Raw genomic sequence first — 115,343 nt, 5'->3', positions numbered from 1 at the left:
GAGCAGTTCTCTCTTGGGGAATTTTAGGACCAATGGCCCAACGCCTGGGTTGGGCTCCCGGTGATGTGATGAGTTACTCCGACGGACCACGAGGTTGGCTTTTGTGGCCTGGCGTGGCATTGATGGTCAGTGAAGCCCTGATGTCATTGGGACTCTCCTGGCGAACTGTGCTCCGGGCTTTCACCTCAGCCAATGCTCTGGGAGATTCCAGAGAAGAGAACCCTGAAGCTATCCCCAATAGTTGGTGGATGGGTGGGCTGATCGCTGGCTCGTGCTTGACCATTTTCATGGCAGATCATGTCTTCGGCATCGCCTGGTATCTGACTCTGGTAGCTATTCCCCTCTCGGCTGTGCTGGCTGCTGTCGCCACGCGTTCGACAGGGGAAACAGATATCAACCCCGTCGGCGGTGTCGGCAAAGTGACGCAGTTGGTCTTCGGCGGGCTCGCCCCAGGGCAAACCACGACCAACTTGATGGCCGCCGCCATTACGGGTGCAGGTGCCAGTCAGGCCTCGGACATGATGCAAGACCTCAAGACGGGGCATTTACTCGGCGCCTCACCACGTAAGCAATTCATTGCCCAGCTAGTAGGAATCTGTGCCGGCGTAATCCTGGTGGTGCCAGTTTATAATCTATTCACGAATGCGTGGGAGTTGGGAGGAGAAAAACTTCCAGCCCCGGCGGCAATGGCCTGGAAAGCCATGGCAGAACTGTTGGCCGGCGGATTTGGCATGTTACCCCTTCACGCCACAAAGGCCTTGGCTATTGCGGCAATAGTTGGTGCCGCACTTCCCGTGATTCGCCGCAACGAAACCCTGAAACCGTATCTCCCCAGCGGCCTGGCCATGGGAATCGCCTTCATCATCCCCGCGTATAATTCGTTAGTGATGTTCTACGGTCTAATTGCGTGGTACATCTGGCGCGCGATCAATCCGACGGCCGTGGAAAAACTTAGCTTCGCCGTCGCCGCCGGATTTATCGCCGGCGAAGGCTTGATGGGCATCGTCAACGCGACGCTGACGATCTTTGAAGTCCCGCCGTTGACTTGACCGCTTGAGACGTAGCGAACTCAACGGCCCCCAGAAATGCTAGCGGCCTCGCCCGGTTTTTACCGCAGGCGAGGCCGTTGTCATTCAAGCTATCGCAGTGAAGCTCACTGCGACCAGCCAATTACTTTCCCTTTTTGGCAGTCTTTGCGGCTGGCTTGTGGGATGGGGCTGGTTTGGCGGCGGCTTTGGCGCTGCCCTTCTGTGGTTGCTTCGTAGCCATCTAAAGTTTCTCCTTTGAAGAAACGGGGCGAGCGTGACTGCCAGGTTAACAATACCCGACACTCTATTGTCACGACTTCGCGCGGATTGTAGCGACCCTCGGCTAAGCAGTGCAAGATGACTTTTTGCGATGCGTGGTGTAAAGAGCCCGCCTGCTTAAATCGACCCGCGAACAAGCGGGCGGATCTGGTCTAGATAGAACGCGGAGAGTTGCTCGTGCAATTCGCTCGCGAGGGGTGTCGCATCACTGGCCTCCGCGTTTTCAGCAACTTGCGATGGGTGGCTGGCCCCTACAATGATCGTGCTCACGGCCGGATGATCCAGAATCCAGCGTAAGGCAAAACGCCCCAACGGCATGTCGTTCGGTGCTAGCTGTCTCAGTTCTTCGACCAGCTTTATCCCCTTATCAAAGGGTAGCCCCGCAAAAGTTTCTCCCACATTGAAACATTGGCCGTCGCGATTGAAGTTGCGGTGATCTTCCTCCGCAAATTGTTGGCTAGCCGACATCTTGCCCCCCAAAAGACCGCTGGCCAAGGGTAGTCGCACAATGATGCCGACTTTGGCTACTTGTGCTGCGGCAAATAACTCCTTAATGGCATCCTGTCGAAATAAGTTGAAGATTATTTGCAGTGTAGCGATCCCTGGCTGGGTGAGGCAGATCATGGCTTCTTCGATCGTTTCAACACTCGCTCCGTAGTGGCGAATCAGCCCTTCCCGCTGAAAATCTTCCAGCCAGCCGAGGATGTCCCCCTGTTTGATAATGTCGACGGGTACGCAGTGCAACTGTACCAGATCGAGCGAGTCGCTCCCTAACCGTCCGAGGGACCCTGTGAGACTCGCCCGAACGCGCTCTTTGGTGTACTTGTCGGGAAATAGTTCGCTGCTGCGACCGACCTTGGTTGCGATCGTTGGCCGTGTTATTCCCGCTTGGTCGCAATGCTCCTGGCACCAACGACCTATGCACGATTCGCTGAGCCCCGCCCCGTACACATCAGCGGTGTCCCAGAAGGTGATCCCCTGTCGAGTGGCTTCATGAAGAATAGCGAGTGCCCGCTCATCTTCCATCGCACCGAAATCGCCGCCCAATTGCCAGCAACCCAGACCGATCTCCGAAACACGGAGATCCGTCTTTCCTAGTTTGCGATGCTGCATCTTAGAGCACCATTAAATCCGATTCCGTCGTCCAGCAAGGACAAGCATCCCCACACCAAGTAGAACCATTGCCGACGGTTCGGGGACCGCAAGCACTGCATCGGCTAAGGACGTGAGGTATTGCCCATCTTGTGCCGTAAGCTTCAAACCGTTCAACACGGTGGTCAAGTTGATGTCGCTCGTCGTTGGATCATCGTAGATCGTGCCGTACAACACTAACGCGTTGAGCAGGGTTCCCTGATTGGAAGCATGATAACTACCATCCCCGTAGAAGTCTGCTGGGAAGTTTGCTAATTCCCAGGCATCTCCTGCTGGTGCCAGTTTAGCAATGTCACTCCCTACCGTGGTGTTGATGTTGGCTGTCGAAAGGTCGTAACCGTCCCGCAATTCTTGCTGCATCTGAGTAGGCCCGCCGGGAAACGAGGGGCTGACACCCGTGTAAAAAGCATTTCCATATCCGCGAGCCCATGTTTCATACAGCACCGGCACCACCTGAGGACTGTGCGCTGCGACAGCCTGATACAAAGCCAGTGTACTGGAGAGATGCTCAGGTAGGTTGCCAATATGAGTGGGCCCTGTCGAAAAATCCTGCAATACGACATGTTCCCAATTCTCGCCGGCGGAGATTTGTGTTGTGATGTAGTCTAATTGGGAGGGCGTCGTGAGATGCCACTGCAAGGACTGCCCGTTCACCGATGCGTTGTACATACGCGGAAGGGGATGTCCTGCTGATGCTGCGATTGCGCGGAAAGTATTTGGAACAGAAACGCTGCTCCCGCAGCACGTGGCGAGGGTGAAACTATTGCCGTACCAGAGAATATCTTTGGGGTCTTCTGCAGCAGCAGGCAGGCTCAACTGGATGACTGCCAGAGTCACACACGCAAGAATCAGGCTGTATTTTTTTCGTATCATGAATTCAATCTCCTCGAACCAAGGCGAGTTTTATTGAGGCATAGCATAAGACTGACACGCCCTACCCGCTTGAGTAGGGCGTGTCGAACATTAGGTAGAAACATGATCCGCTTACACTAAGATCTGCTGCGGCGCTGCATAGTGAAGGCCAGACCGGCGAAGGCCAGTAGACCAATCGTTGCCGGCTCTGGGATTTGATTGCTCACCATCCTCATAGCGCCTAGATAGTAGAAACCAGAACCATTGTTATTAGCTGGTCCAGGTGAAACCAAAATTGTGATATCACCCGCTGCCGTAGGGACAATTCCATTAACGTGAACGACCTCGCTAAGATTGGCAGTTACATTTAGGAGACCGATTCCGTTGTTACTACCCGTCACATCGTATTTGGTCTCGCGATTGTCAGTGGCTCCAGTTCTCGAGCCGAAAAAGGTGAAGTCGTAGCTGGTTGCGCCAGTGCCATCTAAACCACCAAGTGATACGGTTGCCTCAGGCGTAATGAAGCCACCGAAAGAAGCAACACTGCCAAAAGCATTGTCTACGTAGGCATCTGGCGCAAAAATTGCTGCTGCATCCCCACCGGCAACGCCTGGTCCGGATGAATTCTGTCCTGGCCAGAAACCCGCTGCATCAATCGATATGCCCGTCGATGCTCCAGTAGAGTCAACGGAATCCACAATGCTAAGCACCACTGGGGTGTCCATGGTAATGTTGTTGTACTGGTCCGCTGGAAGAGGCGACAGGGTCTCTCTGGCACTAGCGCCAAAGTCATAGAACAGCGTTGCCGCAGATGCGGCCGACGAGAATGCAATGCCCAAAGCGATGGCAAAGATCATAAGTCTTCTCATTACACTAACCAACCTTTCTTAAGTAGTAAAAACTCAACAGTAGTTGCATAGCCTAGTACGCAAAGGCACATGCTGGAATTCAGCCTATTGAAGAGATTGCCGCATTCGCTCGAGGGAGCCTGCAAGCGGTTTCAAAACAAGTTGTATTATTTACTAGCCGAATAACAATTGCAAGCATTTTCCATGATTTTCCTGGCAAATTTTTCGACTTGGGGGCTTTATTCATCGTTTAGGGAACAGCGCCCCATGCAACGCCTCGGCTGGGTGCAACGCACTCCGGCCCGTGCCGTGCTTGATCTGCTGGCGGCAACTTACCCCCGCGGCCACGATGGTTGTGTCAACTCCCGCCGCGCGGACTGCCGGTAAGAGTCGCCGCTCTCCCATAGCCAGTGACACATCAAAGTGCTCCGCCTCGTAGCCAAACGATCCTGCCATGCCGCAGCAACCTGAATCGACTTCTTCAACCTCGGCACCAACAGCTGCCAACGCCTGCTTCGAAGGCCCCGTTCCTACAAGTGCTTTTTGATGACAATGCCCATGCAGCAGTACCTTGCCGACGGCCTGTTGGACCTTCAGATCCAAAGTCCCTTCGCTCGCCAACTTGGCGATGAACTCTTCAAATAGCAGCGAGTGCTCGGCGATCTTCGCCGTTCGAGGTTCGTCGGGTAACAACTCAAACAATTCATCGCGAAGCGTAAGTAGACAACTCGGCTCCAGACCAACGATCGGTATCCCCTGCTCGGCAAAGGGCGCAAGTTTCTCCACGCAATCCCGCGCCGCTCTCCGCGCTTGATTGACCATTCCCTTGGAGATCATCGGCCGTCCGCAGCAAAAGTGTCCGGGAAGCAAGACATCAAACCCGGCAGCCTCTAGCACTTCGGTCGCTGCGATGCTTACTTCAGGATAATTGTAAGTATTCCAGGTATCATTAAATAATACGACCTGATTGCCGGTGGCCCGTTGTGGTCCGCGATGCTTGAACCAAGTCGTAAAGGGCTCACTGGCGAATCGGGGCAACTGCCGCTGGCGGGAGATTCCCAGCATTTTTTCTAGCATGGTTCGCACGAGCCCATTGCCTGCGATGCCATTCACTACTGGCGCGAGAGGTCCTGAACAAATCCGACTCGCCCGCGCGATCCCTGCCATCATCCGTGCCCTCAGTGGCACACCATTCTTTTCGTAATAACGAGCAAGAAACTCGAACTTGATCTTTGCCATATCGACCGACGAAGGGCATTCGCTCTTGCACGCTTTACACTCGATGCACAGGTCGAGCGCTTCGTACATCCGATCACTTGTGAGCGACTCCGTCGGCAAGAGTCCCGACAACCCCGCCCGCAGCAGATTAGCTCGGCCCCGCGTGCTATGTTCTTCCTCTTGCGTGACCATGAAGCTAGGACACATCGTCCCGCCGGTCGTCTTGCGACAGATCCCCGCACCGTTGCACATTTCCACAGCCCGATGGAAACCCTGATCCTCAGAGAAGTCGACATGATCCGGCTCCACATGAACGTGATACTCCGCGCCATAGCGCAGATGGTCAGTCATTGGCGGAGCATCAACAATGTCTCCTGGGTTGAGCAGATTGTGTGGATCAAATATCTGCTTCACGCGGCGATAGAGACCATACAACTCAGGTCCATAGAACTTTTCGTTTTGCCAACTCCGCGACCGCCCGTCGCCATGTTCGCTCGAAAGCGCCCCGCCATAGCCTTTCAAAAGTTTCACCGAGAAATCGCTGATCGCGGGCAGTTTCGCCACTTCGACGGCCTGCTTCACATTCAAGAGAGGACGAATATGCAAACAACCCGCGCTGGCGTGGGCGTAGTAGGCCACTTGGCTGCCAAGTCCTTGGCAAAACTCCTCGATTTGTGTTACGTAGTCGGCTAGATGCTCTACTGGAACAGCTGCATCTTCAATAAACGGGAGCGGCTTGTAGTCACCCTTCATACTCATCAACAGACCCAACCCCGCCTTTCGAACCGTCCACACGTCTGCTTGTTGCGAGAGTGATTTGGCTTCAGTCACGGCCGTGGCGGGAACACCCTGTGATTTCAAGTGCGCTCGGAGTCGCTCAACCTTGTCTGCCAGTTCCTCGTCGCTTGTGCCGGTGAATTCTGTCATCAACACGCAATTCGGCGACCCCTCGACGAAGTTGCTTAAGGGCCGAGCGAATTCGCGCACGCCGCGGCAGAGTTTCATTGCCATCTGATCCAGCAATTCAATCGCGGTCGGCTGCGTCTCTAAAATCGTCGGCACAGCTGAGAGAGCTGCGTATAGTTGATCGAAATGAATAACTGCGATCGTGGACCGTTCCGGTACGTTTACGAGATTCACTTTGATCTCGTGCATTACGCCCAACGTCCCCTCGCTGCCGCAGAGAAGCTTAGCCAGATTAAACCGCGGATCCTGCGGCCGCATATAACTAGCCGAACCCGGCACAAGTCGGTCAAGATTATATCCCCCACAGCGGCGCCAATGCTTGGGGGTGTTGTCTCGAATCACGGCGCGATTCTTGGGCGATTCAACTAGCGATGCCAACTCTCGATAGATTTTTCCCTCCAATCCATTGAGTTGCGTTTTTGCCGTGAGCGAGCCGTTCTCCAGGGGGCCGAAATGAGCGCGACTACCGTCACTCAAGAACACGCCCGTTTCCAGAACGTGATCCGCTGCCATGCCATAAACGATTGAATGGCTCCCCGTGCAGTTGTTTCCAATGATGCCACCAATCGCTGCGCGATTGCTGCTCGCGGGGTCAGGCCCAAATTGCAAACCGTACTGCTTGAGTTGCAAGTTTAGCGGATCGAGCACCATCCCTGGTTCGACGCGAGCCCATTTCTCGTCGGTGTTCACTTCCAAAAGGCGATTCAAGTGCCGGGTGAGATCGAAAACGACTGCTTCGTTCACGGCCTGTCCTGCCAGGCTGCTTCCACCAGTCCGTGGAAGGATCGGTACGCCATGTTTTGCCGCCAATTCCACGCCGGCCTGCAACTCCTCGACATCACGGGGAAAAACCACCGCCAGTGGCATGACCTGATAGATGCTAGCGTCGGTGCTATAAAGAACTCGGCTAAAGCTATCCGAGCGAATATCGCCCCCGGTGCGCTTGCCTAGTTCCGCCAAATAATCTCGTACTCTTTCGGGGAGAGGCTTTGCAGTAGTTTTTGACTCAGCAGTGGCAACAGACATTTAGGCACGAAATCGTTGAAAGTGGTGTTTCAGAGGTCAGTACGTCACTATCATAGACTGCAAAATCACGGTTCTCAACTGGCCCTGCGAAATCCTGCGAACCATTTTCCCAATCTAGAAGTCTTTAGAGCCGCCTCCATATTATTGCCGAGAGATTTGACTAGAATCATGGCTCTCGATATCAGCGGTCAGAACTAGGCGCACACTGAATGACTTTCTCGACAAACACCCAGCCCGAATCGCTTTCGTGGCACAAACGTTGGTGGCTGAGGGAATGTGGTGGCCGCGAAGTGCTTCAGATCGCACTCCCCATGGTCGTTTCCACAATGTCGTGGACCGTGATGACTTACGTGGATCGGGCGATGCTCGCGCATTATTCCCCGATCGCCATGACGGCCGCCTTCTCAGCTGGGGTTCTTTGGTTCGCACTGTTCTGCATCTTCCTGGGCATCTGTAGTTATGTGTGCACCTTCGTCTCACAGTACCATGGCGACGAACAACCCGAACGAATCGGCCCAGTTGTCTGGCAGGGGAACTGGCTAGCACTCGTGTCAGTGCCATTGGCGCTGGCAGCGATCCCACTCGCCCCCTGGATCTTCTCCCTTGCCAAACATCGCCCCGAAGTCACGGAACAGGAAATTCGCTACTTCAAAATCCTGTGCCTCGGGGGACCAGGCATGGTGCTGGCCACGTCTTTCTCTTGTTTCTACAGCGGGCGAGGCATGACCTGGGTCACTATGGTCGTTGATCTAATTGGCACGGCAGTCAATCTTTTGCTCGATTACTTCCTGATCTTCGGTTATGCCGGATTTCCCGAGATGGGTATTGCCGGTGCGGCGTGGGCAACAGTCGTTGGAATCTGGATAAAGCCTTTCATTTTCTTTGCCCTGATGTGGCAGCAAACTAACCGCATTACTTTCCACACCGACAACTGGCGACTTGACCTTCCTCTCTTACGACGCCTCATCTACTACGGTGGTCCGGGTGGAATGCAAATGCTGCTAGACATCACCGGCTTCACCATCTTCATAATCCTCGTCGGCCGACTCGGCGATATGCCAGCCATGGCCTCGAGCATGGCCTTCAGCATCAATACTGTTTCGTTCATGCCTGTCTGGGGCCTTGGCATGAGCGCTGGTATCCTCGTCGGTCAGCACCTGGGTGAAAACCGCGACGACCTGGCTGCCCGTGCGACGTGGACCACCTACCAGATCGGCATGGCCTACATGGCTTTATTGACGGTGATGTATGTCACTTTGCCCGACTTGTTTCTCACTTCGTTTATCAAAGGGACAACGCAACCCGAACTCTATCAGATGGCCCTGATGCTGCTCTACTTCGTGGCGGCATACAATGCATTCGACACCACGCAGATTATTTTCGTCTCAGCGCTCAAAGGCTCCGGCGACACCCGCTTCATCATGGGGGTGAGCCTCATCATGGCCACGACTCTGGCAGCGCTCACTTATCTGGCCGTCGAAGTATTGCATCTGGACGTCTACGCCTGTTGGGTGATCATCGTCTTCTGGCTCACTATCTTGGCAGTGACTTACTTATTCCGTTTCATCGGCGGCAAATGGCGCACGATGCGCGTCATCGAACAGATTCATCATCCACAACCGGAAAGCTGCGAAATTGCAGTACCAGAAGCGTGCCCCGAAGCGGCCCATGTGCTCGAAGAGGGGGCACCTGTGTAATGCGTTAGCCAGTAGCATCCCGCCTACCGAAACATTTGCCTATCAGGGCCAGGGCCAGGCAAGTCACTCCGAAACTGGCCACGCCGCCCAAAGCTACAAGACTATATCTCACGTCGGAATTCATATTCTCTGTGGCAAATGCCTTTTGCATGACTTGAATTCTCTCCCCGCTCATATCGTCCCTGAATCTCATCTTTCGCAATTGAAATGAGAGTTCGTGGCTAAGTTCTTCGAGTTCATCGATTTCCTCTTGGCGCATGTCTAATTCGGCATTGGGAGCTGTCTGCAGTTTCGAGTGCAAGGCGCTACCTTCAAGTGTGTCCGCCAAACTGTCAACGATTTTCACTGCTATATCGTTCTTCGTTCCATTCGAAGCGAGTTGATACTCACGCAATTGAGCGACTATCAAGTCGTGTCCCTTTTCATCGGTTTCGGATGCCATGCTCGTCAACTCTTTCTGTAGAGTATAAAAATCTTCTCGCTTGCTCCGGAGTTCAACTGCCAATTGTTTCAGCAACTTCTCTAGTCTATGTGTGTCTTCAATGTCACTAATTCTTTTCGCAACTACTACTTCATTCATGTACGCCTCAACGACCGCATCGATAATCTTCTTCATTTCCTCTGGATCTGCGCCCCCCTCATAATTAATCATCAGAATTTTGCTCTCACCTGGAAACGAGACTTCTAGTTCGTCGTTCAGCCACTGGAGTTCGTTCGGACGTCTTGAGACCACTGCGTTGAGTTCTGCGACGTCTCGACGACTGAGGGCTGCCATCAATACAAATTGACTTTTCAGTAGAGTGAGTTGTGTTTGCTGAAACAGTTCGAATTCTTTGGGCGAAAACCCTTGTTCCGGATCAAGAAAGCCTAGATTCGTTGGATTGGCTTCAATTTGCAAATAGGACGTTACCGTTGAGGCTTCAGGCAACCACCACAACAAGATGGCACTGGCCAGAATCGCCATAGTCAGTCCAACTAGAATGATCAAGATTCGACGAAATATGAAAAATCGATCGAATGCCATGGCAGGAAACTCCAGGGAAATAAGAGAATCTCAAAAAACCAAGCTTGAGGCATCATAGTGAATTCATGGCATAGCTGTAAAGTCGCTGCTAGTGCGATCGCAGTGGTGGTGATAAAACGACTTCCTCATATTACTGCCAATGAAAATGGGTGATCTCTGGGCATTTCAAGTTTTAGCAATGGTTTTGCTAAGACTTTACTGAGAAACCTAACTTTTTGCGAGAACTCAGGAGAAAGATGATGACAACCCTTGTGCTTGGAGCGAACGGGGCAACCGGGCGACTACTCGTCGAGCAACTCCTCAATCGCGGGCAATATGTCAAGGCAATTGTGCGATCGCCAGATAAGATGCCCAAAGTGCTTTTGAATCACGAGAAGTTGCATTTGATTTCTGCCAACCTTCTCGACCTCATCGACACCGAGTTGGCACAGCATGTCGAGGGGTGCGACGCAGTCGCCTCGTGCCTGGGACACAACCTGACCTTGAAAGGTGTCTTCGGCCCCCCGCGCAGGCTCGTGGCCGACTCCACGCGCCGCCTGTGCCAAGCCATCGAGTCGAACAAGTCAGAAAAGCCAACCAAGTTTGTGCTTATGAACACCGCTGGCAACAGCAACCGTGATCTCCAGGAGCCAATTCCAATTGCCCAAAAGTGCGTCGTTGGTTTGATTCGAATTCTACTACCACCTCACGTCGACAATGAGCAAGCAGCTGACTATTTGAGAACCAAGGTTGGCCAGCACAGCCTGGAGATTGAGTGGGCAGTAGTCCGTCCCGACAGCCTAACCAACGAAGAAGAAGTCTCTGAATATGAGGTACACACTTCACCGACAAGAAGTGCCATTTTTAACTCGGGGAAAACCAGTCGCATCAATGTTGGCCATTTCATGGCTGAATTAATTACAAACCATGACACATGGAACAAATGGAAAGGTCAAATGCCCGTGATCTACAACAAGTAGTAACATTCGAGAAGGATCGCATATCGCCGAAGCAGAAACTCAATCCCCATACCCTTCAGGGTGTTTCTGGTGCCAACCCCAGGCACTCTCCACAATCGAGCCAATCTCTTTGTGCTTGGGCTGCCATTGGAGCACACGATTTGCCTCGCGTGCATCCGCCACCAGTGCCGGCGGGTCTCCTTCGCGGCGGGGTGCTACCACCGCCGGGATCGCATGACCTGTCACGTGGCGACAGGCTTCGATTACCTCTAGTACACTCGCTCCGCTCCCTGTGCCTAGATTCAGTTTAAGCTGCGTGCCATCTTTGAGTTGCTCGAGCGCCGCCAGATGGGCTGTGGCCAGATCATCGACATGAATATAATCACGAATGCAGGTCCCGTCGGGAGTTGGATAGTCATCGCCGAAGATCTTTACGTTCTCGCGTTTACCAAGCGCCACCTCCAGCACCAGAGGAATCAGATGCGTCTCGGGGTCGTGATCTTCGCCAATCGTACCGTCAGCCGCAGCGCCTGAGGCATTGAAATAACGTAGGGCCGCGTAGCCCCAGCCGTAGGCGCGACTATAATCAGCCAACGCGTACTCGATAATCAGCTTTGTAAACCCATAGGGATTGATCGGCTCTTGCTTCTCTGCCTCGGTGATCGGCACGATTTCTGGGACACCGTATGTGGCACACGTGCTGGAAAACACGAGCCGCTTTACCCCGACGGCTCGCATCGATTCCAAGAGCGATAGCGTTCCCACCACATTGTTCTGGTAATACTCTGCGGGGTTGGTGACCGAGACTCCTACATAGCAGGAAGCAGCAAAGTGCATCACGGCCTCGATCTTTTTTTCTCGCAAGGCGCTTTCCAATGCCGGGCGATCGTGCAAATCCCCTTCGATCAGCCGCCCCTCTGGTACCGCCGCCCGATGACCCTCAGAGAGGTTGTCGTAGACCCACACCTCATGCCCCTCGTGCATGAGCAATTTCGCAGCATGTGAGCCGACATACCCTGCCCCACCACACAACAATACTTTCATCTTTTCCCCTGCCGACGTGCGGCTTAGCGTGACCAATCAAGCGAGTCTCCAAGGTAATTTGTCTTGCACCTTTTCGCAACCAAGCTCATGACCTTCCAGTCGAGGCTACTGTGGGCGTATAACAGTCACTCCACGAAATTTCACAAAAAATCCAAGCCATGCCCGAGCATAGTGACGACTCCGCTTCTGAAGAGCGCGCTGAGGAAAAGTTGCGGCAGCGCCCTCTCCAGTGTCGCTTTCACGGCAACCTGGCCCCCTGGCTAGCTCGCTCCGGGGGAAGCCTGGCGATCACCACCTACACCTCGGGAAAGCTTGTGTTGGTAGGCAGCGTTGGAAAGAAACTCACGATCCACACCCAAAAGTTCGCCCGGCCGATGGGCATGGCCCGCAACGGCAATCGCCTCGCCATCGCAATCCGCGAGCAGATTCTCACCTTCCGCATCGATGATTCGGAGGGATTTACTCTTGACCGAACCTATAACACCGGCAAGGTCAACGCACATGACGTAGCTTTCGGTCGGCGCGGCATCTATTTTGCCAATACTCGTTTCAACTGTCTTGCGAGGGTTTCCGATCGCAAGCAGTTCGTCCAATGCTGGTTGCCTCCGTTTATTTCGACCATGGTTGCGCAAGACCGCTGCCACCTCAACGGCCTGGGAATGCAGTCAGGCCAACCGACCATGATGACCGCTTTCTGCGAAACCGACGAGCGAAACGATTGGCGCAAGGAAGATCGCTTTACTTCTGGAGTACTCATCGATGTAATTTGCAACGAAATCGTCGCCCGTAATCTCTGTATGCCGCACTCACCCCGTCGTTATAGGGGCCAATGGTGGCTTTGTAACTCTGGGCACGGATCGCTCTCGCAGTTTGACCCTGCCAGCGGCGAGTGCCGTGAAACCTGCTCGCTCCCAGGTTTCACACGCGGTCTTTGCTTTACCGGTAAGCATGCCCTAGTCGGCCTCTCAAAGATTCGCCCCGAACATATCCTTGATGCCCCCCCAGTCCGTACTCGTCATGGCGAGTTGATGGCCGGTGTCGCGCTGGTGAATCTATTGACCGGAGAGCAAGAAGGCTTTCTGGAATTTGTCGAAGGAGGCAACGAAGTGTTTGAAGTCACTTTCTTGAGAGGGATTAAAGAGCCGCGATTACTGCAAAGTACAGAAAATTAGTCGGGCTCGGGGACGGGCCGGCTCGCTTAGATGCCACGTGGAGTCTCGATTGCGATCTTTTCTAACGCATCGAGATTTGAGTTGATGTACCGCTCTAAGAGAAACATTGCCGCGAAGCCGACAATCCCGACTATACACACCACCACCAAGGCCCACTGCTGCGTAGTACTCGAGAGTGTTACCAGGAGGATACCGAGCATCGGAACCAAGGCCGACAACGCCAGATGCACGAGATTCAGCTTTCTGAGCTTCTGTAAATCATGCCAGCGGGGCCCCGGCACGAGTCCATTGCGAACGACCGCAGGAAAGTACACCCTCACCGCCAGGGCTGTCAGGATGAAATACGGAAACACAGCCGCCGCGATGCCACACAATGCCAATGACATGAAGAAGTGTGAATAGAAACTGACTTTTCCCTCGATTGCTCCTCCCAGATTCATGACGAAAGGAAAGATCAAACCTGAAGAACTCCACATCCCTAGCGTCAGAAGCGAAACAAACCAACCGAAGAACAGCACTTGTTTCCCCCCTTGAGCCGACACCTGAGGTTTGGTGCGGTCCAGCAGGCGCGCAATCTTACGAACCATCCACACCCCTACCAACACCCCTAAAGGAAAAACGATACCATTAATCCACAACTGAACGGTTTCAAACCACTCCGAAAGATCAGGGGGAATCCGACTGCGATTGTACTCCAAATTAAACCGGCCAGCCAAGGCATTTGGCAACAACCCCGCAATCACCACTGTCGGAATCGGCAAAGCGAGCATTAGTTTCGTTATCACACTCTGCGGCTCTTGCAGCAGTTTCCAGCAACGCGGATTCAAACAGAGCCGCAAATCACGCGCGACTTCATCAGCCGTTTGATAGCGTTCTTCCTTGCGCGAGGCGAGGCATTTCAAAAGCACCTGGCGCAGCGACTCGGGGCAATCGCTCGGCAGCGCCTTGCTCATCTCGCCAAAATCCGCATAGTGCCGACGGTCAATCATCCGCTGAATATGCGCGAGCGACCCGCCGTCGGATGGCCCATCGTCAAATGGACGGAGGCCGACCAACAGCTCCCAGAGTAAGATGCCTAGCGAATAAACATCGCTCTGCCCACGCACAAGTTGCGGCGAACCACCCAGAACCGGATGGCATGCCTGCAATTGTTCCGGCGACATGTACGCCAGCGAACCGCCAAACGCCTCGGCGGGGTCTTCATCGGCCCGCCCGCCGTTGTAACTCACATTGAAGTCCGCCAGCTTAGGGAGTCCCTCGGGCGACAACAGCACGTTGGCCGGCTTGATATCTCGATGCAGCACTCCCCGAGAATGTGCGTAAGCCAAGCCTTCTGCCAATTGGGCTCCGAGGCGACACACGACCAACGGCCAGCTGGTCTCGGCCAGCCAATGGCGATGCGAAGAACTGTCAGGACGTGCCACCCCGCTCGATCCCAAATTTGCATCCACCACATCCAGCAGCAGTTGCCCCGTGCGCTGCTTTTGCGGCGTGCCTCGTACGCGTCTCACAACATCAAAGACCGTCCCACCTGGAATCACCTCCATGTACAAGAGTCTCGCGGGAGGCACAACAGATACCCGTTGATCGAACACTCGCACGACGTACTGGTGATCAAGCTGTGCAAGGGTTTGCGGTTCGTTGCCGGTATGCTTGGATATTTTGAGCGCGACCAGCCGCTCCATCGACATCTGCCTAGCGAGAAAAACCTGGGCGAATGCTCCACTTCCAAGTTCGGTGAGAAGTTGAAAATCGTCGACCGTTTGCCCTGCCTCAAAGCTGAGCGGAATCTCTTCGAGCTTCGTCGGCTCTTTGCCTTCTCCTTTCAGAGCATCGCTCCGCACGGTCGAGCCGTAGTAAGTACAGGTCGGCGACCCTGAGACTGCCATCCCCCCCACCAACGCACAGAGCGCGGTCGCCTGTTTGGGAAACCGTTCGCGGATTTCCTCCTCGGTCACCCGATCCCCGGCCTGCATTCGTACCTGCAATTCCTCGTGAATCAGGTCCAACGGCAACTGATCCACAGGTCCTAAGGCAGGGAACTCGACTGCATACTCCTCCACCCGGCGCGGAGCGCGGCTATATTGCCAGCGGTACTCCAAATCGAGCTTTACCAGCTCCGGCAAAGCTAGTTTTACGAATTCCCCCTCCGCACTGGGCAGGAAATCGGCAAGGCTCGGTTCAGCCTCCCCGCCAGAAAAATGGGCCTCCCACGCCTCCGACAACCCATCAATCGCGCGCGCTACCCGTTCCCAACGCTGCTCATCGCTCTGGGCGGACGGCTTCGAAAGGCTAGAATGGGAAGAGGTGGACATACGAGGCGCGGCTAATAAAGGAAAAAGACGAATACTATAAATGTCCAAGGCTCAATGACCAATGACCAAACAGTTCTAGCAATGGGTCATTGGAAATTGAACATTAGTCATTCCCCTATATGAACGACCATGATACCCAAATCCTGGCCTCTCTGCGAACCGGCGATGAAAATGCGCTTTTGGAGTTCTTGAAAATCAACGAAGCGGCCCTGCTGACGTTTATTCGCAGCCGCATTGGGTCGCAGTTGCAGAAAAAAATCGAGCCGGAGGACGTGCTCCAGGAAGCCAGTATGGAGGCGATTCGCATCCTGCCGACGACTGATCTCTCGACCTGGGACCCACTGCACTGGCTATTCCAGATTTGCGAGCGGAAAATCATCGACTCCCACCGCAAGTTTTTCGCCAGCCAGAAACGCGACGCCAGCCGCGAGGCCGCGATCCCCGACGGCAGCGAGGCGGCGGGACTGGCCAACTTGCTGGCAGCCAGCATGACCACTCCCAGCGCCGCCTTCTCCCGCGACCAGCGGCAACTGGCAATGCTCGCTGCCCTGGATACCTTGCCCGAGGACCAGCGCGAGGCATTGCGGCTGCGCTACCTAGTTGGACTCTCATCGAAAGAGATCGCCAAAAAAATCGGCAAGACCGACGGAGCTACTCGTGTGATGATATCCCGGGCGCTGAGCCGTCTGCACGAAATGCTTGCTTAGTGAAGAAATGGGCCGCAGATGAACGCAGATTTAGCGGATAATCGCGGATAAGAGTGTATGGTCCGCGAAAATTCGTATAATCCGCGTTCTTCTGCGGCTAATTTCTTTTCTGAGTTTATTGAACCCTTTTCTCCCTCGGTTGGCACTATGGGGGCATGTCCATTGTCATGAGCCAACCATCGATTATGCAGTCGCCGATGATGAAACTTGCCCCCGCGCAGTTGGCCGAATTGGTACGCGAACATCAGGCCGACGTGTGGCGCTATTTGCGATACCTGGGTGCCACGACTGCCGATGCCGACGACCTCACGCAGGAAACCTTTTTGGCCGTCGCCCGAGCCCAGTTTAGCGAACAAAGCCCCCAGCAGACGGCGGCGTACCTGCGTACGGTGGCCCGCAACCAATTACTGATGGCCCGCCGACGTGAGAATCACCAGATCAGCACGGTCGCTCTCGCCGCTGCGGAACAAGTATGGAGCACGCTGGTCTCCGAGACCGGCAGCAGTGTTCTGCTCGCAGCGCTAGTCGACTGCCTGGAAAAGCTCGAAGGCCGCGCCCGCGCAGCTATCGACGGATTTTATCGCGACCGCCGCAGCCGCGAAGAACTTGCCTACGATATGAACATGAAACCCGACGGCGTGAAGACGCTGCTCAGGCGCACACGAGAAGTATTGCGGAATTGTATTGAAAAGCGAATGTGAAACATTGCCATTCCCCCCCTAGCCGCGACGCCACGCGTCGCAGGGCACTACCATGAAAGACAACGAACAACACGACTGGCACGACACCCTCATCGACCGCGGCCTGGCCGAACTGGTTGGTGGTGAAATGCCCCCCGACCTGACCGACCGCATCCTCGCCGCGGCCCATTCTGGCCAAGCGGAAAAAGTAACCCTGGCTGAAGGAACCGACGTCATGATTACGCCCATTGCCCACTCAAATGCCAAAACTTGGATCACGATCGCAGTTGCCATTTCGCTCTGTGGCGTGGCTGTCGGGTTGATGCTGGCGGAAGTTAGGTCTGCCAGAGAAACTGCGTTGCGAGAAGTCAGGTCTGACAGAGAAACTGCGTTGCGAACTGAGCCTCAGGCCGCGACCCAGCCGAATGCAACTAGCAAAGGGGTTTACTCGATACCAGGTGTCGTGGGGAATTTCGTCATCGATGAGCGAGAACACATTGATACCGGTGAATACTTCGACGATTCCTATGCAGGAACACCCAAAAGTGGATTATCAGGTGACAAACTGCAAATGATGGTCGAACCGCATGTGATTGCGGAGGATTATGAGGGGCAAGCCTTTTCTCCGTTACAGACCGCACCCTCTTCAGGAAAAAACCCGAAGCTCGGTTTCGAGTTTATGCCAGCCAGACCTCAAGCGAGAGAATCAGGCAGGATGCGAGATGAGACATTGCATGCCAAAGAGAGAAGCCTTCCCAGCCCGTACTACTCATCTGATGATGTGCAGTACTACGCAGGTAGTTCTGTTGAGCGTCTCAGTGAAGCACCACAAGTCGTACGCCAACGATTCAGACTTGGTGCCGGCCCTAGAACTGAAGTTGATCAGTATTTCGAAGGTGCACACCTGAATCGCCAAATCGCTCGACAGGATGTAGCCGGTAAAACTATCGTTGAATTTGAGAGTTTACGGAGCTCGCGTGAAGATTTACGAGAATTAATTGAACGCCGCCGTCCACAACTCGGCGAACAAGGCACCGGCCCTGACTCCTCCGGCGACCAATACACCCGCATCAACGATAATTCCTTCATCAAGGCCGAAGGAGGGAACGCCGTCAGTACGTTTTCAATTGATGTCGATACGGCCAGCTATGCCAACGTGCGGCAGTTCCTCGAGCAGTCGCGCCAGTTGCCGCCGCCGGATGCGGTGCGGATCGAGGAGTTGGTCAACTATTTTGATTACGACTACGCGGGGCCAATCGACGAGACGCCTTTCGCCGCCCACATGGAAATCGCCGCCTGCCCGTGGAACGCTGAGCATCGGCTGGCGCGGATCGGCATCAAGGGCCGCGAGATCGACCGCAAAGTCAGACCGCAATCGAACCTCGTGTTTCTGATCGATGTGTCGGGCTCGATGAACGAACCAAACAAGTTGCCACTCCTCGTCGAGGGAATGAAACTGCTGACCCGTGAACTAGGCGAGAACGACAAGGTTGCCATCGTGGTTTACGCCTCTAGCGAAGGTTTGGCGCTCGAAAGCACTCGCGGCGATCAGCAGCAGACGATCCTAGCCGCGCTGATGCGTCTGCAAGCCGGGGGTTCCACCGCCGGCGGGGCGGGGATCCAACTCGCCTACCAGACGGCCCAGGACAATTTTATCAAAGGAGGCGTCAACCGCGTGATCCTCTGCACCGATGGCGATTTCAATGTCGGCGTCACCGGTACCCCCGAACTGGAACGCATGGCAGAGGAGAAGGCGAAAGAGTCCGGCGTGTTTCTCACCGTTCTCGGCTTCGGTCGCGGCAACCTCAACGACGCGATGATGGAAGCCATCAGCGGCAAAGGCAACGGCAACTACCACTACGTCGACAATCTCACTGAAGCCCGCAAGCTGCTGGTCGAACAGATGGTCGGCACACTCGTGACGATTGCCAAGGATGTGAAGATCCAGGTAGAGTTTAACCCCGCGCAGGTGGCCGGTTACCGGCTGATTGGCTACGAGAACCGCATGTTGCGGACCGAGGATTTTAATGACGACAAGATGGACGCGGGGGAGATCGGCGCAGGGCATACGGTTACGGCTCTGTATGAAATTGTTCCTGTGGGGAAATCCGTAGAGAGTGGCGCGGTCGATCCATTGAAATATCAGGAAGAGGCGAAACCGCAAGCGGGGAGTGATAAGTTGCTTACATTAAAGCTCCGGTACAAACCTCCCGATGGCGATACGAGTACCAAGCTGGAATTCCCGGTCACTGACAAGGGCGATTCCTTCACCGATGCAACGGCTGACTTCCAATTCGCCTCGGCCGTCGCCAGTTTCGGTATGTTGCTCCGCAACTCCGAGTACTGCGGCGACGCGACCTACGATACGGTCCTGGAAACTGCCGGTAGCGCCAGCAGTCGCGACCACCATGGTTACCGTGCTGAGTTCATGGACCTAGTGCGAATCGCAAAGCAGTTGCAGCAATAGCGGTAAGGCAACGCGTGACACGACTCTACCTGCGACCCGTTGCGTCGCGGCTATTGCTGTCAACCCACATCGCTAATGTCCAGCGCCTCGCCGTAACGCTTGAGCATCTGCACTCTTAGACGCTCATGATCCGCGTGTTTGAGGCCGGGGTCTTCACTGACGAGAAGCTGTGCTTCGCGGCGGGCCTCTTCTAAGATGTCTCGATCACGTTGCAGGTCGGCAATTCGCAATGGCGGCAAACCATGTTGCTGTGTGCCGAAAAGATCACCGGGGCCGCGCATTGAAAAGTCTAGCTCTGCCAAGGCGAAACCATCCGTGGATTTGGAAAACGCCGTTAACCGTTCGCGGCCTTGATCGCTCAATTCCTCGCCAACCAGTACGCCACAAAATCCCGCGTGATTGCCACGACCCACCCGGCCTCGGAGTTGGTGCAGTTGAGCCAGGCCAAATCGCTCCGCCCCGGCGATCGTCATCACCGAGGCGTTGGGCACATCAACTCCCACTTCAATTACTGACGTGCTGACCAACACCTGCGTCTCACCATCGCGAAACAGGTCCATCGTCTCCTGTTTATCGGCGGGACTCAACCTTCCATGCAAGAGGGCGATGCGAAATGCTTCGAGTTCACCGTTCGTGAGTTGCTCGAATGCCTCCGCCACACTGGGTGCAGACACGGTCTCGGATTCATCCACCAACGGCGCGACGACATACGCCTGCCGCCCTTCCCGTAGGCGATCTCGGACAAATTGCCACCAGCGAGTCTGTTGATCCGGCTCGACGAGGTAGGTGTTGATCGGCTGCCGTCCCCCGGGAAGTTCGGTCAGCGTGGAAATATCCAAGTCGCCGAAGAGGGTCATCGTCACAGTGCGCGGGATCGGCGTGGCTGTCATCACCAGATAATGGGGCGACATATCTCCTTGTCTCAATGCCGCCCGTTGCCGCACGCCGAATTTGTGTTGCTCATCGATAACTACCAAGCCCAGGTCCTTGAATTTAACCGCGTCCTGGATCACGGCGTGGGTGCCAAGAACCACGTTGATTTCTCCGGCTGCGATATCCGCGAGAATCTGCTCCCGTTCACTCTTGGCCGTCCCACCGGCAAGAACAGCAAATCGCACCCGGCTTGCCTCGAGCATCCCGGCCAGTGTGTCGGCATGTTGCCGGGCCAGAATCTCCGTGGGAGCCATCAACACAGCCTGCTTACCATGCGCCACCGCCACCAGCATTGCGTACAATGCCACTAGCGTCTTGCCGCTCCCCACATCTCCTTGCAGCAAGCGATTCATTGGTCGGTCGAGTGCCATGTCGGCGCTCACCTCGCCAATCGCGCGGCTTTGACTCTCAGTAAGCTCAAACGGCAACAGCCTGCGAATGCGGGCATCAATCTTGGTCGTCGCCGGCAGAGGAGGCGCGGGCAACGAACGCTGCATGGAACGTCGCGTCGAGACGGCCAACTGCAAGACAAACAGTTCTTGAAAAATGAATCTGCGTCTCGCCCGTTCGAGCACTTCCAGATCGGCAGGTTGATGAATCCCGCGAATTGCTTCGGAAAGTGGTTCGATTTTGTAGCGACGCAGCAACTGCTCCGGAAAAACTTCCTCCGGCACCTCGGCCAGTTCTTCTACTGCCGACCACACCATCCGCCGCATGTAAAACTGCGACAGTCCCTCGGTAAGTGCATAGACGGGCAACAGCTTTCGCCCAGCCAATGGGTCTTCCTCGTCTGCGAGAAAAGTGATCTGCGGGTGCGACATCTCCCACATCATGCCGCGCATCTTTGGTTTGGCGGTGAGCAACAACTGCTGCCCTTCGTGAAATTTCCCGCGCATGAATGGCTGATTGAACCAGGTCGCCCGCAGATGGCCAGTCGAGTCTTGTACGAGTATAGAAACGCGGGTCTTACCAAAGCCCGAGTTGGCGATGGCGGTTTCGGTTACCTCGGCGCGCACGCTCTGCAACTCGTCTTCGTCAAGCTCGGCGATGAGTCGCTCGTCCGAAAGATCCTGATAGTCGCGAGGGAAGTCGAACAGCAAATCACTTGCGGTGCGGATCCCCATCCGCTCCAGGAGCCGCGCCCGCTCTCGCCCCACATGGCGAAGCCCTTCGACAGTGGCGAGCAGAGTTTGCTTGATGGTATCTTCCATTCTCGCATTGTAGAAGACGTAAGAGGCGAGCGTCGAGGGTTAGCCGCGACGCGATTGCCGAACCTCACGAGGCAAAGCGGAGCGCTCCGCTTAATGCCTCGTGGAACTCGGCAGCCGCGTCACGGCTAACTTGCCACTCACAGATACTTCTGGTACGCCGCGACCGCCAATTCGTCCACGCGGTCGTTTTCGGCGTGGCCGCTGTGTCCCGCTACGCGAGTGTATCGGACCTCATGCCGAGCTAATTGTTCGTCGAGCAGTTTCCATAGATCCTCGTTCTTGACGGGCACGAATCGCTTTCCTTCTCTGCGCCGCCATCCGTTTGCCTTCCACTTGGGCATCCACTCGCTCATCCCTTTGCCGACATATACGCTGTCAGTAAATAATTCCACGTGCGTGGGCTTCTTAAGTGCGGACAAACCCTCAATCACTCCGATTAGCTCCATGCGGTTGTTGGTGGTCTCGCGCTCCCCACCGGAACGCTCCATCTCTTTGCCCGTCGCCGGATGGCGCAAGATGAACGCCCAGCCACCGGGACCTGGATTCCCGCTACAGCCACCATCCGTGTATAAATGAACTTCAGGAAGTTTTGCCATAGTTACTTGTTCGCAGTTGCTTCTACTCGTGGTCTTGCCAATTCTCGTAATTCATCGCCAATCGTCGAAAAGCTCCGCGAACCGTCATCGATAGTCCAGGGCAAAACGACCGTGAACTCGCTTCCTTTGCCCAGTTCGCTCTCCACTGTGATTTCTCCGCCCAATAAGCGGCATAACTCACGAACGATCGACAATCCTAATCCAGTTCCAGAGTATTCACGGGTCATCGCCGTGCCGCCGGCGAGTACATTCGAACCTTGGCGGAATTTTTCAAAGATTATTGTCTGCTCCGAGTCGCTGATTCCTACGCCCGTGTCGGCGACACTCATCCGGAGTTCGTCCCGTCGGTCACGCCTCACGCTCACAGTGATCCGCCCTCCATCGGGTGTGAATTTAATTGCATTGGAAAGCAAATTATTGATAATCTGCTCTACCTTGCTGCAATCCTGTCGCATATGGGGCAAACCCGGTTCGACTTGGCAATCCAACTCGATGTGTTTCTTTTCGCTTAGTGGACGCGCCATGTCGCACTGGTTCGCCACGATCGAGCCGATACTAAACTCGCTCGGGCGAATCTCCATCTTGCCGCTTTCGATCTTCGCCAGATCAAGAATATCGTTGATCATCTCCAGCAGCTGCCGACCAGAACGCTGGATGTTTCCGGCATAGCGTTTTTCCTTGTCCTCGAGCTTTTCCAACGACACGAGCAGATCACTGAATCCAATAATGCTATTGAGCGGCGTTCGCAGTTCGTGGCTCACCGTGGCGAGAAAATCGCTCTTCACCTGGTTCATCTCAAACAGCCGCATATTGGCCTCGGCCATCTCATCGATCTTTTCGTCTAGCTCCGTGTTGACTTCGCGGAGCTCGTCTTGCTGACGCAACAATTGCCGCAACATGCGGTTGAACGCGGCACCTAGTTCCTCGAATTCGTCTCCAGTATGGATCACAGCCCGCTGGTCGATATCGCCGCTACGGACCGCATCGCTCACGTCGCGCAAATGCCGGAGCGGCTTGACGATGATGTAACGCACAATGGCATACAGGGCCATCATCGCCAGGAACACGGTGACTATCGCCGCCACGATCAACCAGGCGATTATGTTCTGCTGTGCCTTCTTGATTTCCGCCGCGTCTGTTTCGATCCTCACCACGGCCAACAAATCGCCCACCCGCAAGTCGGGCCAGTAGACTTCCATCCCCGGCGAACTGTGACAAAGGATGCAACCCTCCTTGGCGAACACCGGTTCGTAATATTGATAGATCCAACGATTCTTATTTCCGATATCTGGTTGAGTCCCTTCTTGCTCGACCACTACCGAATCATACTCTTTGGCTTTCACGAGTCGTTGGTACCATTGTGGGCCAAGGTCCTCGATCTCGGCATCGCTTTTCAAGTTTTTACCTATATCTTCCCACCGATCTAAGAGGTCCCATTCAAACTGCTCTTCGGGACTACCTAGACCTTGTTCGTTCTTAGGTCGCAAGATTTGCCATTTAACATTCGCACTTCGCAGCATCTCGGCAGTGCGTTCGTCGGCCCGCTGCATAGCTTCATCGGCTTCTTGCTTCTTGAAGTGAGCCTCAACCAAGACGGACTTGGCAAGTGCCTCCCCGGTAAAACTGGTCCGATCTTCGACAATCTGATTCATCAGATTAGCCGACCACCAGAAACTCCCTGCGATTAAAGGCAACAGGCACGTGCCAAAAAGCAGCCGACACTTGCGTTCCAAGCTGCTTTCGCCAATCGCCTTTTTGAACCCGCGGTAACTCATGGAGGGGGAGAGTAGTGTCTAGATGTTAGAGGTTAGGGATTCAGCAGTCAGCCGAGAGCGAATGTGACCGGAGCAACGAACTACTATTCTAGGCCACCACAGCAATCACGTCCAAGTGCAACGCTTTCTGCCTCTCTCTAGCCTCTATCCTCCAGTCTCTAACCTCTACTCTCACATCATGTCCCACGGATCCACGTCCACTGCTAGAAACGTCCCGGTGGGCACCTTCCACTTAGCTGTCGCTCCGGTTACGGCACTTCGCAGAGGGTCGAGCGTTGGTGCTTGCAGTTGAATCTGAAAGCGATAATGGTCGCGAAGCTTGGGAATCGCCGCCGCTGCGGGACCCATGATGCGGACTCCTTCTTCGCCTGTGGTTTCCTGCCTCAAGCGTTGGGTGAGTCCCTCAGCCACTGCCTGTGCGGTTTCTTCCTGCGGTCCGCGCACCAGAATTCGAATCATCGAACCGAAGGGTGGATAACAGAGCTGGCGTCGCGTGGCGAGATCTTCCTCGGCAAACATTTCAAAATCATGCCGCACCGCCGCGCGAATCGCCATGTGTTCGGGGCTCAATGTCTGGACTAAAACCCGCCCCCCTTTTTCACCCCGCCCCGTGCGACCCGCCACCTGGGCTACTAGCTGAAAGGTGCGTTCTCCCGCACGGAAGTCTGGCAAGTGGAGCGCGGTGTCGGCGTTGATTACTCCCACCAACGTGACGTTGGGAAAGTCCAACCCCTTGGCAATCATTTGGGTCCCCAGCAGGATGTCGATTTCGCCCTGACAGAATTTATCGAGCACGCGCTGGTGACTGCCGGCCTTGCGCATACTGTCGGTATCCATTCGCTCGCAGGTGTGCTCGGGGAATCGAGCCCGCACTTCGGCCTCGAGTTTCTGAGTCCCCATCCCGCCGTAGCGAATCGCCGGGGACTTGCAGTCAGGGCAATTCACAGGGGGTGGCTCATGGTGGTCGCAATAGTGGCAGCGAAGTATCGACTCTTGCCGATGAAAGGTAAGCGACAAATCGCACGCCGGGCACTCGGCCACATACCCACACGCCGGGCACTGGACATGGGTCGCAAACCCGCGGCGGTTTAAGAGTAGAATCACCTGGCCCTCATCCCGCAGCGCAGCCACCATAGCCTGGTGCAATGGTCGACTGATAGCCCCTCGGCTGAAACGCGTGTGTGCCGGATCGCGCAAATCGACCGTCAGCACATCTGGCAAAGGCCGATTCGAGACCCTACGCGGCAGATCGAGCCTCGCAAATTCGCCTTGCTCGGTCTTGTACCACGATTCCAGTGATGGTGTCGCGCTACCCAAGACCAGCGGAATCCCTTCGGCCTGTGCCCTCTGCCAAGCCACATCGCGGGCATGGTACCGTGGTGCGCTGTCCTGCTTGAATGAAGATTCATGTTCCTCGTCCATGACGATCAAACCCAGATTCGGTGTCGGAGCAAAGACGGCACTCCGTGCGCCAACGACGACTTGCACGTCGCCCCGGGCAATCCGCTGCCACTCACGATGACGCTCGACATGCGACTGGTGACTATGCAATACCGCCACCCCGTCGAAACGAGCGCGAAACCGCCGTACTGTTTGCGGCGTCAAACTAATCTCCGGCACAAGGACAATAGCCTGCCGCCCGTAGCCAACGACCCGCTCAATCGCCTGCAAATAGACCTCAGTCTTGCCGCTCCCTGTTACGCCAAAAAGTACCATCCCACGCGGTTTGCCAGACTCTAGGGCCGCATCGATGGCATCGAGTGCGTGCTGCTGATCCTCATTTAGTACGAGCGGCGACTCTCGTTCGACGATCGTTTCGTCGAGCTCACTTGACCGGACTCGTTTCTCGTGAGCTTCTATCAATCCCCTTTTTAGGAGTTGTTTTATCGGTCCCGCCGTGCAGCCTACAGCATCGGCTAATTGAGCCGTTGTGAGACTTCTTTCACTCGCTGCCAAATGAGCCAATGCCTTGCGTTGTTGCGGCGAGCCAAGTTTCAATTGCCCCAGCGTATCCCGAACATCCTCGGGCACCGACAACAGCGTCACTTTGCGTGTCCCTGCCAGCAGTCTCACCCCCGCAGGGACAACCGCCTCAAGCACTTCGCCCCACTTACAAAGGTAATAGTCTGCCATCCACCTCGTGAGCCGCAGCATGGCCGGCGATAAAAGCGCAGACGCATCAATCACTTCGGCGACCAATTTGAGTCGCGCCGCATCGACCAGCTTCGTCTCTAATGTCACACAGTAACCAACCACTTTTCGATTCGACCGCCCAAAGGGCACTCGCACCCGTCGCCCTACCTCTAAGAAATAGTCGCCCCGGTCACTCAAAGTATCTGGCACAAGATAGTCATACTCACCCGTGGCTCCTTCCCCCAGCACTATCGTCGCCACTAACCGCTGCGATTGGGCATCCACTTCCCATTCCGCGGGTTCGTCGTCAAACAAACTCTGTTGTTGCTTGGACATAGTAGGAAGCTTGGACCAGAGGGGACTGGGGTCTGAGGAAAGAACACGCTATGGTACATTGTCACAGGTTTGTTTCACAGCGCGACAATTTCCCCAGACTCCCAAGCTCCCATGAAAATCGGACTCTTCGGCGGCAGTTTTGATCCCGTTCATCGGGCACACCTTGCGCTGGCCAATAGTTGCCGCGAGCAGGCCCAGCTCGATCGAGTCTGGTTTGTCCCGACGGCACATCAGCCCTTCAAGCCTGGGGGACCCTTTGCATCGAATGCCGATCGATTGGCGATGCTAGAGATTGCTCTCGCCGAATGTATGAACTGCGAGATTTGCACTCACGAAATCGAGCGCGGCGGCATGAGCTACACCATCGATACCTTAACGCACCTTAAAGATACTCATCCAGAGTCGGAATGGTTTTTATTGCTGGGTGCCGATTCGCTCGCCGATTTTCCTTTTTGGCGCCGCCCGGCCGACATTTGCCGACTTGCCACGCCCCTGGTAGTTAATCGTGCCGGGGAGCCCGCACCAAATTTCGGGCATCTGAGTGAAATAGTCTCGCCCTCTCGGTTGGCTGAGATTGAGTCTCTTGAAGTGAAGATGCCTCCCCTAGCGATCAGCAGCACATCGATTCGCGAAGCAATCGCCCAAGGCAAAGAATGGCAATCACAGGTGCCTGAAACGGTTGCAGAGTACATCCGTGAGCATGGACTTTATCTAGGCGAGGCGGGTGCGTAAGCCTCTGGCACGTCCCGCAATGCCAGAAGATTACGCGTTTGGCTCGCCATTAGCTCCAGGCGCTGACGCTTCTGGCTCGCCGCGTCTACGCCGCCTCGGCTGTGGGTTCCTGCAGAGTCGCTAGCACTAGTTGGTGCAAATTACCCAGGATCAAATCTGGCTCTGCGCGTAATGCATCTACCACATCGCTTAGCTGCTCACGATGTGATTGCGTCATGTCCAACAGCAAACACTTCTTTCCACGAATTACGCAGTGTCCGCCACCCGCACCGTCGAGCACCTCTTCGCGAACCTCGTAACCCGCACTTCGTGCCGTCTCCAGCGCCAGTGATAGCAGTTTCGCCGTATGCATAAGACTGTTCCCTTTCGTATTTTCCAAAATGCGGGCCGGGATTGTAGCGTCTTCGGTTTGAGTCGCCCAGGCGAATCCGTCGATAGAAAGTAATGAGTGAAGAGATGAGCTAAGTCTTAATCACGAAACAAGTTAAATCATTCCTTTCAGTCAAGCGAGCGAGAGTAGCACGACTTGGCAAACTGAGGCGTGTTTAACTATTGGTCCAAAATCAAAGTCGAAACCGGACGGAGCACGAATGTCAGGCAGAAATCTAACTCCCGAACAGGAAATCGAACTCTTGAAACGGCAACTTGCCCAGACCCAGCGGATGGCTGCCCTCGGCGAATTGGCTGGCACAACTACGCACGAATTCAACAATGTGTTGATGACCATTCTCAACTACGCCAAGCTTGGCCTACGCCACAAAGATGAACCAACCCGCGACAAGGCTCTCACCAAAATCCTCGCCGCCGCTCAGCGTGCCGAGAAGATCACTAACAGCGTCCTGGGCCTAGCCCGCAATCGCCAGGAGGAATTTGCCCCTACGCAATTGTCCCAACTCATCAACGAATCGCTCATCTTGCTCGAACGCGAGATGACCAAGTATCGAGTCAATGTCCGCCGCGAATTCGCTGAGGTTCCTTGCGTCCGCGCCATCGGGAATCAGATCCAGCAGGTCCTGTTGAATCTGATGACCAACGCCCGCCAGGCCATGCCCATGGGAGGCGAACTGTTGTTGCAACTCGCTCATGACGGAGCCAGCAACTCTGTTGATCTCACGATCCGCGACACCGGCAGTGGCATTCCCCGCGAGCAATTGCCAAAGATATTCGACCGCTACTTCTCCACGAAGTCCGGCCCCGACGAAACTGGCAAAGGGGGCACTGGAGTGGGATTGGCCACCTGCAAAGACATCATCGATGCCCACCAGGGCCGCATACGTGTGCAAAGCACAGTCGGCCGCGGCACCGCGTTTGTCATCCGCCTACCAGTATTCCAGCAGAAGGCGCAGACGGTCCCACTGCCCAAACTGGGCGTCCCCACCGGTGAGACTCGGGGAGAAGTGGTCGGTGGTTAGTGGTTGGTTATCAGTCGTTGGTCATTGGTCGATGCAAATTGGTCATTTACTCCCTCGGGTTCGTCAGTCGCTCTTGAATATCTTCGAGCATCTGTAGTTCAACTTCGCAGTCCCGTCCCAGCGGGATCCAGTAGGCACTCGGCCGGGTGCGACTGACCTGCTCATTCATGTTACTGCGAAGTGAGTTGTCGCTACGAAATACGGCCGCCCCCGCCGTAGAGTTCTCGGGGCGTGGCAGGTCTTCAATCTCCTTTTGTACAATCGCTTCTACAAACCAGCCCCCTTGCTGGGGAATTACCCTGATCTCCGCTCGGCGGCGAATGCTTTGAAAAGTGCTTTCGAATAGATTGTAGCGCCCCACGGAGTCACGCATCTGGGGCTCGAGCAGTGTTGAGCCGACCTGCGGAAATGTGTCGATGCGACCCTCGGTCAGCACATTGCCCACCAGTTGCACGCGATTCTCTTGATCGACTCGGAAGTAGTCGTCTACGACGTCGACGATCTGTTCCCAGGCAAAGTCTTCGTTCACAACGGGGACTAACACTCCTTGGGTGACTGTAGGCTCTGACTGGGTTTGTCCCATTTGTGGTGCCTGAAAAAGGGAGTTCGCTCCGCCAGGTGCTACAAACGTTGGCTGGGCGGTTCCTACCACTGGCGCCGTCAGCGGCACAGGTGCCTCTTGAAAATGATGACATCCCGACATAAGTGCGACCACCAAAGCGCAGCAAAGCCCAGGGATTGCAATCCCTGGGCGTTTAAGCGCTAGGCGTTGCACACTCTTCTTTTTGTTTCGAGATTCCATCTACTGACAACGAACCACGGGCCACGGACCAAAACCGGCGAATCTTCCCCAAACCCCGCCAGCCCTGCAAGGCCGAACCACCCCTGCTAGCACGCTGCTTTCCCCTGTAACACTTCTCGCGTCCCTACGCTCATTCAATTTGAGCCGATTACGGCACCTGCTAACGAACCAAACGACCCTCTCTCACAAGGAACCTTTCCATGAAATCTCGCAAGCACAGTTCGTCATACCGACCAAGTTTCTCAATGGAACGTCTTGAAGAACGCCAAATGATGGCTGGCGACGTAGCGGCCTATATGAACAACGGCAACCTTTACGTCAACGAGGCTTCCGGGCAGGCGGGCACCGCCAATGCAGTGCAGGTCTCGCAACTCTCGAACGGATTGGTGCGGGTCCAAGGAACTGCAAATCAAGGAGGCGGCCAGACGCTCGTCAATGGCCTCCCCTACCAAGACTTCAATATCCCCACCTATTCCCAACAAGTTGGCCATCTGGTCGTCTACTTGGGAGGCGGCAACGACAGCATCATCGTGGGAACAGGCAATGTCGTCAACAAATTCAATACCATCTCTATTAACACCGCCTCGTCAAATCCGAATGACCCGGGCGATGCAGACCTGGTCAAGTTATACAATGTCTCCACGCGCGCTGGATCCAATATCTACACCGGTGGAGGCTCAGATAATGTGGTTTTGGACAAAACTATCTTCAATGCCAATTATGGAGGCTATTTCAGTGTCGACACTGGTGAAGGTAACGACAGCGTGCGATTCTTTGGCGTCACCACAAAGGACTATCTCAATATCTACACCAAAGGTGGCAATGACTACATCGATGTTTCGTCCTCGACCATCGGTGATGGCATAGGCATCGACTATCTCAACGTCTACGCGGGAACTGGGGCTGACTCGATCAATTTCAACACCAATGCGTTAGGATCGACCTATGTGCGTGGTCACCTGAATGTCTACGCCTACGACAACATTGCCGAGAACGATGCCGACACTGTCGACATGCGAAGCACTTACGTCAGTCACCACATCAACACTTCCTTGGGTGGTGGAAACGATCAACTTCGGATGCTCGGTGTCTTCGCAGGAACCGACATCGTGCTCTTTGGAGACGCCGGAAATGACACCTTCAATCTTACTGATGTCCGTGCTGCAGACGATTTCTTCGCCTACTTGGGTGAAGGAGATGACTCGCTCAAAATGGAATATGTCGGAGCCGATGAGATGATCTTGGATGGAGAAGGTGGCAACGATTCCGTCAGTCGATGGAACAATGCCTACGTCCGCGATCTGGCTCTTCGAAATTGGGAATCCATCAACGGAGTCACCCAGGTCTACCGCAAGGCAGTCACCCCGATCATCAAAGGAGGCAACTTCAGCACACTGAGCCGCTAAATAACGGCTGAGAACCGCTCTTCGCAACGCCCAGGGATTGCACTCCCTGGGCGATTTCTTTTCTCCCGACGCCACTCTCTCTCAACTCTCAGTTTCCAGCTTCCGATGCCCGCGAAAACATAGAAAGCTTCCCAACATCGCCACAACTATCGCCATCGTCGACGGTTCAGGTATTACATCAAACATGATCCCAGCGAATCCGGCTGCCTCACCGACGACTCCGGAGTTGAAGCGGATCTTAATGAAATCGTCGGCTGTGAAATTGTCGTATCGAAACGTATAGACGTCCGTGGTTCCGTTGAAGGTCAAGCCTGTTAGATTCACACCGACATCGACACTCGGATCCACGTTGCTGGCACCACGAGGATTGAGCCGAGCGACTGAGTCATGTTCTCCGTTCGTGTTGTCTACTACGATTCTTAGCAGGAATGATGTCGGAACCCCTGGACCCAGCGAAATCCTGTTCACTGAATTATTGGAATTGTTTCTCGTATTCAGATCCACCAGCGAACCGGATAATCCCTGCTCCCCGCTGGGCAGCGTAAACGTGTCCCAGGAAGGCTGACCCCCTTTAGAGTAGACGCCAAAAACGAGTGGATTACCAAACGGGGCCATCGTATCCAACGGATCCATGGTATCGCCAGAAAAGTAGCCGGCATCGCCAGAAAAAGTGCGATCCGATTGCGAAATGTCGAACTGCATACTTGCCCAACTGGGCAGGGCGAATCGCATGTTATCCTGCGGTGCCTTTTCCGTCACCGGTGTACTCGCGGAGAACTGCGCGAAGTAATATCCCGCCTGACCAAATCCCAGCGATTGAAAATTAGTTTGATCAATTGTCTGGCCGACGAATGAAACTGCCTGTGGTGCAGCATGAACAGTCTGTGTGCTAACCAAGATCGCTAAAGTCGCAAAACAAACTGCGACACAACCAAACCATCTCGTGATCATTGAATCCTCCGCCATAAGTGTCAGGATGGAACGCTCCCTGCATATCAGAGCTTCGCAAGTATCCATCCTACACAACAGCGTCTACTTTCAGCAATAAAAAACCGAGAAGCAATTTCTCCCATCGCCCAGATTTTGCAATCCGCGGGCAAGTGATATCCCTCAACACTCAACTCTCAACTCTCCCAATCGCCACCCCCGTCGCTTCGCCAACCCCTGGCCAAATCGCAATCCGGCAAAGATTCCTCCGCGAGTATAGCTGCCACTGCCAACAATGTGATCGCCGTAATAACCATGCCACAAATACGCACTCGACACATCCAGATCCACAGGTAAAACTGCTCGCGAACCTTGGAAAAATCCTCGGAGACATAATAGGCGCCGATATGTCCAGGTAAGAACACCCAACCGACTCGCAACATCAACCCCGCTGCAACACAAAAGACCACGCCCTATACGGAGTCTCCAATTTTCGCTTCATCATGTTACAGCTGCTTCATTAAATTTCAGGACGCAATGCCCAGGGATTGTAATCTCTGTGCAATTCTTCCTTTTACTTATACCCTTTCTCCGCTTCTTCCATCTCGCGCGCCTTTTGCAAGGATGCCGCCACCAAACCAGCAGGCACTGAGACCACCGCCAACCCGATGATCAGAATGAAAAAAGTAAAGCACCGGCCTCCCACCGTAATTGGATAGACATCGCCATAGCCTACCGTGGTCAGCGTGGCGACCGCCCACCACAGGCTGTGAAAAACAGAGGCGAACTTTTCTGGCTGAGCCTCATGTTCGCAATAGTAGATCCCCACCGCCGCCAGATACATCAAGATCCCCGTTACACAAGTGAATAACACGATCTCTTCTCGGGCTATGTGTAGCGCGCGAAACAGACGGCGAATCGCCTTATTGTAGCGCACGATCTTCAGCACTCGAAACAACCGCAGGAACCGAAACACTCGCACTGCCCGCAGATCGATGACATTCCCAATCCAAAATGGAAAAATGGCCACTAAGTCTATGATTCCATAGAAACTCCGAATGTATTGCCAAGGATGATCTGCCACGACAAACCGGGCCAGATACTCGATCGTAAAGAGCACCAGAATGACAAAATCAACACGATTCAGCCACTTTAGGGTAACAGGATTCAAGTGGGGCAAGGTTTCAATCGAGAAGGTAGTGACCGAAATCAATATGAGCAATTGAATGAAGACAGCAAACGCAAAACCCGCCTTGGTATCGGTTCGTTCAATGATGCTCTTCAGCTGTGGCATACAGCCAAAATTTAACATGGCGAGGAAGATACCGCCACCCGGACAACGCGCGTTATCCGTGACTCGGAGCGTCAAGGTATAAAGATCTGCTTGCAATCATCCAAGCAATATTGGTGCGTCGTCATCTCCTTCGCGCTCGGCCCATTGTTTGCGAACTTCGCCGAGGCCATAAACGCAAAGCTCGAAGCGATCGCTCAGGCGTTTCAGGACGTCGTCAGGGGTGGAGCTGTCGTCGGCAGGCAGGCGACTGGCCAGAAAGTAGTTACGTTTGCCTTGGTCCTTGTAATTAATGAGGCTGTCTTTGGTTTGCTTGCGACGGTTTTCTGCGGTTTCGGGGTAGACACCTAGCCAGAACAGAGTGAAGTCGCCGATGTGGCGATGCACGCGGCGACGTGCCGGGCCTTGCCGTGCCTGGGCCTCGGCGAGCATGTCAGTAACCTGCAACAATCGCTCGCCGGTAGGCGTACGGAGACCAAAGATCGCGTCGGTCCGTACAAAGTGAGTCAGTAGTCCTGAGAGATAGTCGATCAGCGGGGGATCGGCCACGCCGAGTTGTGAAGTGAAGGTGTACTCGGTGATGCCGGCAAAAAACCGGTGCAATACTTCGCTACGATTGGAATGCGGAGAACCAGCGGTCATGGGCGACCTCCATCAAGTGACATGGAGTCGTTTCACTCGCACGCAAACGGACACACTACCCACATGCATACGAGACCTCTTTTAATTGTACCTTGCCCATCGAGGCAAGGTCAAATTTTTGGTTCCTGGATTGCCGCATTATCATATCTCGGTAGAAAGGAGATACCGACCATAGAAAAAAATACCTATCCGCGATCTAATTCAGCGCTGCCAGCATAGATTCGAGGTAATCACCGACTGATGCAAGAGTCGCCTGACGACCATTCGAGGCAGCCTCGGCGATGCGACGCACAACCGCCGAGCCCACAATAAGGCCGTCGGCCACCGGGGAAAGCAGCCGCACATGCTCCGGTTGGTTGATGCCAAAACCGATGCATACCGGCAATGGAGTCTGCTCGCGGAGCCAACTGACACGGTCTACCAACTCCGGGGGAAGTTGCGTTCGTTCTCCCGTGATTCCCGCTACGGACACATAGTAGATGAACCCGCTGGAGGTGGCGGCGATCCTCAAGGCCCGCTCCTGGGGAGTCGTGGGAGTGATCAACTGCACGAGACTCAAGTCGCGCGCCGCGCAGATTTTCGCCAACTGCGGAGATTCTTCCACCGGAAGATCGGGAACAATCATCCCAGCAACGCCGCGATTGCTGAGTTCGTCGGCATATGCTTCCACACCATGGCGATAGATGATCGCGTAGCTCACCATCGTCACCAGCGGGGCCGGCACCTGCGGAGCCACCTCGCCAAGCATATTGAGAATCCCGGTGAGCTTCACTTTTTTCTCGAGAGCGCGAGTGTAAGACGCCTGGATCACCGGGCCATCGGCGATCGGGTCGCTATAAGGGATTCCCACTTCGCATATCGCAGCTCCGCGGGAGACGAGTTCTCGAATTACCTCGCCAGTGAACTCTAGGTCGGGATCACCGGCCGTGACAAACGGCATCAACGCCTTGCGGTTCTCGCTACGGAGACTTGTAAAAAGTTTGTCAATTGCTGACATGAATTTTGAATCACTCTAAGGCAAGAATGGTTAGCCGAACTTGACGCCCTTCAGACGCGCCAGTTCTGACGCGTCTTTGTCACCTCGACCCGACAGGCAGACTACGATTCGCTCACTCTTTTTCATCGTGCTCGCCAATCGCATCGCTTCGGCTATCGCATGAGCAGACTCCAGGGCAGGCAAAATTCCTTCGTTTGAAGCCAAGGCATCAAACGCCTCCATTGCTGCGCCGTCGGTGCAACTCGTGTACTGCACGCGTCCCGAATCTTTCCAGTAGCTATGCTCGGGGCCGACACCGGGGTAATCCAATCCCGCCGACATCGAATGCACATCGCAGGTCTGGCCATCTTCGTCCTGCATGACATAGCTGAAACTGCCGTGCAGGACGCCGGGGTTTCCATAAGTCAAAGGAGAAGCATGATCACCGGGTTTTCTTCCACGACCACCGGCTTCGACTCCAACCAGTTTAACTGCAGTGTGTTCGATGAACGGATAAAACATTCCTGCCGCGTTGCTCCCGCCGCCGACACAGGCGACGACCAGATCGGGTAAGCTCGCGAATCGAGCTCGAGACTGCTCGATGGTCTCTTGGCCAATCACAGCTTGAAAGTCGCGAACGATTTGCGGAAAAGGATGCGGTCCCACGACCGAGCCGAGAATATAGTGCGTCGTATCCACGCTCGCCATCCAGTCGCGCATCGCTTCGTTGATTGCATCGCGCAAGGTTCGTGATCCGCTGCTTACGGGTCGCACTTCCGCCCCCAAGAGTTTCATGCTAAACACGTTGGGTGCCTGACGGCGAATATCTTCCTCGCCCATGTAGACCACGCAGTCCAGGCCAAAATGGGCACAGGCAGTCGCTGTAGCCACCCCATGCTGGCCTGCCCCAGTCTCGGCGATCACTCGCTGCTTCCCCATTCGAAGAGTGAGCAGCGCCTGGCCAAGGGTATTGTTGATCTTGTGGGCACCGGTGTGATTCAAGTCTTCCCGCTTGAGCCAGATTTCCGCCCCGCCACACTTCTCGGTGAGTCGGCGCGCCAAGTACAACGGCGAGGGGCGGCCCACATAGTTGTGAAGCAGGTCATCCAACTCCGCCTGGAACTGTTTGTCAGCTCTGGCGGCCGCATAATCTTCAACGAGCTTATCGAGTGCATATACCAATGTCTCCGGCACGTACCGCCCCCCGAACACACCGAAACGCCCGGCGGCGTCGGGTACCTGAGCGTTATTTGGCTGGGATAGCGTTGGCATAAGTTTCTCTTGGGAGTTGGGCACTAGTGAGGGACCTTCGATTGTCGATTGCCATCCGCTTGAGGTCAAGAACCGGGAGAAATCTTTGATTTGAAATGTTAGAGTGAGGTTTAGCTGACGTCTGCCATTTCACCTCAAACAATCTTAGCATGCCCGAACTGCCTGAAGTCGAAACGATGTGTCGCGGGATTCTACCTGCCCAGGGAAGCCAGATTACCGCGATCTCTCGGCCTCGTTGCCTGAAGCAGCCGATTGCCTTTCAACCTTCATTTCAAATATTTCGCCGGCGAGTCGAGGGAACGAGCATTGCCGAAATCGATCGAGCAGGCAAACGAGTTGTGATCTGGCTCGACAGCACTGATGCAGTCGTCATCGAGCCACGCATGACAGGCCTGGTTCTGGTCGAGGATGCTCCCACAAGGCAGCACTTGCGGTTGCGACTGGAACTCTCAGGGGGGCCGATCTCTGATATCTATTACTGGGACCGCCGCGGGCTGGGAAATGTTCACCTCTTTTCGGCAAAATCTTTTGCCGAACGTTTTGGCCCCGAGAATTTAGGACCCGATGCGCTAAGAATTTCTGCGGAGGAGTATCGAGCGCGACTCGGTCGATCGCGGCGGGAAATCAAAGTTGCGCTCTTGGACCAAAAAGCAGTCGCAGGGATTGGCAATCTGTATGCGGCAGAAATCCTCCACGTTGCGCGAATTCACCCTAAACGACGTTCGAGCGAACTCACCAAGAAACATTGGCAAACACTCGCCGAAGCGACGCAAGCCGTACTCTCAGAGGCAATCCTCTACGAAGGTTCCACGCTGAGCGACGGCACCTATCGCAACGCACTCAACAAACAAGGTGGCTATCAGAATCAGCATCGTGTCTACGCCCGTGCTGGCCAACCATGTTTACGATGTCGTCGAAGTATTATCGAGCGGATCGTGCAGGCTCAACGTGCAACTTTTTTCTGTGCGAAGTGTCAGAGGTAGTCGCAGCATCAGTATCCCGTCAGCGATTGGAACACACGGCTGCGGAAGTCTCGAAGTGCATCGATCAGTTCAGCCATTGATTGAAACCGATTGGCCGGGTCTTTTTCCAATGCCTTCATCGCGATGGCTGAGAGTCGCTTAGGGACTTGGCGTTTCGGCGCTCGCGTTTCGGGGGGGATGGTCTCTTCTTTGAGAATCATCTCAAAAGTTTCATTAATGTTCTCGCCTCGATGGGGTTCTTTCAAAGTGAGTACTTCGTACAACACCACTCCGATTCCGTAGATGTCGGTGCGTTCATCGATTTCGTCGCCGCCTCCACGGATTTGCTCAGGTGACATGTAGAGCGGCGTGCCAGGGCGCTGACCCACGTCCGTGAGCACCTCGTGTTCAATCTCGGGCAGATCAGGATCCTCGCTTGCCCAGACTTTGGCAACTCCCCAGTCGAGCAACATGACTTCACCAAAGGATCCGATCAGGATGTTTTCCGGTTTCACATCACGATGCACCACACCGTGGACATGAGCATACGACAGTGCATTGCAAACCTGAATGATCAGGCCCAACATACGGTCGAGATTGTAGGTGGCAATTGCCTGTTCATCTCCGAGGCACTGCTGTTCTAGAATCTCTCGCAGGGTTTCCCCTTCGACTCTCTTCATCGTGAAGTACAGGCGCCCTTCGATATCGTGGCCAATCTCATAGACGGGCACGGTGGCCGGATGTTGCAGTTGGGCGGTGACGCGTGCCTCGCGCAGGAACCGGGCTCGCATGTATTCATTCTGAGCCAAGTGCGGATGAAGTGTCTTCATCACGACCATCCGCCCGAGATTGTTGTCCCGGCATGTCCGCAAGAGCGCAGAACCTCCCTTTGCCAACGGATCGAAGTCGGAATACCTTGTAAAACTATTGGAGTAGTACTGCGACAGCTTGCGGTCGGTATCCTTGGCGTCGAGTTGTGGATAGTTGCCGCTAGCGGCCGATTCGGATTGTTCTTCACTCATGACCACAAATACTCAAGCTTGGGAATTCATTCAGACGACTGATCTCTTGTAAGTGTAGCGCCGGAGTGAAGAAAAAGCGAGTGCGACAGAACACCCGAATCTTTCGTGTGCAAGAGGGTAACCCTTAGATTCAACAGTCTTTCTAAGTAGGACAATCAAGCAGGAATTCTTCTTGATTAGTGCCATCGGCCGTCGGCTCATCCAAGAATGGGATAAACCCAGCCATCGTTTCGCAGGCCGAAGGATTGTTACAAAGTACGCTCAGGAGGACGTCGCGGCGCGAAACCAGCCCCACCAACTTGCCGTCCCGCAGGACAGGAAGACGCCGAATGCCATAGAGCGCAAACATGTGGGCGGCATGGCCCAACGAGTCCTCATCCGCAACGGTCCACACCTGACTTGTCATAAATTCAGAGACCGGCGAATCACGTAGCGCAGGATCGAAGAGCACGTCGAACAACTCAAGTTCCGTAATCATACCAACTACGCTACCGTTGGAAACCACGGGTGCCCCGCTGCATTTGTGCTTAGCCAATAGTTCGATGGCCTCGCCGAGTGAACTGTTGGGTGCCAGGGTTCGCAGCGATGTACTCATGATTTCTTTAACGGTAGTCATTGCATTTGCTCCTAGGCAGACCTGCACAAGTGAGGTCTTGAAATCTTAGCAGGCAACTGAAATGTGCCTCCACACTCGAAGCACTTATCTCCAAGACGCCGGCAGCGAGTGATAGACAATTGGAGAACTTTTCCTCCTGCGAACCACAAGGTCACTTTTTTCTTGGGCAAGATGTTGATCGGGGCATAGAACCCCACGCCCATGCGTGAAATGTCTTTGGCAAAGCAAGCATGGCGATTTCCCCCAAGCATAGCGATCGCAATCTTGTGCAACGACCTTCTAGCATAGAGCCGTTTAGATTCGATTATGAATGGTTGGTCCCTCTCCGATTGGAGATACTCCTCAAAAGAGCATAGCAGTACCGTACGAGAAGTAAGTGATTGCCAAACTTGCTCGTTCAGGTCAGTTTCATTGCTGATACCCAACATTGGACCATCTCCGGATCAAAGTGTGAGCCTGAATTCGATTCGAGGTAATTGAGACTCTGCGACAGACTCATGGGCTTACGGTAGGGTCGAGCGCTTGTGACGGCATCAAACACATCAACGACTGCCAAGAGCCTGGCCCAGGTGTGAATCTCTTCTCCCACCAGACCGACGGGATATCCCTTGCCATCAAATCGTTCGTGGTGTTCATAGACCATCAACAATTGCTCTTGAGTCAAATCGATTCGCTCGCAAAGATCTTCGAAACCACGCTGCGGGTGGGACTTTATCAACTGCCATTCTTCTTCGGTAAGTTTGTTCTCTTTGCAGAGTACACTCGAAGGAATAAATCGCTTGCCAATGTCGTGTAGCAATGCGCCAATCGTGATTTGCTCTTTCAACTTGGGATCGCTAAAACCCAAAAGATCCGCGAGCAAAGTAGCAAAGCCGGCTACGTTGATGACATGGGTATAGGTGTAGTAGTCGTGCTGTACGACGGCGAAGAGCTGCTGTGGAACCAGATGCTCTCCGTTTAGTAAGCTGGTGATGTGTTTGGCAATCCGCTGGGACATTGTCACGATGCGATCGCACTTGATCATATGAAAGGCAATGTCCATTTCCATCGCTGCAGCTGTCTGAAGAATGGCGAACCGTTCTGCAGGAGGAATTTCCTGATTGGCGAGGACTTCGTGCAGTGATTCGTTCAGGGCGCGATCGAGTCTGGAAAAATCAGAACTCGCGACGCACAGTGCCCGATGGCCATTGCGGCGAAGTTCCTCGATGTCTCTGGAGGAGATAGGAATTGCAGCACTACGATAAAGGACAGGTGACTGATTGCCTTCAATCTTGAGATAGAGATCGACCTGCGAATTCTGATTCACTTGAAACACAGAAATCGGGATGCAAATGAACTTCCGCTGCGCAGGATTAGCAGTTCGAGACGTCTTCTCTTCGAGACCGATAGCCATTTTCAGAATATCCGCAGTTTTAGCTAGACAAACTCTCTTCTTATCCTGCCGTACAAAAGCGTAGAATAGTTTCCTGCGGCCTGACCACCTTTTCATTTTTTAAACATCAATCACTTAAGAACTGTTGTAGGGATTATGCCAACGCACCCACTTGAGCACGGTTCATTGCGCAGGAATGCGATTACCCGTTTGCCGATGGTTCCAGCATGAGGTCTAATGATTTCTTGGTAACGTGAACTTTCTGGTCAACTTTCTGATGAGGAGTTATTATCTATGAATCCCTGGAATTCTTGTTGCGACGATGCTGATTCCCCTGCGGTTGATCGCAGAGTGTTTCTCGAACAGGCGAGCAAAGTTGCGTTGGTCGGCGGCGCTGCACTTTCGGCCCCGCTTGTCTTGCCTGCAATGGCTGCACGCGCCGCAGAGCAGATTGCATCCGGGGCTAATGGCAAATCCTCCGAGTCGTTGGTGAAGCTGCTTTACGAAGCACTCACACCCGGTCAGCGCGAAAAGGTTTGCTTCGCCTGGGATCATCAGGACAAGGAGCGAGGACTTCTGCGTAGCCGCGTCGCCAACAACTGGGACATTACTGATTACTACGTCAACGATGACTTTTACACAGATGACCAGCGTGCCATAATCCGTGCGGTGTTTGAGAGTCTCTACAGGCGCGAATGGCATGCGAAGATCGATCAACAACTTGACGACGACTCCGGCGGCTTTGGCGAGCAGAACAGCATCGCCATCTTCGGTGAACCGGGGGGCGAACACTTTGAATTCGTCCTCACGGGCCGCCACATGACGGTCCGCTGTGACGGCAATACGACCGAGCATGTCGCCTTTGGCGGGCCAATCTTTTACGGTCACGCCGCCGATGGATTTGACGAAGGGCCAACGCACCCCGGCAATGTGTTTTGGCCACAGGCTGTTGAGGCAAACAACCTGTATCAAGCCCTCGATGGCAAGCAGCAACAACTGGCTTTGGTAAAGCAAGGCCTCCCGCGCGAGCAGCGAGTCGGTTTCCAAGGTGCCAAGGGAAAGTATCAGGGCATTCCTCTCACCGAGTTCTCCAGTGACCAAAAAGAACGAGTGCAGGAAGTGCTTCGCAAACTTGTCGAACCTTATCGCCAAAACGACCGCGACGAGGTGATTGCCTGTTTGAACCAGCAAGGTGGTCTCGATGCCTGTCACTTGGCGTTCTACCAGCAAGGGGACATCGGCAAGGACGGCGTGTGGGACAACTGGCGGCTCGAAGGCCCGTCGTTCGTCTGGCACTTCCGCGGCTCGCCCCACGTGCATGTGTGGGTCAACGTGGCGAATGATGCGAGTGTGAAGTTGAATGCGTAAGCCAGGCTCCATCTTGGTCATGTTTGGTCAAGTTGGCCGCGTGTCCGAAAGTGGTGGGCTATCGCAAACACGTGATTACCGGCGGCTAGCGCCGATCCGCTCACAGAACAGGAGTCCATTATCATGGTTTGGTGACCAATTTCCACAACGATTCTTGGGCCATAAACGCGCTCCGCACTGCCGATCTCCAGGGTATTCTGGGATGGGGGCGGACGCGCCGCGGCTAACGAATCATGTGCGCATTGAAGTTTGATGGCACCTGGTATTTTTCGTTTTCTTTTTTTTATTAAAAAACCCCCTCTCATTTCGCCGGCCAGAATCGCTTCAACTCTCTAGCGATCCAAGGCTTACGTCATTCTAGTGGGCGTCTACCCAGGTGGGTTATGTAAACCAATATTATTCGTCCGCTCTGTTTCGCGGCGGTGATCGCTGGCCTCGATTGCTTTGATGGCTGATGCGACATCCGTGTCGAAACCGCCGGTGAGCTCCTGGATGTCGCGCTGCAACTTGTCGTAACAACGCTCCTCGGAAGGCTTTGGAGCTGGGTCGCCTTGCAGGGCTGAAAGGTATTGGCCAAAAGCGATTTCTGCATCTTGTCGAGCTGCTGGAGGCAGCGGTTTCTGCGATTGAGGAAGTAGACATGTTCTCAGTGTGAAAATGAGTTCTGACAGGAAATGACGGCCCCAGCGCGACCGTGGCCGCAACCAGAAATCATGGAACAGGAGGTATCGGAGCTAACAGAGAAAAAGAGAAATTGAGAGAGAAGAACGCAAATCTACGCCAGTCTGATTAACGAAGAATCGTGTTGGACCTCACTTTTCCATTTCCTCCGTTCCCTCAGTTATCTCTCGTTCAATTATCTTGCGTAAACTACGAAAACTTGAATCGTTAGCAGCACGAACAACTTGGTAGTTCTGGCGATCAGTCGTCAGTAGGAGCCAGGCAGTATTGCGCACTCTGGAATTTCTGGCTGAAAGCTGATGGCTGACCGCTAGGAAAAATGCAAAAGCAGAAAACCCAAAGATTGCATAGCCACAGAGAACACCGAGAGCACTGAGAATTCGTTGTATTTTTCTCTGAGATCTCTGTGGCCATCTTCAGTTGGCTACAAATTCGACTTTGCAATTCTCCTCGGCTGACCGCTTTCATGCTGGATCAATACAGTCATCCACCCTATCAAACTCAGTGGCCCAAAAGCGAGTGAAAAATTGGAGATTCAGTGCTGTGTGCGGGTCTCCCGTCTCCGTCTACAGCGCAAATATGCACAGCAACTTAGGGAAACTTTGTTGTGGTGATCACGAATTCGCTTGGTAGGATGGGTGCTCGCACCCATCATTTGGCTTCCTGCCAAGGCAGATGGGTGAACCTGCTGGCGGAGAGTATGTTGGAGTGTTCAGCATCCCCCCTGCCAGCAGAACCACCCATCCTACTTGCTGAACATGCGCGAGGATCCTCACCGGACAGGTCGACGGATCGATTCCTCCAGAACGTTTAAAAAAACCACGCTCAGCGTGGTGCGTAAAACGTTCGCACTGACATTATTTTTAATTCAGGACTTGAAATCCCCATGGCAGTCACCGCCGCGAGAAAAGTACGGAGGTAAATATGGCATTTTGCAAAGTCTAAGCTTCCAAGATACAATTTGTTCATGTGCTTTATTCTTGCCTCACAACACCTTGTGCAATGAGAAGGATTCAGAATGACCACAGAATCGAAATCATTCAGCCTCCTAAGAGTAGTGGTTACCCTTTCCTTACTCGTTGCTATTGGGGCTTGCATTGGGTGGTATTTCGATCTCTTGGGTCTTTCCCATGGACGCCCGCCTGCAAATGCGATCGTCGTGATTGCTCCATACGACTATAACGGTACGTGGGTGTTCGACGATCCTCGCTACGGTCTAGTTCGAGAGCCATTTGTCGTTGGCATTCCCGAGATGATGGACGTGCTAGTAACCGACATCCTGGACGCAAAAGACGGGTTCCGACTGTTGTTTTCGGCGAATTCCTTTCCTGGCTATCAGAAGAAACTCACTTGGTTGCGTGGCGACATGGATGGAAATTATTACGCGTTAGACGACCCGCCGATGGAAGGCTGGATTTGCCCCGCAATGTTCAAATACTACGAAAAGCCTCCAAGGGAAATCTACGTGAAAGCAGAGCCGAAATCGTAGTTTCTTGAAGTCAGCTCGATAAACGGCTGAGCATCCTACCGAACTAATTCGGCTTGGATGCTTGGTGGCAATGGGCCTTTGCTTAGATCATACCGCCTGTTGTTAACCTTCAGTGATATCTATGAAAGAGTCCTGAAAAGAAGAAGTGGTTCCCCTATCGAATTGGGATGCTGTTTATCACTTCCCGCTACTACTGGAGAACCACGAAGATGTTATACCTTGGAATCGACCAACATGCACGGCAACTGACGATTTCACTCCGCAACGAAGAAGGGGATGTCCTGCAGGCTCGGCAGAGGATGTGTACGTGGTCTTCCACGCCACCCACTTTGATCAAAGGAGAAGCTTGATTCTTGCAAAGTTACCCAGGGTGCGCCCGAGTACGGGCGACCATGGCCTTTGGAATGTAACACCTTCGGCGTATGAATACATTGCCCCGCAGGAGTTCATTTCTTTCCTGCCGCCACTTCCTGGCTGAGGGGGTTCGTTGCTAAAATCGACTCCCCTCCGCTTACTTCTTCCCTGAAGAACTCGATAAGTCTCTGGAGTGGTACCCTGCGATCAGGTTTGATCGCGGCTATAGCCTTCGGTACTACTCCTCCTCGATCACCTGCATCAGCTCGTGTTTCAAATGTCCCAAGGTCCCCTCGTCGGTCACTTTGCGACCTTCTCTGTTGGTCACATAGAACACATCAACTACCTGATCGATGAAGGTGCCGATCTTGGCGTGGCGGATGGACATGCCCAAGTCGTGTAGTTTGCGGGCCAAGGAATACAACAGGCCCGTGCGATCGAAGGTGAAGACTTCGATGATGGTGAAAGCTGCTGAGAGAGAAGTATCGATTCGAACTTCGTTGGTCATGTCAGTAAGTTTTTTAGAGGCCTCTTCTTGTTCTTGGCCCCAGACGCGCCGGAATTGAGGTGGCTGGTCGCTCTCCAGGGAGCCGAGCATATTCTTGGAGAGTTTCGCTAAGCGATCGGGGGTGGTTGGACTAGTTGCCTGCGATTCCGTCGCCGTAAAGCGAAGGATTAAAAGATCGTCGCCCAACACATCGACATCGGCTGCGAGGATCTCGAGGCCTTCACTGCTCAGGGCACCTGCCATGCTGGAAAACACGCCGCGTCCCAGACCACGGCTCACACCGGCGAAGCACTCCAGGACCTTGGTTTCCGGGTTGTATTGGCACCAGGCATCGGCTGCCCCCTCGGCAAGCGGTCTGAGCCGCGCGAGCGTTTGCACAATTGTCTGGGGATCCTGGCTTACCAACTGGCTCGCCGGCAACGCCTCTAGCTGCCGGACATACCACTCATCACCCCGCTGCTCATGTGTTAGTGCTTGTAGTACGGCAGCCGTTTGGGCGGTAAGAATTGCGCGAAAGTCAGTGGAGTCTTCGACCCGAAGGAATTTTGAAGCCTTGAGATAGACGTCGGCTAACACGTCGCGTTTCCAGTCGGTCAGTACGTCGGGGCCTACGGCGGCCAAGTCGGCGCACGTCATCACGTAGAGCATTCTCAGTCGCTCTTCGTTGCCTATCTGCCTGGCAAAGCCTTCCAGTACGCGGATGTCAGAAGTATCCCGACGAAAGGTCAGATGTGACATCACCAGATGTTTGTGGACCAGAAACACAATGTCTTGGGCTGACTGCTCATCGAGTTGGAACAACTCGGCAGTCTCCTCAGCGATCCGCCGGCCAACCTCGCTGTGATCCTCTTCAAAACCTTTGCCCAGGTCATGCAAGAGCAATGCCATGTGCAAGACGCGCTTATCTTGAACTTCGCGGTAGGCCTGGCCGAGTGTGTCCTCCGAATTAGCAAAACTGGCGGCCTCGCGTACCGCACGCAAGGAGTGCTCGTCGACGGTGTACTTGTGATATTGATTGAATTGCAGCAAATAGCGGGCGTGTTGCATGGCAGGCACCAGTTTTTCCAGGTAGCCCAACTCATGCAGTAGCGCTAGCAGACGGCCAACGGAGTCGCAGTCGGCTAGCATTTCATAAAATGCCTGACGAACTTCGACCGATACCTGCTCAGGAAAATCGGGGGCCGCTAGAAGAAGTGCTGAGTACGTAGGCTGATCGAGGGGCTTTTCTTCGCGCGCGGAGAGTTCCACCAGTTGCAACACCTCGCGCAGATCGGTTCTCACGCGGGCCAACCCTGCCGGGGTCGCGCTGATGTGTTTCATACCAACACGAAAGTCACCGTCGACCGTCTTGCCGAACAGCGGATCAAGGACTCGCGAAGCGGTCGATACAGAAAGCAAACTTGCTTCTCGACGACGGACCATCTGCCAAATGTGGTTCGTATGGCGAAAGTAGTCCCGCATGAACTGCTCGACTGGCAGGAGACCACTTCGCTGCTGAAAGCCGAGCCAATCGGCGATCCGCAATTGCTCAGCCCGATCGAGCATGTCGGAGGCCGCGCCTGCGTGAAAGTGCATTTCATTGCGCAGGCGCAAGAGGTACTCGCTCGACGAGAGTAGGCGATGATGATCGAACTTAGACATTGCCCCCAGCAGGTGCAGCCGATCTGGGTCGGACTCGCCAAACTCGGCAAATCCGAGCCAGCGGAGCAAGTTTATATCGCGGATTCCCCCGCGCGAGCGCTTTACGTGGGGTTCGAGCAGATAGACGCTTTCGCCATATTGATTGCGTTCCTCGGCCCGTGCTTCGAGAAATGATTTGCAAAGCGATTTGCTGTAGCGCTTGGCCATCTTTTCAAAGCCCAGGCGAAACTCTTCGAACAAAGTCCGATCACCCTTCAAGAATCGTGCATCGATAAGCGACGTGCAGATCACCGTATCCTCGCGGGCCAATTGAACGGCCTCGGCGGGCTTGCGAATGCTCGACCCCAGATCAAGGCCGATATCAAAGACACCCTGGGTCATCGGGCGCAATAGCTCAGCCACTTCATTTCGCGACATTCCCTTGTACAGAAACATCAGGTCAACATCAGAAAAGGGGGAGCATTGCCTGCGACCGTGGCTTCCCAAGCAAACCACCGACAGATGAGATGAAAGGGTTGCGGCGCGTGGCCCGGACGCCTCAGAGAGAGTAGCATCCAGCAGTCGGATCAGAATAGTGTCGAGCAGTGTGGCGAGCTTGGCCGAGACTTGTGCCCCACTGAGACCGCGCTGATGTACCTCGCGGATCTCGGCCCGCCGCTGATCGAGTTCTTGGCGCAGTTCGGCTAGCAAATCGCCGGAAGGGGAACTTTCTGACATGAATCGAGTTCCCGTAGGAGAGGAGATAGGAGGAATTAAGGAATGGAAGGAACGGGGGATTGGAGAAAGTCGGTTTCCCTCATGTTTCCAAAATTCCTGCTATTCCCCCATCCCTTCATTGCTTACAGCGCCCCGTCGCCGGTTTCGCCGGTGCGGATGCGAATCGTTTCGGAAAGGTCGGTGACGAATATTTTACCATCACCGATTTGACCGGTCTGTGCCGTCTTAATGATTGTGTCAATGACCGTTTGGGCTTGGTCCTGGGAGACAGCAATTTCAACCTTGACCTTGGGAACAAAATCGACCGCATATTCGGTTCCGCGGTAGGTCTCGGTATGTCCCTTCTGGCGGCCAAACCCACGGACCTCGGTTATGGTCATGCCCGCGACGCCGATATCGCTCAAGGCATTTTTGACATCTTCGAGTTTGAAATGCCGAATGACCGCTTCGATTTTCTGCATCGTGGGAACTCCCTTGATTCTATGTTTGATTTGTAGTTGGTATTGTTTGTCGAGCACTACTTTCGCTTAGCGAAAGGCGACTATTCACTTTGCATTAGACGAAGATGTAACCTTCTTCTCCATGCTCTGTGAGGTCGAGGCCGCGAACTTCACTATTCTCATCCACTCGCAACCCGATGGCAACATCGACGACTTTTAGAATAATCAAAGTTGCCACGATGCTGAATACCCATGTTATGGCGATAGCGATAAGTTGACCTGGCATTATGCTGCCACCTTCGACCATCCCAAGGGGCTCTCCCTCGGCGATATTCCAGCAGGCACGGGTGGCAAATACACCCGTAAGTACTGCTCCAAGTGTCCCACCAACGCCGTGGACACCAAACGCATCGAGAGAATCATCGTAGCCAAACCTGTTCTTGAGTTTGCCGCAGGCCAAGGCGCAAATGACCCCTGCTGCCGCTCCCATCAGAAGGGCTGGCATCGGATTCACGAACCCGGCTGCCGGGGTAATGCAGACCAAACCAGCCACCGCACCCGAGGCGGCACCCAATACGCTTGGCTTGCCATTGGTGAGCCATTCATAGCAGGCCCAGCCCAACAAGCCAGCAGCGGCAGAAAAATGGGTAACGGCAAAGGCACTTGAAGTAAGGCCGTCGGAAGCCAATTCGCTTCCCGCATTGAAACCAAACCAACCGACCCAGAGCATCGCGGCTCCGAGCGTGGTGTAGCTGAGATTGTGAGGTCGGAGATCAGCCGTGCCGAACCCTTTGCGCTTGCCCAATAAGAATGCGCACATCAGAGCGGAAACGCCAGAACTGATATGCACCACAGTACCCCCAGCAAAATCGAGGGCACCTCCCATGATTGCGTAGTCGGAACCGAAAGCCAGGATTCCTCCACCCCAGACCCAATGACAGAGGGGACAGTACACCAAGGTACCCCAGAGGATACTGAACACGACCATCGCACTGAATTTCATACGCTCAGCAAAAGCACCACAGATGAGCGCGGGAGTAATGATGAAAAACATCCCCTGAAACAACATATGCGTATAACGAGGGATAGCACCTATCATCGGTTCATTCGGTGCCTGGGTCGATTCATTCCAGGATCTTTCGACGTTTCTCATAAATAGATAGTCAGTATTACCAATGTAAGGACTGAAAGAGCTGCCAAGCTCTTCGGCGTTGTCTCCACCGAAGGAGAGAGTGTATCCATACAAAGCCCAAAGTACGGTCATCAAACCCATCAAGAAGATACATTGCATCATGATGCTTAGCACGTTCTTGCTCCGGACAAGACCACCGTAGAACATGGCTAGTCCGGGTGCAGTCATGAAGAGCACCAAGGCACAAGAAGTCAACATCCAGGCGTTGTGACCCGCGAGTGCCGCTTCATCGGCTTTAGCGGCGACATCGGCCAAATCCTGGGCTTGGACAGGAATGCCTACCAACACGATGCCGGTGAGGAACAGCGCCCCAATGGCAAAATGAAACCGATTGAACATGACAACCTCCGCCTGAGATCGATGATGAGTTGCCCGGCAAGATAGATGCGGTTATTGCAGCAGCAGCCAGGCCCAACAGATAAGTAGAATAAGAGCAAGAATGACTTGAGTAAAGTAGCTGACAGAGGGTTTTTGGCTGTAAAGAGGCTTTTCCTTAGCGTGATTTCTGCCAAGGAACGTCGGCGGTACCTGATTCGGCATTGGCTGTCCGGGCGAGCACGAATAGAAGGTCCCCCAGTCGGTTCACATAGAGTAAAACCATTCTTCGCAAAGGGGACTTCTGGTCGAGAGCCACCAGTTTTCTTTCCGCCCGCCGACAAACAGAACGTGCTAAGTGAAGCCACGCTCCTGCAGAACTTCCCCCAGGGAGAATGAAAGTCTTTAACATCGGGAGCGCAGGATCCAGTTGGTCGATCCAAGCTTCCAGTTGAGCGACGTCTGAGTCTTGCAGGTAGTCGGTACCTTTGGCCGAAGCATCGGGTGTTGCTAGTTCGGCACCGAGGTCGAAGAGTTGATTCTGTAGATGGGCAAGAATAGGGTCGATCGAGGGAGAAGGGCCATTCACTCGGACGACTCCCAGCAGGGCATTGAGTTCATCTACTGCTCCACAAGCCTCGATTCTCGCATCAGTTTTAGAAACGCGTATTCCGCCGTAGAGGCTTGTCGAACCGTCATCACCGGTCTTTGTATAAATCTTCATGGCAGAAATTACTCTGGTTGTAGGATTGCGTGTTGTATCAATTAATTGGATTGGGAGGATACGATACTTGCTGTCTCTGTGCAGGCAACCGTCGTACGGGCCTGAAACGATATCAGCTTCGAGGACTGGATAGGAGTAGAATGGCAAATCGAGCCTCGCTGCAATCACTAAATCCAGAACCCAAAATGCCCTCTCGTTCCGTAGAGAAGTGTAGTGACTTGCGGGTCTAAGAGCTAGAATCTAGGGGCCGCAAAGTTTTCCCATCTTGCCGGCTTGCTGTTTATAGGCCATTTTAAAGCGCTGCGTCATCTCACCTAGATCCTTTGCGAGGAGCCCTCGATGCCTTGGTTATCAGAATGCCCAAGAATGTTATTTGTGCTTTTGGGCACTATTTCAATCGTGTTCGCGGCAGGCTCGGCAGTTGCGGACGACAAGCCCATTGCCATCGTGGAGCAGACTGCTGCTACTGACGAGGCATCGAACGATGCAGCAACTGCAAAAAAAGAGGAAAAAGCATCCGAAAAGGTAGCTGAGGAGAAAGACGGCAAAGACGCTATTGCAGCAGAATCGAAGGAGTCCGCCGCAGACGTCGAGGATAACAAAGAGTCTGACAAGAAATCAGAAGCTGACGAGAAAAAGTCTGCCGACGAAACCGCGAAGAAAACAGAATCTGAGAAAAAGCCCAAAACCTATACGGTAAAACGCAAGCCCTTGAAAATCGAGGAGGAGTTGAGCGGGGTTTTCGTTGCTAGAGAGATGCAAGAGATAGCGGTTCGCCCCGATGTCTGGTCGCGTTTCGTAGTGCTGGAAGCTGCCGAGCACGGCCAGGAGGTCAAGAAAGGAGATCTATTGGTTCGCTTTGACGACGAGCAGTTCGATGACCGGTTGGCTGAGGAGTCGATTGACCTGCGACTCGACGAGTTGTCTCTAATGCTCGCGGAGGAGGAAACCCCTCGGGAGGAAAAGTTGCTTGAGTTGGCCTACCGGGAAGCCATGCGGGACTACGACCAATTAGTCGAAGACCACGAGTACTATCTGAAAACGGACCGCCCTTTTGCTGAGAGAATCGCTGAATATCGTTTCAGCTCCGCCAAGGAAGACTTGGAATCTCAACGCGAGGAACTCGCTCAGCTCAAGAAGATGTACGAAGCGGATGAATTGACCGAAGAGACCGAGGCCATCGTATTGCGCCGCCAAGAGTTTGAGGTTAATACCGCCGAGTTGATGTTGGAATTGCAAGAAGCCAGCCGCGACTACACGATGAATGTTTCGCTGCCACGGAATGACTTGACTTATACAACCACTTTGGCGAAAGCCAAACTAGTTTTGGAACGTGCCAAAACTGCCCGCGAGCTAGGAATCTCCCGGGGAAAGTATGAACTCGAGCAGAAGCGTGAAAAGCGAGCGAAGAGCGTTCGCACGAATGCCAAAATACTCGGTGATCGGGCATTGATGGATTTGAAATCACCGGTCGACGGGACAGTTTATTATGGTCGCTGTGTGGATGGGAAGTGGGGAGAGATTAGCACGCTCTCGTCTAAACTGGTTCCATATGGAACGATCCCTCCTAACACGGTGATCATGACGATCGTCAATCAACGGCCTCTTTACGTGTCAGCCGATTTGAGCGAGAAGGATTTTTCTAAGTTTAAAGAGGGGCTCGACGCGGTGATTATTCCAAGTGCTGATGACGAAGTGGAGCTTGCCGGGAAGGTCGAGAGCGTGGCGGGTATTCCGAATGCTAGCAGAAAGTTTGGAATGCACTTCGATCTAGAAAAGAATGAATTGCCCGAGTGGTTGGTTGCTGGAATGTCTTGTACTGCGAAAGTTACGACTTACGTGAAAAAAGATGCCTTGCAGATTCCGAAAGCTTTGGTGCAAACTGACAAAGAAGACGAGAAAACTAAGTACGTCATGGTGCTTGGCGAAGACGACGAACTCCAACGCCGAGATGTGAAGCTTGGTCACAGTAAAGGCGACATGGTCGAGATTCTTGAGGGATTGAACGAAGGGGATAGAATTAGCAAGGACACGGCGAAGAAAGACGCTGAGGAAGAAGATGAATAGGAATTTCTCTCCAGTATGAATGGTCAGTAGTTGATAGAGTGGCAATCCCAGGCATGAGATCTCATAGTAATAAACTGACACTTGCCTGCAAGTTGTTCCTCGTCCTGGGGAGTTCTCTGTCGACTTCGGGAGCCTTGCTGGCCGAATCGGCAGTTCCTGCCAAGACCAGTGCTAAGGGAAAGGCGACGTATCCACTCTCCGTCGAAGGCCCCAAGCCGGCGCCCGTCACACCCCCCAGCCCTGACGAAATCAAGCAGTCGATCGAACGGGGAGTTGAATTCCTGCTCAAGACGCAATTAAAGCAAGGGGCCTGGGGACGCTCGGAAAACGGCAAGTACTATCGCATTTGGTCACCAGTGCCAGGGGCGCACAACGCCTATCGCACGGCCACGACCTCATTGGCAATCATGGCCCTGTTAGATGCACGCGACCTCTTCGATGGCGAACTGCGAGAGCGCATTGAGCAATCCCTAGACCTTAGCCAAGCATGGTTGTTGGAACATGGGAGCAATCTTCGCCGCAGCGCACCCGATCAATACGACGATTACATGGGTTATGCCCTCTACAATGTGTGGGGCCATGCCTATGCCATTCAAGCTGGAATCGCTTTGCACGAAAGGTCTGCTGGGAATAGTGACTTGCAGTCTAAGCTGAAGGAGTTAGTTGCATTCCAGGTCAAGCGGCTCGAGAAAGATGAATTTATCAATGGGGGTTGGGGCTATTACGACGATCCCTTCTCGGACAAGTACGGTAATCCTGTCCAGCCACGTCGTGCCAAACTCGCGACTCCCACGGGGAGTTCCATCAGCTTCACAACAGCCACTGTGTTGATTGCCCTGAAGCAGGCCCAGGAATTCGGTATCGAAGTGCCAGAGAAGGTGACCACGCCTGCGATTGCCTCGATCATACGGCAGCGCTATCCCGACTTTGCCTACGCCTATGGTGAGTATCTTAAGTATGTGCCCCGGATGGACATCAATCGTCCGGGTGGCAGTCTAGGTCGCTCGCAGGTCTGCAACCTTGCCTTGCGGTTGTATGGCGACAAGCTGGTCACGGACGAGGTGCTGGAGACGTGGCTTAACCGGCTGTTTGCTCGTAATGGCTGGCTCAACATGAGTCGCAAGCGCAATTACCCGGGCCAATCGCCACATTATGCGGATTTTGGTGTGGCAGGTTATTTCTATTATTACGGCCACTACTATGCCTCGATGTGCATCGAGCAGCTTCCTGCCGAGGCACAACCTTTCTACCAGGGTCAGCTTGCGCATGTTTTGCTTCCTTTGCAGGAAAGCGACGGCAGCTGGTGGGACTACATCCTCTACGATTACCACCAGCAATACGGCACCTCAATGGCGATCTCGTCACTGGTGCGGTGTTTGCCGGGTGAAGACCGCTAAACCGCAGGCGGTAGTGTGGCCTCAACGCACCGCTTAATTCTAGCTGCGTTTCTGTTTTTCAACGTGCTGGTAGGGTTAGCGCGAAGATTTCGTAGGACACAACGCAGGCTCTGCATTTTGCTGAAAAAGTCTTCTGCAGTGATGGTTTTTTCCCAGGGTGTGAAATGGTGTTGAGCTACCTTTTGCTATTCGCACGACGAGTGCCGCCGGGCACGGATCGGACGACGGATAGGCTGTAGGTTCTGTCGATTATGACGAAACCTGCCTCCAAGACATAACGTAGATTTTAGCAGCAGACGAACGAGCATTTTGACCAGCTTGTCCACCCTGCAAATACTGCCGGCAACTCCCCAAGATTTATCACACTAGTTTGCTCAACCCAGTAATGAGTTCGCCGATGGGCTTCCTAAAAAAATTCTTCCGTAATGTGTTCCATGAGGAACTTGGCACCCAAAGCACCAGCAGCTTCGAGTTGCTCAACGAGTCCGAACTTGAGGCTCATTTGGGAGTCAGTCGCTACGGCAGCTTCCAGCTTACCGATGCGGTGCGACCCTCCTATGGTTTGGACGTGGTCCCCTCGGCAGGTTTCCGTCACGATACCTACCGCGACGAGACTTCAAAGCAGGATGTGCCGGTCGTCATGGCAGCCGTCTCGCGAGAGCGGGTGTTCGAGACCTTCATGGAACTGTTGGATCCATTGGGGCCAGCCGTAGACGTGGTACTGGAAAGCAGCCATCAGTATCCCAAGACTGGCATGCAGGACATGTATCGAGAGCACATCGATATGCCTATCTTGCAGAGCATCCTCTGGGAATTTGAAGACCTGCTCACGAACGACGGTTGCACGGGGATCGCGGTGCTTAATCCCTCGACGCCACAGGAAGTGCAATTCGACGAGCACAAGCTGTTGATCGTCTACGGCAAACAACTGACTCCCTACGAAGGGGCATTGATCGACGCGGGACTCAATTGCCGCGAAGAGATGCAATTCATTACCGAAGCAGAACACGTCCATTCGACCAACGAAGAGTTCATCGAACAATTCGAAGTACTCAAAACACGACTGGGAATCGACGGTCCAGACTATTAGGATCGGCTGCCAGCCCCACTCGCCAAATACACTTGGCTGCGGCATTGCAACCCGCCAGGCCGGTAACTCGCAAGAGTTGCCGGCCTGTTTTTTTTTGAGTGGGGGTAAGAGGACGGGGGACAGGGAGGGAAGAAGTGATGAGGTTTGAGGAAGGGGGAGACTTTCCGTGCGTAGCACGGCAGCTGGGGAAGGATAGATGGCTTGTCTAGGCGTAAGGGAAAAGGAGAATTGCCACTTGGAGAATGGTGCTACAATGGGACAATGCGGGCCGTGTTGGTTTCGTCCTCTGCAATGTCCCAAGCAGATGTTACAACTGAATGTGAAAAGAATTGAACCACAGAGGTCGCGGAGGACAGAGAGGTGAGGAATGAAAGTGACACTTGAGAGAATCATGAATGCTTTCTACTTGCTTCGACTACATGCCTGAATTCCTCGGTGTTCTCCGTGTGCTCTGTGGTAAATTATTCATCTCTTTTCAGTTTGAGTTATAATTGGTGCTGCAGAAGTTTGACTTTCCCATTGACTGGGCTCGGATTCGATTAACAAGCGACCCACTATGCGAAATCTTTGGACGCTCCTATTTGCAGTGATTGTGTTGCCGCTGTGCGGTGGGGATGCGGCTGCGCAGCTTCCGGTAGCTGCTGGGCGACAATACACTTTGAGTAATTCTGCTTGGAAGCTGTTCATTCCCAGCACTTACCAACAGCGTCCTGGTGACGTAGCCGACTTACTGGTTCATTTTCATGGGGATCCCCAAACGGTTTGGAACAACGCCCTCTACGCCAACTTGAACTCAATCGTGCTGACGGTGAATTATAGTGGGTTGTCGAGTGCTTACTCAGGGCCTTTTTCTAACAGTGCACTGTTTGGGTCGATCTTGAATGAAGCGCTGGCGAAGGTGCGGTCGCAACGAGATTTTTCCAGTACGCTGGCTTGGGATCAGTTAGGTGTTTCGTCGTTCAGCGCCGGTTACGGTGCAGTCCGCGAGATTCTCAAGAGTGCCACCTATCGTAATGAAATCGATGCCTTGCTGGCCGCCGACTCGCTGTATGCCTCGACCGCAGGCGATGGTACTCCGCTTGATTCTCAAATGGTCAACTACAAGACCCTTGCGAGTCTGGCGCAGGCTGGTAGCAAGACTTTTCTCTTCAGCCATTCACAGGTGCCGACCTATACCTATGAAAGTACGATGGAAACTGGTGATGAATTGCTGCAGCATCTGGGGGTGTCGGCTTCAGCGATCAACGAAAGTGGATTAGGCACACTCGACTTCTATCGCTCAGCGCAAAGCGGCAACTTTCGACTTTGGGGAGCACTGGGTGCCGATGGTGACGCCCATCTTGAGCATCTGCGCTACATCGGCGAATTCTTTGCAGAGCTTCCGCTGGCCAAACTAGCTGGCCCTGGTGATTTTGATTTCGATGGCGACGTCGATGGCCGTGACTTTTTAGCTTGGCAGCGCAACCCGAGCGCTGGGAATCTGACCGATTGGCAAGACCACTATGGTGGAGTCGCTCCGCTCGGCGCGTCTTCGAACCCGGTGCCAGAGCCGAGTGGGATGATTGGGTGGCTGGTGGTGATTGGCTGGTGGTGGGTGGTAGGTGGTAGGTTGTTAGGAACAGCTCAAAAATAACTTCGGCCTTTTGTGGTTCTCCTGGGGTGGTTTGAACAGGAGGAAAGAGAGTCAACGGAGATAATAAAAAGTAGGTTGGAAGATCAGTCTTTACAAATCTCTGTTGGTTCCGCCAATTCCTGTTCCATGATTATTATTTGCGGCTAGATGCCTTGCTGGGAACCTCAAACGCAGCGCCGATCACGTCATGAGTTTTTTCAGATGCTTATGAAGATAATGGATTTATTTGGGAGGTCTTACGAAGAGAGGAGACAAAGGGAACAGAGTGATCTATCTCTGATGTCTTTGTTTCCTTCTGTTCCTTCAATGCCCGTGAAGCTCCCATAGATTCCGAGACCAGGCGAACAATTCCTGCTATCGAAATAGGGAAATTCATTGTGGGCTGCTCCTTAGATAAGAACCGGCGCTCCGCTTTGATTCGGGAACTTGAGGTCTGTTCGAGCATTCCAAGCTAGCTTGCCACAATTTTAAGCACTCTTTGCCAATGGTTCGCTCTTTGTTGTTCGTCGTAGTAGCATCTTTTCGTGACGAACTCCCTGAGAAGAAGGCTTTGCTTACTACGGCACGCCATTTGCTTTCTACAGATTACACAAGATGGAAAATTTTCTGCCGTTAGTCGGCAGAGTATTTGAAAGCATCTTCCCACCTGCGTTGCTTGTTCTTGGAATTGATTCCGCAAGCCATGCACCACTACCCACCTAAAACTTACCCACCTCCACACGGTTGCATGCAGTCGTGTATTAAGCAAAAAAGTAAAGTGAACCGAGAAATGTACGCTTCCAAAAATTGCCGACTTGTTCGGCTTCGCCAAAAGAAATCGATCAGTAAACCGACGAGTCAGACGAAACTGCTCATTAGTTAGCTGGTTATCTTGCTTTGAGGGAACGTGGCTAGAGAGATCTTCGCAGTGCGAATGCTGACTCTGGTGCGCTTCTCCGTTATTTGCACGCCGACTTTGAAATGCTGGCAAAACCAGGATCGGTCCATCCGTATCGTGGCACCGGATCTGTCAGCTAAATCCATGTCCGCAGTTTGTCAATCGATTCCAAGCCGTATTGGATTCGTTGCGGCTACCGTTCAGTTAAACCAAGGAATATGAAAGTAGATTAGCATGAAAGCTCTACACACTAGTAAATTCGGAAACGCTGTCCGCCTCAGTGCCCTCTACGGGTCGGCTATCGCCGCACTCCTATGCGGGATAGCTTTTGCAACCGACAGGCCCCTCTTCAGCCACTATGAAGAAATCCTATCGGGTAATATAGACTATTATGGAGTGCGTATCTATTTAGGCTTGCTGCTGGGCGTCTTTCTTAGCTATTTGCTCGCTGCAAATTCAAATAAGAGATTAGCCGTGGCAGGCAGTCTGCTCGCGATTTGCGCCGTAGGGGGCATGTTCGCCTGGTACCGTACGATTCACAATGCATCTTTGGATGCCTTCGTGGCCGCGTTAGCTAGTCCAGCCCTGCTCCATATTGTGGCAGTTGGGTCAGAGGCTCGCTCCTTCGAAAGGGAAGTTGTTCCCGTGCCGAGCGAACCCGTACAAGTTGTTGGTGCTTACGAAGCAGCTTAATGAGACGACACGTTCTCAGTGGAAAGAGAGACGTAGCTCAGTAATAATGCTGAGCTACGTCTTTTTCCCATTTGAGCTTTTGGTCGCCAGGACGATTCTAAACTGAGCTGGCCAGATATCGGTCAGGACAATCGGGAGTCCATCATTGGGCCTCAGCAGGTGCCTTCTTCCGGAGAGGTCTTCCTGCGTTGGTGTCACCTAAGCTCCCCTCATTGATGGCCGTCTTTCCATTGACAAATAGCCAGCGGACTCCGCTGGACATCTCAAAAGGTGCCTGGTAGGTGGCGTGGTCTCGGAAGGTTTGAGGGTCAAACACTACCACGTCGGCAAAATAGTTGGGCTTCAAGTAACCTCGCTCAGGGAGGTTGAGGATGTCGGCGGGAAGACCACTTGCGCTACGGATTGCCGTTTCGGGTGAGATTACTTTCTCTTCGATTGCGAAAAGTCCGATCTTACGGGGGAATGTGCCAAACGATCTTGGGTGGGGCCGCGTGCCATCGTCCACTTTGACCCCTCCGTCCGAAGCCGTCGCGACCCAGGGAAGGGTCATCACATAGCGGACATCTTCAGGGGACATGCTGAAGCTTACCCCCTGCTCTTCCCCTGAACGCAGAATGTCTAGTGCGACGTCCACCGGCTCGCGGTTTTCCTCCTTTGCGACTTCACGAATCATCTTGCCGACCCAGGTGGGATGTTTCGGGCAACGGGCGATCATGATCGCACCCCGCGCTGCGATCGATTCTTCGATGAGCTTCTGCAGGCGTGGAAGTTGTTCGGTATCGTTGAGCCGCTGCAGTAGTGCCTCAGTTCCCCCTTCGCGTTCAACGTCGGGCAAGAGCATTGCCGTGATCGACGTGCTACTGGCTTCGTAGGGATATTGGTCTGCTGTCACGTGCATGCCTGCTGACCTGGCTCGTTCAACCAAAGCCGCTGCAGCGTGAACTTTTCCCCAATTGGGTCGTTTGCTGGACTTAAGGTGGGAGATGTGCACGGGAAGATTTCCGCTGCGGCCAATTTCTAGTGCTTCTTCGATGGATTCGAGCAAGAGATCGCCCTCATCTCGGATGTGACTTGCGTAAAAACCTCCATGCTGTCCGACGACACTCGCGATGGCCGCTAGCTCGTCGCTATCGGCAAACGAGCTGGGTACGTATTGCAGGCCGGTCGTCATCCCCCAGGCACCCTCCTGCATGGCCTGGCTCGCCAGTTTCTTCATTTCTTGCAGTTCTTCGTCTGTCGGAGCGCGACGTGTCAGGCCAATCACCTGCTCACGCAGGGCACCTTGCGGCAAGAGATGGGCCACATTGATTCCGGGCGCGACCTCGGAGAGTGAATCGTAGAATTCACCGACTGGCAAAGCACCCCCGCCACAATTACCCGTTACAAGCGTCGTGCATCCCTGGGTGAGATAACACTCGGCATGCTGGGTGGCATCGGCAAAGATCGGGCGTGAGTTCTTTTCCTCTCCCGTTCGCTCGTCCTTGATCTCGATCGAAGAATCGCTGTGATTGTGTAGATCGATAAAACCGGGGGCGATGATCATGCCCTCGCAGGAAATTGTCTTTCCCACTGTGCCCACTTCAAACTCGCCCACGGCAACGATTCGGTCACCACGAATGGCTACACTGCCGACATGGCTGGCTTCGCCCGAGCCGTCCATAATCGTCCCATCGACCAAGAGATAGTCGGCGTCAATTGGTTCCGCTCCCGAGCGTGTGCTTAAACAACTGAGCAACAATAACCCGCCGAACACAATGAGTGACCTATTGAATTGGTTGGCGGAAGGCATAAGTTCTCTATGTTGTGAATAACGAAACATGGCTTGGTAGTCTCCAAGTAAGATGCCGTTTGTGATCGATCTGGTTGAAGCGTTTGATGATACCATTGTTTCATTTGGTTTGGCTACGAGGGAGTTCGTCCACCTGAGATGAGTGTTGGATTAAAGGGCGTGATGCGCGCAAGATAGATGTGAGGGCTGATATTTCTCTTTGTTCCTTCAAGAACGATCGCTTGGAACTCAACGTCGTAGCTCTAGAACTCGAACGGATTATCTTTCATCTTCGCTGTTCGGTCGCGATACATCTGGTAGCCAAAAAACTGATACTGGCGGATCCTCGCGTTCCGGGGCAACTCATCGTGGGTCGTAATGCATTTATTCAGCACCGCTCGCAATTTCTGCAAGCCGTAGAGCGTGACTGACGTATCTTCCAGTTCCAATACTCTAAGGCTCTTCATTTTCATCAAAATCTCCAGGCCAGCATCGGTAATCCTAGTGCCGCTGAGCCGCAGATATTGCAACTTGTCGAGAGCTTGCAAATACTTGAGCCCGTCGTCGGTAATCTGCGTATCTTCAAGAGACAACATAATTAGATTGGTCAGCGGTTGAATATGTTTCAAGCCCGCATCCGAAATGTCATTGTTATCTAGAACAAGTCGGCGGAGGTTAGTGAGTGGCTTCAAGTGAATCAGCCCTGCATCCTTGATTTGGGACCGGTTGAGTTCAATCTGCTCAATCTGCGTAAGCTTCGACAAGTACGCTAAGCCTTCATCCTTGACAGGCACATCGCTCGCATCGATCCAATTGAGCTGTTTCATCGCAGCCAAGTGGGCCATGCAGGCGTTGCTTACCTCGGGACCGCTGGGAAGGTCGAGTGCCAATAGGTTGTTCATTCCTTTTATATGTCGCAGACCTTTGTCGGTGATTAGTGAGTTGCCGATGAATAGCTCGTACAGGTGCGGCGATCCGGAGATATTCTCCATGAGATTATCTTCGAGACGACTTTGCTGGTGGCCTTGGACGGCAGTTACGACCTGACAATTCTGCGGACCTACCAGCCTCTGCAGCCATATCGGTGCTCGTACTTGCGATTCATACCTGACGCCGGTCTTCTTAAGTATCTCCATCGCCTGACGCTGGGTCGTGTATGGTCGCACATATTGCACAGCCAAAAAGCATAGGATAGCTACAACAGTGGTGGCTACGAGTATTGATCGCATTCCAAAGCGAAGCGACCCTTTGGAAATCAATTCAGCGATTATCCACAGGATGGTAGCAGATACCCAAATGAAGATCACACCCACGCCAAGCGTAATACCACGTGGAGCGAGGAGATACTCGAGCGAAGCGATTCCAGCAGTGTACAACGGAACTGTAATGACGAACACCCGCAGCAGTGATTTTACATGAGTAGAACGCTGTCGGATTCCCTCGCTCGGCTCACAACTCATTGGATTTTCGACAGACATGGGAACTCACCGATTGGGAGTAAACGATTGCCTGAGACTTCCTGACATCTTACCTTGGGCCAGATGCGCACCGCAAGAAGCCTTTAACCTTTGATCAAAGTGAGATTCACTTCCTTGAGAATCTTCGATCAGGCTTTGCAACTCTTTCGAGGAAATGCACAATTGGACTCAGCTAGATCAGAATAATCCAACACTTTTCTCTAGGAACGTTGGTACTGGTGAGCATGTATGAGATGCTTAATACTGATTGTCTAAATCCAATACATATGTGGACCCATAAGAATAGAAAGTTTATCACTATGGCTAATGACGACCCCAAAAAAACGCACCATCAACGATCTGGAAGTCACAGACTCGGTTCGCAGCCAACTTGGCTGGTCATTATTGCTCTCTGCTGTCTCTCGATACTTTGCACCCAGTCACCTTTGATTGGTGCGGATACTGGTGCAGGACAAGAGTTATTCAGTGGCACTGACCTCAGTGGTTGGCATGCCGATGTTCCTGAACTCGATAAGAATTCAGATGTCCGATCTCCGTTCATTGTGCGGGATGGAATGCTGGTGAGCCTCGGAACTCCGGGAGGCCACCTCATCACGGATGCCAAGTTTGAGAACTACCGACTTGAAGTACAATATCGGTTCGCCGCCAAGCCTGGCAACTGCGGGGTGCTTGTCCATGCTTCGGTCCCTCGCGCCCTCTATGCAATGTTTCCCCAATCAATTGAGGTTCAGATGCAATCAGGGGAGGCGGGGGATTTTTGGTGCATTAAGGAAGACATCAATGTGCCCGATATGATTGCCCGACGTGGACCCAGAGCAAAATGGGGCGTTGACGGTGACAAGGCCCGCCGCATCAAGAATCTCACCGACGGCTCGGAAAACCCACCTGGCGAGTGGAATACGCTCGTCATTGAAACCGTGGGCAACTCGATCAAGGTGTGGGTCAATGGTGACCTGGTCAACTACGGTACCGACTGCACGGCCGACAAGGGACAGATCGCTCTTCAGGCCGAAGGGTCCGAGGTTGAATTTCGCAAGGTCTCGCTGACGCCGATTGATCGACTCAGTGAATGAAGTTTGGTACGTTGTGAAATTCCAAACTTACCGTCATCCCTGCGCAGGCAGGGATCCAATTAGCAGTGCTAAAGTTCTGGATTTCCGCCTGCGCGGGAATGACTGTCTGTCCGCCGATCGCTCGGCTAAATGTCGCAAAGAACAAACGTCTCTGAAAGTCGTGCGAATCTAGATCAGCGAATCTCGTTGGGGTTGGGAGTGCCGCCTTGCATCGGTGGAGGTGGCAAGACCAATTGACCTTCCGGCGCAGCTATTTGGGAACTCACCGCATGACGCAACAGGCCATAGGCGGCCTGAAATTCTGGCCGTGCCGACAACTGGGCGTATTGCGGATTGGAGGCGATGGTTTCGTACCGTGCCTGAGTATAGATGAGTGCTTCCCGATAGGCCTCGGCGTTGTTGAATTCGTTGGCCGTAGGAATGGCGAGATACTGTTTCCACTCAGGAGTTAGGATACCATCGAGCCGCTGCCATGACTCAGAGAGCGGGTTCGTAGGAGCGGCAAACTGATTTGGGTTCGGTTGCGGCTGCATCTGTGTGGGAGCACCACCTGCGTATTGCGCGATTTGAGTAACGAGTTGGCTCGCAAGCACCGGCTGCTGTCCCGCAGCGGCAGCCTGTTGATAGTAGGCTGCATCGGCTTGCGCATCTTGCTTGATTACTGACCCGTCTAATGACACTCCCAGGAACGCCCCTCGACTGCGGGAATAGCTATAGATCTCTGCGTTCATCGGCAAATCGGTCCCTGCGGAAACCTGGCGGCCCACCGGACCGGCGGCCACGGACGCATCAGCCCCGACGGTAAGTTTTCCCTGCAAGAGATTCGCCACACTTTCTCGACTGCGGAAAACCAAGATCACATCGGTCGATTGGATGCCCGCCTGCCAACCAACGCTTCCACCGGTGAGATCAATGAAGCGGGGCATCTCCCATTGCCCATTTGCCCCGCGACCGATAAAGACACCACGGCCCATACGAATTCCAATGACAAAGGCACCACCCTTGACCTGGGGAATTATTGCCACGCCTTGCGCATCGGAAAGAAGTTGCTTCGGAATGCCATTTCCGGGAGCAGCCATCACCTGTTGAAATACATTACTTGCTTGGCGCAAAGTTTCGTCTTCGCTAAACGCTTGGGCTTTCGCTTCGGCGGGGACCAAAGAGAGCATCATAGTGGCAAACAGAAACAATCGAGTGATCGGCAACATAGGGTCTTCCTTATATTTGGAGCCATCGCATCCGGATCGCTAGCAGAGAAAATGCACTTCGTGCGGGGTGCGGAGAATAGAGATGTCGGCCAAGGAAGTCAAGGTGAAACCAGCTTGGTTTTGAAGGAGAATTGCTTGATTCCCTGGGAAAAATGCAACCGAGGGACATTATCGAAGAGCCTAGCAAGGTTCCGATCGGTTGTTGGTATGCCTTTGATGCGGAACCCATTGCAACTTGCAAGACAGATGAGACAGATCGCAGGAACCAAGGCGAAGAAATCTCATCGCAACGCTGCTTATAAGTCGCCAACCTTGCCAGAGTCGATTACAATGAATCCTTCCTGAGCGAATCATGCATCGACAACCCTGGATTTGATTTTCTACCTGCCATGACCTGCAATAAACTGCGTTGTTTTTTTATCTTAATCAGCATAGTGCTACCAACTACTTCCTCTAAGGCAATGATCACACTGGATGGCAATATCGATTCCGGCTCGCTCAATAGCTATACGGTTGCCGGCAATACCGTCAATATCGTGGGTCGTGATTCTTATGCCGGAGGTTCATTCAGACTGGGGGATGGGCATTGGCGTTGGCTTTACTTCAAAGCCAGCGGCGTTCAGAATCAGAATCTGACTTTTTCGGTGAAAGGAGAATTTGGCGGAGACGGCCCATGCTGTGACGATACCAGCATCGAAACTGACCACGAGCTCTACGACCACGAGATGGTTTACTCGTATGATGGAGAGAATTGGCAATTCTTTCCCCACGCAAATAATACGCTCAGCACGGCCAACGCTAATCCGGCAAACGACCTCTACACGTTCGGATTGAACGCTCCATTCACTCAGGACGAGGTCTATGTCGCCTATGCGTTGCCTTACACTTACAATCACAGTGTGACGCATACCCAGCAGGTGCTCGCATCGCCTTGGGCTGAACCGACGGCTTCGGGTAACGTCAACGGGGTCATCGGACAGGCGCCGGCAGGAGTCAACGATATCGGCAAAGATCAACTGGCTCGAGATCTATTTGCCTACCGAATTACGAATCCCGCCACGGACTCCGCAACGCCAAAGCGAAAGGCCATGTTCGTTACAGGGCAGCACGCTTCCGAGACGCTCGGGATCTATACTTTTGAAGGACTCGTCGATTGGCTAATTTCGGACGACCCGCGTGCGTCCGCACTCCGCGACCAAGCTGAGTTTTTTCTTTATCCGACCTTGAATGCATCGGGTCGCGCCGCGGGTCTCACACGCTCCATGTTGCAGCACCCCGATACCGACTCGAACAGCTACTGGCGCCCGGGTCCGATTAGCGGTAACGACTGGGACAGCCCGCTTCGCACTGAGCAAAAACTCAATGGCGAAGCGATGCGTAACGATGCTGCAGCGACCCCCGGGAATTCGCTCGATTTGTTCGTCGACTTCCATTCGTCCGTGCCGGACTATGAGATCGTCGGCCCCAATGGCCTAGGTTCCGAAAGCCCCCTTCCTGGACTAGCGGGCCAATACCGCGACGACTGGGCCTACATCACCAGCGGGGCTGAAGGCAATGATTGGTGGCAAGCCCTCCGCACGCTGCAACCGAATTTACTGCAGGAAACCTCTGGAACTGGCCCAAGCAGCCGAACGTCGACAGGCTATGCTCTGAACAATGTCTACGGTTTAAACGCCGATATGTCTGTCACGCTTGAGAATCAATTTGCAATTTCACGGCCAATCTCTTATTACCACGACTTGGGGCGCAACGTCGGGCTGGCTATGTATGAGGCTTGGGTGCAAGTTGCGAATCCTTTGGCAGGCGACTTCGACGAGGACGGCGATGTGGATGCCGGTGATCTGGATGCTTGGAACGCCGGTTTTGGAACTTCCTCTGGAGCCACCCACCTGCTGGGAGATGCCGACGGGGATGGAGACACCGACGCTGCTGACTTTCTCGTCTGGCAACGACAATTCAATGGAGGGCAAGGTTCTCTATCCTCTGCCAAAGCTGTTCCCGAACCGGGTTCGAGTGGCTTGCTGATTGTTGCCGTGATTGGAATGTTTGCGTTCACTACTTCTGCCCGGTCATCAAGTAAGCTGACACATACGTAAGAAACATATCGTGCGAATTAGCTCAAGCATTCTCATTCTGTTACTTCTAGCTGGTGATCTTTGGTCTGCAGAGCAAAGTCGTCCCAATATTTTATGGCTTTCCTGCGAAGACTTGTCTCCACGGTTGGGTTGCTACGGCGACGATACCGTGCCAACGCCCAACATCGATCGTTTGGCGCACGAGGGAATCCGCTACACCCACGCCTTTACGGCTACCGGGGTTTGTGCTCCTTGTCGGCATACGATGATCACAGGCCTCTATCCCATGCAAAGTGGTGCGCAATACATGCGCACTACGTCTCGCAGCTCAGCTCTCGGTGAGGTCAAGGACCCTTCTCTTCGTACAGAAGCGAAGAATCGCCGCTTGTATGAAGCAACTCCCCCCGCAGGTGTCCGATGCTTCACCGAATACCTTCGCATGGCAGGTTACTACTGCACGAACAATAGCAAGGAAGATTATCAATTTGTCGCACCAGTTACTGCCTGGGACGAATCTTCGCCTAAGGCACATTACCGCAACCGCGCAAGCGGCCAGCCTTTCTTTGCAGTTTTCAACAATACTGTAACCCATGAATCGGGCATCCACGGCGCTCGACGAAGTCTCGCTAAAACGGATCCGACAAAAGTAGCGGTACCCAAGTTTCTGCCTGACACCCCGGTCGTGAGATCTGACATCGCTCGATATTACGACAACATCATCGAACTCGACGCTTGGGTTGGTAAGAAGCTCGCTGAACTTAAAAAAGCAGGACTGGCGGATTCGACAATTGTCTTCTTCTTTTCTGACCATGGCGATGGGTTACCTCGACACAAACGCTGGGTTTACGACTCGGGGACCCATGTGCCGATGATTGTGCGCTTTCCCGATGGGTTCAAGGCAGGAACCACCGACGATCGGCTGATGAGCTTTATCGACCTGGCGCCAACCGTTATGGATTTGGCCGGTTTGGATCAACCCGCTTACATGTCTGGTGGAGTATTTACAGGACCAAACGCCTCACCTTCTCCGGAGTACGTGTTCATGCACCGCGATCGGATGGATGACACGAGCCATGAAACCATCAGGGCAGCACGTGACAAGCAGTTCCAGTACGTACGCAATTATCGTGCTGATCTACCCTACTTGCAGCCGCTGCCTTACCGAGATCGCGCGGCAACCATGAGTGAGATTTATCGTCTCATTGATAATAACGAACTTAATGAAGACCAATGGCAATGGACTGCCAAGACCAAGCCGTTAGAAGAACTCTATGATACCGACGTTGACCCAGATGAAATCCACAATCTTGCGAGTGACCCTCGATACTTCTCCCAACTTGCGAAGATGCGTGAAGCCTTGGAGCAATGGGAGAAAAACATCGATGATCCATTAGCTACCCCCGAGATGGAAGTTTTGAAAAATCGCGTCTGGCCGCCAAATGGCAAGCAGTCGACAACGGCGCAACCGGAGATCAGCATTTTTCAATCCGTGCAAGGTCCCTTCCAAGTGACTATTGATTGTCCGACCGAAGGGGCCAGCGTTGGATATCGCGAGTCAGGCTCGGGACCATGGACGATCTACACGGCGCCATTTGAAACAGACGCTAAGGCAATAGAAGTGGTCGCTCATCGGATTGGGTGGAAATCTTCTACAATCAAGAAGACTCTTGCTGGGGAGTCTGAGTAGGTGGTTCGTCGTGATCGCTCCGCTCTACCGAGCTTCACTCGGCGGGCGCATCGCGTCCAACGGGAAAGCGCTCCCCTGTGGGTTGCGGCTCAACTTAGGTTACCAACCCCTTCGTGACGAGCATGAACACGTCTTCGAGGGTGGGTTCTTTTTCGGCGAAGGAGATCAAGCCGCAGTTGGCGGCGGCGAGTTGGCGGATTAGGCGTTGGACGTCGGCGTCGGTGCCTTTCATTTCTACGGCGCAACTACGGGTGTTGACTTCGATGTTTTGTACGTGGGGATCACTACGAATGAGACTCACTCCCTCATCAGGGTTGCCGGTGAAGCGGACAACGATGTGACGGTTGCTGGTGATCTTGCGATAGACCTTGTCGATGGGGCCGTGCAGCAAGAGTTGGCCGCGCTCGATGATGCCGATCGAAGTGCAGCAATCGGCGAGCTCCGTGAGGATGTGGCTGGAGATCAGAATGGTCTTGCCCATCTTGCGAAGTTCTTTCAAGAGGGCCTTCACTTCCAACCTGGCTCGGGGATCAAGGCCGCTGGCAGGTTCGTCGAGAATCAATACGGGTGGATCGTGCACCAGCGTCTTAGCCAGACAGAGTCGTTGCTTCATCCCGCGCGAGAGACTGTTGACATAGTCGTCGCGTTTGTGAGTAAGGTCCAATAATTCCAGCACGTCGGAAAGAACTTGTTTGCGACGGGCCATAGGAACCTGATACGCCACAGCGAAGAAATCCAAAAACTCCCAAACCTTCATACCATCGTAGACGCCAAAGTTATCGGGCATGTAGCCAATGCTGCGGCGCACTGCGATTGGATCGCGGGTGACACTATGGCCGTTGACGGTTGCCTCGCCGTGAGTGGCTTTGAGCAAGGTGGCCAGGAACCGAATGGTGGTACTTTTGCCGGCCCCGTTCGGGCCGATGAAGCCGAACATCTCGCCGGCTGGGATACTCAAACTGAGATCGGCCACCGCGACGAAGTCGCCATATTCTTTGCGGAAATTGCGAATTTCAATCATAACTCTTCGTCGATGGGTTGCGCAGTGATGACGTCGCCGCTGCTGTTGGCATCGGGTTGGGGAGTGGGAAGTTCACCAAATGCCAAGTGGGCGACGACAACGGTAGCCCCCTGGAGTTGCGAGGCGGCCGGTTCGACCTCCATTCCTGGGAGTGCCCCGTCGATAATTCCCACCAGGCGGTATTCCTCACGACGGCTAGCCATTGGATCATCCCCCGACGGGAATTGGAATGCAAGCTGCACCAACGTGTCGACACTCTGCGAAGCTTCCCCACGCAGTTTGGCAGCTGTAATCCGCTCGGACTCAAAAGGGAGTCGATCCTGCGAAATATCCAAGGGGACAAACGCGAGCAACGCCGATTCACCGGCGCGCATATCACCGAGCCAGGCACCATCGTAGCGAACTCGGTTCTTGCTGTCGAAAAAGCGACGCACTAGCACCGCATCCCGCAGGCTGAGTTGCGAGCGATTTTCGAGTTGGCGTTGGCCACGAGAGGATTCGCCGAATCGAAGAGGTCCATCGAGCTTGAACACTTGCTCGCTATGTATCAGATTGGTTGACGCCGAGGAGACGGCCAAACCATTGAGCTGCGTTTCTGACTTACGTTCAAAACTGACGGAGTATTGCCATTCGGTTTGATCCGAGTTGTTAGCCGGAAATGGCAGGGCCAGCGCCGTGGAATCTTCGGGAAACGTGACGTCGTAGGTGGTAGAAAGAGACGAGTAGAACGCCGTGAAGCGGGTGAGGATACCCTGAGGGTAGTTGCCATGCAGTTCAAGCAAGGCGACTTCGGTTTGAGAGCGGACGAAGCCAATGTCTAACTGTGCTTGCTTCACCACGGCCCAGGTGCCTAGCAATGCGATTAACGGAACTGCGAACCAAGCCCATTCCACCCGCTCGATGACATGAAAGACCAGCCAATTGAGCGGCACGAGCACTAACAGGTAAACCCCCAGGCATGCCAGAACAAATCCTGCACCGGGGACCTTTACCCCGGCTGCAAGCAGGAGCCATTCGCGAGCTGTCTCAGCTACGGGAGAGAAGTCGTCCCAAGCACCGAGGCCCCCGGGGCGATCCACCTTAAGCTGTGAGTACTCTTGCATCTGCCCAAATTGATCCGATGTGGTGGAGTTTGATATCTCGGTGTTTGCGCTGGCCAACGCATCACGGGCGAATAGCCTCAGTGGAGTGGTGAAGTGGGCATCGAGTCGCTTCTGAGGAAATTCATTCCAATTGGCATTGAGGCCACCGTAAGGACCTTCCGAAAATACACGGCCCGGGCGGCGGAGTAATCCGCTATTTAAGAATCCATCGAAGCCGGGCCAGTTGATAAGATCGCGGTCGGCAAGTTGCACGGCCGAGACCACGATGCTGCCGTTGCCGACAGTTCGCTCGATAAACAGATTGGCACCGCCAGCAAGTTCTGCTGATTTCTCGTGGGGCTTGAGCTCAATGGCTGAGAGCGGCTTGAGGGGGGCGAGAGGAGGGATGTCCGCGCCTTGTGATCGTTTTCCCCAGTAGGTGGACCAAGAATCAAGTTGCTTATTCGTGACTTTGCGTGGACCTGTGTCTTCAGCAGGCAGATGGGGAGCGAGAAAACTGCCTCTCAAGCTGGCCAGCGAATCAGGGCCATTGATGATCAATCTGCCACCCCAATGGATCCAATCGACGAGTGCCAATTGCTGCTCGGCGGTGAGCCGCGACGGATCCACCTCGTCCCAGAGCACGTAGGCGATGTTGGTCCAGGTGAGCGGATTCTCCGCGAGGGGAATGGTTTTAGTCGCATTCACCAGGGCGACTTGATAATGCGGGGCGGAGGACTGCTCGTAGTCCTCTTCCCAGGGTGCGCGAACGGTATTTGAGACCTTCAAGAAAGCATATTGATCGGGCTCCTTGGCTAGGACCACGATTGTGTATTGGTAGGCAGGCAAGCGAACGAGCTTGAGCTGCGTGCGATAGGCCTCGGCACCAGAATCCACATCTGTCAGCTTTGCTGACAAGTAGTCGCCGGTTGTCTGTTGGGGGATGAAAAGATCGGCTTCCACCTGCTTGGCTCGCCCCTTGGCCAGTGCAATCGACCGAGTTGTTTGCAATCCGAAATGGGTATGTTCCAGGGCAACGGGGCGCCGGGATGCGTCTACCGTTTCTATCGTGAGACTGCCAACGAAGTCGGCGTAGTTGGCTTTCATCGACTGGGCCGTCGAACCCCAATGACCCGGCTTGACTAAGAGCACGGGGCCATCCTCGGCCAACTCGCCAACTTCTTGACCAAGCCGTGGCGCCAGAGGACCGATCTCCAGGGGTGGCTTTTTCTCTTTTTCAATTGCCGGTTTTTTGGTCTCTGGTTCGGAACTCTGTTCGCTCTCCGTAGCGAAGTCCTCGAGAATTGGATCTTCTTCGGCCGCGAGAGAGATGAAGGGAAATACCGCAAGTGCGAATGCAACTAGGCCGCACTGAACTGCGAGGTTATTCAGAAATTTGGGCAGACCAACCATTCGCACTACATATCTTCGCGGTTGAAAGTTTCATAGTTAGTCACCTTTCGCTCCGCGAAAGCAGCGCTACATTCGCGGAGCGAAAGGTGACTATTGTTCAATGGACTTCCTATTCTAACCGATCGTTTGGCGAGGCATACTGCTGCTCTGCACGTTTCAGCTAGGTACTCGAATCCTGCCAATACGCAGAGCCAGCCGAGATCCAAATCGGCTACTTCTTTCAATAGCAAGAAGATTTCGTTGCAACCTTGTCGTTTTAGGCGAACACGACGTAACTTATACAGCGACTGTGATCAGAATTTGGGGCTGCTATAATCGGCCTTATGGCCGACGTTACCCAGATCTTGTCACAAATTGAGGCGGGCGATCCTTCTGCTGCCGACCAGCTCTTGCCGCTGGTCTACGAAGAGTTGCGCAAACTGGCCGCTGCGAAACTGGCTCACGAGAAACCCGGCCAGACACTGCAAGCGACCGCCTTGGTGCATGATGCGTATCTCCGACTCGTCGATGTAGAGAAGGCGCAGCAATGGAACAGTCGGGGCCACTTCTTCGGAGCAGCGGCCGAGGCGATGCGGCGCATCCTAATTGATAACGCGCGAAGGAAACGCCGTCTCGTACACGGTGGTGAATTCAAGCGAATCGAGCTAGATGAAGCATGTTCAATCGAAGACAAGTGCTCTGAAGACATCCTGATTGTGGATGAGGCGATCTCAAAATTGGAAGCCGAATCATCGGAGAAGTCCGAGCTGGTGAAGCTACGGTACTTCGCCGGAATGACATTATCTGAGGCAGCGGAGGCTATGGGCATTTCCCGCTCAACTGCTGACCGTTACTGGGCTTACGCGAAGGTTTTCCTTTTCTGCGAGTTAGAGGACCGTAAAAAAGACTGAAAAAATTCTGAGAGTGTGAGGCGTTATAGCGAAAATACTCGCCACTGATCTAAGGACACTCGTTCAGGAAACAAAGATGCCTCTGGAAAGACCAAGAATCGACGATATTTACTTAGTTGCCCTCGAAAAGACCGGCGACGAGAGAGCGGACTATCTGGAAGAAGTCTGTGGTGACGACGCCCAACTACGTTCTCGCGTCGAACGTCTTTTGAGTGCCCAGCAGGAATTAGGCAGTTTCCTCGAAGCTCCTGCCCCGGGGTTAAACCTCTCCGCTACAATCGCCCAACCAATCACCGAACAATCAGGGGACACGATTGGCCACTACAAGCTCCTGCAGCAGATCGGCGAAGGGGGCATGGGCGTGGTCTACATGGCCGAGCAGTCCGAGCCGATCGAGCGCCGAGTAGCACTCAAAATCATCAAGCCTGGTATGGACACACGACAAGTGATCGCCAGGTTTGAAGCGGAGCGGCAGGCGCTGGCGATGATGGATCATCCCAACATTGCCAAGGTGCTCGATGCCGGAACGACCGACACCGGCCGACCATATTTTGTAATGGAACTGGTGAAGGGTATTCCGATCACCGAGTATTGCGATCAGCATCACCTTACCCCGCGTGAGCGGCTGGAATTGTTTCTGCCGGTGTGTCAGGCCGTGCAGCACGCCCATCAAAAAGGGATTATTCACCGCGACATCAAGCCGTCTAATGTGCTCGTGGCCCACTACGACGACCAGCCTGTGCCCAAAGTCATCGACTTTGGAGTTGCTAAGGCGGTCGAGCATCGACTTACGGAAAAGACGATGTTTACCGAGTTCGGCCAGGTTCTTGGGACAATCGAATACATGAGCCCCGAGCAGGCGCGGCTCAATCAATGGGATGTCGACACCCGTAGCGACATTTATTCCTTGGGTGTGGTGTTGTACGAATTGCTCTCCGGTGAAACCCCGTTCGACCGCCAGCGACTCCGAAGCGCTGCCTTTGATGAGCTTCTCCGTATTATCCGAGAGGAGGAACCTCCCAGGCCTAGCACGCGATTGAGCACCAGCGAATCGCTCCCGTCAATCGCGGCCAACCGCCATATCGAGCCGAAGCAGCTCAGCGCCTTGGTCCATGGCGAGCTCGACTGGATCGTGATGAAGGCGCTGGAGAAGGACCGCACTCGGCGGTACGAAACGGCCAGCAAATTCGCCGAGGACGTGCAGCATTACCTCAATGGGGACGCGGTCGAAGCCTGTCCGCCGTCGGCGGCGTACAATTTCCAAAAGTTTGTCAGACGGAATAAAGCGGCCATCGCAACGATGGCAGTTATTGCTACCGCTCTCTTGGCGGGCACGGGGGTGGCAACATGGCAAGCCATTCGTGCAACCCAGGAGCGCGACCGCGCTGTGATTGCCGAAGCAGCCGCAGAGAAACAAACCCTACGTGCAGACAGCGAAGCACAAAAAGCAGCCGAGGAAACGAAAAAAGCAATTGCCGAAGCAGACAGGGCAACCGCTGTAGTCGCTTTGCTCAAAGAAATGCTGTCCGTGACCGCCCCCGACAGGAACAAAGGTCGCCACTACACTGTGGAAGATCTTCTTGACGAATTCGCCGCCAGTCTCGACAGTCAATCCGCCAAATTGGTGAAACAGCCTGAAGTCGAAATGGTAATACGACAGATTCTCGGCACGACATATCGCGAACTGGACCTGGCGGACAAAGCGGAGCCCCATCTGACCCGCTCGCTCCAACTGAATCGCGAAGTCTTCGGTGAAAAACATGTTATGTACGCGGACGCTGTCCGTGAACTGGCGAAGAACTTGTGGAGGTCACCTTGGAATGATAAATATCACATCGAAGAGATGTACCTGCGAGCTCTCGCAATCTATGACGAGTGCGGCGAACACGACCGAGCACTTGGTGCTCGTTTCTGGCTGCTCTTGAACTATCTCAGTCAATCGAGACTTGAAGATGCGGAGCGATTAGCCGAAGAGTCGCTACAGATCGCTCATCAATTCAATCTCGAAAACTCAACACAAGCGTCCAGTTTCATTTACAATCTGTCGCTTGTAAAGAATGGCTTGAGGAAAAAGGACGCGGCCCTGGAACTGGCTCGCGACGCCATCGATAGATGCAAGAAGCTTCACGACGACGAGCCAGTCACGACTGGATGGAGTTGGTTTTACCTCGGCTTGGCATTTCGAGACGACGACAATCTTGATGAAGCAGAAACTTGCTTCCAAAAGTCGCTTGCTCACTTTCGCGACTCTCATGCAGCCTATCCTCCTCGATATTCAGGAAGAGCAGTTGTTGAACTTATCGAAATAGCAGAAGCCAAGGGAGATGCCACTGCAGTCGAAGATTTACGTGATGTCCTCGCGCCCAGAATGTTAGCTGAGGCTTTCCATATGGCAGCATATGCCGAGCTCACAATGCTGAGACATCCTCAGCGTTCACTGCGGATGCTGAGGAGAGCAATTGAACTCGCGCCTGGCGGTCGTCACGCGAACCATTTGGCGTGGTGGTGTGCCACCGACCGGTATTCTCCATATCGTGAATCAGGCGAAGGAATTCAATTCGCCCAGTTGGCTACAGATGGGGAACCGGAAGTACCGGATTATTGGAAGACGTTGGGCGTCGCACAATTTCGCGCGGGCGAGATGGACACAGCAGTCAAGTCCTTGGACAGAGCAGTCGAGCTTCGTAAGGGTGCCGATGCATGCGACGGGTTCTTCCTAGCCATGGCTTATTGGCGATTGGATCAGAAAGGAGAAGCCCGCAACTGGTACAACCAAGCTATCGGGTGGATGGAAGAAAATAAACCGGATGATTCAACGCTGCTCCGCTTACGAAATGAGACGGCAACACTGATCGGAATCGAAGAGAAAGAACTTTCCGATTGAACTACTGCTAACTACCAAGTAACGAACCAGAAAAACTCCGGCCGGTGAGCCTATAGCGCCAACCACACCTCACCGGCCGGTGCCGGATGCACCCTCGCACGGTCCGCGCGCGGGGGGCGAAGGCATTTTTATTCTACCGCGGACATACCTCGGGGTGAATCTGATGAAAACTACGACCTGTTCCACTGATGCGATGATCGGAATTTTGTCACGCCTGCGTCTGATCTGTGCATTAATACGGAGGCTAGCGCCCATTCTCTGCGTGGCTTTAGCCGGCACTTTCGTATCGATGGCGGCCGCGGAGGACGACCTGGAAGCGTACGGCGATCATAGCGGGGAAGACCACTCAGATCACCTGCACAATTCTCAATACCTTTACGCTGTAGACCTCGAATCTGCAAGGCTGGTCGAGACGTACTTTTTGTTCTCCAACATGCGGTACGCGAATCTCGCGCACGCAGCTCTTTCCAGGGCCAATTTCAGAGGCGCGGATCTACTAGGTGCGAACCTGCAAGGCTCGCGAATCAATGGCACCATTTTCCGCGATGCCGATTTGACCAATACAGACATGCGAGACGTGCTCATCTACAACGACGCCGATTTTTCTGGCGTAATTTTCTACAATGCGGATCTTCGCGACTCGGGTATTAATAACGTGGAACTTATAACTGCCAGTGATATACGTGAAGTAAATCTCAGCGGAAATAACATGCAGGCGTGGAATCTGCAAGGTGAGAATCTGAGCGGCGCCGAAATGATTCAATCCAATCTGTCGGTTACGAACCTAAGTAATACGGATCTGACCGGCGCGGACATGTCACAGGCGGACCTGACCTACGCGAACCTTGGTTCTGCTCGTCTGACCAATGCGAGGTTAACCGCCGCCGGCCTGAGCAGGGCTAAGCTTGACAATGTAAACGCGGAGGACGCCATATTTGGCAGTACCTCCATGTTCTTAGCGACGGCGGTGAGCGCAAATTTCCGCGGCGCCGATTTCATCAATGCGAATCTTACCCAAGCAGATTTCACACAGGCAAATCTGTCCGACGCGATACTTTCTGGCTATTACCCCGCTGACATGACCGACACCATCCTGAAGGGTGCTGATCTGCGCAATGCGGATCGGGGTGAAGCGATCGTCGCCTACCAACTGCAAGCTGCGTCTGATGTCACGGGCGTTAATCTCAGTGCCAACGATCTCAGTGGCTACAACCTCAGTGGCATCAACTTCCAAAACGCAGATCTATCGGAGGGCTACTTGACGAATGCAAACCTGAGCGGGGCAAATCTAAAGAATGTCAGCATGCACAACGCCAACATAAGGAATACAAACTTCTCCGGGGCAAGTCTCTACAATGCCGACCTGCGTAATCCCAACTTTTCTGGCGCCATCACCGATCAGCAGCTTCAGTCCGCAGCGGATGTTCGAGCAGTGAATTTAAGCGCCAATGAAGCCGGCTCGGATAACTTGCGAGGATTAAATCTGGAGCTAGCCAAGTTTATAAGTACGAACGTAACCAACACAGATTTTACCGGCGCCAATCTTAACAACACGGATTTCAGGAACTCGAACTTAGCGCAGGCGATCACCGCCGACCAACTACGATCCGCAGCAAACATCCAAGGGATCACGCTGTCAGGTAACGACCTCAGTGGCTCTGACCTCAGTGGTCTCGACCTGCAACACGCCAGTCTAATTGCAACCAAACTTGCCAACGCGAATCTAGCGTCGACTCAATTCGCCAACGCTCGGCTTCCCAACGCCGACCTTCGAAACTTGAACCGGTCAGAGGCGATCAGCGAGAGCCAGCTTCGGTCGGCAGCGAGTATCATAGGTGTGAATCTCGGCGACAATGACTTGAGCGGATTCGACTTAAACGGCCTCAATCTTACGAGTGCTCGACTCCTAAATGCTAACCTGTCGAGCGCTATTCTGACGGACACAAATCTATTAGGTGCCGATTTACGGAACACTGCGCGGTCGCAATCGATTAACGATAGCCAGCTCCGTTCTGCGAGAGATGTGCGTTTAGTAAACTTGAGTGGAAACGATCTGAGTGGCACAAATTTGCAGGACGTTGACCTGACGCAGGCCAAGCTTACCGGTACCAATTTGGCCGGGGCGGACTTGTCGACGACCAATCTGGGTGGATCTGTTCTCTACAGTGCCAATCTCCACCATGCACTGCTGCCCGCGTCCATGCCCTCGCTACCGGTCGTCAATACGGCGGAAGTACGCATTGTCGATACTCTTTCCATCGACGGAGGAGGCAGGGTCAAGGTTGACCAGGGCGGAGTGTTGCGGGTCTATAGTGACGGCGATGCAGATGAAGCTGAATTGCGAACCAACTGGGTCGATGTCACGGGGCGGATTTCAATCGAATCGACTGGATCGATGTGGGTGGGGAGCGGATCACCAGCGATTTTGCCGCAGGGGGCTTATACGCAAGCGGTCAATGGAACCCTTGCTGTAACATTGGCAGGCCCAGCAGCGGGAGAATATGGATTTTTGGACGTCTCGTCCTTTGCCGTCCTGCGGGGCTCTCTGATCGTCGAGTTGGAGAGCAACTATCTTCCGTCTGTCGGTGCGTTGTTCACCATCATTTCTTGCGACATGGGAGTGGTAGGCGCATTTGACAGTGTTGAGTTTCCGACCCTCTCGAATGATTTGAGCTTTGATTTGATTTACGGGTCTAAAAGCGTGGCGCTCGAGGTAGTGGCGCCCGGCCTCGCTGGCGATTTTGACCTCGACAGCGATGTAGACGGTGCTGACTTTTTGAAGTGGCAACGAGAGCCTTTCGTTGGGGACTTGACTGACTGGAAAACGAATTTTGGCGTAGTCGCGCCACTCTCGGCCACATCCGCCGCCGTACCGGAGCCAAGTACGGCAATCCTGTGCGTGCTGGCACTTACCCAACTACTTATTCAACGAAGAGGAGACAGCTGATCCAGAAAAATTCCGGCCGGTGAGCCTGTAGTGCGAACCACGTCTCACCGGCCGGTGCCGGATGCCCTCGCGCACAGTCCGCGCGCGGGGGGCGATGGCTTTTTTATTGTATCGCGGACCACTTGAAAGGTGAATCTAATGAGAACGACAACATCCGTGGCCAAAGTCTTCGTAACTTGCTTGAGTCTGTGCGTACCGGCCAGCGCCCAAAGCTTTATGGGTTTGGGTGACCTGCCAGGCGGTGATTTTGAAAGCATTACACGGAATTTGTCTGCTGACGGCAAGTTCGTTACAGGCAGCAGTAGCACGACAAACGGCACGGAAGCTTTTCTATGGACCGAAGAGACTGGCATGGTCGGGCTGGGGGCGCCGCTCGGCAGCCAAGACAGTTTTGGGACCGCGGTAAGCAACGACGGCAGCACGGTCGTCGGCCTCCACGGAGAACTTTCCTCGATTCGGGCGATGCGGTGGACGGCCGGCGGTGGACCCGTCGATTTCGACCCGTTTCCCGTGGGAGCGGCCTCCCGCTTGGCAAACGGTCTCTCGGCGGATGGCAGCACAATCGTCGGCGGGTTCCAACCCGGCGAGTTTCAAAACGCCATCGCGTTTCACTGGAGCGGCGGCACGCTCACACAAATCGACGACACCGCCGAGGCCTCAGCAGTTTCGGCCGATGGCAGTGTCGTGGTTGGAACGGACTTGATCCTCGGCACGCCTCCAGCGACCAACGAGGCTTTCATCTGGACAGCAGTCGATGGTTTGACCAGGCTCGGGTTCCTACCGGGCGGCTCGGGGGATAGCTCCGCAACGGGCATTTCGGCCGACGGCCGCGTGGTTGTCGGCGCCGGCAACAACTCGTCCGGATTTGCAGAAGCCTTCCGCTGGACCGAAGGGGGCGGCATGGTTGGCTTGGGCGACCTGCCTGGCGGCATGTTTCAGAGCGTCGCGAGTGATACGACGGCCGACGGCGGAATCGTCGTAGGAAACAGCATCGTCGGACTCATCACATCCCCGCTGGGCGTGGGGCCAGACTTCGACCCGTTCATTTGGGACGAATCGCACGGTATGCGGAATCTCGTGGACGTGCTTACCAATGACTATGGTCTCGGCTCTGAGCTGGCGGATTGGAATCTTACCGATGCCACGGCCATCTCCGACGACGGCACGGTGATCATCGGATATGGCATCAATCCCAATGGCAAATTTGAGGGTTGGATTGCACAAATCCCCGAACCCTGTACGGCATTACTGGGAGTGCTAATGTGCTGGGGACTTTTGCTCCAGAGAAAATGGTTCAGTTGATCCACAAGCCAAACAACTGCGAAACCCTAATCACCCGCCGCTGGATGCTGCGGGTGGATTTTTCTACCCGCAGACCCACGCGATCAGTTCTTTGTCCCCAGTCACGGTTTCAGCGCGAGCTGCTATAATCGGCCTTATGGCCGACGTTACCCAGATCTTGTCACAAATCGAGGCGGGCGATCCTTCTGCCGCCGACCAGCTCTTGCCGCTGGTCTACGAAGAGTTGCGCAAACTGGCCGCTGCGAAACTGGCTCACGAGAAACCCGGCCAGACACTGCAAGCGACCGCCTTGGTGCATGACGCCTATATTCGGCTTGTTGCTACAGACGAAGCGCAACATTGGCATAGTCGTCGGTATTTCTTTTCTGCGGCAGCTGAAGCCATGAGGCGGATCCTTGTGGAAAACGCTCGGCAAAAAGCACGACTGAAACATGGGGGCGGTGCGCAGCGTGTGGAGCTCGACGACGATCATTGGGTCACCTCGGTTTCGCCGGAACAATTGATGGCTGTCGACGACTGCCTCATCAAGCTTGCCGAGGAGGACCCCACAGCGGCCGAGGTGGTCAAGCTGCGTTATTTTGCCGGGATGAACATCGCTGAGGCAGCCGACTCGTTGGGCATCCACCGCGCAACTGCCCACCGTCACTGGACTTATGCACGGGCGTGGATTCGCGCCGAACTGCTCTCAACGGATACAGACATCAAATAGTACGTCTATTTCTCTATAATTTTTTTCTGGCGTGCGACATTTCGCCCCGTTTCGTCGCATAGCTATTCAGACGAGCTTTTCCTGAGAGATCGCGCGATGAATTCCGCACCAAGCCATGCCAAACAGATTTTTCTAGACGCTATCGAGAAATATACGCCAGACCAATGGCCCGGCTATCTCGAGGAGGCGTGCGGGGAAGATGCTGCATTGAGACGGCGCGTAGAAGTCTTGCTCGAGGCCCATCGCAGCGATGCAAGTCTGTTGGACGAGCCAGCCATCGAGATTGAAGCCACCATTGAGCATAGTCCACTCGCTGAGAGACCGGGTGTCGACATCGGTCCCTACAAACTGCTGGAGCAGATCGGCGAGGGGGGCTTTGGCGTGGTGTTCCTCGCCGAACAAACTCGTCCGGTCCGTCGCGAAGTCGCACTGAAGATCGTCAAAGCCGGCATGGATACCAAAGAGGTCATTGCCCGCTTCGAGGCCGAGCGACAGGCGCTGGCGATGATGGACCATCCGAACATCGCCAAGGTGTTGGATGCTGGAACCACCGAGTCGGGTCGGCCTTACTTTGTGATGGAGCTCGTGCACGGTATTCCCATCAACGAGTACTGCGATCAGTGTAAGCTCACCACCCGCGAGAGGTTGGAACTGTTTGTGCTGGTCTGTCAGGCAGTGCAACACGCCCATCAAAAGGGCGTCATCCACCGCGACATCAAGCCGTCGAACGTATTGATCGCGATGCAGGATGGTCGGCCGGCGCCCAAGATCATCGACTTTGGTGTCGCTAAAGCCATCAACCAGCGACTCACCGAGCACACGCTCAAGACTCGCTTTGCCCAAATCATTGGCACTCCGCTCTACATGAGCCCGGAACAGGCCGAGTTGAGTCCCCTGGGTGTTGATACTCGCAGCGACATCTATTCCTTGGGTGTATTGCTCTATGAGCTGTTGACCGGCACGACGCCTTTCGAGAAGGACCGGCTGCAATCGGCCTCCTTTGATGAGCTGCGACAAATCATTCGCGAGGAAGAACCGCCCCGACCCAGCACGCGGATTAGTACGCTGTCCGCCGACCTGGCCTCAACCGTTGCGGACCGCCATCGTACGGACGTGCGCCAATTGCAGCAGACAGTCCGGGGAGATCTGGACTGGCTAGTGATGAAGGCGATGGAAAAGGACCGCAATCGACGCTACGAATCGGCCAGCAGTCTAGCCCGAGATGTCGAACGCTACTTGCAAGACGAGCCGGTGGAAGCCTGTCCGCCGTCGGCCGCGTATCGGTTCCGCAAATACATTCGCCGGAACAAAGTGGTGATTGCAACGATGGCAGTAGTTGCTACAGCGTTAGTTGTGGGAGCGGGCGTAGCAACCTGGCAGGCCATACGCGCCACTGTTGAGCGCGATCGTGCAATCGCCGCTGAAAAGGTAGCTGGAACTGAAGCCGCCCGCAGCGAGCAAGTGGCCCAATTCCTCAAGGACATGCTCGCCGCAGCGGGGCCAAGCGTGGCTCGCGGTCGCGATGCGACGCTACTCCGCGAAGTACTAGAAGGCACCGCCGAGCGAGTCGAACGCGATTTGGCAGATCAACCGGAAATCCAGGGAGATATGTGGTTTACGCTGGGAAGTACTTACCAAGACATCGGCTACCACAAGAAAGCGGTAGAGACGTTCCAACGGGCCGTGAATTGCTTCCGGGACGCTCCAGGTGAACCCAATACTAAGCTCGCCGTCGCGCTGGGAAGTCTCGGCTACAGCCAATGTTTTATTGAACAGGCGGCCGAGGGTAAAGCAAACGCTCAAGCAGGATTGGACATGGCGCGTCTGGTCAGCGACCAGGAAACACTTGCATTATGTCTCTGCAATCGGGCCGGTTCATCCACACACTGGGGCATGGGTTCGGACGAGGCGGTCCCTTTTTTGACCGAAAGTCTGGAGCTTTACCGCGAAATGGGGAACCGCCCCCTCGACGAGGCAGCCTGTATCCAACGCCTGGCGGCATGTGAAATTGGCGACGATCATGGCGAATCGCTTGCCCGACAAGCACACGAAATGTTTCACGAGCATCTTGGCCCCGACCATCACAAGACATTGGGTGCACAGTGGGTGCTTGGGCAGATCCTGCTTGTTCAAGGCAAGGAGGCTGATGCGGAACCTCTTCTCCGCCAAACACTCGTAATGAGGGAGAGAATCTACGACAAAGATCATCCGATGAATCAAGTCGTAAGACGCAAGCTCGCTGCGTGTTTAACACTCCAAGGCAATCGGGTTGAAGCAAATGAAATCCTGAGGGGCGCGTCGAAGGCGAGCGAACCTTTGGAAGTCATGTACCTTTTGTACTATCTCAATGTGGTTGGCTTTCTGTCAAATCAAGAGCGATACGATGAAGCTGTCCCGATCATGGAGGAGATGCGCAATAAGTACGATGAAGTTCAATCCATTTACGGCTCAGACCACAACCTAACAAAGGAATATCAGAACGCCTTGGCAAAACTGTATGCGATGACTGGCCAGCCAAAAGAGGCCCGCAAATGGTACGACGAGGCAGATGGAGTGGTCGACAAAAACGGAGCCAGAGCAGGGCAAACACAACATATCCGTACAGAGGTCTCAAGATTACTCGGCATCGAGAATGCTGAATTACCCGGCTCAGTGAAGGACGAATGAACACGACCAATTGAGTTCACAAAAACTCCGGCCGGTGAGCCTGTAGCGCCAACCACACCTCACCGGCCGGTGCCGGATGCCCGCGCACACGGTCCGCGCGCGACGAGCGATGGCTTTTCATTGTACCGCGGGCCGACAATGAGGTGAATCTGATGAGAACGACATCGTTTACGGCCGCAGTGTACCTAGCTTGTTTGAGTATCTGCGCGACGAGTTCTGCGCAAAGCTTTGCTGGCTTGGGAGACCTCGCTGGCGGCAGCTTCGAGAGTTTTGCAGGCAACTTGTCCTCTGACGGCAGTTTTGTAACCGGGGTGAGTACGTCAACTGTTGGCGGGGAAGCTTTTCTGTGGACTCAAGGTACCGGAATGGTCGGATTGGGCATGCCATCTGGAAGTGCTTCTAGCGAGGGAACTGCGGTAAGCGACGATGGCGGTACGGTCGCAGGATCGCATATGCCAGATGTTCCATTTGCTAATCCACGAGCTATGCAATGGACCAGTAACTCAGCCGCAGATTTTGATCCGTTTCCTGTCGGAGCTCTCGGAAGCTCTGCCAACGACACCTCGGCTAACGGAGCCGTGATAGTGGGTTCGTATATTGTTGAACTTGTGGGAACCATGGCTTACCACTGGAAGAACAACGTATTAACTACTATCGACGGCGGAGGCTCCACCGGTTTGTCGGCAAACGGGGAAGTTGTGGTTGGTGTTCTTGGGGACGTCGGCTCAAGCACAGAAGCTTTCCGATGGACTGCCGGTGGTGGCGTAGTGGGTTTGGGAGAGCTCCCTGGAGGTTTGACGAATAGTTCTGCCTTGGGAGTTTCTGCTGATGGCCAAGTCGTCGTTGGCGACAGCGACAGCACCCTAGGCCTTCAAGCATTCCGTTGGACTGAGGCCACCAACATGGTCGGCTTAGGATTTTTGACAGGTGGGTCCTTCAGTTCCGCAACAGACACCACTGCTGACGGTAGCATCGTTGTTGGAATTGCTTCAATGGGCGCGGATTCTGACCCATTCATCTGGGATGATTCAAACGGCATTCGAAATCTGGTAGATGTGCTGACCAACGACTTCGGTTTGGGAATTGCTCTTACGGGTTGGGACCTAATCGAGGCCACGGCCATCTCCGACGACGGCAGGGTGATCATCGGCAATGGCATCAATCCTGATGGCAACTTTGAAGGTTGGATCGCACGAATTCCCGAACCCGGTACGGCATTACTGGGAGTGCTGGCCAGTCTGGGCTTACAGTTCGCCAGACGACGTTGCAGCTAGGCAGCAAGATTCACCCGTAATTTTCTAACGTGTACTGCTTCGCCAGCCGAGTAACCAGCAGACCACGAGTGTGCCGATTCCTGTGGCCAGGGCCAAGGCGAGGCAGATGGCGGATACCTGGTCGTCGGCTCCGTAGTGCATGAGTCCGAATATGCGCACCGAGAGGGTTGATACCCCGGGAGGGACGACAAGGATCGTTGCCGCCAGTTCGCCTACGGCCACGATGAATGCCAGACAAAACGCAGCCGGGATGGCCTTTTGACGGAGGGGAATCACGATCTTGACTAGTTGCCGCCACCAGTTTGCCCCTTCGCTGGTCGCGCTGTCGAGTATTTGCTGAGAAATACTGGCGAATTGCGACCAGATCAAAAGGGTCGCCAGCGGCAGCGTTCGTATCCATTGGGCTAACACGGGAGCGAGAATCGTGTTGTCATACCAACTGTTGAGCCAAGCCCACGGGGAATCTTTTGAGTGATTCAAGAGTCGGATTATCCATACGCCAACTAGTGGTCCAGGGAGGGCAAACAGGATCGCCAGAACGACGGCGGTGAGTGTGAGATTCAACCAGTTAGTTCGCAATGCCCAGGCGATGAGGATTCCAAAAAATGTCGCGAGTGCTGCTGCTGAGGCGCCTATCGCAAAAGACCAACCGACTTCGCGACGATGCTCCCAAGGACTGCGGGCTACCAACTCCACGGCCTTGGTCGCCGACCACTCGCGGACGATCCAAGTCTCTGTGCGCGTGGCTTGAACTCCCGCTTTGCCAACAAGACTCACCAACGGGATGACGACCAGGTTTGTAATCAATAGCCATGTGAATACAGCCAGAGGAAACAGGGCGCGATCGAGTTTCCATCGCCAACTTTCGTCAAGCGAAAAGAAATGGGCACTCGGCAACCAGTGGGCAATCACTGCCAGCAGGACCAGCACCAGGCATACTGCTATCGCAGTCCCCAAGACTAGGTCACTCGTTTCGAAGTCCACCTGCCCCTCGTCATCGGCAAGCGGTACGATCGGTCCGCTGAGCGATCCGACACTTGCCGAGGTGTATACCTCTTCGGCAAACGTGCGGACTTGAAAGAGATCAGTCACCGTGATTTCACCCAGGCAGACAACTGCTACCCACAACGCACCCGTCAGAATTCCAGTCTTCGCGCGCGGGAGGCTCACTGCCAACAGGACTTTCCACGGCGCCGCGTCGAGTAGGGCATCTTCCTCTGCTTCGCGGGGAACGGTTCGGAGGGAGGCAGCTACCAACAGCGCTACCCAGGCTATTCCCGCTACACCATGTACCCACACTGCTGCTGACCAACCCGATATCAAAACACCTCGATCATTCAGTGGGCCTGGGGGAATGAGCCACCCCCCCTGCCCTAACGCCGCTTGCCATGCGGCTGCTTGCACAAATAGAGGAACAAGTAACCAAGCCAAGAGTAGCCCATGCAGGAAACGTCGTCCCGGAAGCGATGTCTTGGAGATCACTACGGCCAGAAACGTTCCCGCCGGGACGGCAATCGCCACCGCACCTACCGACAGCCACAGCGAATTGAGCAGCAACCCTCGCAATCGCCCACTGGCAAAAGCCAGACAAACGCACCCACCCACAAACGCTAGCAGGAGAAGTCGCAACGGTCGCAGCGAGGTTTGATTGCCAACCGGCATGGTCTCTCCGAGAATAGTAAATCACTATCGCGATCTGCGCTGCTAGCAATGCCTTGGCGAACGCGGCATGCCAATCTACCAGCTTGGCAGGTTGGCATGGTAGTCCCCTGGGGTGTTTGCTAATGTCTCGCGCATGAATTCGACTCCTCAAAATCGCCGCTCTGCTTTAATTAGGTTCGTCGCCATAGGGCTCATGGTGAATCTCTTTTCAGGCTGTAGCACCACGCTCCCCTGGCAGAAGAAGGAATACACCTCGATTATCACTCCCGCGATGCGAGTCTCGGCTATTCGAGAATCCGCTTCACGAGCGACGACTGTTGATTCCATGGAGCAAACTCGCCTGGTGGAAGAACTGGCTATGCAGATTCGCACCGAAGGAGATCCGCTAGTGCGTGCCGCCATTCAGGAATCACTGGGCGATATGGAGGTTCCACTGGCACGTGATGTCCTGATCGCTGGGCTAAACGACGACGATCTGAATGTAAGACTCGTCTGCTGTCAGAAATTGGGTAATCGGGGAGAACCAGAAAACGTCCCCATCCTTCGCGGGATCTTAGAAGGTGGCGAAGTCTTGGATGTGAAACTGGCCGCCACGGATGCACTCGGACAAATCCGCTCGACTGAAAGCGTTAAGTGTTTGGCCATCGCCTTGAAAGATCGTGATCCCGCTCTGCAATACGCCGGAGTGGAAGCATTGAAGCAGCTAAGCGGCCAGGATTTCGGCAATGATGTTGCCGCCTGGCAGCAATACGCCGAAGCAGGACAGCTCACTGAAAAAAGGGAACTCTCGGTCGCAGATCGCGTCATACAGATGTCGCCATTCTAGGTGTCAAAAAAACTCATCTTGGCATTGACTGCTAGCAGTCGTCTTCGCCCTCAGCGCAACAGACTCCAAGCTGCCGCATCGTATTAGTGATGGGTTATTCAAACTGGGCAGAGAAACCTGGTGCTAGCGCGCTTCGGCAGATAGAAACAAGACTCCGTAATTCTCTCTCAAAGTGCCCACTTTCTCTCACCAGGATTCTCCCGGCTTCAGTCTTTTTTTCGGGGTGAATTCCTGGCCCTCCAGACCCGATACCTGTTCTTACGGGATCGTGTGCTCTCGATGATCTGAGATTTCGCAGTCGGTTTGATTGGGACTGCTCGCGGAATACCGAATCGAAAAATGCCAGCTTCAGACTCACGTCTCGTACTTCTGGAAGCGGAACAGGACTAGGCAGCACGAATTGTAGAATTAGGGGGGAAAGACTCGATGCAACGCCCGTTGCCAGAGTACGTACGGATTTCTTGGTGCCAGAAAGTGGTCCTATTTTGTCTGCTAGTAGTCGCTCATCCCTGGGCGGCTCATGCTGATAGTGGTTCCTCGTTGGTGGATCCCTTTGAAGATTCGCCAACCATGGGTTCCAGCATTCATCAACAGGACTTACTTTGGCAATCCACGGTGAAGGGGTATTTGACCGACCCAGCACTTCGCGCTAAGACCCCAGAAACGAAGGTTCCCGTAACTAAAGCACCTGCAGCCAGGAATCCACTCTCCAAGAGTCTGCGTACTTCGGAAAACACCAGCGCTGGTAGGACCACGCCGCAGCCGGAAAAATCCGCGACAACTCCCTCATCGCCGTCGCCGTTTCATAAGTGGATTTCGCCCCGCACCACTTCCGCGGCTAGAAAATCGGCTGATCAATCGCAGGCAGCCTTGCGACCCTTAGCACAGTCCAACCCGAAGACCACATCCGACGAGACCGACGACAGTGCGAGTGTGGCAGAGCCCGATCGCACAGAGGAAGGTCCGGTATTTGTGCAACCTCGCGAGAGTGAACCTGAGATTGCCCGGAGGACAGTTCGTGGATCACTATCTTCCCGAGGTAGTGGACGACGAATTGGCGAGATTCTCAACCCAGAGCAGCCCACGTCGGTCGAGCCACAACCTCCGATTGAAGAAGAGCTAGAGGAGGCCGAGCAAAACGCGACTCCATTGAGTGAATACCCCATACCGACCCGCGAGCCGCAGGCGCAAGAAGAAGTCGAGGTACAGCTGCCTCCTCTTACCAGAAGCCAAATAGCCCTACGCTCCCACGTTCGTCGGGCACTGAAGTATTACTACGATCACCCGATGAACACCCGAGATCGCAGCCCTTGGGAGCTAATCCACGCGGCACTTTCGTATGAAATCTATAGTCGTGTTCTTCAAGGCGGTCCCGAAGGCAAGCCAGTTTCGGCGGTGGGTTGGCTCTGCTTCAATCAATCGTGCCGCAAGATGAAGCTGATGTATATTAACGATGAAGGGGATCTGCATGTCCGCGTGGGGCCCGCCCTGCAAGGCCATCGGGGCCAGTTGTTGGCTATCCTGGCCCAGTGCAAGGTGAGCAGCGAGTATCCGATGCTGGTCGATGGCCATGAGATGAAGGTCAAAGACCTGATCAAAGAGGAAATGTCGACTTGCTATCCCCGCACGGAACTCACCTTCAAGCTGATCGGTCTGATGCATTACCTCGACTCCAACACCAAATGGGTTAACGACCAGGGAATGCAATGGGATATGCGAAAACTGGTCTCCGAGGAATTGCGGCAGCCCATCCGGGGTGCTGCCTGCGGAGGAACGCATCGTCTCTCTGGACTGACACTCGCCTACAAGGCTCGCCAGCAAAGGGGTGAGCCGGTAGACGGCGAGTACCTCCAGGCCCAACGATTTGTCGCCCAGCATCAGCTCTATGCCTATCGCATGCAGAATCCCGACGGGAGTTTCAGTACCAATTGGTTCCAAGGTCGTGAGAACCAGGACGACCCTGACCGGAAGCTGAAAACCACGGGGCATATCTTGGAATGGCTGCTCTACTCGGCCACGGATCGCGAATTGAAGAGTCCACGCACTACCAAGGCCGTCTACTTTCTCACGAATCTTATGTACACAAACCGATATCATGACTGGGAAGCGGGTCCCTTAGGCCATGCCCTCCATGCACTCATGGTGTACGATCGGATGATGTTCTCGAAGTACGATGAGCCGAGCAATGTGCCCGTAGCTATCCGCGAATCGTTGACAAACTCATCGAGTCGCTAAGTTTCGCAGAACTTCCATTGAACGGCAGGGCATACTGCACTAAATTGCAGTCTCTTGTAGTGGAATATTCCTCTGCTACTGCATGTTTTGACCAGTTTAGGGCGCGGTCTCTCCACGAAAGGCCGTGAATCAGTGGATGGCACCGTCGATCAAATTCACCGAGCAACTCCAAGTGTTTTGCGAAATCGCATCCCGCATGGCCAAACACGAGGAGGCCGACGCACTCTTGTTTCTGATCGAGGGTTCGATTGATTGGCCGAAACTGCGAGATGCTACGGGCAAGCACCATGTCATCCTAGCCAGCGACCGAAAACAGCATCTCGCTAAGGCCGAGGATTTTGATTTCGACACTGTGGAACTCAATATCCCTGACAGCCCCGTGTACGAACGGCTGACCCAAGCCTTGCTGGAAAGTGTTGCCGACGATCTGCTGACCCCGGGAGCCACTGTCATTGCCCTCTATAGTGGTTTTGAAGTGGGAGTAATCGATTCGATGAGTGTGGTCAGCCTGGACGAACACCTCGGTCGGCTGACAGTCCACGATCTGCGCCAGCTCGAGACCCGTGTACCACTCGACACGCTGAAGACCACCGTCGATCTGGCTGTGGATATCGGGCGCGAGGGGCGCGAGGGGAAACCGGTCGGCACGCTGTTCGTCGTGGGGGATCACCGCAAGGTGCTCAAGCATTGCCACCCGTTGGGCTTCGATCCCGTGCGCGGCTACAACATCGACGACCGCCGCTTGGAAGATACGAAGGTTCGCGAATCGATCAAAGAGATCGCTCAGCTCGACGGAGCGTTTGTGGTCTCTTCCGAAGGAACAATCATTTCGGCCTGCCAGTACATCTCAGCCCCTGCTGCCGAAATCACGCTGAGCAAAGGACTGGGCTCCCGCCATTGGGCCGCCGCTGCCATTAGCCGCGCCACGGGTGCTGTCGCCATCGCCGTGAGCGAATCGAACGGCACCGTGCGACTGTTTCAAAACGGCGAGGTGATGCTCCGCATCGAACCCTTCCGCCGCGCGATGAAGTGGAAAGATTTTGAATACGACCCGCCGAGCGCTGGAGATTGAGTAGGTCAGTGCGACCTTCGAATAGCTCTAGCGAGAGTGTAAGGCCCCGCGATTCGCAACTTGCCCTGTGGAAACTGCAACAGGATTGAATCTCTGAGTGGGGGAATGTGTTGAATCGACAGCGGCGGGATGAGCCGCGTTGGTTAAGTTGGTGGTTGTAGGGGTGGGCATTACGCGCTCCGCTCTGCCTCGTAAGACTAGGCAGTCGCGTCGCGGCTAAAGTGAGGGGTTTTCCTGCAATTTCAGCGGCTCCCACTAGCTTTTGGCGGCTTGAGTGGCAATAATCGTTAATGCGCTAACGATTTTTCTTTAGGCCCATTTGGCGGTCCTCACGTGCTGAAATACGACTTTGAAGAGAGCTTGGGCTACTGGCTCACGATGACCCACCACGCCTATATGCGGGCGTTCAACGAGGAGCTTGCGCCCGAGGGTATTACCTATCGTCAGGCACAAGTTCTGGCTTGGCTTGCCTTGGAGGGCCCGATGCCACAAGCCGACTTGGCTAGCCGGATGTTGATCGAACCTCCAAGCCTGGTAGGAACTCTTGATCGGATGGAAGCCAGCAAGTTAATCAAGCGTTGCTCCTGTCCAAGCGATGGTCGCAAGAAACTGGTCCAGACGCTGCCTGAAGCAGACGCCCTCTGGGAAAAAATCGTTGTTTGCGGTCGACGTATTCGAGCAGTGGCTTCGGCTGGCTTGTCGGACCGCGAGATTGCCACACTCAAAAAACTATTGGGCAAGGTGCAGGCGAATGTTTCCTCAGGGGCTCACGAGAAATGTGCAAGATGAATCAGTGCCTAAAACAATGGACATTCTGCGTAGCCAGAACGATGCTCATGCTGATAGTTTCAGCCTTGCCGGCTATTGCTCAGCCTCCTGGGGGAAAACCTGGGCAGGAACCGCCTCCCGCTGGCATCGTCGCTGCACCGGTAGTCGAGAAATCCATTGAAGCCGAACAGACCTTTGTCGGAACAGTCATGCCGCTGCGTGTGGCTACGATTGGTAGCGCGGTAAGCGGTCGCGTGATCGAATGTCCCTTTGAGGAGGGAGACCGAGTCGAGGCCAATCAACCTTTAGCTCAACTTCTCACCGATACGATCAAACTCGAAATCACTGGAGCCGAAGCGGAACTCGACCTGCGTAAGGAGCAACTTGCTGAACTGGAAAATGGGAGTCGGCCGGAGGAGATCGCCCAATCCAAGGCGCGAATGTTGGCAGCGGAGGCTCGGCGAGATTTTCTCGATGCCCGCTATGGCCGCATGCAAAGTTTGCGTGATACACGCGGAGCGGTGACTGAGGAGGAAGTTGAAGACGCCAAATCTCAATCGCTTGAAGGCCAACAGGTCTTTGCCGAGATGCAGGCAGCCTACGACCTAGCCATCGCGGGACCGCGTGAGGAAATGATTGCCCAAGCTCGTGCCCAAGTGGCGATTCAAGAGGCACTAGTTGAGAAACTCCACGATCAGTTGCAGAAGCATACCATCATCTCGCGGTTTCCTGGTTACGTGGTTAGCAAGATCAGTGAAGCCGGCCAATGGGTAAACCCAGGCGATGCGGTGGCCGAGGTGGCCAGCATCGACGAGGTCGATGTCGTCGTTCAGGTGGTGGAGGATTACATTTCATTCGTACGCCCTGGCATAGAGGTAGCGGTGGAAATCCCCGCGATCCCCAACCGCCAATTTGTCGGCAAGACCATTGCCACGATTCCCCAGGGTGACGTGCGAGCGCGAACCTTCCCGGTGAAGATACGCGTGGCCAATGAGATCGGCACGGAGGGTCCGCTTATTTTGGCAGGGATGTATGCCCGCGCTTTGTTGCCCATTGCCAAAAGAAACCGGGTCATTATGGTCCCCAAGGATGCCGTCGTATTGGGGGGCCCTCAACCCATCATCGTAGTCATCGAGGGAGCTTCGGCTCTGGGTGAAACGGGATCGCCAGTAACGGTGCCTGTAAAACTGGGTACTTCCCAGGGAGATCTGATTCAAGTAATCGGCAACGTCCAACCAGGGCAGATGGTCGTAGTGCAAGGAAACGAACGAATTCGCCCTGGCCAAAAAGTATTGATCGGGCGAATCGCGGGTGAAACGAATGGCGGAGTGGAGTAGTTCAAAAAATTATGTCGGAGAAAAACAATGAGACTGGTTGAGTCTTTTGTTCGCAATCCGGTGAAGATCTCCGTGGGGGTGCTGATGACGGCACTCTTCGGGACGATTGCGCTCACTCGGCTCCCTTTGCAACTGACTCCCGAAGTCGATACGCCGACAATCACGATCACGACTCGCTGGCCGGGGGCCAGCCCCAAAGAAGTCGAGCAGGAAATCATCGTCGAGCAGGAAGAACAGCTCAAAGGTGTCGAAGGAGCAAACAAGCTCTCCTCAGAGAGTTCCGACTCGCAGGGGGTGATCACGATTGAATTCAACGTTGGGACTGACATGGATCAGGCCTTGTTGAAAGTGAATAGCCGGCTGAATCAGGTGCGCGAGTATCCCGAGGATGCTGACCAACCTGTTATTACGACCGCTAATTCGTCGAACTCTCCGATCGCGTGGTTCATCTTTGGTCTCAAACCCCCTTCGGCAGAAGAGATCATGGCATTTGCGGTCAAACATCCTGCCATCGAGAAGGAACTTGAGCGATGTGCGCGGACCAGCAATCCGGGACTGCTCTTGCATCGGCTACGCTCTCTCGCAGCCGAACATCCTGAGGTGAATGAGTTGCTGCCTCCTCCCGAACTGGACGTCACGAAGCTGCGACGATTTGCAGAGGATGAGATCGAAGCAAGATTTGAGCGTGTGCCAGGGGTCTCGCAGTCAAACGTAATCGGCGGCCTGGAAGACGAGATGCAAATCATCGTGGATCCAGAAAAACTCGCGGCTAGACAGATCACTCTCTCTCAGATGCGGAATGTCTTGCGTGACCAAAACAAAGACACATCGGCGGGTGATTTTTACGAAGGGAAACGCCGCTGGGTGGTGCGGTCATTGGGAGAGTTCCGTACTCCTGAACAGGTAGAGAACCAACTGCTCGCAGTCCGCGATGGGGCGCCGGTGTTCGTCCGCGACGTGGCAACGGTGAAACTTGGCTACAAGAAACCCGATGGCGTCGTGCGACGTTATGGCGGATCAAGTATCGCTGTGAACTGCATTCGCGAAACGGGTGCCAATGTACTCGATGTGATGGCAGACCTCCGTGAGGTGATGGGCGAGCTCAACCGCGACATTCTCAATCCCAAGGGGTTGATGCTCAGCCAAGTGTACGACGAAACGGAGTACATCAACTCCTCGGTCAACTTGGTGCAAGAAAATATCTTCCTGGGTGGTGCATTGACGATGATCGTGCTGATGTCGTTCTTGCACCTAGGCTATCGCACACTGCTGGTAATTCCTGCAATCCTGGCTACTTCGCTGGCAGCTGTCTACCTTTCCTCGTGGTGGTTCGTGTTGTGTTTGGCACTAATTATTGGCAGCGGTTTTTGGTTCGCCCGGGGAGCACTCGTCGTGGGATTGGCAATTCCGATCAGCATCATCGGCACGTTTCTCGTGCTCGGTATGTTGGGACGTTCGCTGAATGTGATTAGCCTGGCAGGGATGGCGTTTGCGGTCGGCATGCTGGTGGATAATGCCATTGTGGTGCTTGAAAACATTTACCGGCGCTATTCGTTGGGTGAGTCACCTGTGGACGCCGCCGCGAATGGGACTCAAGAAGTGTGGGGAGCCGTGATTTCCTCCACACTCACGACGATTGCAGTTTTTCTCCCTGTGGTTTTTATCCAGGAAGAAGCGGGGCAATTGTTCCGCGACATCGCGTTGGCGATCAGTGCCGCAGTGGCCCTCTCGTTGGTGGTATCGGTGACAGTGATCCCGACTGCAGCCTCGCGACTGTTTCGCAGCAAGCGTAGTGAGCAGCAGCCCGATCAATTGAATTTCGGCGAGGTCAACCATTCATCGACCGCGCCTACTCACGAGTCCCCATTAGTGCGCGTGATTAACTCCCTCGGCGGCAGATTTAACCAAACGATGGTTGGTATCAATCGTTGGATCCAGGGGAGCTTCCTGCGGCAACTCGTGACAATTGTTTTGTTAATCTCTTTTGCTCTCGGACTGAGTTGGCAGCTTTGGCCGCGCGTGGAATACCTGCCCAGCGGCAATCGCAACCTGGTCTTTGGTATTATTCTCCCCCCGCCGGGGTACAACATCGATCAACTGATGTCGCTGGGCGAGATCGTCGAAAGTGAGTTGCAGCCGTATTGGGATGTCGAGGAGGATGCCGACGACAGCCAGTCAGAAGTCCCCGCGATCGCGGATTTTTTCTTCGTCGTACGGGGACGTTCCGTGTTCCTAGGACTGCGTGCGAAGGATCCCTTGCGCGCAGCGGAGTATGTGCCTCTCATTTTCAATGTTGGCAAGAAGCTCCCTGGCGCGATTGCCGTCGCCAAGCAATCGAGTCTATTTGAGCAAGGGCTTGCCGCAGGCCGCACGATCGACATCGAGATCACAGGACCCGAGGTAGAACGACTGGTGCAATTGGGAGGTCAAATATTCGGCCAAGTGATGGGGATGATCCCTAACGTCCAGGCCCAACCGAAACCGAGTCTTGATCTTTCCAGTCCCGAAGTTCATGTCACACCACGTTTGTTACAAGCTGCCGAGATGCAGGTGAACTCCTCCGAACTGGGATTCACAGTCGATGCACTGGTGGATGGTGCCTATGTGAGTGACTATTTCCTCGAGGGGAAGAAAATCGATCTTACCCTCAAGGGAGAAGATAAGTTCTCCGATCGCACACAGTTAGTGGGTGCGATCCCCATTGCGACACCATTGGGACAACTTATTCCGCTCAACGCGCTGGCTGATGTGACACTGGCCAGTGGACCCGAGCAACTCAACCATCGCGAACGGGTCCGCGCGATTACGATCTCTGTTTCGCCGCCTCCCGAGATGGCTCTTGAAGAAGCCATGACAATCATCCAGGAGCAGATCATCCAGCCACTGCGCGAGGGAGATCAACTCGACGGTGGCTACCGAATCGCCCTGGAAGGGACCGCCGACAAACTCCGCGAGACATGGCTGGCACTGCGTGAAAATGTCCTGATTGCCCTGTTGATCACCTACCTCTTGATGGCGGCACTGTTTGAATCATGGCTCTATCCCCTGGTGATTATCTTGAGCGTCCCCCTGGGGGCGGTCGGCGGAATCCTCGCGTTGCGTGTGCTCAACCTATTTGTGTTTCAGCCGCTTGACGTGCTGACAATGCTCGGCTTCGTGGTGCTCATTGGCACCGTTGTGAACAACCCGATACTCATAGTGCATCAAGCACTTAACCATATCCGCCTCGATGGCATGAGTGCTCAAGAGGCCGTCCTGGAAAGCGTCCGTACTCGCATCCGTCCCATCTTCATGACAACGACCACCACGGTCCTCGGCCTGTTGCCTTTGGTAATCTTCCCCGGAGCCGGAAGTGAACTCTATCGCGGCCTGGGTAGCGTGGTGCTGGGAGGCTTGCTCTCGTCGACACTCTTTACACTGATCCTTGTGCCGACATTATTTACTCTCACCCTGTCCACCAAAGAGCTCATCACCGGCGGCAAAGAGATAGAAGATGACATGGGTGATGAAGAAGCTATCAGCTCGCCAGTTACGACTGCTGAAGAGGAGTTGGAAGTCGGGGCTGGGGCGCGGTAGAATGAAGCGATGGATACAGTCTACATCGAAACGTCTATCATGAGCCATGCAACTGCAAAGCCAAGTAGCCATCCAGCCACGGCTGTTTTGCAGGAACAAGCCAAACGCTGGTGGGATGAACAAAGCCCGAGATACGAAGTTGTCACGTCCCAGTTTGTTATTGACGAAGCGAGCCGTGGCGATCTGGTCGCTGTTTCACGTCGGCTCGCATTACTCAAAGACTTACCCGTTTTATCAGCAAACCCCGATGCTGAATCAGTTGCTGACCACCTCTTGGCCCGTTCTCTGATGCCACCAACTGCTCGACTCGATGCCTTACACGTTGCCTCTGCCGCTTTGGCCGGTGTACAATATTTATTGACGCAGAATTGTACGCATATTGCAAACGCTCATGTGCTTCCTCGCGTCTATCGACTGCTCGACGAACTCGGTTTATCCGGCTTACTTATTTGCACGCCTGTGGAATTCCTGGGAGGGCCAAAGGATGTCACGTAACCCCATACTCGACGAACTCCACGAAACTCGCAGAAAGATTCTCGCCGAGTACAACGGCGACCTTTCTGCTTACTTGCGTGAAGCGCAGGTTCGGCTTGAAGCATCTGGCCGTCCGATCGCAAAATTGAAGCAAAGAAGAATCCGAGATATTGGGGCCGCAGAGGCGGCAGTGATTGAAGTTGAGAAACTCACATCGCAGCGCGATTCCAATCGTTAACGACACACGATGCCAGAACCACTTTTTTGAAAATGGTTCTGGCACCTGCTTCTGACAAACTCCACAATGCCATCGTGTGCCATCCATACCGCGACCAACGGTCGCGGGGATTTGCTGGAAGGCGTCCTAATTCATGCTCAGCGTTTCACCCGAAGCCTGGGACAACAGCACGGGGGAATATTCCAAGCCCTTCAAGAGTCGTGCCACGGCATCATATTCGGCGCGGACCGTTGGCACCTTGTTGCCACCGCGGGCGAGCATTTCCTGATAAAGCGTATCGCGGAACCGATCACAAGCTTTGGCAAGTTTCGTGCGTTCCTGTTCTGGGACATAGCTGCCGTAGGCTGTGATGCGGGCCATCATACGCTCCACTTCCTGGCGATGCCTCGCGAATTGGGGGCTGGAGGCCATGGCTGGCCAGTAGACGGTGCCCGTCTCCCAATCCAGGTCGTAGTCAGTCAACTGATACTCGAGCGCTTCCTGCAATTCCAGCATCCGGTTCACCTGGCGGAGTTCGAGCGTGTGCAACTTGCGAGCGATCCGCTCTGAGTGGTAGTGATCTCGGCGAATATCTTCGACGGCGAAAGCCGTTCTTACATGCTTCACTTTGTTGTCGAGATACTTGGAATAAGCATCTTCACCTATGGAAGCGGCTTGAGCAGACTCCAGTTCATAATTGCCCAATGCCTGCACTAGGACGGCACTCCCCCGCAGCACTCCCTCGGCATACGTTGAGGAATGTCCGTGCGGTGCCTCTGGCGGAGCATAGGGAAACGAAGCGTTGGTGCTCGGTGAGAGATACTGTTGGCTCTCTTGGGCTGCGACGAGGTTGGCGATTAGAATGGATGAAATCGTGGCAACTAGCAGGGAAAGTGTGTTTCGCATGACTGGGTCTCCTGTTTTCGAATTTGAAAGGCCAGAACTTCCTGACTCACCCTATTAAGCGAAGAAGGCGCACCGGAGAGACAATCTTTTCCTAAAAAATCTTTGCCGGGAGGGTGAACAAGCCCAAAAACCCTGTAAAACTGCGATATTCTCTTCTTTTGACTCCAGTATCGATTTATCATGTCCATGGTGATATGGTCGTAAAAGCCTGCGGAATATAGGAAACCTGGCGAATGTCCGATCCTCCTTCGGAAGTGACCCTCTTAATTCGTCGCGCCCAGCATGGCGACCAGGATGCCGGTCCGCGATTGCTGGAGATCGTTTACCAGAAATTGCATCAGATGGCCGAAAAGAAATTGGCCCAGGAACAGGATGGGATTTCCGTGCAGGCCACTGTCTTGGTTCACGATGCTTACCTCCAACTGGTCGACGCAGGGGAAGCTGCCGACTTGAATGACCGCAAGCACTTCTACGTCGTGGCCGCCAAGGTAATGCGGCGCATGTTGATCGATCGGGCCCGCGCCCGACGTGCCCTCAAGAGGGGTGGCGCAAATTGGAAGCGGTCTGGTGTAGAGCTAGACCATGTCGCCGATCCTGGTCCGAATACCGATGTCCTGGCGTTGCACGAGGCACTCAAGCAATTGGCGACATTCGATCCTCGGCAGGCAGAGATCGTCGAAATGCGTTATTTTGGAGGGTACACGGTCGAAGAAACCGCCGACCTGTTGAATGTGTCTGTGAGTACCGTCAAACAGGATTTTGCCGCGGCTAAGGCTTGGCTCTATCGCGAATTGACTCGAGGTAATGATGCCTGACGCTGCCTGGGATGACATCAAACAAGCCTTCAACGAAGTGATCTCGCTTTCCGAACAAGACCGACAGCGATTTCTCGACGAGCTTTCTCAGAAGTCCTCGAAGCTCCATCAAGAAGTGGTTGCCTTGCTGTCTTCCCACGAGCAAGCCGACAAGGAGAGCTTTCTTACTGGATTAAAGTCTGAGAGATCGACCGCGCTTGATCTAGAAGAGACAATCAGTCTGGCTGACATGCAGACACTGGAGAAGAAAGAAGCAGAAGACGAAGCGCCCTCGATGAGCACGATTTCGAATGCTGCTCCGATCGAGGAAGACAATTACATTGGAGAAATCGGCGAGTACAAGCTCCTCGAACAGCTTGGCCGAGGCGGGATGGGAGTCGTCTACAAGGCCTATCAAGAGAAACTCCGTCGGACGGTGGCCTTGAAGGTGATTGGGTCGGGAAGCCTTTGTTCTCCGGAGGACATCGCTCGGTTCCACATCGAGGCAGAAGCGGCGGCCAGGCTCAATCATCCGGGAATCGTTCCCGTGTATGACGTGGGTCAACACGAAGGGACCCACTACTACTCGATGGAATGCATCGAAGGGCAAAGCCTCGCAAAAAACATTGGGGCCCACAATCCGCGGCTCGATCCCCGGCGGGCCACACAACTCATCGAAAAAGTCTGCCGAGCAGTGCAATACGCCCACGACCGCGCCGTGATCCATCGCGATCTAAAGCCGGCGAACATCATGCTCGACAAAGAAGGGCAGCCGCGACTCACGGATTTTGGACTCGCCAAGGTGCTGCAAGAGGAAGAGGGCCTGACCATGACCGGTCAGGTGATGGGGACGCCTAACTACATGGCCCCCGAGCAGGCGAAGGGGCAGGTCGACCGCATCTCGAATCGCACGGATGTGTACTCTTTGGGAGCGACGCTCTATGCTTTGCTCTCGGGTGCGCCTCCCTTTGTTGGCAAGAATCTGATGGAGACGCTGCGCAAGGTCGAGAGCGCCACGCCCGAGCCACTCAGCTTCCACGGCTCACCGGTCTCACTCGACCTGTGGACTATTTGCGAAAAGAGTCTCGCCAAACGGCCCGAGGATCGCTATGAATCGGCGGGGGCAATGGCCGATGACTTGCAGCGGTATCTCTCGGGTTTTCCAATCACTGCGCGGGCCGTCGGTCCCTGGATGCGGACCTATCGGTGGTGCCAGCGGAACACTCTAGTAGCCGCACTCATCGGTGCCGTCGTCGGGACGATGCTGGTCGCCTCGATTGTCTCGATCAGTTTTGGTATTCAAGCCAATGCGTCGCGAGTCACAGCAGAACACAATCTTGTCTTACTGGAACGAGCCCTAGAGGAGGCATTTGTCTCCGTCAGCGAAAACGATCTTTCCGATGAACCTGGCACGCAACAGGTACGCAGAAAGCTGCTAACCGTTGCGGAACGTTACTACGACGAGTTGAATGCCACCGATCAGATCTCGTCGGAGAATGTGGCTAATGCAAGTTACTTGCTGGGCCGGGTGCAGGCTTCCCTGAACTTGGCAAAGGAGGCTGAGCAATCTTTCCGCAAAGCTATCGAAATACAGGCCAGCATAGTTCAAAAGCCAAAAAGCACAGTCGATGCGCGTATGGCTTTGGCTGCCACGTACAATGAGTTGGCCAAGCTAGGTGAAAAGGCTTGGAGCGTCCGCCTCGACGCTGCCAACGAAATCGCCCAGGCAGGCCTACGGTCCTGGCGCGAGAATTCGCAAAAATGTCTCCAGTACCGCACCGAGGCACTCGCAATGTTGCCAAATAGGTTCGACCTGCAGAGGTTGCAGGCTAATGCCAAGATGAGTCTTGGCTTATGCCATGTCCAGCTTGGTCGCGTGAACCCTACGGGAAAGAACTTTGCCGATGCGGAACAGCTCCTGCAAGAATCGCTCACTACTTTTCGCGAGTTGGACGAGCAAACCGAGAACGACCCCCTTATGCGAAAAGACTTGGCCCGCAGCCTAGCGGCCTTGGCCCGTTTGCGCGATGCCGAGGCGGAACCGCTAGTCATTTCCGATCCAGATGCCAACCAGAAGCTGATTCGCCAGTCGCTCGAACTCCGCTCGCAAGCTGCGGAGACCCTGGTGAAGCTTCCTCCCGAAGCGGTCACGGCCGAGATCCAAATGTATCTAGCCACTTGTTACCACCTTTGCGGGGAAAGCCACGTGCAGTTGGGCGAAATTGATGAGGCGATCGCCGCTTACGAGAGCAACATGGGGGTGATGCAGCGACTGTTAATGACCAATCCAAGTGTCTTCATCTATCGCGAGGGAGTGGCGCGGGCCCAGTTTATGCTCAGCCAACTCCTGTTTGCCAACAAAGACAACCAAGGTTACGACTATATCGTAGAATTGCAATATACCCTCGTGGATGGGCTGGCGATCAACTCTAGCAATCAGAAAGCTGCCGATCTGCTCTTCGAATATACGAGCAGTTTGACCGATTCTCTCGTGCAAGCCAAATTGATGGCTGAAGCTGTCTTTCAACTGCAACGAGCCAGGGACTTGCTGTCCGATCTGCAAGTAATCGGGGATGATCGGAGAGTCATTGAGAGCGCGATTGAGAGATTCGATCACCGAATCAAGGAACTTCAGGAAACCGATCTAACGACTTAAGAAGAAATAGAAGGAATTTGGGAATAGGAGGAACTGGGGAATGAATGCGCTTATCGTCATCCCCATGCAGATGGGGAACTTGTTGCCCGCCAATGCGAATAGAACGGGAAAGCCAAATTACTCCTATTCCCCTATTCCCAAATTCCTTCCATTTCTTCTCCCCTGCTAGCACCCCCACTAATCCCGAAAGTCGGCAAGTTTTCCTGTACCCTTAAAGTTTCCCTAACCGATACCCACCTAAGACGTACTTTTTATGTTCTCGGGGGGGAATCGTAATGCTAGTCAGATCGTTCGCTGTCCAACTTTCTCTCTTGGCACTTGTCCTCGGTGGCTTTGAAGTCGCTCTGTCGCAGGCCCAAATGCCCACGCGCCGCTTCGAGCAGCCACAGAGTCGCAACTATTCTGACGCCCAGGATGCCTCATTTTTCTCTACCGATACGGACTTGAACCAGGCGCTGCCTGTCCAATTCCAGTCGGGCGCCCAGGGTGGAAGTTCCAGCCGCACCTCTACCAGACAGGCATCGCTAAGTGGCAACAACCAGCGAACGCCGCAATCGTTTGCCGTTCGGCTGGCCCGCGCTCCGAACATGATGGGAGACTTTCTTGGGCAACTATCGGAATCGGGCCAGATGGATTTGTTCATTGGCCCCTCGGTACAGCAGACGACCAGCACCAACGATTTTCATCTAATCGAGGACGATGGCATGAAAACGGTTTATGTCGGCGGCCCCTCAGGCAATATCCCGGGATCAATCTATAGCCCAGGCCCCACACCTCCAGCCCCGGATTTGGTACTAGGGCTCATGAGCGATGTTCCAGGCCTGTTTTATGCCCAAAGTACCTTAGATGATTACGTGGATGTGTACGATGATCCGAGTGCAATTGATCCTGACATTTACAATGCCCTGGTCTACGACATCTATCAAGAGGTCGAATTTGTGCTCCCCAACCCGTCTGCCGCGGACTTTGTTGGCCGGGTAAGGGTTCAAGACAACAACAGCCCGTTGCCCAAGGATCGTGTCTTCTTCGATTACAATCTCTTCACTAATGTGCCACTGAATGCCGCGGGGGTCGACGTGAATCGGTTCGCCCCAGGGTTCGAGAAGACATTTCTCAACAAGATGGCCTCGATCGACGTGCGGGTGCCGATGGCCCTCACGCTTAATAGTTCGATCTCAGCTGACGGAGCGACGGATTCCTCTCACAGCGAGTTCGGCAACCTGTCGCTCATATCGAAGTTCCTGCTCACCTCCACGGAGACCTGTGCTGTAGCCGCGGGCTTAGGCCTGGCAGCACCCACGGCCGATGACATGGAACTGGGCTTGTCCAACGGCACTCAATTGATTGCCATCGAAAACGACTCAACTCACCTGTTGCCGTACATCGCGGCCCTCTATACACCTGAGAGAAGCAACTGTTTCGTTCTGACCTATTTGACTTTCGATTTCGATACCATAGGCAACGACGTCCTGGCCAACGTAAACGGCACAGGCCTGGAACAGATCGGCGTGTTGCAGGATCAGAACCTGGTGACGTTCAGCCTGGCTTTCGGCTCCTGGTGCTATGAAAATTACACCCGTGGCAACATGATCAAACGGATCGGCTGGTCGCTCGAAACGCATTACACCGCGACGCTCAACGACGCCGACACGGTTTCGGTGGGCAATTTCCAAATCGGTGATCCTAACCAGGATTTGTCGCTGGTGAATCAAATGATTGGTGCCCACATGCAGGTTGGCAAGACGATCTTCACTGGCGGCTATGGAGTCCCACTTACGAGCAGTGACCGGGTCTTCGACGGCGAGCTGAGGTTCTTCGCCAACCGGTACTTCTAGTGAAACCGGCAAGAGTTCTCCACCTGGCTGAAGCTGGCTCGATTTACGGAATGTCCAGTACCTCGCTATTTCTGCAGGAATCGACCTACTAGGTTTGCATCGCTGAGAGCGTTACAATCGCGGGTTCACTTGGTATTCGTTCTTCACGAATGGTTACTCTTGCGAGGAAGTTATGATGACACTGCGGGAACCTCTCTTCGAAAAACGTCTCCAGTCCTCTGAACGGCGAGATTATACCTATGTTCAGCCCGATGAGTATTGCCGACTATTATTGAGTTGGCGTAAGATGGTAAGGGTGGATGCTGGCGACAGCGAAGTTTGCGGATTAATGGATTTGCAATCTGGCAAGCGATATGCCATCGAGCGCCAGAGATTGCTGAGAGGCTCATAGGCGTTTTCGGACGGTCGCCCTAGCATTTGCCGGAACTATCAATCATCCAGGTCTGGCGAAAGAGAGGAGAACTATGATTCTCCAAAAGTCTAACAAGGCGATTTTCCATAAAGGGGACTGCGTCGTCTTCCGACGCATGAAGTGCAACACACAGCCCAGCCGCCGTGCTCAACATGTCCAGGCTTCCGAACATGGTGACGACTATTATTACTTCGTCGAAAAGTGTTGGGTCGTGGCCGACGTACGCGAAGACGGCAAGTTGCTCTTAAAAACGCGGAGTGGCAAAAGCCATCTCATCGACGCCGACGATCCCAAACTACGCCCGGCGAACTTCTGGGATAGGATCCGCTATCGCGATCGCTTCAGCCAGTTGAAGATCGCTGGTCTATAGCTGCAGGGGGCCGTTGTGGTAGCACGGCACGAGCTCTCGCTTTAGCGCACTCAACCTGCATCTGGAGCGCAAAAACGCGAAATTTAGGTCGCTTTTCTGCGAAATCTCTTTTCGGAAATCCGCCCGTGTGTCATAGTGAGGGTTGTGCAACGTGGGCGGCACTGAGGTTTCTCGAATGAATAGGACCAATGCCTGATGCTGCGTTCAATGCCAACTTTTCCTGCCGGAATGATTGCAGTTCGTCTGGCTTTTGTTTCCATCATTTTTTCGACAATCGGATGTGGCAGTGGTTCTTCGTCTTCCTCGCAGACGGAAGACGTTCATCTGAAGGTACTAGGCTTGCTATACGGTCAGTTCATGTCGCAGTCAGCTGGGAAAGCGCCCGCAAATCAAAAAGTATTCCTTGAGTACTTAAAGAGTGATTCCGCTAATTGGGACAACTTGGCTCCATCGGCTGAAGATTTCCTGAGCAAATCTGGCGATGGAACTGAATTGACCGTACTTTTTGGGAGCGAAGTGAAGACTCCCGAAGATGGTGGACTACCATGGGTCGCATTCGAGAAACTTCCCGAGGAGAACAAGTACCGCGTTGTCAACGCACGCGGGTTTGTTCGTTTGGTGGATAAGCAAGAGTTGGATCAACTCTTTCCCATCGCTAGCTAGAGATACCAATTATGTTCATGAGGACTTCTATGAAAAGACGTTCACCAAAAATAGCAACCGGTTTTACCCTGGTTGAGCTTTTGGTCGTGATTGCAATCATTGGCGTGCTAGTGGCGCTCTTATTGCCAGCGGTCCAGGCCGCCCGCGAAGCTGCCCGACGAACTCAATGTACCAATCAACTCAAACAGATTGGCTTAGCAATTCTCAATTTTTCGGATACTAAGAAAGTCTTTCCAACTGGGGGAACTGTTATCGTTCCGAAAATTGAGGACTACGTGGTAGGGGGGACCCCGTTGGGCCCAAAGAAACAAGGCCTTGGTTGGGGCTATCAAATCCTCCCTTTCCTGGAACAAGCAAATCTTGCGAATATCACAACTTCTGCTCAACTCAACTCAGCAGTGGTTCCCCAATACTTCTGTCCTTCGCGTCGCTCCCCGGTCACAAGAAATACTGTTGTATCCCCCTTGCTGGCTGTCACGCTTTCTGACTATGGAGGAGCCATTCCTTGTGGTTATTCAGATTACACTCAAACGACCAAGAATTCCCCGATAACAAGTGGTACTCGCGGAGGACCCGTTGATAGCCGCAATTTGCGGCGGGAAAGATTCTTTGGAGGCCCAGGCAGTACTTATATTCTTCAAGTTCCTGATGACGAGATCTATCAAGGAGTTATTGTTCGCACTCCCTACCGATTGCAAGGATCGGCGGGGTCTAGGGGGGGAATCCAGTATGTACCCGCCAGGAATGTCACCCAAACTATCAGTTCAGCCCAAATCTCTGATGGCACAAGCAACACTCTGATGGTCAGCGAAAAATTCGTTCGTCCGGATCTGTACGAGGGGGATAGCTCCTCGGATGATCGCGGCTGGAGTGACGGTTGGGACCCCGACACGATGCGCTCTACCTGCTGGCCTCCAAGACAAGACAGCTTGAGTGGTACGACGGACGATACCCTTTACGGCCCAGAAGCTGATGTCGTTGACTTTGGTTCCGCACACCCTGGAGGGATCAATGCCGTGTTCGCCGATGGCTCAGTCCATGTCATTACTTATGACGTCGATCCATTCGTGTTTGATTATCTGGGTGATCGGGAAGACGGTCAGATCGTCGACATGAGTCAATTTTGACCTTTCATGGCACAGAACTGTGTAGGGATTGAACACCGTGAATTGCGCAAACTTGTGTTGTTGATGCGCAAACGTGATTATTTCTCGGAAAAAACTAGGTTGTAATGGGTTTTGTAGTCAACGAATTTCTTGATTATTCTACTTTTTGGGATTAGTATGAGGAGTTACGGGCGGATTAGTTGAGTTTTTTTGTGGCTACGGTGCGCTCGTGAATTCGGGGCTTTTCTCTAGTGCACCGCTGGTCGGGTAACTTCAGTGATGACGCTAGAACAGGACAGGAGGTAATCAGGCCTGTAAGCATTTCCGATGAGGGTCGAACAACAAAGAAGCAATTATGATTGCGGGGGTAGCGTTTTTTGATTTAGACAGCAGAGTTCTTGCTCCACAGTCAGCGATTTTATCGTTTATCGCAATGAAATTCTGGGATCGAGATTTTCACAACATTGAAAGGGGAGTCAGTAATATGTTTTTACGACCGAAGATTTTAAGTATTTTTGCTAGCGCAGCCTTTATGCTGCCTTGTGCTGTAGAGGGACAGATTATTTTTTCAGACAGCGACTTTATGTCGAGCTCTTACACGACCAGTTCCGCGGGTATCGCTGATATCCGGTTCGGAGTGGACTACAGCAATATCGATATCTTTGCCCCAGTGGGTGGTTCCGATTTCTTGTTTGCTGCGATTCCACCTTCGCCTCGCGGCGGGGGGACCACGACTGGTGCATTTTTGTCAGCCAATAACAATTCGCTTGTTTCCAGCGAACTGTCATTCGCTTCCATCTCGCCTATTGGCGTGAACGTCGGCACAGGCACGGCCAATCCCAACTATGTGATGCGGGTCGACGTCTTCCATAGCACGGGCGAAGGTATTGATGATGGCTCTGGCAATGTGACCGTCCGAGGTACGACGAATTATTCTTTGCTGGGTATTAATCAGGCGAACACCACCGTGCAGGTTGGTTCTTTGAACGCACCAGGTAGTGGCAATCTTTCCGGTCAGGGACTCGGATTGGCTATCACAGCCGACACCGGAGCAGCCGAAGATTATATGCCAAATTACGGTGGTGCTAACTATCGCGACCGACCGGGGACAGTCACTCCGAGTCAGTTTTACACGGGCGATCAGGCTGGGATGAACACAGGTTTGATTGGAAACCATCTGAACAACTACTGGCTCGCCCAGGGATTAGGTTTTGAATTGGTCGATTCGGATGCGAATCCAGCGAACAATTTGAACGTCTTCACAGGCGATTCGCTCTTCTTCAGTCCTGATCCCACTAACACTGCGGGTTTCTTGGACGATGGATCGGGTGCTGATCGGGAAATATTAGCTGAGAAAATGACCACCCATAGTGATCCATTTCATCTTACGCCTGGTTCGACTTACACAGGGGCACAGCCACCGGCGTTCCTGCGTGGTAATGACACGCAGACCCCGGGTGTGCCTTACAATAAGTGGGCTACGCACGAACTTTACTGGGTAGACGGCACTTTCACGTATGTCATTAACTACCAGGGCAATTCGACGCCGGTTCTGCAAATTACTCCACAGCAGGGCACCAATGTTTTCGATGCCTTTAGTTCCGCTGGTACGGGTGTGCTGGCTTTCTGGGACCGCTTTGGTGGGTCAATCGCTTTGGATCCGGATGGAGGTAACTTCGTCATCTATGACAACCTGGAGTTTGAAGTCGCCTCTGCGGGGGATGTGCCTGATATGAATGCTTATCTGGCTGCCAATGGTTTGTTGCTTTCCAGTGGCGTCGCTGGTGACTTCGACGGCGACGGCGATGTCGATGGCAATGATTTCCTCGTCTGGCAACGTGGCAACTCCCCTACAGGTCCTTTGGACGCAGGGGATCTAGCTGCTTGGCAAGGTGCGTATGCTCCTCTGACCGCCGCAGCGACTGCTGTTCCTGAACCCGCAAGCATGTTGTTGCTGTTGGGCATGGCCGGTTGCAGCTTGTGCGGACGCCGTAGAAGTTAGCGATCGATTTAGAGTCGAATTGAATACCCCTTCCTCGGCCTACCGGGGAAGGGGTTTTTAAATGCTTGATAGGTCGGAGAACCCCGGTCTATTCCGTGCAGACATTACTTTTTACTAATGAGGAGTTCGGTCAGCGCCGCTACAATTCCCAAACAAGTCGAAACTTAAATCGACCTATTTTTGCTGATGCTCCACGACTACTGAGGAAAAAGATCATGTTACTTAGCCCCAGACTTCTTCGATGCTTGATGTTGGTTGTGCTCAGCTTCCCTGGCCTGGCCAGTGGCCAAATCATCTTTTCCGACAGCGACTTCTTAGCTGGCTCTTACACGACCAGTTCGGCCAATACCGCCGACATTCGGTTTAATGTCGATTACAGTACACTCGATTTATTTGCCCCTTTTGGTCAGCCAAATTACACGGTCGCTACGATTCCCCCGTCACCTCGCGGAGGAGGCACCACTACGGGGGCATTCCTGTCGGCGAACAACGACTCAACTATCGCTGGATCAGCTGCCTTTGCCTCTATTTCGCCTACGGGCGTGAGCGTCGGCACAGGGACGGCAAACCCCAACTACGTGATGCGTGTGGATGTATTCCATAGCACCGGGACTGGAGTAGATGATGGCTTCGGCAATATTAGCCAGAGAGGCAGCACGAATTGGTCTGTAGTAGGCATCAACCAGAGCAATACGACCGTTCAGATTGTCAATTTGAATGCACCGGGAGCTACTGGGAGCCTTCCGGGGCAAGGCCTTGCCTTGGCGATCACTGCCGACGCTGGAAACGGTGGTACTGGTCTCAATGGTGACGACTACAGAGCGCTTTACGGAGGGGCTGTTTACCGGGACCGGGACGTCGGTCAGGTGGATGGTCAGTCGTACTCACAGCCTGCAGGTGCAAATTCCGGGTTGATCGGTCGCAAGCTCAATGATTATTGGGAAACCCAAGGGTTTGAGTTTGACCCCGTGACGCCTGAACTGAACGACAATCTTCATCGTTACCCGGGTTCCCCCAACTTTTATGCTCCCGATCCCACGAACCCGGCTGGGTTTCTATCGGATGGATCGGGCGTAGATCGTCGCGTTTATCAAGAAGCCTTCCCCACGCATAATGATCCGCTTCACCTCTCGGGAACAGGCGTAAGTCCCCCTGCCTTCTTGCTTCCTAACTCGGTACTTCCCGGAGGTGTTCCTTACAACCAGTGGGCAACGCACGAACTCTATTGGGTAGATGGGCAGTTCACTTACTCCATCAATGACGTCCCCGTGTTACAAATTACCCCGGATATGGACGGCCTGAACGGCGATGATAATATCTTCAGCCAGTATAGTTCTGCAGGAACCGCAGTCCTGGGCTTTTGGGATCTTTTTTCTTCGATCGCGTTGGATCCCGATGGGGGTAACTTTGTCATCTATGACAACCTGGAATTCGAAGTTGCTGACGCGAACGACGTGCCCGACCAGATGGCTTACTTAGTTGCCAATGGGTTTTTGATTTCCACAGGCCTGGCAGGTGACTTTGACGGCGACAATGACGTCGACGGTAACGACTTTCTGTCCTGGCAGCGTGGTAACTCGCCAAATGGTGTTCCCGGAGTTTCGGTGTCTGCAGCGGATTTGGCCGAGTGGCAAGGAGCCTATGCTCCACTGACCGCCGCAGCGACTGCTGTACCTGAGCCTGGTAGCTTGCTGTTGCTATTGGGTATGGCTGGGTGTGGTTTGTGTCGGCGACGTTGAAGATGGTGGTGGGGCGTGGTTCCCGTAGGCCGGACCGATTTCCGGCAGAATCGAAAGTCGAGAGATTCAAGACAAGAGCCATCACTCTGTCTCTTGAATCTAGTCGAACTTTTGACTCTTGTGCCGGAACTCGCGTTGCTCGGTCCGGCCAACGAAGATTTGGCTGTTCTACGCAGAAGCGCGATTGTCGTGCGCGAGAGAGCACTTTTTAAGGAGAACCTCAGCTACTACAATGCAGTGTTGAAAGAGGCGGAAGCGAGAAGCTTGGTCCCCCGTGATATTGAAAAGGAACTCGTGTATGAATCGCCGCCTATCTAGGAAGGGCTTGCCTGCTGGCAATCATTCCAATGGCTTTACCCTAGTAGAGTTGTTGGTCGTAATCGCGATCATCGGCGTCTTGGTTGCTCTCTTGTTGCCCGCCATTCAGGCAGCCCGCGAGGCGGCTCGGCGGATTCAATGTCAAAGCCAATTGCATAACTTGGGTCTGGCCGTACTTAATTACGAGTCGTCTTACAAGAACTTACCCCCTTCAAGTCAAATGCAAAATCCTCCTGGGGGACGCGGGGGAAACATATCTGCCGCTCGACTAATGTATTCGGGCGATCAATTGAGTTACGTCGTGAAAGTCTTACCTTACCTGGAATTGCAATCTCTTTACGACCAATTTGACTTGTCGAAATCGGTGCTAAACCAAAATGTTAATCTAGCTCCTGAAGCGCAGCAGCCATCTGTTCTGCTGTGTCCCACCGACGGTGCTTCAGGTCGATTTTATCAATCCCCTACCTACACAACAGGAAAAACTTTGGGCAAGGGTAACTACGCTGCATATACTTGTCCGGAGCACATCACAAGCAGCGGAGTTTGGCAAGGGGCTTTAATTCATGAACCCCAGCCACTTTCCCGAATTACAGACGGCACTACTAATACCGTGATGTTAGCTGAGGTCCGAACACGTGAAGACCCGCTTGACCAGCGTGGGGCGTGGGCCTTGGCTTGGCCTGGAGCGAGTGTTTTGGGGCTGGATATGCACGGCACAGGCGTCGGCACGGGCAACGTTGGAGATCAAGTCGGCCAAAGCAATACTCCTTACATTCCCAATCCCAGCTTGGTTGATGGTGCGTTGCCACCCAATGCAACCAACTATCAAGACGATCTTCGTGATTGTACCTCAGGAAGTTTCACACAACAGGATTCACAGCTGCAAGGCATGCCTTGCAATCCAACAAACTCTCATACTGCTGCCGCCCGTAGTTTACATCTGGGAGGTGTGAATGCGGCTAATGTGGATGGGAGCGTGCGATTCCTGCGGGATGAGATTGATCCGCTGATCCTTGGTTTGTTGGTCTGCATCAACGACGGAATTTCCACTGAACAGGAATAAGACTTAAGGATGAAAGCAGCCATTTCACTTGGAACATTTGGCTTGGGAGTCATTTGCGTTGCGCTGAGTCTTATTTGGGGGTTGATATTCCCTGCCACGAATCAGTGGGGTCCGGAAAAGGCAGCGGCTCTTTCATCGCTCTCTGACGAGGTTCATAAGCTGATGTTCCAGGCCGTCGCGGCCGAAGAGAACCCACGTTCTTACAAGGGTGGTGATCCCGCCGAAGTGCAAGCTGAGTATCGAGAGAAGAAAGCCAAGTTGGCCGAGATGCAACAAGAGCTCGAATCCATCAAGGACAGCCCCCAAACCTCTGCCAGCTATCTCCGCTGGACAGGCATTGCCCTGGTCGTAGTCGGCGCCGTGGCCGTGAAAGTCCTCGGGGAGGGGTAAAATTGATTTTTTTGAGTTATTTCCGTCATATCAAATACACAAAAGAGAGGCAATTTGCGCAATTTGAAGAGTATTTTGCGCAAGAATTGTTTCGCTATTTTTAGAATCGCTTGTTAGGATAGAGGGAGTGTGCGGGCTTCACGGCTGCGCTATTTTGGCCCTACCGTAGTTTTTTGACTCTGAGATTTTTAATAGGGGAGTTGTACTAATGAACCGACCACAGCGAATTCTTTCACTTCTTGCCGGAAGTGCCTTCATCCTCAGTTGTACGCAGCTATCTGCAGCAACTGTGCTCTATCGTGATCAAATGAATAATGGCGCGACCTGGAATCTCAACGTTTCTTCGGTCGACACGGCTGTTACGGCCGACTACGACTACAGCGCAGACGGCATCCCCGAGGCACCTAATAGCGAAGTCGGCGACGCAGCGACCCGCGGCTTTAAGGCACAAGCAAATATCGGTGCTCCAGGTGCCTCTGAATTCTTGACGACTTACCCCATTGGGAAAAACTTCACGGGAAGTTATCAGCTGCGGTTCGATGCCTGGCAAAACTTTGAGATCGGTAGCGGTTCCAGCACAGAATTTATGGGTGGCGGAATTGGCTACGACGATGTCACAGCAGACGTAGCAAGTGGTGCCCAAGCTATCGCAACCGGCGAAGGAGGCTCGAGCAACGATTGGCGTGCCTTCAAGTCCCCTCCACAGTTCTTTATCCCAGCTGCTGATATGACGGGCGGCTCTCGCAATGGATCAGATTCCTATTACGCCGATTTCTTGCCAGCCGTTCCTCCGCCAGCAGCTCAGGGTCAAGCGGCTGGCACGAGTGTCGCAGGGTCTCCAGGCTTCCAGTGGATCACTTGGGAGTTCAATGTCAACGGCAACATTGTCAGCATCTTCATCGAAAAGCCTGATAGCAGTCGGTTGGAGATCGTCAGCTACGATAAGACCGACACGAGCGATGGTTCTGCGGGAGTAAACACCGATGGCAATATTTCGCTCTTTTATGCGGACTTCTTTTCTTCGGTCGCGTCTCGCCCTGACCTGCAATTCGGTATCTTCGATAATGTCGTTGTAATGGAGATCCCCGAACCCGCCTCGTTGGCTTTGTTGGGATTAAGTGTAGTTGGTTTGGTGGCTGCCGGGCGGAAGCGTCGCTGAACAAGATGAGCAAAATGTGCATCGTTACTTGATTTTGTTTGTATTCACTCCTTGATTAACCTCTTAGTTATTTTGAAAAAGGATCTGTCTAATGAAGAGACTACTCGAAGCTACCACACTCGCGGCATTTGTTGCCTGGTCACTGCCAGTCCACGCTGCCCTATTCTCCGAAAACTTCAACGATGGCAACGCCTCCACGCGTTGGTCAGTAGTCAGCCAGCAGGAGAGCGGTGGATCTGCCCCGCCTGATGGCAGCGTTGATTTCGCATTCGACTACAGCTCGATTGGAATTGCCAATCCTAGCGGCGGAAGCGACACGATCGGCGCCTTTATTCAGGTCAACAAGACTGATCAGCCTGGTGCCGAAGGCGAATCCTACTCGATCTTTCCCAATGGCAAGAGTTTCTCCGGCAAGTTTTTTGTTGAAGCCGACATGTTCGTATACAACGACGGTGGTGGCGGATCCACCGAATTCGGCATGGCTGGCCTTTTCCTCGATAACTCAAGCCCCGTATCCCCGTACGAATTTGGCTCTGTCGGTGGGCCATATGCTTTGACCTATTCCGGTGAAGGGGGCGCAACTAGAGATTTGGCCGTCTTCGAAGAAGGTAGCGGCTCTTCCACAGGTTATATCGGGTTGGGAGACTATGCCGCTTTCCCTGCAGGCACGATCCCCGGTTTTCAGACTGGGGTAGGTGGCGCCCTCGGCCCTGCTGGCTCCAATCCTCGCGGTTCGTGGGTGAAGATTCGTGTCGCCTCGGATGGTACAACGATCAATTCGTTCTTGAACGGCGCTCTAATCGATTCGTACGACAACAGCGGCGGCTTTTACACGGCAGGCAACATCCTGTTGGGAGCAGCTGATCCGTTCAATTCCTCGAACGGCAACAACGGCACGGTGATTGATAACGTAACTGTAGGTGTCCCCGAACCCGCTTCGTTTGCTCTCTTGGGCCTGAGTCTGATCGGCTTGGTCGCCTCAGGACGTAAGCGCAGTTAGTTCTGTTCTTGCGAACCAACAACAACGGCCCAGGCAAGAGTCTCGACTCCTGCCTGGGCCTTTTTTTTGGGTATCTTGTCGGCCGAGATGAGTTTCACGAGTTCCGGCAGATTAGCAGACAGCTGATAGTCAAGAGTCAAGAGCCTGAAGAATGTCTCTAGACTCTTTGCTCTCGACTGAGTACCCGTGCCGGAACTCGTTCTGCTCGATCCGCCCGACGTGAGATCGATCGGTGCGGCCCACAAATTTGCGCAATTGCGAGCAATAGATGCGCTTCGTGTTGTTGCCGGAATGGCGTGCCGAGGTAAAATGGACTTGTAGGCTGAACCGGACGCAGGGAGATTCCCTGCGCAGTTACATTGGGCAAGCAGGTTTTTCAGATGAAACAGACTAGAAAAAATAGTTCCGCTCGCTTTGCGTCCCTAGCAGGCTTTACTTTGGTTGAGCTCCTGGTGGTGATCGCCATCATCGGCGTCTTGGTGGCCCTCTTACTGCCTGCGGTTCAGGCGGCTCGAGAGGCAGCCCGACGTTCGCAGTGTCAGAACAATCTCAAGCAGATTGGCTTGGGAGCACTGAATCATGAGAGCACGCATGGGTTTTATCCGTCCGGAGGTTGGACGTATGACTGGGGACCCGATCCCAATCGGGGCTACGGTGAGAAACAGCCGGGCGGCTGGGCGTACAGCTTGTTGGCATTTATTGAACAGCAGAATTTGAGCAATCTTGGGAGTGGAACGGTTATTGGCACCCCTGCGCACCAGGCAGCCATGACCCAGTTGATTCAGTCTCCAGTCGATACTTTTATTTGCCCTTCGCGAAGTGCCCCTCGTCTTCCGCTGACCATCTGGAACGCCCCTGTGAAAAATCTTGGGAGCTGGGTTCGCCCCCTCGTGGAAACTCAAGGAGCTTTTCGTCTTGATTACGCTGCCAGTTCTGGGGACTCTAAGTTTTGGGATGGAGACTCTTGGTTTGCTTCTACGCCTGCTCCTTCGGGTAACGATTATTCGGCGGCAGATGCCGCAGTATCAACCGTATTTTATTCTCGGCCTATAGATGACTGCGATGGACCCGCTACGAGAGGTGGCTCTCGTCAGTATTGCCAGAGCGGTGTTGTAGGTCCTGCTAGCGAGATTAAAGTTCAACAAATTTCGGACGGGGTTTCCAATACTTATTTTGTTGGTGAAAAATTTATGGATCCAGATGAGTATGCCTCGAGTTCATCGTTAGCTACCAATCAAGCAGCTTACTGTGGATACGAATGGGATAATCAGCGAAAAGCCTGGAATGCTGTACTAGATTCTCCTGACGCGCAAGAGGATTTCCAACCTCGTCCGGATACCCCCGGATTTTCAGGGCAAGCCATTTTCGGCAGTTCCCATCCTGGGGCGTTTAACATGAATTACTGCGATGGCTCTGTCCGCGCGATAAGCTACGATGTTAATCCGTTCGTACATTCCTACAGTGCCAATCGACTCGATGGCCAGGTCATCGGTGCGAACTAATCAGCGCCATCTAGTTGCGTAAAGATGCACCAGAGAGGTTCGACGAAGCGTCGGAATAGCAACGGGCTTGAATTCGCTGTGTAGTTGCTTTCATGGTGTCGCGGTGCCAATGTGATTTTTATAAAGCCGCCTGGAACTCGTGAGAATGTCGGCAAGACAAACGGGATATACACCCTCTATCCCCACATATCTAAGAAGTCTTACATCACCTGCTTTTAAGGTAAAAGACCATCTTCTTGTTCATGATCGAGCGGTCGTCCTTCGCCACCTCTTGGCCCAGGGTAGTCTCGGAATTGTATTGGGGGGGAATGATTTCTTTGCCACCAACTATTTTTGAAATCCGTACCTTATAAATGCCCAATTGCATGCCGGGGGGATCGGTAGGAGAACGCCGATTTTCTTTGGGGATTCGCGGGCTGGCTGAACCGAAACCATCGGTAGTCGCCGATCCCGCTTCGACCACTCCTTCCAGAAAGACATCTGGTTCGAACGTGACCGTCGCCCCTTCCAGCCCGCGGCCATCCAGGACAACATCGCAACTGAACTGCATTATTCCTACCCCCTGATTTTCCCAGGCTTGTACGCGCTCTGCCACTTCTGATTCAGAGACCTTGCCATCGCCGTCAGTTTCCAAGTTCTTGAGGGCAGCCTTCAAACCCGGTGCATTATCCAGTTCGCTTCCTGCCACAAAGCCGTCCTTGTCAGTATCGTAAACTTCAATCGCCTTGCTGGCCGCCTGTTGCGGACTATACCCGGGAGCGGTAACCCGCGAGGCAACTCCCCCACTACATCCCCCCAGCACCGCCATCATTACAAAGCAGCCAGAAGCGATCGCAGGAGATTTTCGAGCTCGGCAAGGTAGATTCAAATGTTGAGACATTTCACATTTCCTAGTGTAGCAATCAGTGAACGAACAGCAGTGGAATTGGCCCTCTAAGGACTGCGGTGGGAGGGGGTATCGACAGAACACTTTCTGCGAACCAATTATCAAGCGGAGGGCATGGGATTCGAACCCACAACCCATTGCTGGGCATCTGATTTCGAGTCAGACCGCTGGCCAATTCGCTTACCCTCCGGATGTCCTTTCACCGAGGCGGCAGGACCCTCCTAATTTAATCCGCATGGGCCTCGTGGGCAATGCATCGAAGAAATGGGAGGAATCGGGGAATTTAAGGAATGGATTTGAAGAACCGTGCAATGGGGATTCCCACATTCCTCCCAATTCTTTCTTTCCTTCCTATTCTGCGGGTTCTTCACCCTATGCCGTGTATGCATGCTGAGGACGAAATACCGCAGCTGCTAGCAGGTCGCGCCGATACTTGCTGTATCCTGACCTTCCTCCCGTAGTTGCAGTGAGAACCCCTATGGCGGCTGAGAAAACGATCCGAATCGTCACCCGTGGCACGAACGGCGAGTTGCGGACCCGCGACTACCAGCACGAAGAAGCCATCCTGAAGATGCACACCCAGATCGGCATCGATGATTGCAGCACCGATTTGAGTTTGCGGGGTATGCCGGTTTTTCGGGGTCTCATAGGCCCCATGCCCGAGACGAAGGGAATCGTCCGCTATGAAACCCCCGAGGTCTTCGAGGCTCTCACCAAAGAATGGGGCAGCACCCCCGCCGGCCGCCGCTCCCGCCGCCGAACAACGACACGTTGAGGGATGAGCGTTGAGTGTTGAGAGTCAGATTAGTTTGACACTAAACCCTCAACCCTAAACTCTAAACCTTCTTAGCGATACCGCGAATTGACGGGCGGAGTCTGCCAGTTGCCGGTTGCCTGGCGAGGTGGATCGCTCGGCATGACGGTTCCCCCGATGGTTGTCCCGCCTGAGTCACTTGGTCTCGCTGCAATTGTTGCGCTGCGATACGGAGACTGAACTGGGTTGGCGGACTGGGGTTGGGCGCTACTCAAAGGCTGGGCAGTTGCCAGTGCTTGATTGCTATTGTTCGTGGAATTGTTGCTCACCGCCACGCGGGTGATGATCTCGCGCTCCGCCGTGCGATATTCAGTCACGGGCACTTGCACGGTCTTGGTTTGCGGGGCCCAGGTAACCCGATTCACAGGGATCTGGACGTTGGCTACCTGATTCTGCCAAGTGGTGACCTGCTCGACCTCGTAGGCCCAATAGGGTGTCACAAACGGGTTCCACCTTCCAACCAGAACAGGGACTACCTGATTCTGAGTTACAGGCACCGAATACATCTGCTGATGACTGATATTCTCGGTAGTAGTTTGCGGTGCGTAGAAGGTCTGCTGGCGATCCTGCATCACCGTGATGGGGACCGTCTCCTTAACGACTTGCCGAGTGACCTGATAGCGGACACCGTCGATATCTTTGTACTCAACCTGTGGAGATGCCACATCTTGAGCGGTGGCAGACAGCGAGCCGATTCCAATGAATATGGATGCGAGAGCGACGGTCCATCGTCGAGCGACAGGCATTTCATACCTCGGCGATTGCAAGTATTCGGGTATATTGCACAAAGGTGGGGGGTCAACCACCAATTCAATCGAGAACGCTGCCGAGAGACAGATTCCTTCGATATTCATCGGCCAGAGAAGGCGAGAATCATCAGCCTGCTCGGGAGCACTGCTAGCATCGAAAGCGGCAAACCTCTAAAATTGCCGGGATGCTAATGTCTTGCCTCAGTCGGAATTGGAATTATCCTAGGTGAGCGTTAGTATAACGCGAAGCTTTGGAGAATTCGATGAGCGAGAGCAGTTCCAACAAGCGAGAACGTCGTCACTTCAGTGGCCCTCAGAA

Annotated in this window: 87 protein-coding genes and 1 tRNA gene (1 of these 88 running past the window's edge); 51 read left to right on the top strand and 37 right to left on the bottom strand. The window is 53.9% G+C overall.

Going from position 1 to position 115,343, the window contains the following annotated elements:
- Positions 1–1,049, top strand: partial view of an OPT family oligopeptide transporter gene (locus Pla144_RS19620; RefSeq protein ID WP_197530841.1) — the 3' portion only. Its footprint begins 730 nt before the window's first position; only the last 1,049 of its 1,779 coding nucleotides appear in the window; its start codon lies off the left edge, out of view; its stop codon occupies positions 1,047–1,049.
- A 375-nt stretch (positions 1,050–1,424) separates the two neighbouring features.
- On the opposite strand, the gene Pla144_RS19615 is transcribed toward Pla144_RS19620, so the two are convergent.
- The 4 genes from Pla144_RS19615 to Pla144_RS19600 all read right to left on the bottom strand — a co-directional run bounded on the left by Pla144_RS19615 (position 1,425) and on the right by Pla144_RS19600 (position 7,369).
- A complete protein-coding gene (locus Pla144_RS19615; protein ID WP_146452413.1) occupies positions 1,425–2,420 on the bottom strand; it encodes an aldo/keto reductase in 996 nt (331 codons plus the stop codon).
- A gap of 12 nt (positions 2,421–2,432) precedes the next feature.
- Positions 2,433–3,332, bottom strand: coding sequence for a PEP-CTERM sorting domain-containing protein (locus Pla144_RS19610; RefSeq protein WP_146452412.1), 900 nt, complete (start codon positions 3,330–3,332; stop codon positions 2,433–2,435).
- A 116-nt stretch (positions 3,333–3,448) separates the two neighbouring features.
- Positions 3,449–4,168 carry a PEP-CTERM sorting domain-containing protein gene (locus Pla144_RS19605; RefSeq protein ID WP_197530840.1) on the bottom strand — a complete coding sequence of 240 codons (720 nt, stop codon included), beginning with the start codon at positions 4,166–4,168 and terminating at the stop codon, positions 3,449–3,451.
- A 234-nt stretch (positions 4,169–4,402) separates the two neighbouring features.
- Positions 4,403–7,369, bottom strand: a complete 2,967-nt coding sequence (locus tag Pla144_RS19600) for an FAD-binding and (Fe-S)-binding domain-containing protein (protein ID WP_146452410.1) — start codon at positions 7,367–7,369, stop codon at positions 4,403–4,405.
- A 209-nt stretch (positions 7,370–7,578) separates the two neighbouring features.
- Here Pla144_RS19600 and Pla144_RS19595 point away from each other — a divergent pair, with 209 nt between their 5' ends.
- Positions 7,579–9,066, top strand: a complete 1,488-nt coding sequence (locus Pla144_RS19595) for an MATE family efflux transporter (protein ID WP_146452409.1) — start codon at positions 7,579–7,581, stop codon at positions 9,064–9,066.
- Between the two features lie 4 nt (positions 9,067–9,070).
- On the opposite strand, the gene Pla144_RS19590 is transcribed toward Pla144_RS19595, so the two are convergent.
- Entirely contained in the window at positions 9,071–10,090 is a 1,020-nt protein-coding gene (locus tag Pla144_RS19590; protein ID WP_146452408.1) for a hypothetical protein, read from the bottom strand.
- 236 nt (positions 10,091–10,326) lie between these two features.
- On the opposite strand from Pla144_RS19590, the gene Pla144_RS19585 reads away from it, so the two are divergent.
- Entirely contained in the window at positions 10,327–11,049 is a 723-nt protein-coding gene (locus Pla144_RS19585; RefSeq protein WP_197530839.1) for an NAD(P)-dependent oxidoreductase, read from the top strand.
- A 39-nt stretch (positions 11,050–11,088) separates the two neighbouring features.
- Here the strand turns inward: Pla144_RS19585 and galE are convergent, their stop codons facing one another.
- Entirely contained in the window at positions 11,089–12,072 is a 984-nt protein-coding gene (gene galE, locus Pla144_RS19580; RefSeq protein ID WP_146452407.1) for a UDP-glucose 4-epimerase GalE, read from the bottom strand.
- 158 nt (positions 12,073–12,230) lie between these two features.
- Here galE and Pla144_RS19575 point away from each other — a divergent pair, with 158 nt between their 5' ends.
- On the top strand, positions 12,231–13,244 hold the full coding sequence (locus Pla144_RS19575; RefSeq protein ID WP_146452406.1) for a TIGR03032 family protein: 1,014 nt from the start codon (positions 12,231–12,233) through the stop codon (positions 13,242–13,244).
- A gap of 26 nt (positions 13,245–13,270) precedes the next feature.
- On the opposite strand, the gene Pla144_RS19570 is transcribed toward Pla144_RS19575, so the two are convergent.
- Entirely contained in the window at positions 13,271–15,559 is a 2,289-nt protein-coding gene (locus Pla144_RS19570) for a serine/threonine-protein kinase (RefSeq protein ID WP_146452405.1), read from the bottom strand.
- 119 nt (positions 15,560–15,678) lie between these two features.
- Between Pla144_RS19570 and Pla144_RS19565 the strand changes: the two genes are divergently transcribed.
- The 3 genes from Pla144_RS19565 to Pla144_RS19555 all read left to right on the top strand — a co-directional run bounded on the left by Pla144_RS19565 (position 15,679) and on the right by Pla144_RS19555 (position 19,413).
- Entirely contained in the window at positions 15,679–16,266 is a 588-nt protein-coding gene (locus Pla144_RS19565; protein ID WP_146452404.1) for a sigma-70 family RNA polymerase sigma factor, read from the top strand.
- A gap of 155 nt (positions 16,267–16,421) precedes the next feature.
- Complete coding sequence (locus Pla144_RS19560) at positions 16,422–16,967, top strand: RNA polymerase sigma factor (RefSeq protein ID WP_146452403.1); 546 nt, start codon at positions 16,422–16,424, stop codon at positions 16,965–16,967.
- Between the two features lie 52 nt (positions 16,968–17,019).
- The gene (locus Pla144_RS19555; RefSeq protein WP_146452402.1) at positions 17,020–19,413 is read left to right on the top strand and encodes a vWA domain-containing protein; all 2,394 of its coding nucleotides are present in this window, start codon (positions 17,020–17,022) and stop codon (positions 19,411–19,413) included.
- A 59-nt stretch (positions 19,414–19,472) separates the two neighbouring features.
- Here Pla144_RS19555 and recG read toward each other — a convergent pair whose 3' ends face one another.
- The 4 genes from recG to priA all read right to left on the bottom strand — a co-directional run bounded on the left by recG (position 19,473) and on the right by priA (position 26,397).
- Positions 19,473–21,557, bottom strand: coding sequence for an ATP-dependent DNA helicase RecG (gene recG / locus Pla144_RS19550; protein WP_146452401.1), 2,085 nt, complete (start codon positions 21,555–21,557; stop codon positions 19,473–19,475).
- Between the two features lie 137 nt (positions 21,558–21,694).
- Entirely contained in the window at positions 21,695–22,153 is a 459-nt protein-coding gene (gene rnhA / locus Pla144_RS19545) for a ribonuclease HI (protein ID WP_146452400.1), read from the bottom strand.
- A gap of 2 nt (positions 22,154–22,155) precedes the next feature.
- The gene (locus Pla144_RS19540) at positions 22,156–23,886 is read right to left on the bottom strand and encodes a sensor histidine kinase (RefSeq protein WP_197530838.1); all 1,731 of its coding nucleotides are present in this window, start codon (positions 23,884–23,886) and stop codon (positions 22,156–22,158) included.
- Positions 23,887–24,099: 213 nt separating this feature from the next.
- Entirely contained in the window at positions 24,100–26,397 is a 2,298-nt protein-coding gene (gene priA / locus Pla144_RS19535; protein WP_146452398.1) for a replication restart helicase PriA, read from the bottom strand.
- Between the two features lie 111 nt (positions 26,398–26,508).
- Here priA and nadD point away from each other — a divergent pair, with 111 nt between their 5' ends.
- Positions 26,509–27,129, top strand: coding sequence for a nicotinate (nicotinamide) nucleotide adenylyltransferase (nadD, locus tag Pla144_RS19530; RefSeq protein ID WP_146452397.1), 621 nt, complete (start codon positions 26,509–26,511; stop codon positions 27,127–27,129).
- An 85-nt stretch (positions 27,130–27,214) separates the two neighbouring features.
- Here nadD and Pla144_RS19525 read toward each other — a convergent pair whose 3' ends face one another.
- Positions 27,215–27,481 (bottom strand): hypothetical protein, encoded by a 267-nt coding sequence (locus tag Pla144_RS19525; RefSeq protein WP_146452396.1) that lies wholly within the window; start codon positions 27,479–27,481, stop codon positions 27,215–27,217.
- A 238-nt stretch (positions 27,482–27,719) separates the two neighbouring features.
- Here Pla144_RS19525 and Pla144_RS19520 point away from each other — a divergent pair, with 238 nt between their 5' ends.
- A complete protein-coding gene (locus Pla144_RS19520) occupies positions 27,720–28,541 on the top strand; it encodes a sensor histidine kinase (protein ID WP_146452395.1) in 822 nt (273 codons plus the stop codon).
- Positions 28,542–28,587: 46 nt separating this feature from the next.
- Here Pla144_RS19520 and Pla144_RS19515 read toward each other — a convergent pair whose 3' ends face one another.
- Positions 28,588–29,244, bottom strand: a complete 657-nt coding sequence (locus Pla144_RS19515) for a hypothetical protein (protein WP_146452394.1) — start codon at positions 29,242–29,244, stop codon at positions 28,588–28,590.
- Positions 29,245–29,543: 299 nt separating this feature from the next.
- On the opposite strand from Pla144_RS19515, the gene Pla144_RS19510 reads away from it, so the two are divergent.
- Positions 29,544–30,749 (top strand): hypothetical protein, encoded by a 1,206-nt coding sequence (locus Pla144_RS19510; protein ID WP_146452393.1) that lies wholly within the window; start codon positions 29,544–29,546, stop codon positions 30,747–30,749.
- Between the two features lie 81 nt (positions 30,750–30,830).
- On the opposite strand, the gene Pla144_RS19505 is transcribed toward Pla144_RS19510, so the two are convergent.
- The 6 genes from Pla144_RS19505 to trpB form a co-directional block, all read right to left on the bottom strand.
- Positions 30,831–31,700: a hypothetical protein gene (locus Pla144_RS19505; protein ID WP_146452392.1), complete on the bottom strand. Its 870-nt coding sequence runs from the start codon at positions 31,698–31,700 to the stop codon at positions 30,831–30,833.
- A gap of 173 nt (positions 31,701–31,873) precedes the next feature.
- Positions 31,874–32,146, bottom strand: a complete 273-nt coding sequence (locus Pla144_RS19500; protein WP_146452391.1) for a hypothetical protein — start codon at positions 32,144–32,146, stop codon at positions 31,874–31,876.
- A gap of 104 nt (positions 32,147–32,250) precedes the next feature.
- Positions 32,251–33,045: an ion transporter gene (locus tag Pla144_RS19495; protein WP_231936454.1), complete on the bottom strand. Its 795-nt coding sequence runs from the start codon at positions 33,043–33,045 to the stop codon at positions 32,251–32,253.
- Positions 33,046–33,066: 21 nt separating this feature from the next.
- Entirely contained in the window at positions 33,067–33,609 is a 543-nt protein-coding gene (locus tag Pla144_RS19490; protein WP_146452390.1) for a hypothetical protein, read from the bottom strand.
- 196 nt (positions 33,610–33,805) lie between these two features.
- Positions 33,806–34,606, bottom strand: a complete 801-nt coding sequence (trpA, locus tag Pla144_RS19485) for a tryptophan synthase subunit alpha (protein ID WP_146452389.1) — start codon at positions 34,604–34,606, stop codon at positions 33,806–33,808.
- A gap of 30 nt (positions 34,607–34,636) precedes the next feature.
- Entirely contained in the window at positions 34,637–35,857 is a 1,221-nt protein-coding gene (gene trpB, locus Pla144_RS19480; RefSeq protein ID WP_146452388.1) for a tryptophan synthase subunit beta, read from the bottom strand.
- A gap of 149 nt (positions 35,858–36,006) precedes the next feature.
- Between trpB and mutM the strand changes: the two genes are divergently transcribed.
- Positions 36,007–36,840 (top strand): bifunctional DNA-formamidopyrimidine glycosylase/DNA-(apurinic or apyrimidinic site) lyase, encoded by an 834-nt coding sequence (gene mutM / locus Pla144_RS19475; RefSeq protein WP_146452387.1) that lies wholly within the window; start codon positions 36,007–36,009, stop codon positions 36,838–36,840.
- A gap of 8 nt (positions 36,841–36,848) precedes the next feature.
- On the opposite strand, the gene Pla144_RS19470 is transcribed toward mutM, so the two are convergent.
- The 3 genes from Pla144_RS19470 to Pla144_RS19460 form a co-directional block, all read right to left on the bottom strand.
- Positions 36,849–37,841, bottom strand: a complete 993-nt coding sequence (locus Pla144_RS19470) for a serine/threonine protein kinase (protein WP_231936453.1) — start codon at positions 37,839–37,841, stop codon at positions 36,849–36,851.
- A 142-nt stretch (positions 37,842–37,983) separates the two neighbouring features.
- Complete coding sequence (locus Pla144_RS19465) at positions 37,984–38,457, bottom strand: CBS domain-containing protein (RefSeq protein WP_146452386.1); 474 nt, start codon at positions 38,455–38,457, stop codon at positions 37,984–37,986.
- 397 nt (positions 38,458–38,854) lie between these two features.
- A complete protein-coding gene (locus Pla144_RS19460) occupies positions 38,855–39,850 on the bottom strand; it encodes an HD-GYP domain-containing protein (RefSeq protein ID WP_197530837.1) in 996 nt (331 codons plus the stop codon).
- Positions 39,851–40,123: 273 nt separating this feature from the next.
- Between Pla144_RS19460 and Pla144_RS19455 the strand changes: the two genes are divergently transcribed.
- Positions 40,124–41,197 (top strand): DUF3500 domain-containing protein, encoded by a 1,074-nt coding sequence (locus tag Pla144_RS19455; RefSeq protein WP_146452384.1) that lies wholly within the window; start codon positions 40,124–40,126, stop codon positions 41,195–41,197.
- A 368-nt stretch (positions 41,198–41,565) separates the two neighbouring features.
- Here the strand turns inward: Pla144_RS19455 and Pla144_RS19450 are convergent, their stop codons facing one another.
- Positions 41,566–41,901, bottom strand: coding sequence for a hypothetical protein (locus Pla144_RS19450; RefSeq protein ID WP_146452383.1), 336 nt, complete (start codon positions 41,899–41,901; stop codon positions 41,566–41,568).
- Positions 41,902–42,896: 995 nt separating this feature from the next.
- Between Pla144_RS19450 and Pla144_RS19445 the strand changes: the two genes are divergently transcribed.
- Positions 42,897–43,367, top strand: a complete 471-nt coding sequence (locus Pla144_RS19445) for a DUF6717 family protein (RefSeq protein ID WP_197530836.1) — start codon at positions 42,897–42,899, stop codon at positions 43,365–43,367.
- 209 nt (positions 43,368–43,576) lie between these two features.
- Positions 43,577–43,717 (top strand): hypothetical protein, encoded by a 141-nt coding sequence (locus Pla144_RS24750; RefSeq protein ID WP_197530876.1) that lies wholly within the window; start codon positions 43,577–43,579, stop codon positions 43,715–43,717.
- A gap of 242 nt (positions 43,718–43,959) precedes the next feature.
- Here Pla144_RS24750 and Pla144_RS19440 read toward each other — a convergent pair whose 3' ends face one another.
- The 4 genes from Pla144_RS19440 to Pla144_RS19425 form a co-directional block, all read right to left on the bottom strand.
- Positions 43,960–46,587 carry a [protein-PII] uridylyltransferase family protein gene (locus Pla144_RS19440; RefSeq protein WP_146452382.1) on the bottom strand — a complete coding sequence of 876 codons (2,628 nt, stop codon included), beginning with the start codon at positions 46,585–46,587 and terminating at the stop codon, positions 43,960–43,962.
- 122 nt (positions 46,588–46,709) lie between these two features.
- Positions 46,710–47,048, bottom strand: coding sequence for a P-II family nitrogen regulator (locus Pla144_RS19435; RefSeq protein ID WP_146452381.1), 339 nt, complete (start codon positions 47,046–47,048; stop codon positions 46,710–46,712).
- A gap of 94 nt (positions 47,049–47,142) precedes the next feature.
- Complete coding sequence (locus Pla144_RS19430; RefSeq protein WP_146452380.1) at positions 47,143–48,558, bottom strand: ammonium transporter; 1,416 nt, start codon at positions 48,556–48,558, stop codon at positions 47,143–47,145.
- Between the two features lie 154 nt (positions 48,559–48,712).
- Positions 48,713–49,258, bottom strand: coding sequence for a cob(I)yrinic acid a,c-diamide adenosyltransferase (locus tag Pla144_RS19425; RefSeq protein ID WP_146452379.1), 546 nt, complete (start codon positions 49,256–49,258; stop codon positions 48,713–48,715).
- Positions 49,259–49,597: 339 nt separating this feature from the next.
- Between Pla144_RS19425 and Pla144_RS19420 the strand changes: the two genes are divergently transcribed.
- The 5 genes from Pla144_RS19420 to Pla144_RS19400 all read left to right on the top strand — a co-directional run bounded on the left by Pla144_RS19420 (position 49,598) and on the right by Pla144_RS19400 (position 57,015).
- Entirely contained in the window at positions 49,598–51,325 is a 1,728-nt protein-coding gene (locus tag Pla144_RS19420; RefSeq protein WP_146452378.1) for an HlyD family efflux transporter periplasmic adaptor subunit, read from the top strand.
- 53 nt (positions 51,326–51,378) lie between these two features.
- A complete protein-coding gene (locus tag Pla144_RS19415) occupies positions 51,379–52,722 on the top strand; it encodes a hypothetical protein (protein WP_146452377.1) in 1,344 nt (447 codons plus the stop codon).
- 397 nt (positions 52,723–53,119) lie between these two features.
- The gene (locus tag Pla144_RS19410) at positions 53,120–53,812 is read left to right on the top strand and encodes a hypothetical protein (RefSeq protein ID WP_146452376.1); all 693 of its coding nucleotides are present in this window, start codon (positions 53,120–53,122) and stop codon (positions 53,810–53,812) included.
- Between the two features lie 556 nt (positions 53,813–54,368).
- A complete protein-coding gene (locus tag Pla144_RS19405) occupies positions 54,369–55,445 on the top strand; it encodes a hypothetical protein (RefSeq protein ID WP_146452375.1) in 1,077 nt (358 codons plus the stop codon).
- Positions 55,446–56,556: 1,111 nt separating this feature from the next.
- The gene (locus tag Pla144_RS19400) at positions 56,557–57,015 is read left to right on the top strand and encodes a hypothetical protein (protein WP_146452374.1); all 459 of its coding nucleotides are present in this window, start codon (positions 56,557–56,559) and stop codon (positions 57,013–57,015) included.
- Between the two features lie 142 nt (positions 57,016–57,157).
- On the opposite strand, the gene Pla144_RS19395 is transcribed toward Pla144_RS19400, so the two are convergent.
- Both Pla144_RS19395 and Pla144_RS19390 read right to left on the bottom strand, forming a co-directional pair.
- On the bottom strand, positions 57,158–58,834 hold the full coding sequence (locus tag Pla144_RS19395; RefSeq protein WP_197530835.1) for an N-acyl-D-amino-acid deacylase family protein: 1,677 nt from the start codon (positions 58,832–58,834) through the stop codon (positions 57,158–57,160).
- 212 nt (positions 58,835–59,046) lie between these two features.
- The gene (locus Pla144_RS19390; protein ID WP_146452373.1) at positions 59,047–60,261 is read right to left on the bottom strand and encodes a hypothetical protein; all 1,215 of its coding nucleotides are present in this window, start codon (positions 60,259–60,261) and stop codon (positions 59,047–59,049) included.
- A gap of 299 nt (positions 60,262–60,560) precedes the next feature.
- Here Pla144_RS19390 and Pla144_RS19385 point away from each other — a divergent pair, with 299 nt between their 5' ends.
- A complete protein-coding gene (locus Pla144_RS19385; protein ID WP_146452372.1) occupies positions 60,561–61,334 on the top strand; it encodes a 3-keto-disaccharide hydrolase in 774 nt (257 codons plus the stop codon).
- Positions 61,335–61,507: 173 nt separating this feature from the next.
- On the opposite strand, the gene Pla144_RS19380 is transcribed toward Pla144_RS19385, so the two are convergent.
- Entirely contained in the window at positions 61,508–62,542 is a 1,035-nt protein-coding gene (locus tag Pla144_RS19380) for a lipid-binding SYLF domain-containing protein (protein ID WP_146452371.1), read from the bottom strand.
- A gap of 389 nt (positions 62,543–62,931) precedes the next feature.
- Between Pla144_RS19380 and Pla144_RS19375 the strand changes: the two genes are divergently transcribed.
- Together Pla144_RS19375 and Pla144_RS19370 are read left to right on the top strand one after the other, a co-directional pair.
- Entirely contained in the window at positions 62,932–64,638 is a 1,707-nt protein-coding gene (locus Pla144_RS19375) for a M14 family zinc carboxypeptidase (protein ID WP_146452370.1), read from the top strand.
- 10 nt (positions 64,639–64,648) lie between these two features.
- On the top strand, positions 64,649–66,304 hold the full coding sequence (locus Pla144_RS19370; protein ID WP_197530834.1) for a sulfatase family protein: 1,656 nt from the start codon (positions 64,649–64,651) through the stop codon (positions 66,302–66,304).
- Between the two features lie 94 nt (positions 66,305–66,398).
- Here the strand turns inward: Pla144_RS19370 and Pla144_RS19365 are convergent, their stop codons facing one another.
- Positions 66,399–67,325 carry an ABC transporter ATP-binding protein gene (locus Pla144_RS19365; RefSeq protein WP_146452368.1) on the bottom strand — a complete coding sequence of 309 codons (927 nt, stop codon included), beginning with the start codon at positions 67,323–67,325 and terminating at the stop codon, positions 66,399–66,401.
- Entirely contained in the window at positions 67,322–69,820 is a 2,499-nt protein-coding gene (locus Pla144_RS19360; RefSeq protein ID WP_146452367.1) for a hypothetical protein, read from the bottom strand. The genes Pla144_RS19365 and Pla144_RS19360 overlap by 4 nt, the downstream gene beginning before the upstream one ends.
- 323 nt (positions 69,821–70,143) lie before the next feature.
- Here Pla144_RS19360 and Pla144_RS19355 point away from each other — a divergent pair, with 323 nt between their 5' ends.
- The 7 genes from Pla144_RS19355 to Pla144_RS19325 all read left to right on the top strand — a co-directional run bounded on the left by Pla144_RS19355 (position 70,144) and on the right by Pla144_RS19325 (position 82,493).
- A complete protein-coding gene (locus tag Pla144_RS19355) occupies positions 70,144–70,710 on the top strand; it encodes an ECF-type sigma factor (protein ID WP_146452366.1) in 567 nt (188 codons plus the stop codon).
- A 76-nt stretch (positions 70,711–70,786) separates the two neighbouring features.
- Positions 70,787–73,594: a serine/threonine-protein kinase gene (locus Pla144_RS19350; RefSeq protein WP_146452365.1), complete on the top strand. Its 2,808-nt coding sequence runs from the start codon at positions 70,787–70,789 to the stop codon at positions 73,592–73,594.
- Positions 73,595–73,757: 163 nt separating this feature from the next.
- Entirely contained in the window at positions 73,758–76,541 is a 2,784-nt protein-coding gene (locus Pla144_RS19345) for a pentapeptide repeat-containing protein (RefSeq protein WP_146452364.1), read from the top strand.
- Positions 76,542–76,679: 138 nt separating this feature from the next.
- Complete coding sequence (locus tag Pla144_RS19340; RefSeq protein WP_146452363.1) at positions 76,680–77,843, top strand: PEP-CTERM sorting domain-containing protein; 1,164 nt, start codon at positions 76,680–76,682, stop codon at positions 77,841–77,843.
- Between the two features lie 136 nt (positions 77,844–77,979).
- Positions 77,980–78,552 carry a sigma-70 family RNA polymerase sigma factor gene (locus Pla144_RS19335; protein ID WP_146452362.1) on the top strand — a complete coding sequence of 191 codons (573 nt, stop codon included), beginning with the start codon at positions 77,980–77,982 and terminating at the stop codon, positions 78,550–78,552.
- A gap of 96 nt (positions 78,553–78,648) precedes the next feature.
- Positions 78,649–81,219 carry a serine/threonine protein kinase gene (locus Pla144_RS19330; protein WP_146452361.1) on the top strand — a complete coding sequence of 857 codons (2,571 nt, stop codon included), beginning with the start codon at positions 78,649–78,651 and terminating at the stop codon, positions 81,217–81,219.
- 152 nt (positions 81,220–81,371) lie between these two features.
- Positions 81,372–82,493: a PEP-CTERM sorting domain-containing protein gene (locus tag Pla144_RS19325; protein WP_146452360.1), complete on the top strand. Its 1,122-nt coding sequence runs from the start codon at positions 81,372–81,374 to the stop codon at positions 82,491–82,493.
- 24 nt (positions 82,494–82,517) lie between these two features.
- On the opposite strand, the gene Pla144_RS19320 is transcribed toward Pla144_RS19325, so the two are convergent.
- Positions 82,518–84,155 carry an ABC transporter permease gene (locus Pla144_RS19320; RefSeq protein WP_146452359.1) on the bottom strand — a complete coding sequence of 546 codons (1,638 nt, stop codon included), beginning with the start codon at positions 84,153–84,155 and terminating at the stop codon, positions 82,518–82,520.
- 193 nt (positions 84,156–84,348) lie between these two features.
- Here Pla144_RS19320 and Pla144_RS19315 point away from each other — a divergent pair, with 193 nt between their 5' ends.
- The 8 genes from Pla144_RS19315 (at position 84,349) to Pla144_RS19280 (ending at position 94,681) form a co-directional block, all read left to right on the top strand.
- Positions 84,349–84,981: a HEAT repeat domain-containing protein gene (locus Pla144_RS19315; protein ID WP_197530833.1), complete on the top strand. Its 633-nt coding sequence runs from the start codon at positions 84,349–84,351 to the stop codon at positions 84,979–84,981.
- Between the two features lie 426 nt (positions 84,982–85,407).
- Positions 85,408–87,216 (top strand): hypothetical protein, encoded by a 1,809-nt coding sequence (locus tag Pla144_RS19310; protein WP_146452357.1) that lies wholly within the window; start codon positions 85,408–85,410, stop codon positions 87,214–87,216.
- A gap of 124 nt (positions 87,217–87,340) precedes the next feature.
- Positions 87,341–88,288 (top strand): DNA integrity scanning protein DisA nucleotide-binding domain protein, encoded by a 948-nt coding sequence (locus Pla144_RS19305; protein ID WP_231936451.1) that lies wholly within the window; start codon positions 87,341–87,343, stop codon positions 88,286–88,288.
- 333 nt (positions 88,289–88,621) lie between these two features.
- A complete protein-coding gene (locus Pla144_RS19300; RefSeq protein WP_146452355.1) occupies positions 88,622–89,077 on the top strand; it encodes a MarR family winged helix-turn-helix transcriptional regulator in 456 nt (151 codons plus the stop codon).
- A complete protein-coding gene (locus Pla144_RS19295; protein WP_197530832.1) occupies positions 89,074–90,393 on the top strand; it encodes an efflux RND transporter periplasmic adaptor subunit in 1,320 nt (439 codons plus the stop codon). The genes Pla144_RS19300 and Pla144_RS19295 overlap by 4 nt, the downstream gene beginning before the upstream one ends.
- 27 nt (positions 90,394–90,420) lie before the next feature.
- Positions 90,421–93,969 carry an efflux RND transporter permease subunit gene (locus Pla144_RS19290; protein WP_146452354.1) on the top strand — a complete coding sequence of 1,183 codons (3,549 nt, stop codon included), beginning with the start codon at positions 90,421–90,423 and terminating at the stop codon, positions 93,967–93,969.
- A 39-nt stretch (positions 93,970–94,008) separates the two neighbouring features.
- Positions 94,009–94,464: a type II toxin-antitoxin system VapC family toxin gene (locus tag Pla144_RS19285; RefSeq protein WP_231936450.1), complete on the top strand. Its 456-nt coding sequence runs from the start codon at positions 94,009–94,011 to the stop codon at positions 94,462–94,464.
- Positions 94,454–94,681 (top strand): hypothetical protein, encoded by a 228-nt coding sequence (locus tag Pla144_RS19280; protein ID WP_146452352.1) that lies wholly within the window; start codon positions 94,454–94,456, stop codon positions 94,679–94,681. Before Pla144_RS19285 ends, Pla144_RS19280 begins: the two co-directional genes overlap by 11 nt.
- A gap of 126 nt (positions 94,682–94,807) precedes the next feature.
- On the opposite strand, the gene Pla144_RS19275 is transcribed toward Pla144_RS19280, so the two are convergent.
- Positions 94,808–95,566 (bottom strand): hypothetical protein, encoded by a 759-nt coding sequence (locus Pla144_RS19275; RefSeq protein WP_146452351.1) that lies wholly within the window; start codon positions 95,564–95,566, stop codon positions 94,808–94,810.
- A 233-nt stretch (positions 95,567–95,799) separates the two neighbouring features.
- On the opposite strand from Pla144_RS19275, the gene Pla144_RS19270 reads away from it, so the two are divergent.
- The 13 genes from Pla144_RS19270 to Pla144_RS19210 all read left to right on the top strand — a co-directional run bounded on the left by Pla144_RS19270 (position 95,800) and on the right by Pla144_RS19210 (position 112,575).
- Positions 95,800–96,381, top strand: coding sequence for an ECF-type sigma factor (locus Pla144_RS19270; protein WP_146452350.1), 582 nt, complete (start codon positions 95,800–95,802; stop codon positions 96,379–96,381).
- Positions 96,371–99,016, top strand: coding sequence for a serine/threonine protein kinase (locus Pla144_RS19265; RefSeq protein ID WP_146452349.1), 2,646 nt, complete (start codon positions 96,371–96,373; stop codon positions 99,014–99,016). Before Pla144_RS19270 ends, Pla144_RS19265 begins: the two co-directional genes overlap by 11 nt.
- 275 nt (positions 99,017–99,291) lie before the next feature.
- Positions 99,292–100,851: a hypothetical protein gene (locus Pla144_RS19260; RefSeq protein WP_146452348.1), complete on the top strand. Its 1,560-nt coding sequence runs from the start codon at positions 99,292–99,294 to the stop codon at positions 100,849–100,851.
- 464 nt (positions 100,852–101,315) lie between these two features.
- Positions 101,316–101,633 (top strand): hypothetical protein, encoded by a 318-nt coding sequence (locus tag Pla144_RS19255; RefSeq protein WP_146452347.1) that lies wholly within the window; start codon positions 101,316–101,318, stop codon positions 101,631–101,633.
- Positions 101,634–101,828: 195 nt separating this feature from the next.
- On the top strand, positions 101,829–102,296 hold the full coding sequence (locus tag Pla144_RS19250; protein WP_146452346.1) for a hypothetical protein: 468 nt from the start codon (positions 101,829–101,831) through the stop codon (positions 102,294–102,296).
- A gap of 29 nt (positions 102,297–102,325) precedes the next feature.
- Positions 102,326–103,423: a DUF1559 domain-containing protein gene (locus tag Pla144_RS19245; RefSeq protein ID WP_197530831.1), complete on the top strand. Its 1,098-nt coding sequence runs from the start codon at positions 102,326–102,328 to the stop codon at positions 103,421–103,423.
- Between the two features lie 562 nt (positions 103,424–103,985).
- Complete coding sequence (locus Pla144_RS19240; protein WP_197530830.1) at positions 103,986–105,404, top strand: PEP-CTERM sorting domain-containing protein; 1,419 nt, start codon at positions 103,986–103,988, stop codon at positions 105,402–105,404.
- A 215-nt stretch (positions 105,405–105,619) separates the two neighbouring features.
- The gene (locus tag Pla144_RS19235; protein ID WP_146452343.1) at positions 105,620–107,143 is read left to right on the top strand and encodes a PEP-CTERM sorting domain-containing protein; all 1,524 of its coding nucleotides are present in this window, start codon (positions 105,620–105,622) and stop codon (positions 107,141–107,143) included.
- Positions 107,144–107,441: 298 nt separating this feature from the next.
- Positions 107,442–108,524, top strand: a complete 1,083-nt coding sequence (locus Pla144_RS19230; protein WP_146452342.1) for a DUF1559 domain-containing protein — start codon at positions 107,442–107,444, stop codon at positions 108,522–108,524.
- Positions 108,525–108,533: 9 nt separating this feature from the next.
- Complete coding sequence (locus tag Pla144_RS19225) at positions 108,534–108,914, top strand: hypothetical protein (protein WP_146452341.1); 381 nt, start codon at positions 108,534–108,536, stop codon at positions 108,912–108,914.
- Positions 108,915–109,122: 208 nt separating this feature from the next.
- Positions 109,123–110,073: a PEP-CTERM sorting domain-containing protein gene (locus tag Pla144_RS19220; protein WP_146452340.1), complete on the top strand. Its 951-nt coding sequence runs from the start codon at positions 109,123–109,125 to the stop codon at positions 110,071–110,073.
- A gap of 91 nt (positions 110,074–110,164) precedes the next feature.
- A complete protein-coding gene (locus tag Pla144_RS24745) occupies positions 110,165–111,073 on the top strand; it encodes a PEP-CTERM sorting domain-containing protein (protein ID WP_197530829.1) in 909 nt (302 codons plus the stop codon).
- Between the two features lie 380 nt (positions 111,074–111,453).
- A complete protein-coding gene (locus Pla144_RS19210) occupies positions 111,454–112,575 on the top strand; it encodes a DUF1559 domain-containing protein (protein ID WP_146452339.1) in 1,122 nt (373 codons plus the stop codon).
- Between the two features lie 205 nt (positions 112,576–112,780).
- Here Pla144_RS19210 and Pla144_RS19205 read toward each other — a convergent pair whose 3' ends face one another.
- Positions 112,781–113,455, bottom strand: a complete 675-nt coding sequence (locus tag Pla144_RS19205) for a hypothetical protein (RefSeq protein WP_146452338.1) — start codon at positions 113,453–113,455, stop codon at positions 112,781–112,783.
- A 112-nt stretch (positions 113,456–113,567) separates the two neighbouring features.
- Positions 113,568–113,650 (bottom strand) — tRNA-Ser (locus Pla144_RS19200).
- 289 nt (positions 113,651–113,939) lie between these two features.
- On the opposite strand from Pla144_RS19200, the gene Pla144_RS19195 reads away from it, so the two are divergent.
- Positions 113,940–114,236: a hypothetical protein gene (locus Pla144_RS19195; RefSeq protein ID WP_146452337.1), complete on the top strand. Its 297-nt coding sequence runs from the start codon at positions 113,940–113,942 to the stop codon at positions 114,234–114,236.
- A gap of 71 nt (positions 114,237–114,307) precedes the next feature.
- On the opposite strand, the gene Pla144_RS19190 is transcribed toward Pla144_RS19195, so the two are convergent.
- Entirely contained in the window at positions 114,308–115,021 is a 714-nt protein-coding gene (locus Pla144_RS19190; RefSeq protein WP_146452336.1) for a hypothetical protein, read from the bottom strand.
- Positions 115,022–115,343 lie beyond the last annotated feature (322 nt).

Source organism: Bythopirellula polymerisocia (assembly GCF_007860015.1).
Lineage (GTDB): Bacteria > Planctomycetota > Planctomycetia > Pirellulales > Lacipirellulaceae > Bythopirellula > Bythopirellula polymerisocia.
This window is presented reverse-complemented; position numbering and strand designations above follow the sequence as displayed.

Coding starts and splice junctions, on each gene's coding strand:
- Pla144_RS19380 (WP_146452371.1), bottom strand. CDS start 62,542: ATGTTGCCGATCACTCGATTGTTTCTGTTTGCCACTATGATGCTCTCT.
- Pla144_RS19520 (WP_146452395.1), top strand. CDS start 27,720: ATGTCAGGCAGAAATCTAACTCCCGAACAGGAAATCGAACTCTTGAAA.
- Pla144_RS19325 (WP_146452360.1), top strand. CDS start 81,372: ATGAGAACGACATCGTTTACGGCCGCAGTGTACCTAGCTTGTTTGAGT.
- Pla144_RS19590 (WP_146452408.1), bottom strand. CDS start 10,090: ATGGCATTCGATCGATTTTTCATATTTCGTCGAATCTTGATCATTCTA.
- Pla144_RS19225 (WP_146452341.1), top strand. CDS start 108,534: ATGAAAGCAGCCATTTCACTTGGAACATTTGGCTTGGGAGTCATTTGC.
- Pla144_RS19395 (WP_197530835.1), bottom strand. CDS start 58,834: ATGTTTCGTTATTCACAACATAGAGAACTTATGCCTTCCGCCAACCAA.
- Pla144_RS19610 (WP_146452412.1), bottom strand. CDS start 3,332: ATGATACGAAAAAAATACAGCCTGATTCTTGCGTGTGTGACTCTGGCA.
- Pla144_RS19570 (WP_146452405.1), bottom strand. CDS start 15,559: ATGTCCACCTCTTCCCATTCTAGCCTTTCGAAGCCGTCCGCCCAGAGC.
- Pla144_RS19420 (WP_146452378.1), top strand. CDS start 49,598: ATGCCTTGGTTATCAGAATGCCCAAGAATGTTATTTGTGCTTTTGGGC.
- Pla144_RS19220 (WP_146452340.1), top strand. CDS start 109,123: ATGAACCGACCACAGCGAATTCTTTCACTTCTTGCCGGAAGTGCCTTC.
- Pla144_RS19295 (WP_197530832.1), top strand. CDS start 89,074: ATGAATCAGTGCCTAAAACAATGGACATTCTGCGTAGCCAGAACGATG.
- Pla144_RS19330 (WP_146452361.1), top strand. CDS start 78,649: ATGAATTCCGCACCAAGCCATGCCAAACAGATTTTTCTAGACGCTATC.
- Pla144_RS19195 (WP_146452337.1), top strand. CDS start 113,940: ATGGCGGCTGAGAAAACGATCCGAATCGTCACCCGTGGCACGAACGGC.
- Pla144_RS19460 (WP_197530837.1), bottom strand. CDS start 39,850: ATGGCTATCGGTCTCGAAGAGAAGACGTCTCGAACTGCTAATCCTGCG.
- Pla144_RS19435 (WP_146452381.1), bottom strand. CDS start 47,048: ATGCAGAAAATCGAAGCGGTCATTCGGCATTTCAAACTCGAAGATGTC.
- Pla144_RS19285 (WP_231936450.1), top strand. CDS start 94,009: ATGAGCCATGCAACTGCAAAGCCAAGTAGCCATCCAGCCACGGCTGTT.
- Pla144_RS19320 (WP_146452359.1), bottom strand. CDS start 84,155: ATGCCGGTTGGCAATCAAACCTCGCTGCGACCGTTGCGACTTCTCCTG.
- Pla144_RS19365 (WP_146452368.1), bottom strand. CDS start 67,325: ATGATTGAAATTCGCAATTTCCGCAAAGAATATGGCGACTTCGTCGCG.
- Pla144_RS19515 (WP_146452394.1), bottom strand. CDS start 29,244: ATGTCGGGATGTCATCATTTTCAAGAGGCACCTGTGCCGCTGACGGCG.
- Pla144_RS19355 (WP_146452366.1), top strand. CDS start 70,144: ATGGCCGACGTTACCCAGATCTTGTCACAAATTGAGGCGGGCGATCCT.
- Pla144_RS19335 (WP_146452362.1), top strand. CDS start 77,980: ATGGCCGACGTTACCCAGATCTTGTCACAAATCGAGGCGGGCGATCCT.
- Pla144_RS19560 (WP_146452403.1), top strand. CDS start 16,422: ATGTCCATTGTCATGAGCCAACCATCGATTATGCAGTCGCCGATGATG.
- Pla144_RS19235 (WP_146452343.1), top strand. CDS start 105,620: ATGTTACTTAGCCCCAGACTTCTTCGATGCTTGATGTTGGTTGTGCTC.
- Pla144_RS19405 (WP_146452375.1), top strand. CDS start 54,369: ATGCGAAATCTTTGGACGCTCCTATTTGCAGTGATTGTGTTGCCGCTG.
- Pla144_RS24750 (WP_197530876.1), top strand. CDS start 43,577: ATGTTATACCTTGGAATCGACCAACATGCACGGCAACTGACGATTTCA.
- Pla144_RS19455 (WP_146452384.1), top strand. CDS start 40,124: ATGAATCCCTGGAATTCTTGTTGCGACGATGCTGATTCCCCTGCGGTT.
- Pla144_RS19375 (WP_146452370.1), top strand. CDS start 62,932: ATGACCTGCAATAAACTGCGTTGTTTTTTTATCTTAATCAGCATAGTG.
- Pla144_RS19470 (WP_231936453.1), bottom strand. CDS start 37,841: ATGAGTGAAGAACAATCCGAATCGGCCGCTAGCGGCAACTATCCACAA.
- Pla144_RS19555 (WP_146452402.1), top strand. CDS start 17,020: ATGAAAGACAACGAACAACACGACTGGCACGACACCCTCATCGACCGC.
- rnhA (WP_146452400.1), bottom strand. CDS start 22,153: ATGGCAAAACTTCCTGAAGTTCATTTATACACGGATGGTGGCTGTAGC.
- Pla144_RS19340 (WP_146452363.1), top strand. CDS start 76,680: ATGAGAACGACAACATCCGTGGCCAAAGTCTTCGTAACTTGCTTGAGT.
- Pla144_RS24745 (WP_197530829.1), top strand. CDS start 110,165: ATGAAGAGACTACTCGAAGCTACCACACTCGCGGCATTTGTTGCCTGG.
- Pla144_RS19430 (WP_146452380.1), bottom strand. CDS start 48,558: ATGTTCAATCGGTTTCATTTTGCCATTGGGGCGCTGTTCCTCACCGGC.
- Pla144_RS19440 (WP_146452382.1), bottom strand. CDS start 46,587: ATGTCAGAAAGTTCCCCTTCCGGCGATTTGCTAGCCGAACTGCGCCAA.
- trpB (WP_146452388.1), bottom strand. CDS start 35,857: ATGCCAACGCTATCCCAGCCAAATAACGCTCAGGTACCCGACGCCGCC.
- Pla144_RS19525 (WP_146452396.1), bottom strand. CDS start 27,481: ATGCATACGGCGAAACTGCTATCACTGGCGCTGGAGACGGCACGAAGT.
- Pla144_RS19240 (WP_197530830.1), top strand. CDS start 103,986: ATGTCGAGCTCTTACACGACCAGTTCCGCGGGTATCGCTGATATCCGG.
- Pla144_RS19490 (WP_146452390.1), bottom strand. CDS start 33,609: ATGACCGCTGGTTCTCCGCATTCCAATCGTAGCGAAGTATTGCACCGG.
- Pla144_RS19410 (WP_146452376.1), top strand. CDS start 53,120: ATGGGCTTCCTAAAAAAATTCTTCCGTAATGTGTTCCATGAGGAACTT.
- Pla144_RS19600 (WP_146452410.1), bottom strand. CDS start 7,369: ATGTCTGTTGCCACTGCTGAGTCAAAAACTACTGCAAAGCCTCTCCCC.
- priA (WP_146452398.1), bottom strand. CDS start 26,397: ATGTCCAAGCAACAACAGAGTTTGTTTGACGACGAACCCGCGGAATGG.
- Pla144_RS19605 (WP_197530840.1), bottom strand. CDS start 4,168: ATGATCTTTGCCATCGCTTTGGGCATTGCATTCTCGTCGGCCGCATCT.
- recG (WP_146452401.1), bottom strand. CDS start 21,557: ATGGAAGATACCATCAAGCAAACTCTGCTCGCCACTGTCGAAGGGCTT.
- galE (WP_146452407.1), bottom strand. CDS start 12,072: ATGAAAGTATTGTTGTGTGGTGGGGCAGGGTATGTCGGCTCACATGCT.
- Pla144_RS19310 (WP_146452357.1), top strand. CDS start 85,408: ATGCAACGCCCGTTGCCAGAGTACGTACGGATTTCTTGGTGCCAGAAA.
- Pla144_RS19415 (WP_146452377.1), top strand. CDS start 51,379: ATGAGATCTCATAGTAATAAACTGACACTTGCCTGCAAGTTGTTCCTC.
- Pla144_RS19445 (WP_197530836.1), top strand. CDS start 42,897: ATGACCACAGAATCGAAATCATTCAGCCTCCTAAGAGTAGTGGTTACC.
- Pla144_RS19290 (WP_146452354.1), top strand. CDS start 90,421: ATGAGACTGGTTGAGTCTTTTGTTCGCAATCCGGTGAAGATCTCCGTG.
- Pla144_RS19250 (WP_146452346.1), top strand. CDS start 101,829: ATGCTGCGTTCAATGCCAACTTTTCCTGCCGGAATGATTGCAGTTCGT.
- Pla144_RS19575 (WP_146452406.1), top strand. CDS start 12,231: ATGCCCGAGCATAGTGACGACTCCGCTTCTGAAGAGCGCGCTGAGGAA.
- Pla144_RS19315 (WP_197530833.1), top strand. CDS start 84,349: ATGGTGAATCTCTTTTCAGGCTGTAGCACCACGCTCCCCTGGCAGAAG.
- Pla144_RS19615 (WP_146452413.1), bottom strand. CDS start 2,420: ATGCAGCATCGCAAACTAGGAAAGACGGATCTCCGTGTTTCGGAGATC.
- nadD (WP_146452397.1), top strand. CDS start 26,509: ATGAAAATCGGACTCTTCGGCGGCAGTTTTGATCCCGTTCATCGGGCA.
- Pla144_RS19400 (WP_146452374.1), top strand. CDS start 56,557: ATGAAAGCTCTACACACTAGTAAATTCGGAAACGCTGTCCGCCTCAGT.
- Pla144_RS19280 (WP_146452352.1), top strand. CDS start 94,454: ATGTCACGTAACCCCATACTCGACGAACTCCACGAAACTCGCAGAAAG.
- Pla144_RS19585 (WP_197530839.1), top strand. CDS start 10,327: ATGATGACAACCCTTGTGCTTGGAGCGAACGGGGCAACCGGGCGACTA.
- Pla144_RS19425 (WP_146452379.1), bottom strand. CDS start 49,258: ATGAAGATTTATACAAAGACCGGTGATGACGGTTCGACAAGCCTCTAC.
- Pla144_RS19350 (WP_146452365.1), top strand. CDS start 70,787: ATGCCTCTGGAAAGACCAAGAATCGACGATATTTACTTAGTTGCCCTC.
- Pla144_RS19245 (WP_197530831.1), top strand. CDS start 102,326: ATGAAAAGACGTTCACCAAAAATAGCAACCGGTTTTACCCTGGTTGAG.
- Pla144_RS19190 (WP_146452336.1), bottom strand. CDS start 115,021: ATGCCTGTCGCTCGACGATGGACCGTCGCTCTCGCATCCATATTCATT.
- Pla144_RS19390 (WP_146452373.1), bottom strand. CDS start 60,261: ATGTCTGTCGAAAATCCAATGAGTTGTGAGCCGAGCGAGGGAATCCGA.
- Pla144_RS19465 (WP_146452386.1), bottom strand. CDS start 38,457: ATGACTACCGTTAAAGAAATCATGAGTACATCGCTGCGAACCCTGGCA.
- Pla144_RS19360 (WP_146452367.1), bottom strand. CDS start 69,820: ATGGTTGGTCTGCCCAAATTTCTGAATAACCTCGCAGTTCAGTGCGGC.
- Pla144_RS19510 (WP_146452393.1), top strand. CDS start 29,544: ATGAAATCTCGCAAGCACAGTTCGTCATACCGACCAAGTTTCTCAATG.
- Pla144_RS19210 (WP_146452339.1), top strand. CDS start 111,454: ATGAAACAGACTAGAAAAAATAGTTCCGCTCGCTTTGCGTCCCTAGCA.
- Pla144_RS19595 (WP_146452409.1), top strand. CDS start 7,579: ATGACTTTCTCGACAAACACCCAGCCCGAATCGCTTTCGTGGCACAAA.
- Pla144_RS19565 (WP_146452404.1), top strand. CDS start 15,679: ATGAACGACCATGATACCCAAATCCTGGCCTCTCTGCGAACCGGCGAT.
- trpA (WP_146452389.1), bottom strand. CDS start 34,606: ATGTCAGCAATTGACAAACTTTTTACAAGTCTCCGTAGCGAGAACCGC.
- Pla144_RS19230 (WP_146452342.1), top strand. CDS start 107,442: ATGAATCGCCGCCTATCTAGGAAGGGCTTGCCTGCTGGCAATCATTCC.
- Pla144_RS19275 (WP_146452351.1), bottom strand. CDS start 95,566: ATGCGAAACACACTTTCCCTGCTAGTTGCCACGATTTCATCCATTCTA.
- Pla144_RS19270 (WP_146452350.1), top strand. CDS start 95,800: ATGTCCGATCCTCCTTCGGAAGTGACCCTCTTAATTCGTCGCGCCCAG.
- Pla144_RS19505 (WP_146452392.1), bottom strand. CDS start 31,700: ATGATCACGAGATGGTTTGGTTGTGTCGCAGTTTGTTTTGCGACTTTA.
- Pla144_RS19345 (WP_146452364.1), top strand. CDS start 73,758: ATGAAAACTACGACCTGTTCCACTGATGCGATGATCGGAATTTTGTCA.
- Pla144_RS19260 (WP_146452348.1), top strand. CDS start 99,292: ATGCTAGTCAGATCGTTCGCTGTCCAACTTTCTCTCTTGGCACTTGTC.
- Pla144_RS19265 (WP_146452349.1), top strand. CDS start 96,371: ATGATGCCTGACGCTGCCTGGGATGACATCAAACAAGCCTTCAACGAA.
- Pla144_RS19255 (WP_146452347.1), top strand. CDS start 101,316: ATGATTCTCCAAAAGTCTAACAAGGCGATTTTCCATAAAGGGGACTGC.
- Pla144_RS19385 (WP_146452372.1), top strand. CDS start 60,561: ATGGCTAATGACGACCCCAAAAAAACGCACCATCAACGATCTGGAAGT.
- Pla144_RS19205 (WP_146452338.1), bottom strand. CDS start 113,455: ATGTCTCAACATTTGAATCTACCTTGCCGAGCTCGAAAATCTCCTGCG.
- mutM (WP_146452387.1), top strand. CDS start 36,007: ATGCCCGAACTGCCTGAAGTCGAAACGATGTGTCGCGGGATTCTACCT.